Annotated in this window: 119 protein-coding genes, 1 tRNA gene and 2 pseudogenes; 8 read left to right on the top strand and 114 right to left on the bottom strand. The window is 44.1% G+C overall.

Annotated elements, in window-relative coordinates:
• Positions 1-38: 38 nt before the first annotated feature.
• The 32 genes from O3627_RS09130 to tgt all read right to left on the bottom strand — a co-directional run bounded on the left by O3627_RS09130 (position 39) and on the right by tgt (position 18,213).
• A complete protein-coding gene (locus O3627_RS09130; RefSeq protein ID WP_125353373.1) occupies positions 39-1,298 on the bottom strand; it encodes a gamma-glutamylcysteine synthetase in 1,260 nt (419 codons plus the stop codon).
• A gap of 247 nt (positions 1,299-1,545) precedes the next feature.
• Positions 1,546-1,932, bottom strand: a complete 387-nt coding sequence (gene rplQ / locus O3627_RS09125) for a 50S ribosomal protein L17 (RefSeq protein WP_002894521.1) — start codon at positions 1,930-1,932, stop codon at positions 1,546-1,548.
• A gap of 11 nt (positions 1,933-1,943) precedes the next feature.
• Complete coding sequence (locus tag O3627_RS09120; RefSeq protein ID WP_002894519.1) at positions 1,944-2,882, bottom strand: DNA-directed RNA polymerase subunit alpha; 939 nt, start codon at positions 2,880-2,882, stop codon at positions 1,944-1,946.
• 45 nt (positions 2,883-2,927) lie between these two features.
• Positions 2,928-3,311, bottom strand: coding sequence for a 30S ribosomal protein S11 (gene rpsK, locus O3627_RS09115; RefSeq protein ID WP_001118385.1), 384 nt, complete (start codon positions 3,309-3,311; stop codon positions 2,928-2,930).
• 19 nt (positions 3,312-3,330) lie between these two features.
• A complete protein-coding gene (gene rpsM, locus O3627_RS09110; protein ID WP_002894516.1) occupies positions 3,331-3,696 on the bottom strand; it encodes a 30S ribosomal protein S13 in 366 nt (121 codons plus the stop codon).
• A 17-nt stretch (positions 3,697-3,713) separates the two neighbouring features.
• Complete coding sequence (rpmJ, locus tag O3627_RS09105; protein ID WP_001808836.1) at positions 3,714-3,830, bottom strand: 50S ribosomal protein L36; 117 nt, start codon at positions 3,828-3,830, stop codon at positions 3,714-3,716.
• 22 nt (positions 3,831-3,852) lie between these two features.
• Positions 3,853-4,071: a translation initiation factor IF-1 gene (gene infA / locus O3627_RS09100; RefSeq protein WP_001029883.1), complete on the bottom strand. Its 219-nt coding sequence runs from the start codon at positions 4,069-4,071 to the stop codon at positions 3,853-3,855.
• A gap of 117 nt (positions 4,072-4,188) precedes the next feature.
• Complete coding sequence (locus O3627_RS09095) at positions 4,189-4,827, bottom strand: adenylate kinase (protein WP_002907492.1); 639 nt, start codon at positions 4,825-4,827, stop codon at positions 4,189-4,191.
• A 173-nt stretch (positions 4,828-5,000) separates the two neighbouring features.
• The gene (secY, locus tag O3627_RS09090; RefSeq protein ID WP_002905788.1) at positions 5,001-6,308 is read right to left on the bottom strand and encodes a preprotein translocase subunit SecY; all 1,308 of its coding nucleotides are present in this window, start codon (positions 6,306-6,308) and stop codon (positions 5,001-5,003) included.
• 12 nt (positions 6,309-6,320) lie between these two features.
• Positions 6,321-6,761 (bottom strand): 50S ribosomal protein L15, encoded by a 441-nt coding sequence (gene rplO, locus O3627_RS09085; RefSeq protein ID WP_002901833.1) that lies wholly within the window; start codon positions 6,759-6,761, stop codon positions 6,321-6,323.
• Between the two features lie 154 nt (positions 6,762-6,915).
• Positions 6,916-7,098, bottom strand: coding sequence for a 50S ribosomal protein L30 (rpmD, locus tag O3627_RS09080; protein ID WP_002894509.1), 183 nt, complete (start codon positions 7,096-7,098; stop codon positions 6,916-6,918).
• Between the two features lie 13 nt (positions 7,099-7,111).
• Positions 7,112-7,606: a 30S ribosomal protein S5 gene (rpsE, locus tag O3627_RS09075; protein ID WP_002894506.1), complete on the bottom strand. Its 495-nt coding sequence runs from the start codon at positions 7,604-7,606 to the stop codon at positions 7,112-7,114.
• 17 nt (positions 7,607-7,623) lie between these two features.
• Positions 7,624-7,980, bottom strand: coding sequence for a 50S ribosomal protein L18 (gene rplR / locus O3627_RS09070; protein ID WP_009659213.1), 357 nt, complete (start codon positions 7,978-7,980; stop codon positions 7,624-7,626).
• Positions 7,981-8,065: 85 nt separating this feature from the next.
• A complete protein-coding gene (rplF, locus tag O3627_RS09065; RefSeq protein WP_002894503.1) occupies positions 8,066-8,602 on the bottom strand; it encodes a 50S ribosomal protein L6 in 537 nt (178 codons plus the stop codon).
• Positions 8,603-8,791: 189 nt separating this feature from the next.
• On the bottom strand, positions 8,792-9,190 hold the full coding sequence (gene rpsH / locus O3627_RS09060) for a 30S ribosomal protein S8 (RefSeq protein WP_002899666.1): 399 nt from the start codon (positions 9,188-9,190) through the stop codon (positions 8,792-8,794).
• Between the two features lie 180 nt (positions 9,191-9,370).
• On the bottom strand, positions 9,371-9,556 hold the full coding sequence (locus tag O3627_RS09055) for a type Z 30S ribosomal protein S14 (RefSeq protein WP_001085697.1): 186 nt from the start codon (positions 9,554-9,556) through the stop codon (positions 9,371-9,373).
• Positions 9,557-9,573: 17 nt separating this feature from the next.
• Complete coding sequence (rplE, locus tag O3627_RS09050) at positions 9,574-10,116, bottom strand: 50S ribosomal protein L5 (RefSeq protein ID WP_002894499.1); 543 nt, start codon at positions 10,114-10,116, stop codon at positions 9,574-9,576.
• Positions 10,117-10,139: 23 nt separating this feature from the next.
• Positions 10,140-10,445 carry a 50S ribosomal protein L24 gene (rplX, locus tag O3627_RS09045; RefSeq protein WP_002894497.1) on the bottom strand — a complete coding sequence of 102 codons (306 nt, stop codon included), beginning with the start codon at positions 10,443-10,445 and terminating at the stop codon, positions 10,140-10,142.
• A gap of 74 nt (positions 10,446-10,519) precedes the next feature.
• Complete coding sequence (gene rplN / locus O3627_RS09040; protein ID WP_002894494.1) at positions 10,520-10,888, bottom strand: 50S ribosomal protein L14; 369 nt, start codon at positions 10,886-10,888, stop codon at positions 10,520-10,522.
• A 25-nt stretch (positions 10,889-10,913) separates the two neighbouring features.
• On the bottom strand, positions 10,914-11,174 hold the full coding sequence (gene rpsQ / locus O3627_RS09035) for a 30S ribosomal protein S17 (protein ID WP_000440801.1): 261 nt from the start codon (positions 11,172-11,174) through the stop codon (positions 10,914-10,916).
• A gap of 23 nt (positions 11,175-11,197) precedes the next feature.
• Positions 11,198-11,404 carry a 50S ribosomal protein L29 gene (rpmC, locus tag O3627_RS09030; RefSeq protein ID WP_002894488.1) on the bottom strand — a complete coding sequence of 69 codons (207 nt, stop codon included), beginning with the start codon at positions 11,402-11,404 and terminating at the stop codon, positions 11,198-11,200.
• Between the two features lie 9 nt (positions 11,405-11,413).
• On the bottom strand, positions 11,414-11,827 hold the full coding sequence (gene rplP, locus O3627_RS09025) for a 50S ribosomal protein L16 (RefSeq protein ID WP_000960948.1): 414 nt from the start codon (positions 11,825-11,827) through the stop codon (positions 11,414-11,416).
• 3 nt (positions 11,828-11,830) lie between these two features.
• Positions 11,831-12,484 carry a 30S ribosomal protein S3 gene (gene rpsC, locus O3627_RS09020; protein ID WP_002894486.1) on the bottom strand — a complete coding sequence of 218 codons (654 nt, stop codon included), beginning with the start codon at positions 12,482-12,484 and terminating at the stop codon, positions 11,831-11,833.
• 12 nt (positions 12,485-12,496) lie between these two features.
• The gene (rplV, locus tag O3627_RS09015; RefSeq protein WP_002894484.1) at positions 12,497-12,841 is read right to left on the bottom strand and encodes a 50S ribosomal protein L22; all 345 of its coding nucleotides are present in this window, start codon (positions 12,839-12,841) and stop codon (positions 12,497-12,499) included.
• 11 nt (positions 12,842-12,852) lie between these two features.
• Positions 12,853-13,134, bottom strand: a complete 282-nt coding sequence (gene rpsS / locus O3627_RS09010) for a 30S ribosomal protein S19 (protein ID WP_000533766.1) — start codon at positions 13,132-13,134, stop codon at positions 12,853-12,855.
• 85 nt (positions 13,135-13,219) lie between these two features.
• Positions 13,220-14,053 (bottom strand): 50S ribosomal protein L2, encoded by an 834-nt coding sequence (gene rplB, locus O3627_RS09005; protein ID WP_002894482.1) that lies wholly within the window; start codon positions 14,051-14,053, stop codon positions 13,220-13,222.
• 17 nt (positions 14,054-14,070) lie between these two features.
• Positions 14,071-14,367, bottom strand: coding sequence for a 50S ribosomal protein L23 (locus O3627_RS09000; protein WP_002894481.1), 297 nt, complete (start codon positions 14,365-14,367; stop codon positions 14,071-14,073).
• Positions 14,367-14,990, bottom strand: a complete 624-nt coding sequence (gene rplD, locus O3627_RS08995) for a 50S ribosomal protein L4 (protein WP_125383021.1) — start codon at positions 14,988-14,990, stop codon at positions 14,367-14,369. The genes O3627_RS09000 and rplD overlap by 1 nt, the downstream gene beginning before the upstream one ends.
• Positions 14,991-15,014: 24 nt before the next feature.
• Positions 15,015-15,641, bottom strand: coding sequence for a 50S ribosomal protein L3 (rplC, locus tag O3627_RS08990; RefSeq protein ID WP_002894479.1), 627 nt, complete (start codon positions 15,639-15,641; stop codon positions 15,015-15,017).
• An 84-nt stretch (positions 15,642-15,725) separates the two neighbouring features.
• A complete protein-coding gene (gene rpsJ, locus O3627_RS08985; RefSeq protein WP_002894478.1) occupies positions 15,726-16,034 on the bottom strand; it encodes a 30S ribosomal protein S10 in 309 nt (102 codons plus the stop codon).
• Positions 16,035-16,406: 372 nt separating this feature from the next.
• On the bottom strand, positions 16,407-17,045 hold the full coding sequence (locus O3627_RS08980) for a uridine kinase (RefSeq protein ID WP_125383022.1): 639 nt from the start codon (positions 17,043-17,045) through the stop codon (positions 16,407-16,409).
• Between the two features lie 25 nt (positions 17,046-17,070).
• On the bottom strand, positions 17,071-18,213 hold the full coding sequence (tgt, locus tag O3627_RS08975; protein WP_125383024.1) for a tRNA guanosine(34) transglycosylase Tgt: 1,143 nt from the start codon (positions 18,211-18,213) through the stop codon (positions 17,071-17,073).
• Positions 18,214-18,365: 152 nt separating this feature from the next.
• Here tgt and O3627_RS08970 point away from each other — a divergent pair, with 152 nt between their 5' ends.
• Positions 18,366-19,241: a DUF975 family protein gene (locus O3627_RS08970; RefSeq protein ID WP_125383025.1), complete on the top strand. Its 876-nt coding sequence runs from the start codon at positions 18,366-18,368 to the stop codon at positions 19,239-19,241.
• 17 nt (positions 19,242-19,258) lie between these two features.
• On the opposite strand, the gene O3627_RS08965 is transcribed toward O3627_RS08970, so the two are convergent.
• The 3 genes from O3627_RS08965 to polA form a co-directional block, all read right to left on the bottom strand.
• The gene (locus O3627_RS08965; protein WP_125383027.1) at positions 19,259-19,771 is read right to left on the bottom strand and encodes a kinase; all 513 of its coding nucleotides are present in this window, start codon (positions 19,769-19,771) and stop codon (positions 19,259-19,261) included.
• Position 19,772: 1 nt separating this feature from the next.
• On the bottom strand, positions 19,773-20,210 hold the full coding sequence (locus O3627_RS08960) for a CoA-binding protein (RefSeq protein WP_125383028.1): 438 nt from the start codon (positions 20,208-20,210) through the stop codon (positions 19,773-19,775).
• A 160-nt stretch (positions 20,211-20,370) separates the two neighbouring features.
• Positions 20,371-23,013, bottom strand: coding sequence for a DNA polymerase I (gene polA / locus O3627_RS08955; RefSeq protein ID WP_343092221.1), 2,643 nt, complete (start codon positions 23,011-23,013; stop codon positions 20,371-20,373).
• Positions 23,014-23,123: 110 nt separating this feature from the next.
• Here polA and O3627_RS08950 point away from each other — a divergent pair, with 110 nt between their 5' ends.
• Positions 23,124-23,609 (top strand): YcxB family protein, encoded by a 486-nt coding sequence (locus tag O3627_RS08950; RefSeq protein WP_002931548.1) that lies wholly within the window; start codon positions 23,124-23,126, stop codon positions 23,607-23,609.
• 47 nt (positions 23,610-23,656) lie between these two features.
• On the opposite strand, the gene O3627_RS08945 is transcribed toward O3627_RS08950, so the two are convergent.
• The 15 genes from O3627_RS08945 to O3627_RS08875 form a co-directional block, all read right to left on the bottom strand.
• Positions 23,657-24,271 carry an HAD-IA family hydrolase gene (locus O3627_RS08945; RefSeq protein ID WP_125383031.1) on the bottom strand — a complete coding sequence of 205 codons (615 nt, stop codon included), beginning with the start codon at positions 24,269-24,271 and terminating at the stop codon, positions 23,657-23,659.
• Positions 24,268-25,545: an MATE family efflux transporter gene (locus O3627_RS08940; protein WP_125383033.1), complete on the bottom strand. Its 1,278-nt coding sequence runs from the start codon at positions 25,543-25,545 to the stop codon at positions 24,268-24,270. The genes O3627_RS08945 and O3627_RS08940 overlap by 4 nt, the downstream gene beginning before the upstream one ends.
• A 108-nt stretch (positions 25,546-25,653) precedes the next feature.
• Complete coding sequence (gene thrC / locus O3627_RS08935; protein ID WP_125383034.1) at positions 25,654-27,138, bottom strand: threonine synthase; 1,485 nt, start codon at positions 27,136-27,138, stop codon at positions 25,654-25,656.
• 112 nt (positions 27,139-27,250) lie between these two features.
• Complete coding sequence (locus O3627_RS08930; protein WP_125383036.1) at positions 27,251-28,348, bottom strand: LysM domain-containing protein; 1,098 nt, start codon at positions 28,346-28,348, stop codon at positions 27,251-27,253.
• 211 nt (positions 28,349-28,559) lie between these two features.
• On the bottom strand, positions 28,560-29,528 hold the full coding sequence (locus O3627_RS08925; protein WP_260468540.1) for a hypothetical protein: 969 nt from the start codon (positions 29,526-29,528) through the stop codon (positions 28,560-28,562).
• 199 nt (positions 29,529-29,727) lie between these two features.
• Positions 29,728-30,351: a V-type ATP synthase subunit D gene (locus O3627_RS08920; RefSeq protein ID WP_343092220.1), complete on the bottom strand. Its 624-nt coding sequence runs from the start codon at positions 30,349-30,351 to the stop codon at positions 29,728-29,730.
• A complete protein-coding gene (locus tag O3627_RS08915; RefSeq protein ID WP_002902006.1) occupies positions 30,348-31,742 on the bottom strand; it encodes a V-type ATP synthase subunit B in 1,395 nt (464 codons plus the stop codon). The genes O3627_RS08920 and O3627_RS08915 overlap by 4 nt, the downstream gene beginning before the upstream one ends.
• Positions 31,729-33,519 carry a V-type ATP synthase subunit A gene (locus tag O3627_RS08910; RefSeq protein ID WP_343092219.1) on the bottom strand — a complete coding sequence of 597 codons (1,791 nt, stop codon included), beginning with the start codon at positions 33,517-33,519 and terminating at the stop codon, positions 31,729-31,731. Before O3627_RS08910 ends, O3627_RS08915 begins: the two co-directional genes overlap by 14 nt.
• Before the next feature lie 119 nt (positions 33,520-33,638).
• Positions 33,639-34,334 (bottom strand): GNAT family N-acetyltransferase, encoded by a 696-nt coding sequence (locus O3627_RS08905; RefSeq protein ID WP_371621356.1) that lies wholly within the window; start codon positions 34,332-34,334, stop codon positions 33,639-33,641.
• A gap of 7 nt (positions 34,335-34,341) precedes the next feature.
• Complete coding sequence (locus O3627_RS08900) at positions 34,342-34,662, bottom strand: V-type ATP synthase subunit F (RefSeq protein ID WP_002894448.1); 321 nt, start codon at positions 34,660-34,662, stop codon at positions 34,342-34,344.
• Positions 34,649-35,662: a V-type ATPase subunit gene (locus O3627_RS08895; RefSeq protein ID WP_125352379.1), complete on the bottom strand. Its 1,014-nt coding sequence runs from the start codon at positions 35,660-35,662 to the stop codon at positions 34,649-34,651. Before O3627_RS08895 ends, O3627_RS08900 begins: the two co-directional genes overlap by 14 nt.
• 10 nt (positions 35,663-35,672) lie before the next feature.
• Positions 35,673-36,263: a hypothetical protein gene (locus O3627_RS08890; protein ID WP_343092218.1), complete on the bottom strand. Its 591-nt coding sequence runs from the start codon at positions 36,261-36,263 to the stop codon at positions 35,673-35,675.
• 10 nt (positions 36,264-36,273) lie between these two features.
• Positions 36,274-36,753: a V-type ATP synthase subunit K gene (locus tag O3627_RS08885; protein ID WP_002898768.1), complete on the bottom strand. Its 480-nt coding sequence runs from the start codon at positions 36,751-36,753 to the stop codon at positions 36,274-36,276.
• 133 nt (positions 36,754-36,886) lie between these two features.
• Positions 36,887-38,842, bottom strand: a complete 1,956-nt coding sequence (locus O3627_RS08880) for a V-type ATP synthase subunit I (protein ID WP_343092217.1) — start codon at positions 38,840-38,842, stop codon at positions 36,887-36,889.
• Complete coding sequence (locus tag O3627_RS08875) at positions 38,832-39,155, bottom strand: hypothetical protein (protein ID WP_002922723.1); 324 nt, start codon at positions 39,153-39,155, stop codon at positions 38,832-38,834. The genes O3627_RS08880 and O3627_RS08875 overlap by 11 nt, the downstream gene beginning before the upstream one ends.
• 414 nt (positions 39,156-39,569) lie before the next feature.
• Between O3627_RS08875 and O3627_RS08870 the strand changes: the two genes are divergently transcribed.
• Entirely contained in the window at positions 39,570-40,409 is an 840-nt protein-coding gene (locus O3627_RS08870) for a MurR/RpiR family transcriptional regulator (RefSeq protein ID WP_002922724.1), read from the top strand.
• Between the two features lie 92 nt (positions 40,410-40,501).
• Entirely contained in the window at positions 40,502-41,566 is a 1,065-nt protein-coding gene (locus O3627_RS08865; protein WP_002922725.1) for a DUF4839 domain-containing protein, read from the top strand.
• 98 nt (positions 41,567-41,664) lie between these two features.
• Here the strand turns inward: O3627_RS08865 and O3627_RS08860 are convergent, their stop codons facing one another.
• The 33 genes and pseudogenes from O3627_RS08860 to O3627_RS08700 form a co-directional block, all read right to left on the bottom strand.
• Positions 41,665-41,994 (bottom strand): DNA helicase, encoded by a 330-nt coding sequence (locus tag O3627_RS08860; RefSeq protein WP_343092216.1) that lies wholly within the window; start codon positions 41,992-41,994, stop codon positions 41,665-41,667.
• A 45-nt stretch (positions 41,995-42,039) separates the two neighbouring features.
• Positions 42,040-42,924, bottom strand: a complete 885-nt coding sequence (locus O3627_RS08855) for an ROK family protein (RefSeq protein WP_343092215.1) — start codon at positions 42,922-42,924, stop codon at positions 42,040-42,042.
• Positions 42,925-42,957: 33 nt separating this feature from the next.
• Positions 42,958-43,875: an N-acetylneuraminate lyase gene (locus O3627_RS08850; protein ID WP_343092214.1), complete on the bottom strand. Its 918-nt coding sequence runs from the start codon at positions 43,873-43,875 to the stop codon at positions 42,958-42,960.
• Positions 43,876-43,937: 62 nt separating this feature from the next.
• The gene (locus tag O3627_RS08845) at positions 43,938-45,041 is read right to left on the bottom strand and encodes a Gfo/Idh/MocA family protein (protein WP_002894435.1); all 1,104 of its coding nucleotides are present in this window, start codon (positions 45,039-45,041) and stop codon (positions 43,938-43,940) included.
• A 72-nt stretch (positions 45,042-45,113) separates the two neighbouring features.
• Positions 45,114-45,947 carry a carbohydrate ABC transporter permease gene (locus O3627_RS08840; protein WP_002898776.1) on the bottom strand — a complete coding sequence of 278 codons (834 nt, stop codon included), beginning with the start codon at positions 45,945-45,947 and terminating at the stop codon, positions 45,114-45,116.
• A complete protein-coding gene (locus O3627_RS08835) occupies positions 45,947-46,831 on the bottom strand; it encodes a carbohydrate ABC transporter permease (RefSeq protein WP_002894433.1) in 885 nt (294 codons plus the stop codon). The genes O3627_RS08840 and O3627_RS08835 overlap by 1 nt, the downstream gene beginning before the upstream one ends.
• 67 nt (positions 46,832-46,898) lie before the next feature.
• Complete coding sequence (locus O3627_RS08830; RefSeq protein WP_223337833.1) at positions 46,899-48,245, bottom strand: ABC transporter substrate-binding protein; 1,347 nt, start codon at positions 48,243-48,245, stop codon at positions 46,899-46,901.
• Between the two features lie 17 nt (positions 48,246-48,262).
• The gene (locus O3627_RS08825) at positions 48,263-48,715 is read right to left on the bottom strand and encodes a YhcH/YjgK/YiaL family protein (RefSeq protein ID WP_002894431.1); all 453 of its coding nucleotides are present in this window, start codon (positions 48,713-48,715) and stop codon (positions 48,263-48,265) included.
• Positions 48,716-48,738: 23 nt separating this feature from the next.
• Positions 48,739-49,872: an ABC transporter ATP-binding protein gene (locus O3627_RS08820; RefSeq protein WP_125383048.1), complete on the bottom strand. Its 1,134-nt coding sequence runs from the start codon at positions 49,870-49,872 to the stop codon at positions 48,739-48,741.
• A 13-nt stretch (positions 49,873-49,885) separates the two neighbouring features.
• A complete protein-coding gene (locus tag O3627_RS08815) occupies positions 49,886-50,584 on the bottom strand; it encodes an N-acetylmannosamine-6-phosphate 2-epimerase (protein WP_048773683.1) in 699 nt (232 codons plus the stop codon).
• Between the two features lie 376 nt (positions 50,585-50,960).
• Positions 50,961-51,962 carry an acetylxylan esterase gene (locus O3627_RS08810; RefSeq protein WP_125383049.1) on the bottom strand — a complete coding sequence of 334 codons (1,002 nt, stop codon included), beginning with the start codon at positions 51,960-51,962 and terminating at the stop codon, positions 50,961-50,963.
• Positions 51,963-52,078: 116 nt separating this feature from the next.
• Positions 52,079-52,759 carry a DUF6796 family protein gene (locus O3627_RS08805; protein ID WP_125383051.1) on the bottom strand — a complete coding sequence of 227 codons (681 nt, stop codon included), beginning with the start codon at positions 52,757-52,759 and terminating at the stop codon, positions 52,079-52,081.
• Between the two features lie 81 nt (positions 52,760-52,840).
• Positions 52,841-52,945 (bottom strand): annotated as a pseudogene (locus O3627_RS08800) (shikimate dehydrogenase); the annotation flags it as partial.
• A gap of 81 nt (positions 52,946-53,026) precedes the next feature.
• A complete protein-coding gene (gene adhE / locus O3627_RS08795; RefSeq protein WP_125383052.1) occupies positions 53,027-55,681 on the bottom strand; it encodes a bifunctional acetaldehyde-CoA/alcohol dehydrogenase in 2,655 nt (884 codons plus the stop codon).
• Positions 55,682-56,038: 357 nt separating this feature from the next.
• The gene (locus tag O3627_RS08790; protein WP_125383054.1) at positions 56,039-56,656 is read right to left on the bottom strand and encodes a hypothetical protein; all 618 of its coding nucleotides are present in this window, start codon (positions 56,654-56,656) and stop codon (positions 56,039-56,041) included.
• The gene (locus O3627_RS08785; RefSeq protein WP_125383055.1) at positions 56,653-57,261 is read right to left on the bottom strand and encodes a hypothetical protein; all 609 of its coding nucleotides are present in this window, start codon (positions 57,259-57,261) and stop codon (positions 56,653-56,655) included. The genes O3627_RS08790 and O3627_RS08785 overlap by 4 nt, the downstream gene beginning before the upstream one ends.
• Complete coding sequence (locus O3627_RS08780; protein WP_125383057.1) at positions 57,258-57,884, bottom strand: hypothetical protein; 627 nt, start codon at positions 57,882-57,884, stop codon at positions 57,258-57,260. The genes O3627_RS08785 and O3627_RS08780 overlap by 4 nt, the downstream gene beginning before the upstream one ends.
• On the bottom strand, positions 57,881-58,507 hold the full coding sequence (locus tag O3627_RS08775; protein ID WP_125383058.1) for a hypothetical protein: 627 nt from the start codon (positions 58,505-58,507) through the stop codon (positions 57,881-57,883). Before O3627_RS08775 ends, O3627_RS08780 begins: the two co-directional genes overlap by 4 nt.
• Positions 58,508-58,649: 142 nt before the next feature.
• The gene (locus O3627_RS08770; protein ID WP_343092321.1) at positions 58,650-59,177 is read right to left on the bottom strand and encodes a hypothetical protein; all 528 of its coding nucleotides are present in this window, start codon (positions 59,175-59,177) and stop codon (positions 58,650-58,652) included.
• Positions 59,174-59,350: a hypothetical protein gene (locus tag O3627_RS08765; protein ID WP_185761330.1), complete on the bottom strand. Its 177-nt coding sequence runs from the start codon at positions 59,348-59,350 to the stop codon at positions 59,174-59,176. The genes O3627_RS08770 and O3627_RS08765 overlap by 4 nt, the downstream gene beginning before the upstream one ends.
• Before the next feature lie 81 nt (positions 59,351-59,431).
• Positions 59,432-61,237: an acyltransferase family protein gene (locus O3627_RS08760; protein ID WP_371621357.1), complete on the bottom strand. Its 1,806-nt coding sequence runs from the start codon at positions 61,235-61,237 to the stop codon at positions 59,432-59,434.
• Entirely contained in the window at positions 61,227-61,652 is a 426-nt protein-coding gene (locus tag O3627_RS08755; protein WP_343092320.1) for an MORN repeat-containing protein, read from the bottom strand. Before O3627_RS08755 ends, O3627_RS08760 begins: the two co-directional genes overlap by 11 nt.
• Positions 61,645-62,067: a low molecular weight protein-tyrosine-phosphatase gene (locus O3627_RS08750; RefSeq protein WP_343092319.1), complete on the bottom strand. Its 423-nt coding sequence runs from the start codon at positions 62,065-62,067 to the stop codon at positions 61,645-61,647. The genes O3627_RS08755 and O3627_RS08750 overlap by 8 nt, the downstream gene beginning before the upstream one ends.
• A gap of 275 nt (positions 62,068-62,342) precedes the next feature.
• A complete protein-coding gene (locus O3627_RS08745) occupies positions 62,343-62,912 on the bottom strand; it encodes a nucleotidyltransferase family protein (RefSeq protein WP_343092318.1) in 570 nt (189 codons plus the stop codon).
• Positions 62,909-63,907, bottom strand: a complete 999-nt coding sequence (gene ruvB, locus O3627_RS08740; RefSeq protein WP_126434950.1) for a Holliday junction branch migration DNA helicase RuvB — start codon at positions 63,905-63,907, stop codon at positions 62,909-62,911. The genes O3627_RS08745 and ruvB overlap by 4 nt, the downstream gene beginning before the upstream one ends.
• 562 nt (positions 63,908-64,469) lie before the next feature.
• Positions 64,470-65,516 (bottom strand): aldose epimerase family protein, encoded by a 1,047-nt coding sequence (locus O3627_RS08735; protein WP_343092231.1) that lies wholly within the window; start codon positions 65,514-65,516, stop codon positions 64,470-64,472.
• Between the two features lie 24 nt (positions 65,517-65,540).
• Positions 65,541-66,578, bottom strand: a complete 1,038-nt coding sequence (gene lacD, locus O3627_RS08730) for a tagatose-bisphosphate aldolase (protein WP_371621355.1) — start codon at positions 66,576-66,578, stop codon at positions 65,541-65,543.
• Between the two features lie 14 nt (positions 66,579-66,592).
• Positions 66,593-67,771: an SIS domain-containing protein gene (locus O3627_RS08725; protein WP_371621354.1), complete on the bottom strand. Its 1,179-nt coding sequence runs from the start codon at positions 67,769-67,771 to the stop codon at positions 66,593-66,595.
• A gap of 311 nt (positions 67,772-68,082) precedes the next feature.
• Positions 68,083-68,487: a PTS sugar transporter subunit IIA gene (locus O3627_RS08720; protein ID WP_002894390.1), complete on the bottom strand. Its 405-nt coding sequence runs from the start codon at positions 68,485-68,487 to the stop codon at positions 68,083-68,085.
• Between the two features lie 11 nt (positions 68,488-68,498).
• Complete coding sequence (locus O3627_RS08715; RefSeq protein ID WP_371621353.1) at positions 68,499-69,323, bottom strand: PTS system mannose/fructose/sorbose family transporter subunit IID; 825 nt, start codon at positions 69,321-69,323, stop codon at positions 68,499-68,501.
• Positions 69,310-70,215 (bottom strand): PTS mannose/fructose/sorbose/N-acetylgalactosamine transporter subunit IIC, encoded by a 906-nt coding sequence (locus O3627_RS08710; RefSeq protein ID WP_223337845.1) that lies wholly within the window; start codon positions 70,213-70,215, stop codon positions 69,310-69,312. Before O3627_RS08710 ends, O3627_RS08715 begins: the two co-directional genes overlap by 14 nt.
• A gap of 25 nt (positions 70,216-70,240) precedes the next feature.
• On the bottom strand, positions 70,241-70,717 hold the full coding sequence (locus O3627_RS08705) for a PTS system mannose/fructose/N-acetylgalactosamine-transporter subunit IIB (protein WP_002898809.1): 477 nt from the start codon (positions 70,715-70,717) through the stop codon (positions 70,241-70,243).
• A complete protein-coding gene (locus tag O3627_RS08700) occupies positions 70,714-72,534 on the bottom strand; it encodes a beta-galactosidase family protein (RefSeq protein WP_343092234.1) in 1,821 nt (606 codons plus the stop codon). Before O3627_RS08700 ends, O3627_RS08705 begins: the two co-directional genes overlap by 4 nt.
• A gap of 106 nt (positions 72,535-72,640) precedes the next feature.
• On the opposite strand from O3627_RS08700, the gene O3627_RS08695 reads away from it, so the two are divergent.
• Complete coding sequence (locus O3627_RS08695; RefSeq protein WP_002907683.1) at positions 72,641-73,357, top strand: GntR family transcriptional regulator; 717 nt, start codon at positions 72,641-72,643, stop codon at positions 73,355-73,357.
• A gap of 327 nt (positions 73,358-73,684) precedes the next feature.
• On the opposite strand, the gene dhaM is transcribed toward O3627_RS08695, so the two are convergent.
• Genes dhaM through dhaK form a run of 3 tightly spaced genes read right to left on the bottom strand, consistent with a single transcriptional unit; the run spans position 73,685 to position 75,637 of the window.
• The gene (gene dhaM, locus O3627_RS08690; protein WP_268690504.1) at positions 73,685-74,059 is read right to left on the bottom strand and encodes a dihydroxyacetone kinase phosphoryl donor subunit DhaM; all 375 of its coding nucleotides are present in this window, start codon (positions 74,057-74,059) and stop codon (positions 73,685-73,687) included.
• The gene (dhaL, locus tag O3627_RS08685; RefSeq protein WP_268690503.1) at positions 74,059-74,637 is read right to left on the bottom strand and encodes a dihydroxyacetone kinase subunit DhaL; all 579 of its coding nucleotides are present in this window, start codon (positions 74,635-74,637) and stop codon (positions 74,059-74,061) included. Before dhaL ends, dhaM begins: the two co-directional genes overlap by 1 nt.
• Before the next feature lie 10 nt (positions 74,638-74,647).
• Complete coding sequence (gene dhaK, locus O3627_RS08680; RefSeq protein ID WP_268690502.1) at positions 74,648-75,637, bottom strand: dihydroxyacetone kinase subunit DhaK; 990 nt, start codon at positions 75,635-75,637, stop codon at positions 74,648-74,650.
• 217 nt (positions 75,638-75,854) lie between these two features.
• On the opposite strand from dhaK, the gene O3627_RS08675 reads away from it, so the two are divergent.
• Both O3627_RS08675 and O3627_RS08670 read left to right on the top strand, forming a co-directional pair.
• The gene (locus tag O3627_RS08675; RefSeq protein WP_268690501.1) at positions 75,855-76,451 is read left to right on the top strand and encodes a TetR/AcrR family transcriptional regulator; all 597 of its coding nucleotides are present in this window, start codon (positions 75,855-75,857) and stop codon (positions 76,449-76,451) included.
• Positions 76,448-77,014 (top strand): NAD(P)H-dependent oxidoreductase, encoded by a 567-nt coding sequence (locus O3627_RS08670; RefSeq protein WP_343092235.1) that lies wholly within the window; start codon positions 76,448-76,450, stop codon positions 77,012-77,014. Before O3627_RS08675 ends, O3627_RS08670 begins: the two co-directional genes overlap by 4 nt.
• Before the next feature lie 44 nt (positions 77,015-77,058).
• Here O3627_RS08670 and purB read toward each other — a convergent pair whose 3' ends face one another.
• The 10 genes and pseudogenes from purB to purD form a co-directional block, all read right to left on the bottom strand.
• Complete coding sequence (purB, locus tag O3627_RS08665) at positions 77,059-78,354, bottom strand: adenylosuccinate lyase (protein ID WP_343092236.1); 1,296 nt, start codon at positions 78,352-78,354, stop codon at positions 77,059-77,061.
• Between the two features lie 303 nt (positions 78,355-78,657).
• Entirely contained in the window at positions 78,658-79,407 is a 750-nt protein-coding gene (locus O3627_RS08660) for a hypothetical protein (protein ID WP_343092237.1), read from the bottom strand.
• Positions 79,404-80,582, bottom strand: a complete 1,179-nt coding sequence (locus tag O3627_RS08655) for a DUF262 domain-containing protein (protein WP_343092238.1) — start codon at positions 80,580-80,582, stop codon at positions 79,404-79,406. The genes O3627_RS08660 and O3627_RS08655 overlap by 4 nt, the downstream gene beginning before the upstream one ends.
• Position 80,583: 1 nt before the next feature.
• Positions 80,584-80,679, bottom strand: a pseudogene (locus O3627_RS08650) (phosphoribosylaminoimidazole carboxylase); the annotation flags it as partial.
• Between the two features lie 2 nt (positions 80,680-80,681).
• Positions 80,682-81,374 (bottom strand): aspartate/glutamate racemase family protein, encoded by a 693-nt coding sequence (locus O3627_RS08645; RefSeq protein WP_343092239.1) that lies wholly within the window; start codon positions 81,372-81,374, stop codon positions 80,682-80,684.
• A 3-nt stretch (positions 81,375-81,377) separates the two neighbouring features.
• Positions 81,378-81,605 carry a hypothetical protein gene (locus tag O3627_RS08640; RefSeq protein ID WP_002914232.1) on the bottom strand — a complete coding sequence of 76 codons (228 nt, stop codon included), beginning with the start codon at positions 81,603-81,605 and terminating at the stop codon, positions 81,378-81,380.
• A gap of 19 nt (positions 81,606-81,624) precedes the next feature.
• The gene (locus tag O3627_RS08635) at positions 81,625-81,888 is read right to left on the bottom strand and encodes a hypothetical protein (RefSeq protein WP_343092240.1); all 264 of its coding nucleotides are present in this window, start codon (positions 81,886-81,888) and stop codon (positions 81,625-81,627) included.
• Position 81,889: 1 nt separating this feature from the next.
• Complete coding sequence (purK, locus tag O3627_RS08630) at positions 81,890-82,981, bottom strand: 5-(carboxyamino)imidazole ribonucleotide synthase (protein WP_371621352.1); 1,092 nt, start codon at positions 82,979-82,981, stop codon at positions 81,890-81,892.
• Positions 82,968-83,456: a 5-(carboxyamino)imidazole ribonucleotide mutase gene (gene purE, locus O3627_RS08625; protein ID WP_004185039.1), complete on the bottom strand. Its 489-nt coding sequence runs from the start codon at positions 83,454-83,456 to the stop codon at positions 82,968-82,970. The genes purK and purE overlap by 14 nt, the downstream gene beginning before the upstream one ends.
• A 298-nt stretch (positions 83,457-83,754) precedes the next feature.
• The gene (purD, locus tag O3627_RS08620; protein WP_371621351.1) at positions 83,755-85,017 is read right to left on the bottom strand and encodes a phosphoribosylamine--glycine ligase; all 1,263 of its coding nucleotides are present in this window, start codon (positions 85,015-85,017) and stop codon (positions 83,755-83,757) included.
• Between the two features lie 326 nt (positions 85,018-85,343).
• Here purD and lytF point away from each other — a divergent pair, with 326 nt between their 5' ends.
• Positions 85,344-87,293 (top strand): murein hydrolase LytF, encoded by a 1,950-nt coding sequence (gene lytF, locus O3627_RS08615; RefSeq protein ID WP_371621350.1) that lies wholly within the window; start codon positions 85,344-85,346, stop codon positions 87,291-87,293.
• Between the two features lie 136 nt (positions 87,294-87,429).
• Here the strand turns inward: lytF and purH are convergent, their stop codons facing one another.
• The 18 genes from purH to O3627_RS08525 all read right to left on the bottom strand — a co-directional run bounded on the left by purH (position 87,430) and on the right by O3627_RS08525 (position 106,338).
• Positions 87,430-88,977, bottom strand: coding sequence for a bifunctional phosphoribosylaminoimidazolecarboxamide formyltransferase/IMP cyclohydrolase (gene purH, locus O3627_RS08610; protein ID WP_371621349.1), 1,548 nt, complete (start codon positions 88,975-88,977; stop codon positions 87,430-87,432).
• 1 nt (position 88,978) lies between these two features.
• Entirely contained in the window at positions 88,979-89,443 is a 465-nt protein-coding gene (locus tag O3627_RS08605) for a GNAT family N-acetyltransferase (protein ID WP_371621348.1), read from the bottom strand.
• Between the two features lie 44 nt (positions 89,444-89,487).
• On the bottom strand, positions 89,488-90,039 hold the full coding sequence (purN, locus tag O3627_RS08600; protein ID WP_371621347.1) for a phosphoribosylglycinamide formyltransferase: 552 nt from the start codon (positions 90,037-90,039) through the stop codon (positions 89,488-89,490).
• On the bottom strand, positions 90,036-91,058 hold the full coding sequence (gene purM / locus O3627_RS08595; RefSeq protein WP_268685422.1) for a phosphoribosylformylglycinamidine cyclo-ligase: 1,023 nt from the start codon (positions 91,056-91,058) through the stop codon (positions 90,036-90,038). The genes purN and purM overlap by 4 nt, the downstream gene beginning before the upstream one ends.
• A 59-nt stretch (positions 91,059-91,117) precedes the next feature.
• The gene (gene purF / locus O3627_RS08590; protein ID WP_002894330.1) at positions 91,118-92,557 is read right to left on the bottom strand and encodes an amidophosphoribosyltransferase; all 1,440 of its coding nucleotides are present in this window, start codon (positions 92,555-92,557) and stop codon (positions 91,118-91,120) included.
• Between the two features lie 94 nt (positions 92,558-92,651).
• Positions 92,652-96,386: a phosphoribosylformylglycinamidine synthase gene (locus tag O3627_RS08585; RefSeq protein ID WP_371621346.1), complete on the bottom strand. Its 3,735-nt coding sequence runs from the start codon at positions 96,384-96,386 to the stop codon at positions 92,652-92,654.
• A gap of 19 nt (positions 96,387-96,405) precedes the next feature.
• Complete coding sequence (gene purC, locus O3627_RS08580; RefSeq protein WP_161544035.1) at positions 96,406-97,113, bottom strand: phosphoribosylaminoimidazolesuccinocarboxamide synthase; 708 nt, start codon at positions 97,111-97,113, stop codon at positions 96,406-96,408.
• A 153-nt stretch (positions 97,114-97,266) separates the two neighbouring features.
• Positions 97,267-97,515 carry an acyl carrier protein gene (locus O3627_RS08575; protein WP_002898839.1) on the bottom strand — a complete coding sequence of 83 codons (249 nt, stop codon included), beginning with the start codon at positions 97,513-97,515 and terminating at the stop codon, positions 97,267-97,269.
• 2 nt (positions 97,516-97,517) lie between these two features.
• Positions 97,518-98,516 carry a phosphate acyltransferase PlsX gene (gene plsX / locus O3627_RS08570; protein WP_002917943.1) on the bottom strand — a complete coding sequence of 333 codons (999 nt, stop codon included), beginning with the start codon at positions 98,514-98,516 and terminating at the stop codon, positions 97,518-97,520.
• 5 nt (positions 98,517-98,521) lie between these two features.
• A complete protein-coding gene (recO, locus tag O3627_RS08565; protein ID WP_002922799.1) occupies positions 98,522-99,295 on the bottom strand; it encodes a DNA repair protein RecO in 774 nt (257 codons plus the stop codon).
• Positions 99,288-100,460 carry a pyridoxal phosphate-dependent aminotransferase gene (locus tag O3627_RS08560; RefSeq protein WP_002908388.1) on the bottom strand — a complete coding sequence of 391 codons (1,173 nt, stop codon included), beginning with the start codon at positions 100,458-100,460 and terminating at the stop codon, positions 99,288-99,290. The genes recO and O3627_RS08560 overlap by 8 nt, the downstream gene beginning before the upstream one ends.
• Positions 100,461-100,640: 180 nt before the next feature.
• Positions 100,641-101,483, bottom strand: coding sequence for a class B sortase, LPKTxAVK-specific (srtB, locus tag O3627_RS08555; protein ID WP_002908387.1), 843 nt, complete (start codon positions 101,481-101,483; stop codon positions 100,641-100,643).
• Between the two features lie 94 nt (positions 101,484-101,577).
• Complete coding sequence (locus O3627_RS08550; RefSeq protein WP_002908386.1) at positions 101,578-102,147, bottom strand: LPKTxAVK-anchored surface protein; 570 nt, start codon at positions 102,145-102,147, stop codon at positions 101,578-101,580.
• Positions 102,148-102,459: 312 nt separating this feature from the next.
• Positions 102,460-103,425 (bottom strand): ribose-phosphate diphosphokinase, encoded by a 966-nt coding sequence (locus O3627_RS08545; protein WP_002908384.1) that lies wholly within the window; start codon positions 103,423-103,425, stop codon positions 102,460-102,462.
• Between the two features lie 124 nt (positions 103,426-103,549).
• Entirely contained in the window at positions 103,550-104,764 is a 1,215-nt protein-coding gene (gene pcsB / locus O3627_RS08540; protein ID WP_009660204.1) for a peptidoglycan hydrolase PcsB, read from the bottom strand.
• 96 nt (positions 104,765-104,860) lie between these two features.
• Positions 104,861-105,361, bottom strand: a complete 501-nt coding sequence (gene mreD / locus O3627_RS08535; protein WP_004185019.1) for a rod shape-determining protein MreD — start codon at positions 105,359-105,361, stop codon at positions 104,861-104,863.
• Position 105,362: 1 nt separating this feature from the next.
• On the bottom strand, positions 105,363-106,178 hold the full coding sequence (gene mreC, locus O3627_RS08530; RefSeq protein WP_223321566.1) for a rod shape-determining protein MreC: 816 nt from the start codon (positions 106,176-106,178) through the stop codon (positions 105,363-105,365).
• A 72-nt stretch (positions 106,179-106,250) separates the two neighbouring features.
• Positions 106,251-106,338: transfer RNA gene (locus O3627_RS08525), tRNA-Ser, on the bottom strand.
• Between the last annotated feature and the right edge of the window lie 6 nt (positions 106,339-106,344).

Raw genomic sequence — 106,344 nt, 5'->3', positions numbered from 1 at the left:
TTTTCTAGAATTTTTTATTCATCATAGGCCAGCCTCTACTAAAGAGAGGGAAGATAAGCTTCCTCACCTAGTTGACGTGCTATTAAACCAGCTCTCGCCAGCTGAAGCAAAGTCTTTGTGAGCTCATAAATATGCTTTGTTTCACTTGCGGTCAACTCTTTTTTAGAGAACCTTCTTCTTAAAGCTTTGTAATCCCGACCTTCCTGTTGAAAGAAGGTAGCATCTTGTAAATAGGTTTTTACATTTTCCAGATTTTCTAAAATACCAAGATGAAAAGCAGCAGAAGAAAAGGTTTTATCAAAAGGTTGGGTACAGACACTCCGAAACTCTACTGTCCCCCGTGTCGTCAAATCTTGATACTGGTAACTTCTGTGATTCTTGAAGTCTGCTTCCCTTGGAGTCAAGTTTGTTTTTTCGCCTGAAAGGTCATAAGCCTCAATAGTTTTCTGGCTCAAGTATTCATTAGCAGCTATCGGATAGAAATAGTAGGATTGACCATTTCGTTCGGCAGTAAAAAGTGCTGATCTATCAAGATATGCAAAAAATTCATCTTCAGTTTGAAAATCTTTCGAATTAACACCCGCATTTTCCTGTAAAATGCCATGCATCGATTGCTCCCAGAAAATATCTCGAGCGATTTTTGTATTCCAAGAAGAATCTGAAAACTCTGAATTGGCAAAAAGGTATGCCTTAGCAGCTTCAATTTGATTGAAGACATTGATAACAGTTAAATAATTTTCTCTTGAAACATCCAGCTGAACTTGACTCCCACAGATAAAAGCACCATATTCTGGATAATTGTGCAAACCTTCCATGTTCTTTCCCATAGCTAAATACTGCATCAGCATTTCATATCTTGGATACTTAACTGGACTATTATCATTTTCTGACCAGAAAGGATGAATACCTTTACCTTGAATTTCATGGTTTTCTGTGCGAAGAATTGGCTGAATAATGTTCAGATAGTCCTTAAAACGTTCTTCAACTTCTTGAATTCTGCTAGCCTTGGCAAAAGCAAATTCTAAAGTATTGTAAGAGACCTCAAAAAGAATTCTGTCTTCATTTTTAGTCGATTTCAGTTGGATGGGGTTCCCGTCTCTATCAAATCGTTCTGCCTCAAAATCATACTCTTCCAACAGACGCTTCAAGAGATTCTTGGCAACATTTGGATCCGTTGCTCCGCCCTGGCTATTGACAATAGGAAATTCTAACTCAATGCCAATGTAGACAGTTGGATTTTCTTTGATATTCTTTAAATAGCGTTCTTTTAAAATTTGGATTGAATCAGTCATTTTCATTTCCTATAAATTTTTGATAGTGTTAGAGTATTATAACAAAATTTAAGGTATTTTCCTAGCCTCATGCAAAAACGCCTGCTTACGAAATTGTTTTTGCCTTAAAAGCAATTTCGTAAACAAGCGTCTACCTATTATCACCTATATGATGAGTGTTCCCGCTAGGAAAAAATCCTAGCGGTAGACCAGAGCTAGACTAAGAATAGAGCTTCTATTCCATCATCATAACACTCAACAAAGATTGATGATCTTATACTAATTCGATGATTGCCATTGGCGCAGCATCTCCGCGGCGCGGTTCAGTTTTCAGGATACGAGTATATCCACCGTTGCGCTCTGCATAGCGTGGTGCAATCTCAGAGAACAATTTTTGAAGAGCAGTAGTTGTAGTATACTTTTCTGTTGCTTCATCATAGTTTTCTGATGCGATTTCATTGCGTACAAAAGCTGCAGCTTGACGACGAGCGTGCAAGTCTCCACGTTTGCCCAATGTAATCATTTTTTCAACTGTTTTACGGATTTCTTTAGCACGAGCTTCAGTTGTCACGATTGATTCGTTGATCAGCAAATCAGTAGTCAAATCGCGAAGCATTGCTTTACGTTGTGAGCTAGTGCGTCCTAGTTTACGGTAAGCCATGTATTCCTCCTTTATTTATCGTTTTTTAACCCCAGACCGAGATCAGCAAGTTTAACTTTTACTTCTTCCAGACTCTTGCGTCCCAAGTTACGAACTTTCATCATTTCAGGCTCAGATTTCTCTGTCAAATCAAATACAGTATTGATACCTGCACGCTTCAAACAGTTGTATGAGCGAACTGACAAATCTAATTCTTCTATGGTCCGTTCCAAAATGCGGTCATCAGAAGTCTTTTCTGCTTCCTTCATAACGTCTGCAGCGATAGCTACTTCTGTCAGATTAGTGAAGAGATTCAAATGTTCCGTAAGGATGCGGGCTGAAAGTCCCAAAGCATCTTCTGGAATAATTGTTCCATTCGTTAAAATTTCAAGGGTTAGTTTGTCAAAACCATCGTTGCTACCAACACGAGCTGGCTCAACCTGGTAATTAACTTTTGTCACAGGCGTATAGATAGAATCCACCGCAAGTGTTCCCACTGGTGCATCATCTTTCTTATTTTCATCTGCAGGCACATAACCACGACCGCTATTGACAGTCATCGTTGCCTTAAAGCTTGCACCTTCTCCGATTGTAAAGAGATAATGATCAGGGTTTATAATTTCAATATCACTGTCTGTTAAAATGTCTCCGGCAGTTACTTCTGCTGGTCCTTCAACATCCAGTTCAATAATCTTTTCGTCTTGGACGTAAGATTTTACAGCAATCCCTTTGACGTTCAGAATAATTTGCATCACGTCTTCACGGACACCAGAAATTGTATCAAACTCGTGTAGCACACCTTCAATATTAATTGAAGTAACAGCAGCACCTGGAAGTGAAGCCAAAAGCACACGGCGAAGAGAATTTCCCAGTGTTGTACCATAACCACGCTCAAGCGGCTCTACTACAAACTTGCCATAGTCTTTATTTTCATCAATTTTTGTTATATTTGGTTTTTCAAACTCAATCATTTGCTATACTCCCTCTTAAACGAAAAGCAGTGTAACGGTTGGTGATTATACACGGCGACGTTTTGGAGGACGAGCACCATTGTGTGGTACAGGAGTCACATCACGAATAGCTGTTACTTCAAGACCAGCGGCAGCAAGAGCACGAATAGCAGACTCACGACCAGAACCTGGACCTTTTACAGTAACTTCAACTGATTTCAGACCGTGTTCCTGTGCAGATTTAGCAGCTGCTTCAGATGCCATTTGGGCAGCAAATGGTGTAGATTTACGAGAACCTTTAAATCCAAGAGCTCCAGCAGATGACCAAGCAATCGCGTTACCATGCACATCAGTAATCATAACAATAGTGTTATTAAATGTAGCGTGAATATGAGCAATACCGGATTCGATATTTTTCTTCACACGACGTTTACGTGTTGGTTTAGCCAAGACTTTTTACCTCCTTATATTATTTTTTCTTACCTGCAATCGCAACAGCTTTACCTTTACGAGTGCGGGCGTTATTTTTAGTGTTTTGTCCACGGACAGGAAGTCCACGACGGTGACGGATTCCACGGTATGAACCGATTTCCATCAAACGTTTGATGTTCAAGTTTACTTCACGACGAAGGTCACCTTCAACTTTAATCGCATCTACTTCACGACGGATAGCATCTTCTTGTTCGATTGTAAGATCTTTTACACGGATGTCTTCTGAAACTCCAGCAGCTGCCAAGATTTTCTTAGAAGTTGGAAGTCCGATACCGTACACATAAGTCAGTGAAACGACTACACGTTTGTCATTTGGAATGTCAACTCCAGCAATACGAGCCATTTTTTCTCCTTTCTATCTTATCCTTGACGTTGTTTGTGTTTTGGATTTGCTGGGCAAATTACCATAACACGACCATTACGACGAATAACTTTACAGTATTCGCAAATTGGTTTGACCGATGGTCTTACTTTCATTTTTTCCCTCCAAGTTTTTCGATTATTTAAAGCGGTATGTGATCCGTCCACGTGTCAAATCATAAGGACTCATTTCTACAGTCACACGGTCTCCCGCTAAAATACGAATATAGTTTTTACGAATTTTACCAGAAACTGTTGCTAAAATCTGATGTCCATTTTCAAGTTCAACCGTAAACATTGCATTAGGCATTGTATCAACTACCTTGCCTTCAACCTCAATCACATCGTCTTTTGCCACGCAAAAGTACCTCCATAAATTTCGATTTGATCCCTCTGAGCACAGAGGTAACAATTATAAGTCAGACTAATTCATTGTATCACTACTTGTCAAATATTGCAAGCAGGAAAAACGCTTTTATTTCAAATTTGTCAAGACTTTTTCGATAGCTGAGAAGACATCATTAATATCTTGATTTCCTTGAATATCATGGACCAGACCTTTGCTGCGATAGTGATCAATAATCGGCTGACCCTGAGCGATATTGACATCCAAACGACGTTTAACTGTCTCAGGCTTGTCATCTTCACGCTGGTAATAATCCTCTTCCTTGTAGTCTGCTGGCGGATTGAAGACCTTGTGGAAGGTTTCACCTGTTTCACGATGGATAATCCGACCGCTCAAACGCTCCAGTAAACAATTAGGATCTACTTCGATATTGATAACGCCATCCAAAGCCAAATCAAGCTCTGTCAGAGTTTGGTCCAAGGCATGTGCTTGTTCAATCGTACGTGGGTAACCATCCAACAAGAAACCTGTTTCTTTGATGTCGTCCTGTGAAAGGCGTTCTTTAACGATTCCGTTTGTGACTTCATCTGGCACCAACTCGCCCTTGTCAATATAGGACTTGGCTAAAACGCCCATCTCTGTTTGGTTAGCAATCGCCGCACGGAACATATCTCCAGTTGAAATATGTGCAACATTGAAGCGCTCAACGATTTTAGCAGCTTGAGTTCCTTTACCAGCACCTGGTAAGCCCATAATCAAAAGATTCATGATTGGTCTCCTTTTTTGTTTTTAAAGCAATCTATTAAACCGATTAATAAACTCGTTTAAAAACAAAATAGAAGGGGGTGAGTCTACTCTGTCCCCTTTTATTTTGTTTATTTTCGGTTCAAGAAAGGTTATCTGAACAGGCTTCTCATTAGAAAAGCTATTCAAAAGTTCCCTTACTCTGAAGTATCCATAAAGCCGACATACTTTCTCTTCAGCAGGTAGCCTTCTAGCTGTTTCATTCCCTCAATACCAGTTGAGATGATGATTAAGAGACTGGTCCCTCCAAGAGCAACGGCATCTGTCAATCCAAATACATCTTTAGCCAAGATAGGCAGGATAGAGATGAAACCTAGGAAAAGAGAGCCCACTGTTGCCAAACGACGCAACAGCTTAGACATGTAGTCTTCTGTTCCTTTACCCGGACGAACACCTGGAATGTAGGCTCCGCTCTTTTGCAGATTTTCTGCTGTCTTCTCTGGATTAATCTGTACAAAAGTATAGAAGAATGTAAAGAGGACAATCAGGAAGGCGTACATGAACATACCACTAATGGTCGTTGTTGCCAAAAGTGACTGAGCTGTCTTAACCCAATCTGCGTCATAGCCCATGGCACTGACAACTTGGAAAATCGCTGCCGGTGCAGCTGTAATCGAGCTGGCAAAGATTACTGGAATAACCCCAGCCGGATTGACTTTCAGTGGCAGATAGGAGCTAGAAGGTGCACCCTTAGCTACTTTCGTATACTGAATTGGAATTTTATATTCAGCCTGCTGTACAAAGGTTGTAAAGTAAATGATAAGCAGGACTGCCACAATCAGAATCCCTACAAAAATGAAGGATGAAGTCAAACGTTCACTAGGAATATTGACAAAGTAATCTTCATAGATACCTTTAATCATATCAGGGATAGCGGAAACGATACCAGCAAAGATGATCATGGAAACGCCATTTCCGTAACCCTTGTCTGTAATCTGCTCACCCAGCCAAGTTACAATCATTGAACCAGTTGCTAGAAGAACGCAAATCAAAGCGTAGGTCTGAACATTAGGATTGGCAACCAGATTAGCTCTTGAGAGAGTATCAAAACCAGCGGTAATCCCAATTGCCTGCACAAAGGCCAAAACTAGGGCGATATAACGAGTCGCTTGATTCAGCTTCCTCCGTCCCACTTCCCCTTGCTTGCCCCACTCTACAAACTTCGGAAGCAAGTCCATCTGCAGCAACTGAACAACGATCGAAGCTGTGATATAAGGACTGACCCCAAGTGCAAAGACAGAGAAGTTGCGCATGGCATTACCAGAGACCAAGCTCAGCATATTCAGGAATGGCAAATCATTCAAATTGCTTAAGGCTTTGGCATTAATCCCTGGAACCGTTATGGTTGTACCGATACGGAAAACTAAGATGATAAAAATCGTGAACAGAATCTTAGACCGTACCTGTTTGATTTTAAATGCGTCTTTTAATAGTTTGAAAAACATAGGTCACCTCGCTTAGATGACTTCCACTGAACCACCTTTAGCAGTGATAGCTTCTTCAGCTGATTTAGAGAATTTAGCTGCCTTAACAGTCAATTTCTTTGTCAATTCTCCGTTACCAAGAATCTTGATACCTGATTTTTCAGCTTTTACAATACCTGCTTCGATGAGAACAACTGGTGTTACTTCAGCGCCATCTTCAAAGGCGTTCAGTTGGTCAAGGTTAACAATCGCATATTCTTTGCGGTTGATGTTCAGGAAACCACGTTTTGGAAGACGACGGAACAATGGAGTTTGTCCACCTTCAAAACCAAGACGAACGCCGCCACCGCTACGAGCTTTTTGACCTTTTTGACCACGACCAGATGTTTTACCGTTACCAGATGATGTACCACGACCAACACGGTTGCGGACTTTACGAGAACCTGCAGCAGGTTGTAATTCATGAAGTTTCATTATATTATTTCTCCTCTTTTGTAAAATGCTAGCGCTCATATAGGAGAAAAGGTGTCTCCTATATAAACTCGCCTATACATATATTTAGTTTTAGGGGCTGAGAAAATCCCATCCCCTAACGTATTTTAATTTAAAGTTGTTAAACCAGCAAAGCTTATTTAACTTCTTCAACAGTTACCAAATGTGATACTGCAGTAATCATACCGCGTACTGCTGGATTATCTTCTTTGATAACCGAGCTGTTCAATTTGCCAAGTCCAAGTGCTACAACAGTTTTACGTTGTGACGGGATGCGTCCGATTGGAGACTTAGTCAAAGTAATTTTAATTTGAGCCATGTTATCCCCTTTCTTATGCCAAGTCAGAAACTGAAATACCACGAAGGGCAGCAACTTCTTCAGCGCGTTTTAATTGTTTCAAACCTTCAACAGTTGCGCGAACGATGTTGATTGGTGTGTTAGAGCCAAGAGATTTAGATGTAACATCTGCTACACCTGCCAACTCGATGACGGCACGAACCGCACCACCAGCAGCAACTCCAGAACCCTCAACAGCTGGTTTAAGCAATACTTTAGCTCCGCCAAATTCTGAAAGAACTTCGTGAGGAATTGTTGTGCCAACCATTGGTACTTCAATCAAATTCTTCTTCGCATCTTCAACTGCTTTGCGGATTGCTTCTGGTACTTCTTGAGCTTTACCGGTACCGAAGCCAACACGACCATTGCGATCACCAACAACTACAAGAGCTGCAAAGCGAAGACGACGTCCACCTTTAACAACTTTTGTAACACGGTTGATGGCAACTAAACGTTCTTCAAGTTCAACTGCGTTGTCTTTAAATGCCATTTTCTAGTGTCCTCCTCTTAGAATTTCAATCCGTTTTCACGAGCTGCATCAGCCAAAGCTTTTACACGTCCGTGATAGAGATATCCACCGCGGTCGAAGACGACTTCAGAAATACCTTTAGCAACTGCACGTTCAGCAACGAGCTTACCAACAACAACGGCTTGTTCTGTTTTAGTTCCTTTTGAAACTTCTTTGTCAAGAGTTGAAGCGCTTGCGAGCGTTACACCCGCTACGTCATCAATCACTTGAGCGTAGATGCCTGTATTAGAACGGAATACGTTCAAACGTGGGCGATCAGCAGTTCCAGAGAGTTTTCCGCGAACGCGACGGTGGCGTTTTTGGCGGATTTTATTTTTATCTGGTTTCGTAATCACAATTTTCACCTCTTAATTTTAATCTTGTGCTTATGCACAACCTTGGAAAACAGCTTGCTTGGCTGAAAAAATCAGCCAGACAAGATTATTTACCAGTTTTACCTTCTTTACGGCGAACAAATTCACCAACGTAGCGGATACCTTTACCTTTGTATGGCTCTGGAGCACGCAGGCTACGTACGTAAGCTGCAGTTTGTCCAACTACTTCTTTTGAAATTCCGCTGACAACGATAGTTGTTGGGTTTGGAAGTTCAAAAGTGATGCCTTCTGGAGCTTCTACTTCGTCTGGATGAGATTTACCAACTGAAAGTACAAGCTTTTTGCCTTGAAGTTGAGCACGGTAACCAACCCCACGCATTTCAAGTTCTTTCTTGAATCCTTCTGATACACCAACAACCATGTTGTTCAAAAGGGCACGAGTTGTTCCGTGGATTGTTTTCATTTCTTTTGAATCGTTTGGACGGTGAAGCGTTACTTCAGTTCCTTCCACACGGATTTCAATATCTTTTGAGAACTCACGAGTCAGTTCTCCTTTAGGTCCTTTTACAGTTACAACGTTGTCTTTGTTGCTGATTTCAACACCAGCTGGCAACACGATAACTTTATTACCAATACGTGACATGTATATATTCTCCTGTTAGATTGTCAGGCCGTAAGCGACCAGTTTTCACGGGGCTTAAATCGATTTCTCGATTTAAAAGAACATTTAGGTTTCAATTTCAAAGTGAATCTAGGCATCGTCTCGCAGGCATAACTTTTGGTTAGGCAAGAGACGATAACGAAGAGTCACAAAGACATTGGGAACTAAATATTACCAAACGTAAGCGATAACCTCACCACCAACATTCTTTTGGCGTGCTTCTTTATCAGTCAGCAAACCTTCAGATGTTGAAAGGATAGCAATTCCAAGTCCGTTCAGAACTTTTGGAAGATCTTCGCGTTTCTTGTAAACACGCAGACCTGGTTTTGAAACGCGTTTCAAACCAGTGATAACTTTTTCACCATTTTGTCCGTATTTAAGGAATACACGGATGATGCCTTGTTTGTCATCTTCGATGATTTCAACGTTTTTTACAAAACCTTCACGCTTCAGGATTTCAGCGATCCCTTTTTTGATGTTTGATGCAGGCACTTCAAGCACTTCGTGGTTTGCTTGGTTAGCATTACGGATACGTGTCAGAAAGTCTGCAATTGGGTCAGTCATAACCATTTTATATTTCTCCTCTTACTAGTAGTTTGCAAGCTGCACTTGCTAGTTAATGATTGAGCTGGGCTCAGAATATGTTTCTAGGTTTCAATTCCTAAGTGAGTCTAGGCATCGGCTTGTAGGCATAACTAAAGTTAGGCAAAAGCCGATAACGCGGAATCATAACGGAATTGAAAGCTAGAATTACCAAGATGCTTTGGTAACGCCAGGGATTTGTCCTTTGTATGCTAATTCACGGAAGCAAACACGGCAAAGTTTAAACTTGCGGTAAACGGAATGTGGACGGCCACATTTTTCACAACGAGTATAAGCTTGCGTAGAGAACTTAGCTGGGCGTTTGTTCTTAGCAATCATTGATTTTTTAGCCATTTGTTTTACCTCCTATATTATTTTGCAAAAGGCATTCCAAGGCCTGTAAGCAATTCGCGTGACTCTTCGTCAGTGTTAGCAGTTGTTACGATAACGATGTCAAGACCGCGAGTCTTATCAACGTCATCAAAGTTGATTTCTGGGAAGATCAATTGTTCTTTCACACCAAGTGTGTAGTTTCCGCGTCCATCAAAAGATTTTGTTGGAACACCGTGGAAGTCACGAACACGTGGAAGAGAAACTGAAACCAATTTATCCAAGAATTCATACATACGTTCGCCACGAAGGGTTACTTTAGCACCGATCGCTACACCTTCACGAAGACGGAAGCCGGCGATTGATTTTTTAGCTTTAGTGATAAGTGGTTTTTGACCTGAGATAAGAGCCAATTCTTCAGCAGCTTTTTCAAGGTTTTTAGCGTTTGATACAGCGTCACCGACACCCATGTTCAAAACGATTTTATCCACTTTTGGCACAGCCATAACAGATGAGTAGTTGAACTTTTCAGTCAAAGCTGGAACTACTTCTTTAAGATATTTTTCTTTTAAACGATTTGCCATTATACTTCTCCTTTCCTTCGTGATTAGTCAAGCACTTCGCCTGATTTTTTATTGTAACGAACTTTTTTGCCGTCTACAAACTTGTAGCCAACACGTCCTGCAACTCCATTCTTGTCAAGCACTTGAACGTTTGACACATGGATTGGCGCTTCTTTTTCCACGATAGCACCTTGAGGGTTTTCGTTATTTGGCTTTTGGTGTTTCTTAACGATGTTTACACCTTCAACAACAACTTTGTTTACTTTTGGAAGAGCTGTAACAACAAGTGCTTCAACACCCTTGTCTTTACCAGCAATTACGCGAACTTTGTCGCCTTTTTTTACAAACATTTATTTCTCCTCTTAATTCTTACGCCCATAGGGCACCCTGACTTTTGCCAGGGGACTGTGTTTGTTAATTTTGATTAAAGTACTTCTGGAGCCAATGATACGATCTTCATGAAGCCGCCGTCACGCAATTCGCGAGCAACTGGGCCGAAGATACGAGTTCCGCGAGGAGTTTTGTCTTCACGGATGATGACTGCAGCGTTTTCGTCAAATTTGATGTATGAACCATCTTTACGACGAGCACCTGATTTAGTACGAACGATAACAGCTTTTACAACGTCACCTTTCTTAACCGCACCACCAGGAGTAGCTTGTTTTACAGACGCAACGATTACATCACCGATGTTAGCGAACTTACGTCCTGAGCCACCAAGAACTTTGATTGTCAAGATTTCGCGAGCGCCGCTGTTGTCGGCAACTTTCAAACGAGTTTCTGTTTGAATCATTTAAGTTTTCTCCTTTCTGGTTTGATTAGATGATAACCGCTTCTTCAACGACTTCTACAAGACGGAAGCGTTTTGTAGCTGAAAGCGGACGAGTTTCCATGATACGAACGATATCGCCTTCTTTGGCAACATTGTTTTCGTCATGTGCTTTGTACTTCTTAGAGTAGTTAATACGTTTGCCATAGACTGGGTGGTTACGTTTAGTTTCAACTACAACTGTGATTGTTTTGTCCATTTTGTCAGAAACAACGCGTCCGACAAGAACTTTACGATTATTGCGTTCCATTGAAATTCTCCTTCCCTAGTCTATTATTTAACTTCTGATTGAACAGTTTTGATACGAGCGATTTGTTTTTTCACTTCTTTCAGGCGAGCTGTCTGCTCCAATTGGCCAGCAGCTGCTTGGAAACGAAGATCAAACAATTCTTTCTTCAATTCATTTTCACGCTTCGCGAGTTCTTCTTGAGAAAGACCACGAAGTTCTTTAACAAATTCTTTTACTTCATTAAGTTTCATGCCTTCTCCTTATTCTGCTTCACGTTTTACGAATTTACATTTAACTGGAAGTTTGTGGCTTGCAAGGCGAAGTGCTTCGCGAGCGATTTCTTCTGAAACGCCAGCAACTTCAAACATTACTTTGCCACGCTTAACTGGCGCAACCCAACCTTCTGGAGCACCTTTACCAGATCCCATCCGTACACCGATAGCTTTTGCAGTGTATGATTTGTGTGGGAAGATTTTAATCCAAACTTTACCACCACGCTTCATGTAACGAGTCATAGCGATACGGGCAGCTTCGATTTGGCGGTTAGTGATCCAGTGGCTAGTAGTTGCTTGAAGACCGTATTCTCCAAATGCTACTTCTTTTCCGCCTTTAGCTTCACCGCGCATTTTTCCACGGAATTCGCGACGGTGTTTAACACGTTTAGGTACTAACATTGGTTATTTACCTCCTTTAGTGTTTTTACGAGCTGGAAGGACTTCTCCACGGTAGATCCAGACTTTAACACCCAGTTTACCGTAAGTAGTGTCAGCTTCTTCCCAAGCGTAATCAATATCCGCACGAAGAGTGTGAAGCGGAACAGTTCCCTCAGAGTAACCTTCGCTGCGGGCAATATCTGCACCATTCAAACGACCTGATACTTGAGTTTTGATTCCTTTAGCTCCTGCACGCATTGTACGTTGGATAGCTTGTTTTTGAGCACGACGGAAAGCAACACGCTGCTCAAGCTGGCGAGCAATTCCTTCACCAACCAGATGCGCATCCAAGTCAGGACGCTTGATTTCGATGATGTTGATGTGGACTTGTTTTCCAGTCAATTTGTTGAGTTTTGCACGGAGTGCATCAACGTTTGCTCCGCCTTTACCGATAACCATACCTGGCTTAGCAGTGTGAAGAGAAACGTTTACTTTGTTTACTGCGCGTTCAATTTCAATAGTTGAAATCGCTGCGTCAGCCAATTCTTTTTGAACGAATTTACGGATTGCAAGATCTTCATGAAGGTAATCCGCGTATTCTTTTTCAGCATACCATTTGGCATCCCAATCACGGATGATGCCGACACGCATACCAATTGGATGTACTTTTTGACCCACGATGTTACCTCCTTATTTTTCTGCAACGACCACAGTGATGTGGCTTGTGCGTTTGTTGATTGGTGAAGCTGAACCTTTAGCGCGCGGACGGAAACGTTTCATAGTTGGTCCTTCGTTTGCGAAAGCTTCAGATACTACCAAGTTTGCTTTTTCCAAACCAAAGTTGTTTTCAGCATTAGCGATTGCAGAGTTCAAAACTTTTTCGATAATGCCAGCAGCTTTGTTTGGAGTGAATTTCAAGATTGCGATTGCGTCAGCGACGTTTTTACCACGAATATTGTCAAGAACCAGACGAGATTTACGAGGTGAAACACGCACTGTACGAGCCATTGCTTTAGCTGAAGTAATTTCTGCCATTTATGTTCTCCTTATTTTCTACGTGTTTTCTTGTCGTCTGCAGCGTGACCCTTGTAAGTACGAGTTGGCGCAAATTCACCAAGCTTGTGACCTACCATGTCTTCCTGGATGTAAACAGGCACGTGTTTACGTCCGTCATAAACTGCGATTGTGTAACCAATGAAACTTGGGAAGATCGTTGAACGACGTGACCAAGTTTTGATGACTTTTTTCTTTTCGTCGTTAGCTTGAGCTTCAACTTTCTTCATCAGATGCTCATCGACGAAAGGTCCTTTTTTAAGACTGCGTCCCATTTTATATTTTCTCCTTTAAATAAGTACCACAGCGGCCTGCGCTGACTAAGCAGCGCTACCGAGCTGGCGGATAGATTGTTTTAAATTATTTCTCGTTGCGACGACGAACGATAAGTTTGTCAGATTTCGCTTTTTTGTTACGAGTTTTAAGTCCAAGAGCAGGTTTGCCCCATGGAGTAGATGGCGCTTTACGACCAACTGGTGCTTTACCTTCACCACCACCGTGTGGGTGATCGTTAGGGTTCATTACAGAACCGCGAACTGTTGGGCGGATACCTTTCCAACGGCTACGTCCTGCTTTACCAAGATTTACAAGTCCATGTTGTTCGTTTCCGACAACACCAACTGTAGCGCGACAAGTACCAAGAATCATACGAACTTCGCCTGATTGAAGACGAACAAGAGTGTACTTACCTTCTTGACCCAATACTTGAGCAGAAGCTCCTGCAGCACGAACCAATTCTCCACCGCGGCCTGGCTTCAACTCAATGTTGTGAACCAAAGTACCAACTGGGATGTTAGCAAGCGGAAGAGCGTTTCCGACTTTGATATCTGCTTCAGGGCCTGAAACGATGCGTTGACCAACTTCAAGACCTTTAGGAGCGATGATATAAGCCTTCACACCGTCAGTGTAGTGAACCAAAGCGATGTTTGCTGAACGATTTGGATCATACTCGATTGTTTTTACAACTGCTTCAACAGCGTCTTTATTACGTTTGAAGTCAATCAAACGGTAGTGACGCTTGTGGCCGCCACCTTGGTGACGAACAGTGATGCGACCGTTGTTATTACGACCAGCCTTGCTCTTCAAAGAAACGAGCAAAGATTTTTCTGGAGTGCTGGTAGTGATTTCAGCGAAATCCAAAGAAGTCATATTACGGCGACCGTTTGTTGTTGGTTTATAAACACGAATTCCCACGATATTTCCTCCTTAGATTATTCTTCTTCTGCACCGAACAACTCGATTGCTTTAGAATCAGCTGTCAGTGTTACGATAGCTTTTTTAGTTTTGTTTGTAAAACCAGTGTAGCGTCCAACGCGTTTTGCTTTTGGCTTTACATTGATAGTGTTAACGTTAGCAACCTTAACTCCTTCAAAAGCAGCTTCAACAGCTTGCTTGATCAAGAGCTTGTGAGCGCGAGTGTCCACTTCAAATACGTATTTGCCTGCTTCGTACTGAGCCATTGAGCCTTCAGTGATAACAGGTTTTTTGATTACGTCGTACAAATTCATTATGCAAGAACCTCCTCAATTTTAGAGATAGCTGCCTGAGTAACCAGAAGTTTATCGCTGTTTACGATGTCCAGAACGCTTGCAGTTGTTGCAGTTGCAACTTTCACGTTTGGAAGGTTGCGAGCTGAAAGTGCAGCGAATTCATTTCCTTCTTCAAGGATAACAAGAACTTTCGTATCGATGCTCAGTGCAGCAAGCACTTTTGCAAACTCAGCAGTTTTTGGAGCTGTAAATGAAAGGCTGTCTACAGCTACGAATTTGTTTTCAGCAACTTTTTCAGAGTAAACTGATTTCAATGCCAATCTACGAACTTTACGTGGAAGTTTGTAAGCATATGAACGAGGAGTTGGACCGAATACGATACCACCACCACGCCATTGTGGAGAGCGGATAGACCCTTGACGAGCACGTCCAGTTCCTTTTTGACGCCATGGTTTGCGTCCGCCGCCTGATACTGCAGAACGGTTTTTAACAGTGTGAGTTCCTTGACGAAGGCTAGCGCGTTGGCTTATGATAACATCAAAGACAACTGATTCATTTGGCTCAATACCAAAGACCGCATCGTTCAGAACTACTTCACCAGCTTCTTTACCAGTTTGGTCAAATAATTTTACGTTTGCCATTGTGACTGATTTCCCCTTTCTTTATTATTTACCAGCTTTAACTGCTGACTTGATAGTGATAAGAGATTTCTTAGCACCTGGTACGTTACCTTTAATCAGGATAACGTTCTTCTCTGGAACAACCTGTACGATTTCAAGGTTTTGAATCGTTACACGGTTGCCGCCCATACGTCCAGCCAAGCGTTTGTTTTTGAAGACGCGGTTTGGCGCAACTGGTCCCATTGAACCAGGACGACGGTGGTAACGTGAACCGTGAGCCATTGGGCCACGAGATTGGCCGTGGCGCTTGATAACACCTTGGAAACCTTTACCTTTTGAAGTTCCTGTTACATCAACAACATCACCAGCTTCGAATGTATCGACAGTGATTTCTGCTCCTACTTCCAAGCCTTCAATGTTTTTGAATTCACGAATGAAGCGCTTAGGAGCTGTGTTAGCTTTCGCTACATGGCCTTTGGCAGGTTTGTTGCTCAATACGTCACGAAGGTCATCAAAACCAACTTGAACTGCGTTGTAACCATCTGTTTCAACTGTTTTAACTTGAAGAACAACGTTTGGAGCTGCTTCAACAACAGTTACAGGGATTAATTCGCCAGCTTCAGTGAAGATTTGAGTCATTCCCACTTTTTTCCCTAAGATTCCTTTTGTCATGAGAAAATGTTTCCTTTTCTATAATTTTTTTCAAAAAGTTTTTAACGAGCGTTTTTCATGCTCTGGTTTAGATCAAACTTTAGATTAAAGTTTAATCTCTACGTTCACACCACTTGGAAGATCCAATTTCATCAAAGCGTCAACTGTTTTTTGAGTTGGGTTGATGATGTCGATCAAGCGTTTGTGAGTACGCATTTCAAATTGTTCGCGAGAGTCTTTATATTTGTGAGTCGCACGAATGATTGTGTAGAGGCTGCGCTCAGTTGGAAGTGGGATTGGACCCGCAACTTCAGCACCAGTACGAGTAGCAGTTTCTACGATTTTTGCAGCCGCTGTATCAAGTGTACGATGTTCGTAAGCTTTCAAACGGATGCGGATTTTTTTGTTTGCCATCTTTTTCTCCTTTTCGTCTATTTAAGATAATAGGCTAGCTCCACAAGAAAACCGACAGGTGATTGCGTGGCAATGCAACCGAGCGTGTCGCAACCTCTTGCATCAAAGCTACACGCTGTATTTTTACAGCACCATAGTATCTTAACACAAAGAACCAGTCATTGCAAGGGATTTGAGTAATTTTTTAAAGATTTTTAGGATAATTTTTTATGAAAGAGTTTTCTAAATAATTTATAAGTCTTGTAAATCATTATAGAGAAGAAAATTTAGATTTTTAACCTATTTATTCGAGTTTGTATTCAGAAAATACAAAATCCCACTGACGTACATCAGTGAGTTCAAAAATAAAAATTTACCCTTGGCTACTTTATTTTATAGTAAGGGGCTGTCCTTCTCGATGAGAAAGCTGTTGCCTGACTGACAGATGACAAGGCCGGCAGCTGCTAAATAGGGCTGATAAAAGTGCCTATATTGCTCTCGTCGAGACAGATGCATCTGCTCTATCCACTCTGGTCTGCGCTCTCGCACAGCCACATCTCTTGCTAAGCGGCGTTCTAACTCGGTCTGATCATCCGTGTAAAAGCAAATCGACAAATCAAACAAACTTTCAGGCAAAAAGGCAGCCGACATACCTTCTACTATTAAAATAGGCTCTCGGGCTGATAAACGCAAGCTAGGCGACCAAGCTGTGCCAATGGTCAGAATATCCAGACCGGACTGCAAGGCGCAAATATCTCGCTCCAGACTCCCTAGTTCATGAACAGCTGGGAGGCAGGCTGTGACCTTTTGATGAGGAAAATCTTTAGAAGTGAGCAAATCTCGATACTCTCCAGTAATTACATAAGGATCTGTTTCCAACAGATTGGCTCGTTCCTCACCCAAGGCTAGCTGGAGTTTTCGAGCAAAAGTTGACTTCCCCGAAGCACCATGACCGTAAATACGCAGGGTATGGTTTTGGTCGTCTGACAGATAAGCCATCAATCTGTTCAGCAATTTCTCTTCATCAGACATGGCTTCTCCTTTCAAATGGAGACTCTTAGAAATTTCGGCTGGATTTATTGTAGCCGTAGCGCTCAATAAAGTCTTCACGGAATTCCAGCAAGTTGTCATCCATGATAGCTTGGCGGACCTTCTTCATAAGGTTTACCAAGAAGTAGAGATTATGATAGCTGGTCAGGCGGATGCCAAAGGTTTCATCCGCTTTAAGCAAGTGGCGGATATAGGCCCTCGTATAGTTGCTGCAAGTGTAGCAGTCACAGTCATGGTCCAGCGGCGTGAAATCTTCCTCAAACTGAGCGTTTTTAACAACCAGACGCCCTTCGCTAGTCATACAGGTACCGTTTCGGGCAATCCGGGTCGGCAGGACGCAGTCAAACATATCTACACCACGGATAACCCCATCAATCAAGCTATCTGGCGCTCCAACTCCCATGAGATAGCGAGGCTTGTTTTCAGGCAGTAGGGGAGTTGTAAAGTCCAGCACTGCATTCATCTCTTCGTGAGATTCACCAACTGCCAGTCCTCCAATTGAGTAGCCCGGAAAATCCATGCTGACCAAGTCTTGAGCAGACTGGCGGCGCAAATCTTCAAATCCAGCACCCTGAACAATCCCAAAGAGTCCTTGGTCGTGTGGACGGCTGTGGGCCTTGAGTCCACGCTCTGCCCAACGGCTAGTCCGCTCAATGGACTTCTTGACATAGTCATAGGGTTGGTAGAACTGCGGGCATTCATCAAAGGACATCATAATGTCACTGCCCAGATTGTTCTGGATGGAAATGGCCTTTTCTGGCGATAGGAACATCTTAGATCCATTGAGGTGGTTCTTGAAAGTTACTCCTTCTTCTGTGATATTGCGGCTGTCAGCTAGAGAATAGACCTGAAAACCGCCACTATCCGTCAGAATAGGCTGATCCCAGTTCATGAACTTGTGCAGACCACCTGCACGGGCAATCAGCTCATCGCCTGGCCGCAGCCAGAGGTGGTAAGTATTGGACAAGATGATACCAGAACCCATTTGCTTGAGCTCTTCTGGTGACTGGGTCTTGACCGTCGCCTGGGTCCCAACCGGCATAAACATAGGCGTCGGGAAAGTCCCGTGAGGCGTGATAATTTCCCCCAAACGAGCACCTGTATGCTTTTCTTTTTTAATCAAACGATATTGAATCGGTGATGTTGACATGTTTCCTCCTGCTGGGAAAAACAGTCCCAGCGATTTTTCTTCTATATAATGAGCAGCAAGGGCTCACAAGATACCGTATGATTTTACCAAAAAAACTTCTATCTGTCACGGGGTATGATATAATGTAACAGACAAATCCAAATGGAGGAATTATGAATCTAAGTAACATCAGAGCTCAGGCTCGTACCGTCCGCAGCCAAACGAGAGGGATTTTTCTTTTGTTTGCGGCCCCAACCCTTGTCAGCATCCTCAGCATCTTACTTTCCCTTAATGACAACCTAAGAGATTCCATTCCCAGCCTAACTTTTAGCCAGTCCATCTATCTTCTCATTAGCAAAAATCTTTTCCCGACAACAATTCAGTTTATCTTGACTTTGCTACTGCTTTCTGCTAGCTATACCATGATGAAGGTCCTTCGTAAGACAAAGGATGACGTTGGCTTTTCAGATATTGGCCGGCTTTTTACGAGCAAGACTTTCACACCTGTCTTCAAGACGGTTTTACTCAAGCAGCTTCTGATTTTTCTTTGGAATATTCCTATGTTCTGCGGGAGTCTTCTAGCAATCTTTAATGCTTATAAAATCCTCTCTATTTCGGAAAAAATCCCAGCCCATACAGTAGTGACGGCTCAAAGTGCTGCAGGCCAGCAGATTCTTCAATACACCCCTGGTATGTTACTGGGAACCCTCTTGATATTCACTGGCTTAGGTATTGCCATCCCTCAGTACTATGCTTATGCTCAAGCAGAGTTCATCCTCTATGACCAGCTTGAGGCTGGGAGTTACCAGGGAGCTTTCTATGCTATCCGTCAAAGCCGGAAGCTAATGAAAGGCTATAAAGGAAAGCTTTTTATGCTTAATCTGATCTTCATCGGCTGGAATTTATTGGCCAGATTAACTTACGGCTTGCTGAATTTTATAGTTCTCCCTTATACAGCGACTGCTTACATTCTCTTTTATGAAGAATTGAAAAAAGAAAACGCAATCTCATATAAAAACAACCCACAGGCACAGGACTCCTTGTCCTAAGCTTGTGAGTTGTTTTTTTATTTACTATTATATTCTGTCTTGTCCAGGGCAGAGCAGATTTTGTCAAAGGCTGCCTCTAGTGAATCCTCATCTGTGAAAAAGGCTTCCTCTTCCCAGCCCAAGAAGTCTCTGTCTTTCCACCAGCGCTTCATGTCGGCTGGGGTAAATTCTTCTTGTTTAGCTCTGGTCTGATGGCGACGGACTGTTTCTTCAAAGGATAGGTCATAGTAGTAAGCAAAGACCCGCGGAGCGAAGATTTTTTTCAACCGTTCTAGCATCTGTCCATAAATGTCTGTCTCATAAAATCCTTCTACCAGAACCAGCAAATCATGTTCGTAACCGAAGCGTGCCAATGTCTCTGTCAGGTCAATAGACAAATTCCCTGGCTCAACCTTTTCCTTGAGCATGTCCCGTCTAACCGTATCCTGCGATATCAGGAGAGTTCCTCGGCCGTAGTGAGTCTGCAGTTTTCTGGCCAGGCTAGACTTGCCAGAGCCGGAATTGCCACGAATGATGACTAACTTGGCCATCTTATTCGCCCAGAATCAAGCGTGTATGCTCGCGCTTAATGCAGCGATCCATGACAATATCATCCCGACCGGCTGCCCGCAAAATCTGCTCAGCCTCCTCACTCTCCAAGCCCAACTGAGCCCAGAAAATCTTGGCATCCGACTGCAGAAAATCCAGTGCCACATCTGGCAAAAACTCACTGCGACGGTATACATCGACAATATCCACCGGGAAAGGAATATCTTTGAGACTGGCATAAACAGTCTCACCAAAAATTTGACTGCCCGCTGCCCGCGGATTGACTGGAATAATGCGATAACCTCGCTCCTGCATCTCCTTGGACACGCGGTTGCTGGTCGTTTCTTCGCGGTCAGACAGTCCGACAACAGCAATCACTTTGCTGTTTTTCAAATAATGCTTGACGATTGCATCACTGGGATTTTGAAAATGATAAGTCATAGGCTTCCTCCTCATTCATAATAAAGCTGGATAGTTTTGCAAGTATTGTGTCCTAACTGAATCCGGGCTAAACACCGTTTGAAAAAGACAAGCTTCCTCGCATTCATCGAATGCTGTGTCAGCTTTCTATTTTCACTTTGTGTTTTACGCCCTTGATATCCTATTTCGCCTCGTACCAAGTTTGGCCGGCATTTTCATCAGCTACTAGTGGAACGGCCAGTTCAATCGCAGCTTCCATGGTTTCTTTGACTAGCTGACGGACGGCTGTTAGCTCGTCAGCTGGCACTTCTAGCACGATTTCATCGTGAACCTGCAAGAGCATGCGAGACTTGAAATTCTTCTCTGTCAGAGCTCGGTCCAGATTAATCATAGCGACTTTGAGAATATCTGCAGCGGAGCCTTGGATCGGGCTGTTAATAGCTGTGCGCTCCGCAAAATTACGGATGTTAAAGTTGCGGGAATTGATGTCCGGCAAGGAGCGGCGGCGATGATAAATGGTCTCTACATAGCCTTTATCACGCGCTTCGCGAACGATGGTTTCCATATAATTCTTGATACCAGGGAAACGCTCAAAATAGGTCTCAATGTAGTCCTTGGCAGCCTTGCGGGAAATTCCCAAATTATTGGCCAGTCCGAAGTCGGAAATTCCATAAACTACTCCGAAGTTGACAGCCTTGGCATTGCGACGGTCATTAGGTGTCACATCCTCTGCCTTTTCAATACCAAAGACCCGCATGGCGGTAGCCGTGTGAATGTCTTCTCCATGCTGAAAGGCAGCAATCAAATGCTCGTCCTTAGAAATGTGAGCTAGCACCCGCAGCTCAATCTGGGAATAATCCGAGCTGAGAAGCACACTGTCTGCCCACTCCGGTACAAAGGCCTTGCGAATAAGACGCCCCTGCTCCAAACGAACGGGGATATTCTGCAGGTTCGGGTCAACCGAGGACAGGCGACCCGTCTGGGTCAAATCCTGAACATAGCGAGTGTGGATCTTGCCGTCAGCCGCTATCGCCTCCTGCAGTCCGATGATATAAGTGGACTGAAGCTTGCTGATTTGACGGTATTCCAGAATCTTAGACACAATCGGTGCAATCGGCGCTAAACGCTCCAGCACATCGACTGCTGTCGAGTAGCCCGTCTTGGTCTTTTTGGTGTACTCCAGTGGCAACCCCATATCCTCAAAGAGAATGGTTCCCAGCTGTTTCGGCGAGTTAATATTGAACTCCTGACCAGCCAGATCATAAATCTCCTGCGTTAGACTTTCCAGCGTCTTTTCATTTTCTACCTGCATGCCCTGCAGGGTTTCCCGCTCAACCTTGATCCCCGCAATCTCCATCTTGGCTAAGACAAAGGCCAGCGGCTGCTCAATTTCAAGCAACAAATCCAACTGATTGTGGGCGCGGAGCTGTTCTTGCATTGGCTCTTCTGTTTCCAGCAGTACTTGAACCTTACGAGCTAGATGCTCAAAGAGCTGCTCTTGCTCCGGCAGAGCGCGCTTGGCTCCCTTGCCATAAACCTCATCATCAGTCGGCAGGATTGTTTGGCCGTAGAGGCGAGCAATAGTCGCCAGCTCATTATCCTCGACCGTCGAAAGCAGATACTTGGCTAGGCGCGCATCAAAGGCTGCTGCCGGCAGTTCAATGCCGTAATGACTGAGCAGTACCTTAGTCCGCTTGAGATCGTAGGTTTTCAGAGCTGTTTTTGTCAAAAACTCCTGAAAGAGAGGTTGCTGTAGTAAATCGCTGGTGCCGACATAAATCTGACGGCTATCTCCCCAGGCAAGACCGACAATCTCTTCCTTGTGGTAGTTGTCACCCAAGATTTCAAAATAGAAGAATTGCTCTGGTGCCAGCATATCTGCTGTCACCTCAGTCACTTTGGTAAATTCAATTGGTTTGACTTCTACTGGCTCCTGACTAGTCCCTAGCTGAGCTTTGAGCTGCTTGAAGCCCATATCGTCGTAGAACTTGCTCAGAGCCTCTACCCGCGGACCCTTATAAACCAAATCATCCAGCCCGATTTCGATCGGAGCCTGAGTATTAATGGTAGCTAGGATCTTTGATAAGAAAGCCTTGTCCTTGTCATTGATCAGATTTTCCTTCATCTTGGAAGCCTTGAGCTGGTCAATGTTTTCATAGAGATTTTCCAAAGAACCATACTCCAAGAGAAGCTTGAGACCAGTCTTCTCACCGATCTTAGTCACACCGGGGATATTATCCGACTGATCGCCCATCAGCGCCTTAAGGTCGATGAACTGCTCTGGCGTGATGCCCATCTTTTCCATTAGGTAGGCTGGGGTAAATTCCTCAAACTCGGCCACGCCTTTCTTGGAAATCTCTACCACAGTATTTTCATCAGTCAGCTGAATCAAGTCTTTATCGCCGCTGACAATGGTCACATCATAAGGAACAGCTGTTTTTTCAGCCATCTTGTCCAAGGTCCCGATAATGTCATCCGCCTCATACTGAGCCAAGTCATAGAAGTGAATGCCTAGGTGCTTCAGCATTTCACGGATAAAAGGCAGCTGCTCACGAAATTCATCTGGTGTCTTGGCCCGACCAGCCTTATAGTCGGCGTACATCTCGGTCCGGAAGGTCGTCTTTCCAGCATCAAAAGCCACTAGAACATGAGTCGGCTGCACGCGCTCCAAGAGGTGATTGAGCATGAGGTGGAAGCCATAAATGGCATTGGTATGCAGGCCCGATGGACTCTTGAAACGGTCGATTTGATTATAAAGCGCAAAAAAAGCGCGAAAAGCAACGGACGAACCGTCGATTAATAATAACTTATTCTTATTTTCCATAGGTTTATTATAACACGAAAGGCGGACAAAGACAGAAAAGGCGGCGTGGAAAATAAAAAGTGATTTTAATAATTCCTGTATGGTATAATAATAAAAACTGGAGGTAAAAGATGTTTCCAATCCGTATTACAACTCTTGTGACTGAGGAAGTGTATCAACGATTTGCTTGGTCTATTTTCTTACGCGGGAAAAGTTTTTTGCTGAATATCATCATTTTTATAGGAATCCTGTCTCTCTATCTAACCTTCCTACCTGACAACCTGAAGCGTTTTTCATTCTTTACCGTGCTATTTATATCTTTGGTGACATTCTCAGCAATGTACTTTGGCATGGACTTTCAGATAAAGAAAGCCTATCAAAAAACTCCTTTTTGGAAGGATATGGAACAAACCCTTATATTTGAGAAAGATAAATTTTCTGTGAAAAGCAAACGAGGAGAGTTTCTTTATAGCTATGATGACATCGTTAAAGTTTTTCATACTAAGGATGATTTTTATATCATGTTGGGACCAAATATCGGTTTCCCTATCGGAAAAAAGAACTGTTCTCCCGAGGCTCTTGAGTTCTTGCTAGAACTTCACATTGAGCATATGTAAAAGAAAAAGCAGGTTAGACTGACAGTAGATCAGTTCTGGTCTGCTTTTTATTTTGTAAATAGATGCTTGATATCCACCAACTTCTCTATCTTCTGATTGATGTCTGGTCGGTAGTCACAGAAGTTAATGCTCTGGATGCCACTGTTGACTGCGACATCCACATCCAGCGTTCGGTCGCCGATATAGTAGGTTCCCTGCTTATCCAGGCCATATTTCTCAAGCAGATAGTCGACACCTTCTGGGTGGGGCTTGCGCTCAAAGCCGTTGGCTGTTGTGATGATTTCTATAAAATAATCATGAATTCCCAAGTCTTTTAAGATTTTATGAGCATTGAGCCCCTTGTGGGTATAGACGAACTGGGAAATACCCTGCTCTTCAGCCCAGGCCAGAATCTCCGCAGCTCCTTCCATCAGATGGACCTGAGCATTTTTCTCCTTTAGGCTTGCTCCACGGAAGGTATTCATCTCGGCAGCATCCAGACCTTTCTCAGACGCTACTTTTTCCAAGAGCTTCTGCACAGAGTGCTTTAGGATATAGCTGTGGATACTAGCCCTGTTGAAGTCCAAACCATAGTGAGCATAGGTTTCCTCAATCCCCGCCAAAATAGCATCGTAGGAGTCCAACAAGGTGCCGTCCAAATCCCAAATAAACGCTTTCGTCATGTGATTTTCCTCATTTTCCTGTCAAATAAAACCTTTAAAAACAGCCAGCGGAAGCCATTGTCCAAGAGCATCCCAGTCCAGACTCCTGGCAGACCCAAGCCAAAGGTCACACCCAGCAAGTAACCTACAATGATGCGAATCAACCACATACCAATAGTCGTGGCATAAAAGGGCAGTCTGGCATTGCCCAGCCCCTGCCAGATAGCTGTGTAAATCACGGTCCCGACTGCCATGGGTGTTCCCAGCAAAGAGAAAAGCATGACTGAAAGACTGGCTGTGATAGCTCCGCTATTATCCGTATATAGCAAGGTCAGTGGCCGACCAAAAACGAAAATTCCTAGAGCCACGGGCAGCATGCAAGCAAAAGACAGCCAGAAGGTTCGCTGACGAATCAGACCGACCTCTTGCATATCTCCCTCACCTACCGCATGGCCTACCAGCATGACTGTTGCTGTTGCGACCCCGAAGATTGGCATATAATTAAACTGCGTCAGAACTTCACCGATGGCATTCCCCGCTACTGCATCCGTCCCAAAGACGACCACAATGGCGATAATAACTACATCACCCGCCCGCATCATGAGCCGTTCTCCAGCAGCCGGTAGAGACAGGCGCAAGAGCTCTCTATCTAAGCCCCAGCGCCAACGGATCGTGGACAAATCCAGCTCCCGCCAGAGAATCAGCACACCCACTAAACGAGCCAGCACCGTTCCCAGCGCTACACCAATAATACCAAGCCGAAAGACGTAAATCCCCAGACCGGAAAAGAGGGCATTGAGGACATTGGTCAGAAGACTGACATACATGGGAAATCTAGGATTCCGCGTAACCCGCACCAGAGCCCCAAAGGAAGTCATAAAGCCTAGTAAGACAATAGTCCCACCAACCAGAGCCAGATACAGACCGCCTGCTTCAGCAACCGCCTTTTCTGTCCCCAGAAGATCCAGCATCTGCCTGCCAAAGAGCAGGGAAACGAGGCCTAGCAGAAGACTCATAAGTAGCGTCAGCTTGATAGCCTCGGCTGTATGATAGGCCAAACGCTCCTTGTCTCCTTGAGCCAGAGTCTTGGATATGAGACTGGAAATCGCAGCCCCAAGAGCGATAAAGATTGCCTGATAAATCGTAATGATGTTGCCGGCCACCGAGACACCAGAGATTGCAATCAGCCCAAGACTGGCTACCAGATAGCTGTCGACCATTCCCATGAGCATCTGCAAAAAATTCTCCGCCATAGCCGGCAAGGCGATATTCATGATTTTTTTATAGGTCGTCATAGAGAAAATTCTTCCTTTTAAGCATCAGCTACTTCACTTTCTTTCATTGGACATCCTAAGAAAAAATCAACCAGATATCCAGCTGATTTTAGGCCTTCTAAGTAAACTTTACAATCCCAAATAATCCTCAACTGCTGCCTGCATTTGGTCTGCAGCGACCGTCGTTTTGTGGCGCACTGGGGCTGTTTCTAAGCCGTCCACAGCTGGTGGCAAGGCTACGCCAGAAAGTTCGTGCAGTTGGTCCAAAGCCTCGAAGTCACTAAGTCCTGACTGACCAGTCACAGCCTCAACAGCCACGACTGGGAATTTATAAGGGCTAGCGGTAGACGCGATAACAGTCTTGCGCTGATCACCTGTCTCTGCCAAGTATTTTTGATAGACAGCGGACGCAACGGCTGTATGAGGATCTTCGATGTAGTCAGATGCCTGATAGACCCGCTTGATTTCAGTTGCTGTTTCTTCTTCTGTCGCATAATCTGCCGCAAATAGTTCCAAAATCTCAGCGTCAAAGTCCGTTAGTTCATACTGTCCATGCTCATTCAGAGCCGCCATCAGGGCAGCTGTTTTCTCTGCGCTGTTACCAGACAGATGGAAAATCAAGCGCTCCAAGTTAGAGGAAACCAGAATATCCATGGATGGACTAGACGTCACCTTAAAGCTCCGCTTCTTGTCATAAACCTGAGTCTTGAAGAAGTCGGTCAGGACATTGTTCTCATTCGATGCGCAGATTAGCTTGCCAACTGGCAGACCGATTTGCTTGGCATAGTAGGCCGCCAGGATATTACCAAAGTTCCCTGTCGGAACGGTAAAGTTGACCTTGTCTCCTGCTGTGATTTCTCCCGCCTTCACTAGCTGAGCATAGGCATAGACATAGTAAACAATCTGCGGCACCAAACGGCCGATATTCATGGAGTTAGCTGATGAAAACTGCAGTTTGTGCTCCAAGAGACGAGCTCGTAGGTCTGTGTCATTGAACATGTGCTTGACATTAGTCTGGGCATCGTCAAAGTTGCCATCAATAGCCACCACATGCGTATTGGCACCTGTCTGTGTCGTCATTTGCAGCTCTTGGACCTTGCTGACACCGTCTTTCGGATAAAAGACGATAATCTCAGTTCCTGGAACATCCGCAAAGCCTGCCATAGCCGCCTTGCCTGTGTCGCCAGAAGTCGCCGTCAAAATGACAATTTTGTTTTCCAAGCCGTGCTTTTTGGCTGCGGTTGTCATCAGATGAGGCAGGATGGACAAAGCCATGTCCTTGAAGGCAATAGTCGCTCCGTGGAAAAGTTCTAGATTATACTGACCATCCAGCTTGACCAAGGGAGCAATAGCCGCATCATCAAACTTGCTGTCGTAGGCATGGTTGATACAGTAGTCCAGCTCTGCTTCAGAAAAATCATCCAAAAATGCAGACAAAACCAGCTTGGCTACTTCCTGATAAGAAGCGTCTTTGAGCTTGGCAAAGTCCAAATCGACCTGCGGATAGGTAATGGGCGTAAAGAGCCCGCCATCTGTTGCCAAGCCTTGTAGAATCGCCTGGCTGGCTGTTACTCTATTCTTTTCGTCGCGTGTTGATTGATAAACTAAGGTCATTCTCTCTCATCCTTTATCTGTAGTTCGCTTTATTATACCAAAATTTATCAGAAAATTCTCGCCTTTTCACAGAGAATATCAGAAAAAGCCCATTTCTGGGCTTGTATCCATCTTATTCATTCATAGATACGTGAACGTGGTCGTAGTGGTTTTCGGTTACGCTGCCACGGTCTGGCATTTGGTTCCAAGTGTTAGCTGGTCCATAAATGCTTTCAAATGGTGCATAGAACTGTTGCTGCCAGATAACGTAAGAGATTCCTCTTTCAGTCATGTTAGAAGTAACATCGGCTGCGACCTGGTTTCCTAATTCAGTATTCTCACCAACGATAAAGTCAGCTGCCAAGCCCTTACCATGATCTCCGCTATCACCTGGGCGGTAGAGACTAAATTCTGTAATTCCATATTTAGCTGCTATCTCTTCTTTCAGAGCAGCAGTCTGTGGCTGAAGACCTTCATTAGCAGGATTGTTAGTCGTCACGCTAGCAGCATCTGTTACAGCTGGAGCATTGTAAGTTGTTGGCTCAACAGCGGCAGTTGCTTGACTGACTTGGTCTTGGCCTAATTCAGTAGCTTCTGGAGCCGCCTCTGCTGGAGCTGCTGGACTTGCAGCAACTACTGGCTGTGGCGCTGCCTCTACAGGAGCGGCTGCATTTGCTTCCGCAGCTGGGGCTGCTTCACTTGCAACTTCTGCTACTGGGGCAGGAGCTTCTTCAGCAGGCGCTGGTGCTTGGTCTGCTGGAGCTGCAACAGCTTCCTCAGCAGCCGGAGCTGGAGTTTCTGCTGCTTGAGCCGGTGCCGCTGGAGCGGCTTCTTCAGCACCAAAAATATCGCTAGCTGTATAATCTTCCGTTACCAATCCTGCATTATTGCCTGCTTGGTAGCTTTTGATTTCTACAGAGGTGATTTCGTTTTGTCCATTTGTTGTAATGGTCAAAACAGTACCTGGGAAAATCAAGTCTGCATTGGCAATTTGATTGATTTTAGCCAAATCAACAAGATCAATGTTCATCGCTTGAGCGATATTTCCCAAAGTGTCTCCATATTGAACAGTGTATGTTTGTTGGTTTTCATTGCTCGTAATATCTGCTTTAATTTGCTCAACTGTTCTGGCAGTCCAGTTTTGTGGCTGCTCCTCAGCTCGCGTTGTCAACAAAGGCAATGCTGACAAAGCAACAGTTGAAGCCAAAAGTAATTTCTTATTCATTTTCATATGCAAAATGCACCTTCCTAATCATTCATGATACGAAAACCATCTTACCATAAATCTTCTAAGAAAAAAGCCTTTTTCGACCTATTTAACAAAACTGTCTGCCCCCTGTAACATGGAGATTTGTTTGTAACATATAAAAAATTGCAGCAAGCAAAAGAACCCCATTTAGAGGGGTTCTGTTTTTCTTTTGGACTTCTAGAACTTAATGAAGTTACTCCTTTTTCTCTTGTTGCTCTTTCCAGTTGAGGTAATCCTGATAGCTTTGTATAGGATAGTCTGTTAAGGGCTGCGCATTGCTTGCATAGGGTCTGTCAACTGGATAGACTGTTAAATCACTTTCCCCCTCTGGCGCCAGCCAATGAAGCATATGGTTAAACCAGTCCTCTGACGTTACAACACCCTGACGACCATACACAGTACCTCCTCTGTCTAAGATCTCTTTAACCTGAGGATTCTCGCTTGTTAAATTGATTCTACTGCCTTTTTTAGAGGCATCCTTTATAGAGCCATCCTTTTCCAAGTGATCTAACAGGAGGTAGCCATTTTCTCGAGCAATGTTACGTAACGTTGTCGCATTAACATCACTTGATAAAGTGGGATTGGAAGGATCAGCCCAGTGATGTTTTGGATTAATCTGTTTATAGTCTTCTGGGATGTCACTGATTTCATGCGTCTCTAAATTCAGAAACACTTTCTTATCCTTGTCCGAATCCTTTTCCCCTTCAGGACGAATCGTCACAGTAAGATAGTCCACTTCTTGATAATGGACGAGATGGTTTGACATGATTGGAAAATAAGATGGATTATATGACCGAACAGCCTGATAAAGATCCACCTTTTGGGAAGGATATCCTTCCTGATTCAAGTCAAAGATAACCACATTCCAGTGCTCTTCCTTTCGTTGTGCATGATATGGTATATACTCTCCATCTACTTTATCAAGAATGTGTCCCTCTTGGCTAATAGTATAACGTTTCCCTGCAGACCATCCTCTTGTTATAGCTACAAATTGCTTATTTTCTCCAAATACAATAATATCACGAGAGGTTATTGCTTCAAAAGTACGATAAGTCCTTTTCTCTTTATGGGCGCTTCTATTTAAGTAGAAAAAACTAAACAAGCCCAAAGCTAAAACAAGGAGGAGCCCAGCACCCCACACCAACGTTTTCTTATTCTTCATCGTCACCCTCATCATTCTGCCATTTTATAGTCCTGCCGGCCATCTGTATATTTATTGAAGCTAACAGCATTTGTCTTGTCCCATTATACCATACAAGGGATAGGGTGTGAAAGAGAGTGTAAAAAAGAACTAGAGTCAGATTCATCGAATCCATCGCCCAGTTCCTATTTTTCATTCGTTTTTTTAACGCCTCCACATCTTACTTCACCTTCATCATTCGGACGAGGCTGGCCCGTTCGGCTTCTTCCAGCTTCATCTCAATGTAGTAGATGGTTTCTTTGAGGTCAGGGATGGTAGCATATTCTAGTCCGTTGACCCGACGGCGGGTTTTCTCGATTTCATCCGCCATGAGCTGGCAGCTTTTTTCAATCTCAGCCAGTCGCAGCAGGTCAGGAAGCAGATCACTCATACTTTCAATGGTTTCATCCATCTGGCTGTTAGACGTCACATAGCTATAAACCACGTCTCCCTCGTCATCACTATGTAGATTGTCAATGTGGGCATGCATCTTGGGTACGCGCACACTCATGATATTCTCAGTCTCCACATGCAGATTGACCTCCCGCATGGGCACAGCGAAAATCTCCTCGACCATGAGGTCGCTCTCCAGCGCCTTGGCCATGACAAAATCCTGCAGGTGACCGACCAGAGCGGATTCGACCTTTTGGCGAAGCTGATTATTCTCACGGACAGACTCAATGAAGCGCCGCATCAGCTCATCCCGCTTGTCCTTGAGCAGTTTATGCCCACGGACAGCCGTTTTGAGACGGGCTTTTAAGTTATTTAGCTCCATCCGAGTCGGCTTGACATTAAGTCGTGTCATCTTTCTTCCTCCTTGGTCTGCGGCAGGTATTGGTCAATCATATCGTCCTTAATCCGCTTAAGCTCCGTTCTTGGCAAGATGGATAGGAGTTCCCAGCCCAGATCCAAGCTTTCTTCAATGGTTCGGTTGGTCTGGAAACCTTGATTGATGTATTCCTGCTCGAAGCGATCGGTAAAGCGTACATAGAGCTTGTCCGTTTCGGACAGGGCGGATTCTCCCAGAACGACAGCCAACTCCTTAGCCTGCTTGCCTTGCGCATAGGCAGCAAATAGCTGGTTCATAGTTGCGGCATGGTCACCTCTAGTCTTGCCCTCACCTGAGCCCTTGTCCTTGAGACGGGACAGAGATGGTAGGACATTGATGGGCGGACGATAACCACTGTTGTAAAGGTCGCGTGAAAGGATAATCTGCCCCTCCGTAATATATCCCGTCAAGTCTGGAATCGGATGGGTAATGTCATCCTCTGGCATGGACAGGATTGGAATCTGCGTCACCGAGCCTTTCTTGCCGACCAGACGACCAGCCCGCTCATAGAGGGTGGACAGGTTAGTATAGAGATAGCCCGGATACCCACGGCGGCCCGGCACCTCACGACGAGCTGCAGAAACTTCCCGCAGGGCTTCGCAATAGTTGGTCATGTCAGTCATGATGACCAGAACGTGCATGTCTTTTTCATAAGCTAGGTACTCGGCTGCTGTCAGGGCAATCCGTGGCGTTGCAATCCGCTCGATAGCCGGATCATTAGCCAGATTGATAAAGAGCACCGAGCGGTCAATGGCTCCCGTCTCCCGGAGGTCATTCATGAAGAACTCAGCTTCTTCAAAGGTAATTCCCATGGCCGCAAAGACCACGGCGAAGTTTTCATCGGAGTTAAGCACGGTTGCCTGACGGGCGATTTGAGCAGCTAATTCCTTGTGGGGCAGACCAGATCCGGAAAACACTGGCAGTTTTTGCCCCCTAACCAAGGTATTGAGGTGGTCGATGGCTGAAATACCGGTCTGGATAAACTCATCTGGATAATCGCGAGCTACTGGATTGATGGCTTGACCGTCAATATCAAGATATTTCTCTGGCAAAATAGCTGGGCCGCCATCAATCGGCTTGCCCATTCCATTGAAAATCCGGCCTACCATGTCTTCTGACACTGGCAGCTCTAGCGGACGACCGGTAAAGCGGACCTTGGCTTTTTCCAGATTAATACCACTAGATCCCTCAAAAAGCTGGACCATAGCCTTGTCTTCCTGGACTTCCAGGACCTGGCCCTGGCGCTTGCTGCCGTCATGCAGCTGGATTTCTACCAATTCATTGAAATGCACGCCAGCGACTTGGTCGACAATCATCAGAGGGCCGACAACTTCACTGACGGTGCGGTATTCTTTAATGACGCTCATTGTCTAGTCCTCCTTGGGCAAGAATCTGGTGCAGGGTTTCCTCGATAGTCTGACTGAGGGCTTGAATTTTTCCCAGCTGGTCTTCATGTATAAACTTGCTGCGGGCAATTCGGTCACGCAGCTCCACCGTTCCTTCCATGATTTCTCGGAAATAAGCTCCAAGCTCCAAGGCACGATTGGCCTCCGCATCGAAAGTCAGGATATTGCTCAATAAAGCTACCTGTTTTTTGAAAGAAGTATAGGTGTCAACATCATCAAAGGCATTCTGCTGCAGATAGTCCTCGCGGATCATCTTGGCCGCATTCATGGTCAGTCGGTCCTTTTCAGACAAGGAATCCAAGCCAACCAAGCGCACGATTTCCTGCAGTTCGCTTTCCTTTTGCAGGATATTCATGGCCTTGGTGACTTTCTCAGCCCAAGCAATCTTCTCATGCTGGTCGATATATGCTCCCACTTCGTCTAGATAGAGAGAGTAAGAGCTCAGCCAGTTGATAGCTGGGAAATGCCGGCGTTGAGCCAGCTGGGCATCTAAGCCCCAGAAAACCTTGACAATCCGCAGGGTATTTTGCGTTACCGGCTCAGAAATATCTCCACCTGGAGGTGATACGGCCCCGATAGCGGTTATAGAGCCTTCTCGCGAAGTCGAACCGAGTGTTTTGACCCGGCCTGCCCGCTCGTAATACTCAGCAATCCGGCTGCCAAGATAGGCTGGATAGCCTTCGTCACCCGGCATTTCTTCCAGACGGCCGGACATTTCCCGCAGTGCTTCCGCCCAGCGAGAGGTGGAGTCCGCCATGATGGCCACGGAATAGCCCATGTCACGGAAGTATTCTGCAATCGTAATCCCAGTGTAAATCGATGCCTCCCGAGCCGCCACCGGCATATTGGAGGTGTTGGCAATCAGCACCGTCCGCTGCATGATGGACTGGCCAGTTGCTGGGTCGATTAGTTCTGGAAATTCATTGAGTACGTCGGTCATCTCATTGCCACGCTCACCGCAGCCGACATAGATAACGATGTCAACATTGGCAAACTTGGCTACCTGGTGCTGAACGACAGTCTTGCCAGCCCCGAAAGGTCCTGGTACGGCTGCTGCTCCGCCCTTGGTCACTGGGAAGAAGGTATCAATGACCCGCTGACCCGTCACCAAAGGCTCAACCGGAATCAGCTTCTGAGCAAAAGGACGCCCGCGACGGACCGGCCATTTTTGCATCAGAGTCCCTTTAAAGACAGACCTATCTGCCTGCTCAATCTCGTAAACAGTCTCTTCAACAGTGAAACTGCCAGCTGAGATGTTAGCCAAGCGTCCACTGACGCCGACTGGCACCATGATGCGGTGCTCCACCAGATTGGTCTCCTGCACCGTGCCCAGAATATCGCCAGCCTCAACCGCATCTCCGACAGACAGACTTGGAACAAAATCCCACTTAGCCTCTCGGTCTAAATTTGGCAATTGGACACCGCGGACGAGGAAGTCGCTTGCCGTGATGGTTTGGAAACGCTCCAAAGGCCGCTGAATCCCGTCAAACATCTGAGAAATCAGACCTGGACCCAGTTCAACAGACAGAGGGCTTCCAGTCGTGATGACTGGCTCTCCCGGACCCAAACCAGAAGTTTCTTCATAAACCTGAATAGAGGCTTGATCCCGCCGCATTTCAATAATTTCACCGATCAGCCCCAAATCGCCAACCCGGCAGATATCCTGAATATTCGCTTCCTGCATCCCTGATGCCAGCACCAGAGGACCAGAAACTTTGATAATCTTTCCTTGACTCACAATCTTCCTCCATTCTTGGGAGATTTTTCTTGTTTCTCAATGAAAATCTAAGCTCAAACTAAGTTAAATACGGACCTAGTTTGAATTTAATTTCCAAAGAGTATTATTGTTTTTTCATTTTAAAAATCAGATAAGGCTTTTATTTGCTGGCCCTTTTCGTCGAAATTGTCTGGGCTCAGCCATTTGTCTAGTCGACTCTTGACGGCCGGCCAATCCTTGTCAATTATAGACAGCCAGTCCGTGTCTCGGTTGCGCCCCTTATAGACTACCGCCTGACGAAACCTGCCTTCATAGGTGAAACCAAGTCGCTCTGCTGCCCGCCTTGATGGCTGATTAAGGGCATCGCATTTCCATTCATAGCGACGATACTCCAGTTCTTCAAAGACATAGCGTGCCAGTAAGTACTGGGCTTCCGTAGCCAGTCTGGTGCGCTTCAGCTTGGGCGAATAGGTCACAGCTCCCACTTCGATAACGCGATTATTTCGATCGATCCTCATCAAAGCAAAAGTTCCTAGAGCCTTGCCGCTCTCCTTGTCCACAATCGCATAGTGAAAACGATCCTGTGCTGCCAGCATCTGATCTAGCAACTGGGACCATTCTTCCCGACTCTGGACAGGATTTTGAAAGAGATAGGTCCACATATCCGCAGGAGATTCCGGGCCATACACTTCATATAAATCCCCCCCATGCTTACCCTTGGACAAACGCTCGATAATAACATACTGGCCTTCGATTCGCTCCATGTTAGGCAAATCCCCCGGCTGAAAATCCGGCAGAGCATCCCCAATGGGCTGACCTAGTTGATTGATTCGCATAAAAACCTCACAATATATCCTGTCCAACAGCCTTTTCGACATTTTCATGAATCCGCGAAAGAGCCAGTCCCGTGCTCCCCTTATGGGTAGGAATGAGCACAAGAGCAGGAATCTCCAGCTGGTCATAGTAGGCCAGGGTTTCTGGAATATCCGCAGCCATATCCTCCGTCAGATAGATAATGCCGAAATCTTCACGGGCTAGCCGACGCAGGGTATTGACCGTCTCCTGAGCTTCCTTAACCGGAAAGGTCTGAAAACCAATCAGCTTAAAAGGGAGAATGGTATCACGATTCCCCACGACAGCAATCTTGTAGCTAGTCTTGTCCATAAATCGGTCGCATCCTTTCTCTGATAAGCTCTACCGGCAGCTGATTGTCCATACCTGTCAAAATCAGCCGCAGATTCTTGACTTCCAGCTCCTTGCCCAGCAGATAGCGGGCCAGAGGGAGCGGGCCATCTGTCTCAAACTGACCAGCCGCAAGCAACTTAGCCTGCAAGAGGTCCGCTAGATATTCTAGCTCTACTGTCGTCAAGGTCTGGTTCCGCATTTTTTCCTCATAGGAGCGCAAATCCAGATCGTAACCGCAGGGATTGACCTGGCTAAACCAAGTCAAGAAATCCCCCTGCTCTGCCATGGCAATCCAGTTGGCAGCAGAAAGACTTCCTTCATCAGACAGAAGCTGCCTCATAAAGCTGCGCGGTTTTCCCAAGCCAACAGCCCGCTTGACCGTGATGGCATTGTAAAAATCAATAGTCAGATTCACCAGCTGCAGCAGACTCTCATCTTCCAACTCCTGTGTCAGGCGCTTGAGATGCTTGAAATAAGCCATATCCATGCCAATCTCCAGCACGCGCACATCCTGATAATCCTGGTATTCCTGCCAGGTCGCAAGCACCTCGTCCAGCATGAAATCTGGACAATACTCAGCCGAAAAGGCCATGACTAAGTGCTCCAAAACCTCCAGCGAATAGGTCCCCACTGGCATCAACAAATGCTCCAAGGACTGACCTGTCGCCCGACCCTTGAGAAAAACTTTGAGATTGTGGTAAGTGTAGCGGAGCGTGAAAATCTCCACTATCTCCTTACTAGGACTGATCTCAAGCGCCCAATTATAAACGGAATACAAATGCTTCATCAGTACTTGCTCAATGGCATTGAGATCCTTGATAGCTTCAGCATCCATGGCATAGACCGTTCCCTGCAGAAGAGCCGAACGGCTGGCAGCATCGTCAGCCTGCAGCAACTGGTCATATTGCTGGGGCGTCAAAAAGGAAGCCTCCTGCACGCTAATGGCTGTATTGACTTGAGAGAAGCTTGTTTCACTCATGGTCCGCCTCCTATTCTGCCTGGTCTTTGAAAATGTCTTGAGCCAGACGGTAGCTTTCCTCCTGCCAGACAGAGTCCAGCAAGTCACGATAGAGATAACTATCATCCACTCGTCCTTGGCTCAGCACAAAACCTGCCTGACCGACTATGGACTGGTCTGAAAAGTGTACTTGCGGAAAGGCTTTTTTCAAGTCTTCTAACTGGCTGGAGCTGAATTTCTCAGCTGATAGAGCACCGAAAACCAGCGTCAACTCTTCATCTGGATATTTAGCTAGGACACTCTTCAGAAAATGCTCCTCTTCAGCCTGTGACCAAGTCACCATCTGAGCATAGGCCTCCTCAAAAAGCTCTCTGAGAACCCGCTGCTTGATAACCAAAGTAGACTGGCGCTTTTGATTTTCCAGCTGCTGAATATCGCGCTGACTGCGCCGGCTGATTTCTTTCAGCTGCTGCTCCCGCTGTCCAAGCTTTTGCCGAACCAGCTGGACCTCACGTTCCTTGGCTTCCTGTTCTATTTTCTCAGTAGCCTCGGCCAAAAGCAGACGCCCCTTTTCGTGGGCCTGCTCCAAGACAGAAGCTTTGAGATCTGATATGTCAGACATAAAAGCCTCCTTACTTCACATTCAGAACCATGATGAAGGAAACAACGAAAGCCAAGATAGCGTAGGTTTCAACCATGGCCGCTAGGATAACCCCTTTCATGACCTCTTCTGGACGCTTGGCCAAAATCTGAATACCAGCTGTCGCCACTCGTCCTTGGTGCTTGGCTGAAAAGTAACCAACAATCGCAACTGGCAGAGCTGCTAGGAAATATGCCACACCTGATTGCAGAGCCAATTCCGGCTTGATATTAAAGAAGACGGTAATCCCGATAACAAAGCCGTAGAGACCTTGGGTACCTGGCAAAAGCTGCAGAATCAGAGCTTGAGCGAATTTTTCCGGCTGTTCTTTCAAGAGGGCTGCTGCTGCCTGACCAGTGCTTCCAACACCCAGCGCTGAACCCATTCCACTGAGAAAGACCGCCAAAGCTACTCCCAGACCTGCAAAAAAGGCGCCGCCGTAAGTTCCAAAATATGATGCTAAATGTTCCATGATTTACTCCTATGAAAATGCTGTAATCGTCGTAAAAACCAACAGCTAGTTGAATGAATAATACTTGTTTTGATGTTGTAGAAAGTGTTTTTCTAAAGATGAGTTTCTCATCTCTTACCCTAGTTCCTAATCTTTATTTCTTGCTTTGCTGAACGTATTTCTCACTAGGCTTGAGCGGAGTGAAAGGCTTGCCACCGCCGTCGTAGAATTTTCCAAAGAATTCCACGAAAATCAAACGCGCTCCGTGCACATAACCAGACAGAAAAGATAGAAACATATTGACCAAATGCAGGGCAATAAAGAGCAGAATGCCAATGCTAAAGCGAGCGACAGGTGGAAAGAGGCTGACAATCAAGTTAAAAGCCGAGCCAATGCTGGCCCCAGAAAGTCCCAGAGCCATCAGCCGTGTAAAGCTGACAAGGTCTCCTACATAGCCGCTAACATTGTAGAGATTAAAGAGACCTGACCCCAATCCTGCCAAGCTCTTAGTACTGACAATGGATACTGCCAGTATACCCAGAGCATTGATGATGGCCAGCCACTGACCAATCGTTGCTGCAAAGGCCAAGGATGGGAAGAAATTTCCCAAGGCCAAGAGTAGCAGCCCCAGCAAAATCAGCACCCAAGCAAAGCCTGTATTATAAGCTTCTGCATAATCCTTGAGGCGGATATTTTTCAGACCGCTGAGGAAGAGGCCCGCCAGCACTGTAATAAAGCCAAAGACAACCGAAATAACCAGAATCGTCATGGCGTCTGAGCTGGTACTAATCAGAGCAAAGGGCAGTTCAAAGCCAAAGAAAGAGCCATAAACCAGTCCCCAGATAATGACTGCCACACCAAGTAGGCGGAAGAATCGCAGATTCTTAGCCAATCCCGGCTTGACATGCAAGAAGTGCAGCGCCAGGCTGGTGCCCAAAAAGAGCAAGAGGCCGTAGCCAATGTCGGCAACCATCATGCCAAAGAATACAAAATAGAAGAGGGAAACGACAGGGGTTGGATCCTTGTCACCATATTTAGGCAAGGAATACATCTCCGTCACTAGCTCGAAAGGCTCCACCAAGACATTGTTTTTAAGCTTGGTCGGAACCTTATCTTCCTCATCCTGTCGAATCTCTCTGGTCTGGATGAGAATGCTCTGGCCGAACTGCTCTGTCAAGCAAGCCTCAAGAGCTTGAACTTGATTGCTTTCGATCCAGCCTTCCAAGGCTGCCAGGTTTTGCGTACTTGCTAACTGATTTTTACTTTCTTGACGAGAGGAGAGATTGCAGAGATAGTCCAGCTGAACCTTGAGCTGGTCCAGTTCATTCTTGGAAGCTGCCAGACTCTTGGTCATAGCTTCCGCCACAGCCTCCTGCTGTCGAATGTTGGCCTTGAGCAGGGCTATCCGCTCAGCAGGCAGTTCCGCGTGGTCATACTCAAAAGGCTTAAAGCCATACTCTTTCAAGATTTTGCGAACATCTTCCAGAGAACCTGTCTTGTAAAAAATAAGAACCCCATGTTCCGTATCATCGGTAAAGACTTCCTGAAACTTCAGGTCAGGATGTGCTCCCAGAGCCAAGCGCAGAGCATCGTCGTCGGTATTAGGAATCGTCCCAATCAAAGCTCCTAGATGACTGAAAGTCGCTGCTGCTTGCGGTGTTAGCTCCAGCGGCTCCCACTTCTCCAGCGCAGCCACTTCCAAGCGGTCAGCTTCTATCTGACTTTTGGCCTCTTGCAAGACCTTGAGCTGCTTGCTGATTCCTTCCAGCAGTGCCTCCTCATCTCGGGCCTTCCCTGCCTGCTCCAAAGCAGCAAAGGACAGCTCCAAAGGCTCTTCTTTTAAGGATTCCAGCAGTTTCTTTTTGGGCATAAAAGACTCTAGCTCTGCAATTAGCCTCTCGAGCTTTTCCTGACGACTGAGCAAATCCTGCTGAGATAGCTGCTGATCCGGTCGGCCGACTAAAGTCTGCTCAAAGGCTGCCTGCCAGTCCTCTTCCTGCCGCAAGTCATGAATCTGAACCGACTCTAAACCCTGTAGGTAAAAGAGAAGCTGATCCAGCAGTTCCTTGGGCAGAAGCAGAGACAACTGCCGCATTTGACTAATGGCCATAGGCTTCTACCACCTTCTCTACAATGACTCGCGCCAAGTCTGCTTTCTTATCTGTCAGCGCAGCCGCAACCTTGTCCTCATTCTGCTGGGTTGTCTGCTCCAAGTCTTGCTGCAGGTGCACCAACTTTTGCTGAGAAGTCGCGGTTAATTCCTCAGCCAGCTTCTGCGTTTCATCGTCATAAGTCAGACCTAGCTGTCTGAGATTTTCATCTACCTGCTGTCGCAGCTCCTGAGCCTGTGTCCTGTAGCCCATCAAAACTTCTTCTGCAGCAGTTTCAATTTCCTGCATTTTTTCAAGTGTTTCATTGGCCATCTATTCACCCCCTCGTTTTCAAAAACCTTCGAAAACGGATTTTAAAATCTGCATTCCTGGCTGACTGTCCAACCATCTGGCAAACTCATCTTCTGGAATACAGCTTCGTACTTGCATAAATTATAACATATTTTCAGAAAAACAGTCAGAGATTGCTAAACATCTATCTCAAACTGATAGGAAAAGCCCATATAGATTTGATTCATTTCAATACTTACAAATCAGTCTCAGCTGTACACTCTTGATAAGTTTCAGTCTTGCAAACGGTTTATTTGTCTATAACTATGTTATAATATAAACAAATTCTAAGACAAATATAGAATGGCAGAATAGTAAAAGTGGCTTCAAATGTACCTTCCAGCCAGAACAGCCCTAAACTTTTAATAAACATTATCCCATGAAGAAAGTGATTTTATGAGTCAGCAAAATATCTTGGCTATCATTGAGAGCCATCTTGACAAGATGACCGACTTGGAACAGAGGATTGGTCACTATTTTTTGAATCCAAATAGTATTCAAGAGGATTTACCCTCTTTGCAAGTCGCTCAAACCTTGCACATTTCTCAAGCAGCCTTGACCCGTTTCGCCAAAAAATGTGGCTTTAAAGGTTATCGGGAATTTAGCTTTCAATATTTACAGGACCTACAAAAGTCGCAAATCGAGGCGGATAATATGCAAAGCAGCTTATCACGTCATGTCTTGTACAACTACAATCAAATCCACCAGCAGACAAAAGAACTGATAGATGAGGAAAAGCTGAAGCGAGTGGCTCAAATCATAGAAGAGGCCGACCGTGTTTATTTCTTTGGAACAGGGAGCTCAGGCTTAGTAGCACGTGATATGAAGCTGCGCTTCATGAGACTGGGAGTCGTTTGTGAAGCCCTAACCGACCAAGATGGCTTCGCTTGGACAACTAGTATTCTGGACAAGAACTGCCTCGTTATCGGATTTTCTCTATCCGGACAGACCCAGTCCATCATTGACAGCTTGATTGACGCTAAAAATATGGGAGCAAAAACCATCTTGGTGACTGGACAACCTGAAAAGATTCAAGAAGACTTCACTGAAGTCGTTCCTGTTGCCCTTCAAAGCAAGCCTGAGTTTATCCTACGGATTTCCGCACAATTCCCCATGCTTCTCATGATTGACCTCATCTATGCCTTTTTCCTCGAGATTAACCGCGAGAAGAAAGAAAGAATCTTTAACAGCTTTTGGGAGAATCAGAAATTGAATGGTTATTATCGGAGAAGATAACAAGAAAATAAATATTGAAATAATTTTACAAATTATATTATTGTCCTACTTGTTATGTTATACTCTAACTAAAAGGTTAAAAGGAGCTTATTATGAAAAAATTAGGAATTTATCTTTCTTGCGGTTTATTATTAACTTCATTACAAACTGCTTATGTTGTCAACGCGAATTCTACGGATTCCATTAAGGTAACTATTTCCAGTAAAGAAGCTAAATATCAAGAATATCAAAACGTTATCAAAAAGTTAAACGATGCAGGTTTTACTAATATAAAAACCAATGAAATTAAGGATTTACCACTCGGAGTTTTTACTAAAGAAGGGGACATTGAAAATGGTGATGTTGAAGAAGTTAAAATTGACGGAAAAACAAAATTCAACAGTAGTGATAAATTTCGAAAGGATTCCTTAATTACTATCTCATATCACTCTTTTGCTTCCAACGAAGCGGATGAGAATTTAATTAGTCTCCCCTTTTCTTCTAAAGAAATTTCAAAACAAAATTATAAAGATATTGTTAAAAAACTGAAAAAAGCTGGATTCACTAACATAAAAACTGAAAAAATTGATGATTTGGTATTTGGGTGGTTAAAAAAAGATGGAACAATTGATCAAGTTAAAGTAGATGGAATAACAGATTTCAAGAAAAATGAAAAAATTAATAAAGATACTGAAATAATTGTTTCTTACCACACTTTTCCTGAACAGACAACTGAAGAAAAATCACCTGTGAGTGATGTTGAAAATTCCAGTGCAGCCGCTTCAACTGAAAAGAACATACAAAACTCTAGTTCTTCTACTCAAGAAGTAATAACTACCGAAAACAATGCCGAATTTGCATCCATTCTACAAACTGATGAAGAGGGAAAAATAAAAGAATTTACAAAGAAATATTCTGGGAAAGTTGTTGAATTTGATGGATATATCGCGGACATCCAACGCCTTACGAATACAAAATATAATGCTGATGTACTGATTTATGCAGGCGATACAGGAGCACTCACAGGTCCAGCTTTCCAACTTCATAGAGTTAGTCTTACCAATCTATCTAAACAAGGAGTCACTGGAATAAATCAAAATGTCCATATTAAAGCTACAATTGTTCCTAGAGATAATTATTTATTTGGCCTTGACCCTATTGAAGTGAAACCCCGATAGACTTCAACCTACTACCGCCGCAATACCCACAAACGATAAAAACGAATCAGGATTTTCTGACTCGTTTTCTTTTTTGGTCTAAATTTTTCCTCTTTCTTTCACAAGGGGAGGATTGGCCCATAGATTTCTAATTGGGGCTGAACTTTTTCCATATGAAAGGCATCGTAGGCACGCCACTTTTGATAAGTAGGCTGATCCAGTTTGAGGCTACTAAGACCAATTAAAAAACTAGCACTTTTATGGAAGCTTTCAAGAGCAATGAGAAGACGGTTATTCAGGGCTTTGGTTTTCTCCAAACTCCTCAAAACTTCTGCTAAGCACTCGTGAAAGCGGATTTCATCTCTTGACTGAATTGTCTTCTCTTGAAAATTTTCCATCAAGGAACCTAGAAGCTGAGCAGCTTCCTGAATGAAACTTCTTTCTGCCATTTGATTTTCCTCTTGAAAGACAAGGAACCTGAGAAAAATCTCAGGTTAAGCTTGTCTATTTTTGAAATGATAGTAGGCTCCAAACATACCTGCAGTATTTTGATGATGAGCAAAAGCCAGTTTGGTTTTGTCAGCAATACTTGGAACCAAAGCATCCTGCAAAGCCGCCTGAATACGCGGTCTAAGGATAGCTTCTTGTCCCATGATGCCGCCTCCTAGAATGACAACTTCCGGATTAACGACATAGCAGATATTGGCAATTCCTTGACCTAGATAGCCAACCATGCGATCGATGCCCTCGATACAGAGTTTATTGCCCTCAGTTGCTTCTTTGAAAATCCGACGGCCATTCCAATGCTCTGCGTCTTCTCCATGTAGCTCAGCCACATAATTGACCAGAGCTGTTGTAGATGCCACATCCTGAAAGGCTCCGTCTGGTAGATGCAGGTAACCGACCTCACAAGCAGAGTTACTAAAGCCATGGAAGACCTGACCATCTACGACCAGACAGCCTCCGATACCTGTACCAATTGTCAAACAAAGGGCAATCTTGGCTCCCTTGCCACTGCCCGACATAGCCTCCGCCAGACCAGCACAGTTGACATCATTTTCAATTTCACAAGGCAGGGAGAATGTTTCTTCCAGCACTTTTTTGAACTGGGTGCCAGCGTAATTCGGAATCTGTGGCCCAGCATAGAAAATTTCACCCTTATCTGGATCCACCATGCCAGCTGAAGAAATACAAATCCCAGCCAGAGGTCCTTTTTCTAAATAGGCTGCAACAATGCCTTCAACCTTCTGCATAATTCCCGGACCGCCTTTGTGGGCCTCCGTTGGCATTTCATGTGCTTCCACCAAGGTTTCCGCCTCGTTGATTAAGCCATACTTGATATTGGTACCGCCAATATCAATAGCAACATAGTGTTTCATAGCACACCTTCTCTCTAGTGTTTATCCTGTTGCTTATAAAAATTGCTCCTTGGTTTGTCTAATCAACTGAGCTGCTTCTTCCACAATTGGCCGATCACTTTCCTGTAGCGGTGTCAGAGGAGAGCGGACAGATCCGATGGCCAAGTCTTCGTTAATTTCCAAAACACCCTTAATAACAGCGTACATATTGCCGTGGGCGCTGGTTAATTTTCCGATGATGCCATTTATCGCATATTGCAACTCTTTAGCCCGTTCCAATTCCTTGTCAGCAATCAGTTGATTGAGTTTGAGGAAGAGCTCTGGCATAGCTCCGTATGTACCACCGATACCGGCTGCAGCACCCATAAGACGGCCACCCAAGAATTGCTCATCTGGACCATTAAAGACTACATGATCTTCTCCCCCAAGAGCTACAAAGGTCTGAATATCCTGCACTGGCATTGAAGAGTTCTTCACACCAATCACGCGCTCATTCTTGAGCATTTCCTTGTAAAGGCTAGGAGTCAAGGCTACACCAGCCAGCTGAGGGATATTGTAAATCACGAAATCAGTATTAGGTGCCGCCGCACTGATGTCATTCCAATACTGGGCAACCGAATACTCTGGCAAACGGAAATAAATCGGCGGAATAGCTGCAATAGCATCCACACCCAAACTTTCCGCATGACGAGCCAGCTCCACGCTGTCTTTAGTATTATTGCAAGCCACATGGGCAATGATAGTCAGACGCCCCTTAGCAACTTTCATCACTTCTTCTAGAACTCGTTTTCGGTCTTCTACACTCAGATAGATACACTCGCCCGAAGAACCGTTGACATAAAGACCTTGCACGCCCTTGGCGATGAAATATTCCACTAAAGCACGAGTCCGCTCCGGGCTGATTTCACCTTCCTCATCATAGCAGGCGTAGAAAGCAGGAATGACACCTTGGTATTTTTTTAAATCTGACATAGTTTTCTCCTAATGTTTTAGAAATGAGAGGGACGAAAATCATTGTTTCATCCCCACATCTTTTATTTTACAATTTCCGATAATTTAACTTTACGATCTTCAAACATAGACTGAGTACATGCATCTGCTGTTGCAATAGCCTCCAGAGCTGCTTCTCCTGTCAATAATTTTTTGAATTCTTCTGTTACCGGTGCTCCCTGCATGATTTCATGAAGGTAACGCATTTCCTTGTCAATAACAGATGATAACCACAATGGAGTACGTTTACCAGGTTTTCCGTAAGCAATCGCTCCATCCATTTCGGTACTATGGTAAATACGAGTACGATCATCATCTTCTTCCTGTGACTCATGGATTAGGAAGTAACTTTCTTGACCATCTAATTTGAGAGTTCCTTTACAGTTGAACAAGTCCAGGCGAATCGCACCTTTTGTCCCTTGAATCAAGACATAGTGTTCACCCCAGCGATAAGCAGAACCCCATTCAAGCAAAGCAAAACGCTTGTTTGAAAATTCCATATTGACAAAAATCATGTCATCTTCATCACCAAAGTTTTCTCCCTCATGAGCTACATTGCCACCAGTCATTGTAACAGTTTCAGGCATCCCACCCATAAGAAATTGAACACAGTCTAATTCATGGATATGGTGATATAAGTGACCACCAGATTTTTCGCGGATTTTCTTCCAAGATACTGATGGTTGTTGCTCCTCCCATCCATTACGAGCTGTATGACAATACAGAACATCCCCAATCACACCTTGATTGATTAATTCTTTGGCATGATGAACACCATTAAAGAAGTTCATGATATGCCCCGCCATAAAGGTCACATTATTTTCTTTACAAGCATCTACCATTTCGCGACAATCCTCATAGGAAAGAGCAATTGGTTTTTCACAAAAAACATTTTTTCCATGCTGAGCTGCTTTGATAACTGGCTCTTTATGAAGATTATTTGGAGAAGCCACAATAACACAGTCAACTTCATCGCTAGCCACTAATTCATCTATCGAAGCTGCAACTTTCGCTCCTAACTCTTCAGCTACTGCTTCCGCGTTTTCTGGATCGTAAACAATCGTAATCTCTGCACCATCATTTTTTTGCATATAACGAGCCAATTCAGCTCCAAAATATCCTGTTCCTACGACGCCATATTTAACCATTTTTATTCTCCTGTTGTTTAATACAATATCCTATTTTTAACTTATATACTGACTAATGTTGTTTCGGAATGTCTATTTTACAGATCCTTCTGAAAGACCACTTGCAATCTTATTTTGAATGATTGAGAAGAAGATGATAGAAGGCAATACAACAATCACAGATGCCGCCATCATATCTCCCCAGTCTAGCACCTCTGATCCATTCAATGAACGAAGTGCTACTGCAACGGTCATTTTACTTGTATCGTTAATCAGTATCAATGCATATAAGAATTCATTCCACGCATTAATAAAGGTATAAATCGCTGTTGCAACAATTCCCGGAGCAACGATTGGTAATACCACTTTATAAAAAGTAACAAATTTATTTGCTCCATCAATACGGGCTGCCTCTTCAATCCCAATTGGAACCGTTTGGAAGAAGCCAACCAGCAGCCATACCGCATAAGGTACACTAAATGACAAATAAATGATGATAAGGCCAATGATGCTATTTCCCAAACCTGCTTTTGCAATTGCAATAGAATAAGGTATTGCTAGCAAAATAGGTGGGAAAATATAAGTTGTTACCAAAAGCCGTGACATTATTGCTCCTAGTTTAGGGAAGAAACGAACAATACCATAAGCAGCCATGGAAGAAATAATCGTTGCAATAACTGTTGTGGACAAAGAAATTACTAAACTATTTCGGATATTATCAACGAAATGCAAATCATTAATAACATGCGTAAAGTAGTCTAACGTAAAAGTCTGAGGCCAGAAGCGAGTTGGGAATTGTGTCAACTCCCCTTTTCCTTTAATCGAAGATATAATAATCCATACAAGCGGGAAGATTGCAACAATTGTTGCAATTATCAAAACTAGATGAGCTCCGATATCTAAGTAGAAATTTGATTTTTTCTTCATTATTTTCTACCCTCCTTTTCCCATTTACTAATTACAGAGAAGTAAATGAAGCAAACTGTCAATAGGAAGATAAAGAGCAATACTGTGACTGCTGAAGCTCGTCCTAATAACTTCGTTCCCCAACCTAAGTTGTAAGCGAAAATCGGCAAGGTCATAGTCGCATTAGACGGACCACCACCAGTAATGAGGTAGATAATATCAAAATTGTTAAAGATCCAAACCGTTCTCAGTACAACTAGCAATCCTACAACGACCTTAATATGCGGAAAAGTAATATGTCTGAACACTTGCCAACTTGTCGCACCATCAATTTTAGCTGCCTCAAACTGCTCCTGAGGAACTGTTTGAAGTGCAGATAAAACATTAACCATAATCATTGGAGCTCCAAACCAGATATTGATAAACACCAAGCAAATAAAGGCCCACGTGCTATCAGTCAGAAAAGCTGGAGCATGCTCCATTAAACCAAGCTTAACAATGATATTTGGCAGATACCCATAGACACCATTTAGAATCCATTGCCATGAAAAGGCAATAACAATTGTAGGAAAGGCCCACGGTACGATTAACAACGTCCGATAAAGTTTTTTAAATCGTCGCACTCTATGCAAAGCAAGAGCCAGAATAAATCCGATGATAACTTGTCCAGCTAAGGAAAGGACAGTCCATTTTATTGAATTAAAAAATGCACTAAAAAAGTTAGGGTCTGACAATACTGCTTTATAATTATCCAAACCAACAAAACGATAGTTGGGCATAATTAAATTCTTATTGGTAAAGCTATAAAAGATGCTTGAAAAAAATGGATAAACAAAGAGTAATCCTACGATAATCACCGCTGGCAGTACAAATATCCAACGCGTCAAATTACGATCTCTGACCATCTCTTACCCCTTTCTTTAAAATAAGAGGCTATAGCGCTACTGCACCATAGCCCTAATAATCTAGGTATTATTTCACATCAACTGCAACCGTTTCAAATAAATCGTTTAATTGCTTTTCAGCATCTTTTGCTGCAGCCATAGGGTCTTTCCCATTTGTGATAATATCTTGGAACATTTGTTCAATAATGTGTTGGTTTGTCAACATACCAGCCTCAACACTTGGGCCGTTTTCATAACCAATAGCAGTACCTTTTTGAACAGCCTCGTTGATTACTTGTTCAGCATGTTGGAATTTTTGGCGTGTTTCATTTTCCTTATAAGCTGGTAAATCAGAAATACCGCTAATCGTTGGCAACATACCAACTGGAGTAGAATCTAAGAAACCAACATAGTTGTCTTGTTCATACAGATATTCTAAAAATGCTTTTGCAACTTCTGGATGTTTAGAATTTTTCCATACAACCATTGGAACATTTGAAGTTTCAATCCCTTGATCTTTATCGGATGCTTTGACCTTCGGAATAGGATAAGCATCAATTGATTCTAATAATTGTGGACTGTTCGCTTCAACCCCTCCAATGTGGAAGCCTGAGTTAAAGTCAAAGGCTGTCTTACCTTGATAGAATAGGGTAGCTTGTTGTAATACATTATAATTGAGTGAATCTTTAGGAGAAACATCCTTGTACATTTTCACCCAGTATTTGATTCCTTCTTGAGCCAAATCGCTAGTTAAATCAACCTTCTTATCCTTTGTTAATAGGCTTCCTCCTGCACTACGAACATAGAAATTCAGGAAACGAGTAGCCATAAAGTCATTCGTACCAAGCGGCACTGACATACCATAAACTCCATCAGCTGTTAATTTCTTAGATGCTTCATAAAGTTCATCCCAAGTTTTAGGTACTTCAATATTGTGTTGTTTTAATAAATCTGTTCGTACCCACATCACTTGCGCATGGGAATAAAGAGGAACAGAATAGTAATCACTGCCAATTTTTGCTTCATTCAGAGCTGTTTTATTGAAACGATCTTTTCCAATTTTGTCAATTGTATCATTCAATGGAACAATAGCATCTGAGTTAATCATTTCCATTACTTGGTTCGGCAAAGCTGTACTGACATCAGGTACGTTTCCGTTAGCAAGGCCTGTTGTCCATTTGGTGTAAAAGTCATTCCAAGAAAAAGTTTCAATTTTAATCTTAACTTTTGGATGCTTCTTCATAAATTCATCTGCAGATTTCTGGATACTTTCTAAACGAGGTCCCTGTGTAAATGAGTGCCACATAACGATTTCCCCAGATAATTCACCTGAATCATTTCCTTTACTATTTCCTCCACTTGGAGAACAACCACTGATTATCAGTGCAACAAGTCCTGTTAGAAGAACGAATAAAAATTTCTTTAGATTTTTCATAGTTTACCTCTTTCTATTTAAGAAATAGCTACTTTAAATACTACTTTTTTTAAGGGTAGATCATTTACACGAACTTTGGGCTGATGCAAATCCTCAGGGAATGTTATTAAACATTCTCCAGATTTCAAGTGAATAAGCTGCTCCACTTTTCCTTCATATAACTCAATATCCTTTTCCTTATTATAAGGTTGACTAACTGTTGTGCTTTTAACAGAAGAAACTGCCATATCTTCTGTATTTTCTAACACCAGATGGATATCAAGATATTTCCTATGAGTTTCAAAGAAATCTCCTGGTTGACCATCTGCTACATAACTAAAACAATTGCCAAATAATTTATCACCTTCAATATCTATCTTCCCTTCTGGAAGACTTCCCAAATCAACTGTTTTTAAAAAATTTATTAATCTTTCAAAATATGGATTTACTCCTACATAAGTTGATAGATTATTAATTTCCGTTACAATCATAATTAAAATTTCCTTATAAAATTTTATTTAATACGTGAACCGTTCTCTAATTCAAAGAAGTGTGCTTTTGCAATATTGAATACCAAGTCTATTTTTTGTCCTGCTTCATGGTAATTATGAGCAGCAACACGTGCAGAAAATTCCTGAACTCCTACTTTACAATAAAGGATAGAATCGCTTCCTAAAAGTTCAGAAACTATAATCTCTGCTTCAACAACAGAATCTGGGAAAGCATCAGCAGCTATCAACTCAGCCGAGATATCCTCTGGTCGAATACCCAGTATCACTTTCTTTCCTTGATAGCCTTTTTCTTCTAGGATTTTACGCTGACCGTCTGGGAGTCCAACAGCAAAGCCTTGTCCATCTGTAAGCTGATTGCCCTCTAAGTTCACTTCAAAGAAATTCATGGCTGGACTGCCGATAAAACCTGCCACAAATTTATTAGCTGGCTCGTTATAAAGTTCCTGAGGCGTACCGATTTGCTCGATTCGGCCGATAGTACCTGTTCCTGCTTCATTCTTAGTAGCTGACATGATAACGATGCGGTCAGCCAAGGTCATGGCCTCGGTCTGGTCGTGGGTTACATAGATAGTCGTCGCTCCGATACGGCGGTGAATTTTTGCGATTTCTGCCCGCATGGACACGCGCAGTTTAGCATCCAAGTTAGACAAGGGCTCATCCATAAGGAAGACCTTGGCATCACGAACAATCGCCCGCCCCATAGCTACACGCTGACGCTGACCACCAGATAAGTCGGCCGGTTTACGATCCAGCAGCTCTTTCAGCCCAAGGATTTCCGCCGCTTCCTGGACTCTTTTGTCAATATCAGCCTTGTCATACTTGCGAAGCTTAAGTCCGAATGCCATATTGTCATAAACAGTCATGTGAGGATAAAGGGCATAATTTTGAAAAACCATGGCGATATCCCGATCTTTAGGAGCAATGTCATTGACAAGGTTTTGATCAATATAGAGCTCCCCTTCTGTGATATCCTCAAGTCCTGCAATCATCCGCAAGGTTGTTGATTTCCCGCAACCGGAAGGTCCTACAAAAACGATAAACTCCTTATCCTTAATATCCAAATCAAAATTTTCAACAGAGTAAAAATCACTATTAGGATATTTTTTATATAGTTTATTTAGTGTTAAGGTTGTCATTCATCTACCTCACTTATTTTAATCCTGCAACAAAGCGCTCTGTAATTTCTTTAGGCCGAGTAATGGCTCCTCCGACAACGATGCCTCTTACACCCAAATCATGTATCTGCTTGGCTTGACTCGGATAGTGAATCTTTCCTTCAGCGATGACATCAAAGCCTGCTTGGCACAAGCGGCGGATAAGCTCAATGTCTGGTCCGTCAACCTTAGGGCTGTAGGAAGTGTAGCCCGATAAGGTCGTGCCGACAAAGTCTACACCAGCTTCTACAGCAGCAGCGGCTTCCTCATAGGTGCTGATATCTGCCATCAATAGCTGATGGGGATACTTGGCCTTGACCTGCTTGATGAAATCCGCAATTGTCAGGCCATCATGGCGCTCCCGCTTGGTACAGTCCAGAGCAATGACTTCAATATCCAGAGCAGCCAACTCATCCACTTCCCGCATGGTAGCCGTGATAAAAGGCTCTTGTGGCGGATAGTCGCGTTTGATAATTCCGATGATAGGCAGAGAAGTTACTTCCTTAATCTCCCGAATATCGCGAACGCTATTAGCTCGAATACCTACAGCACCGCCCTGCTCAGCTGCCTTGACCAAGAGAGGAATCACTCCTCCAGCTTCCGTATAAAGCGGCTCCTGGGGCAAGGCTTGACAGGAAACAATGATGCCGTCTTTAATCTTAGCTATCAAGTCATCTTTTAAAATCTGTGACATGAATATACAATCTCCTTTCGTAAGACATCGGTCTGATCAGATAGTCTAACAACTACCTAGGACCTCAGGTGGAGCAGAGAAGAAGGCGCAAACAAATATTTTTACGTCCTTATCCTAGACTCCATTTTTTAACTCGAGTATTTCATAATGTTATTATAAATAATTTTTAAAGCGCTTTCAATATTGTTTGAGATTTAGATTTTAGTTTCCGAATTTTCCAGAAAAACAGAAATTCCTGAAAGTACTTTCAGGATTCCGTTTTGTAGAAAAGTCAATGAAAGAGCAAGCAAACTTCTAAAAAGATTCTCATTTCTATGCTCCCTCAGGCAAGTAAAAAGGGCTAGGCAAAGGCCTAGCCCCAAAGGGGGGACGAATATTATCTCTCGGATTTAAAGTTCGAAACGAGAGAAAGTCTTTTTATTTTGGTTCCGCAGAGCCAGCTAAAGACAGTATCGCTGACACGAACATTCATAGCCTCATGCCCATACTCAGGCAGAAGATGATACTCCTTTTCTCCACCCAAACAGTTATAAATGGCAAACTGCGTGATAGGATAGCAAACATCATCCTCCAGGCCAATAATCATCTGCACTGGACAGCTAATACGATGGGCCAGATTTTTCACGTCAATATAAGCAAGTGTCTGCAACAACTGCTCTTCTGTCTCATGAAAAGGATCATGGAATTTGAAATAACGAAAGAGCTCATCATAGGCTTCACTGGTATTGCCAATCTCCAAAACCCGTCTAAAGTCAGCAAGGAAGGGATAGATAGCTACAGTCTGCTTAATCCGAGAATTTAAAGCAGCTGCTACCAAAGCCAAGGCTCCGCCCTGTGAACCACCAAAACTAGACAAACAGTTTTCATCCACGAAGTCCAAACCAGCCACTAGCTCGACCAAGGTGTAAACATCCAGATAGACATCCTTGAAAAAGAGCTGATCCGGTCCATCCAGAGCCCCGCGGATAATATGTCCTTTAACAGTATTGCCGCGAACTTCTCTATTACCATCCAGTGAATAGCCAGACTGACCACGGACATCCATTGACACAACACCCCAGCCTGCTGCCGTATAGGCTAACATATCAGCCCAATCCCAGCCCTGTCCCATATAACCATGAAAATGAAACAATACCGGAACTTTTTCTGATAACTTAGGCACAACTAGCTTAGCGTAGATTTGTCCACCGTTTCCAGACTTGAAGGTTAGATCATAGCAAGTCGCATATGCAATTTGAAAATCTTTTTCCAGCAACTGGTAGTCCTGAGGCACTTCCACCGCTGCCACTTGTTTATCCCAAAAGGTATCAAAATCGTCGGGCATTTCATCTCTTCCGCGATAATGTAACATTTCTTTAAGTAAAGTAGGGTTTTTCATGTCTTATCCTCCCAACGATTCTTGAGACCTCTTTCATCATACCATAGAAAGAGGAAATCTTCAATAGGTTAATATATAGATTTTCTGTTTTTTTTGAAATTTTACCGATTCACCTCCTAAGAACCTATATGAAGCAGGAGCAGTAAATAGAACAAACTAAATCCTATATTTAGGCCAGCTCCGTTAAGGTAGGGACGTCCGATTCTCAGCTTTTCTACCAGTAAGATAGTCAACAGACTGAGAGGTAAAGGACTCAGCAACCCCAGATAAGTAGGCAATATTGTCTGACCGGTAACTATTAGCAGTGAGTAAACGAGCCAGCCTAGACCGGTCAGAGCGATAGCTGTCCGCCAGGTTATATCTAGAAAGAGCACTGCTTCATTGATAAGCTCGCTATCTTCGTCTGAGCAGACCTGTCCACCGCTTCGTTTATAAGCCTTTTTGCTGATGATCCCAACGTAGTAAAAGGCCACATGTGCCACTGGCGACAGGGCAAATCCAATTCCTAACAAGGCTATTGACAGATAGGCCCACAAGCCCTTATTTGTCAAACCAAAGAGAGCATAAAGCGAAACTAACATAAGAGGGATTGAGAAGTTAGCCACCAAAGCGCCCAGGCGCAGCCGACCGACAGAGCCAGACAGCATCAGCATAGCCAGCTTCTTATTGCCAATCCGACTCTGCTCCGTAAAAGAGTCATAACTCTCCTTATCTACCTCAAAGCCAACCAGCAGAATATCCCCCAATAACCAGCAAAGACCACTCAACAGCCCAGCCCATAAAGATAAAACAATCACATTACTCTCCTTTTTCCATTGTCCTCTTATCTTAGCACAAAAGCTCACTTAATCACAAGTAATCAGAAGGTTTACGTCTTTTTACCCCAGCAAGCGCCTTTCGTTAAGAGACCTAGAGCTCACATCGCTCCGCTCCTCAGCATCCATGTCTCTAAGCTCAGCTTCGACCAGAGGTCTTGCCTCGCTAAGACACATAAAAAAATCCCCTACCAAAGGGCAGGGGATGACCGACAAACTGTCTTATTTTTAATTGAGGAAGCTGCTCGCTTATTTGCGGCGTCCTGGGCGTTCCTTGTAGCCATAGTATGCGTCTTCGATGATTTCCTGCATGTGGTCAACCATTGGAAGGCGTGGGTTAGCTGGCGAACATTGATCTTCATAGGCAAGGAAGGCCAATTCGCGTGAATGTTCTTTCCATTCTTTTTCGTCAATACCTTGAGCCTTGAAGTTCATTTCGATACCGACACGTTCTCCCAGTTCATAAACAGCTTTCGCAAATGATTCAACACCTTCTTCTGGAGTAGAAGCTGGCAAGCCGAGCATGCGAGCGATGTCTTGGTATTTCTCATCCGCACGGTAGTAGTTGTACTTAGGCCATGTCGCTGTCTTAGCTGGACGTGTACCATTGTAGCGGATTACATATGGCAGTAAGATCGCATTGGTACGACCGTGGATCGTGTGGAACTGAGCACCAATCTTATGGGCCATAGAGTGGGAAATTCCCAGGAAGGCATTGGCAAAGGCCATACCAGCGATAGTAGAGGCATTGTGCATCTTTTCGCGAGAGTGGAAGTCAGCATTCTTAACAGAGTTTTCCAGATTTTCAAAGACTAGTTTGATCGCTTGGAGAGCCAAACCATCCGTAAAGTCGCTGGCCATCTGAGATACATAAGCTTCTGTTGCGTGAGTCAGAACATCCATACCAGTGTCTGCTGCAACAAATCCTGGAACAGTCAGTACCAGAGCTGGGTCTACGATGGCTACAGTTGGAGTCAGAGAGTAGTCAGCAATTGGGTACTTACGGTTGTTAGCCTTGTCAGAGATAACGGCAAATGGTGTTACTTCTGATCCTGTACCAGATGTTGTAGGGATTGCGATAAACTTAGTCTTCTTACCAAGCAACGGGAATTTGAAGGCACGTTTACGGATATCCATGAATTTTTGCACAAGGTCACGGAAGTCCACTTCTGGTTGTTCATAGAAGAGCCACATGACTTTGGCTGCGTCCATTGGTGAACCACCACCAAGCGCGATGATTGTATCAGGTTTGAAGGTACGCATAATCTCTGTACCACGTTCAACTGTTGTGATGTCTGGATCTGGCTCTACGTCTGCAAAGATTTGGTAAACAACCTTATTACGACGAAGATCGAGTTGTTCGATGATACGATCTAGGAAACCAAGCTCTACCATCGCATGGTCTGTAACGATCATGACACGTTCCACATCACGACATTTTTGCAGGTATTGGATAGAGTCACGCTCGAAGTAAGTTTTTGAAGGGAGTTTCATCCATTGCATATTATTTCTACGTCTTCCTACTTTTTTGATGTTCAAGAGATTCACAGCACTAACGTTATCACCAACTGAGTTGCGACCATAAGAACCACAGCCCAGAGTCAGTGACGGCAGGAAGGCATTATAAACATCTCCGATACCGCCGAAAGTAGAAGGTGAGTTGCAAATAACACGGATAGCACGGACAGCCTTACCAAATTCCTTGGTCAACTCTTCGTCCGCTGTATGGATAGCAGCTGAGTGACCAAGACCATGGAATTCTACCATTTGACGGGCCTTTTCAACACCGTCTTCACGAGATTCAGACTTGAGCACAGCGATTACAGGTGACAGTTTTTCACGTGTCAATGGCTCTTTTTCACCAACTTCTTTACACTCTGCGGCCAAGATATTCGTATCTTTTGGCACGCTGAAGCCTGCTTGCTCTGCAATCCAAGTGGCTGGCTTACCAACGATATCCGGATTGAGCTTAGCACCAGCACAGTTCTTGCTGTTTGCCTTAGCACCAAAGCAGAATTCTTCCAACAGAGCTTTTTCTTTCTTATTTACAAAGTAAGTATGATATGATTTGAACTCTTCTACAAATTCATCATAAACCTCCTTATCAATGATAACGGCTTGCTCAGAGGCACAGACCATACCATTGTCAAAGGACTTAGACATAACGATATCGTGCGCTGCTTGACGGATATTAGCGGATTTTTCCACATAAGCTGGTACGTTTCCGGCACCAACCCCCAGAGCTGGCTTACCACATGAGTAAGCTGCCTTCACCATTGCGTTACCACCTGTCGCAAGGATAGTCGCAATTCCTTCATGGTTCATAAGGGCAGAAGTTGCTTCCATAGATGGCGATGTAATCCATTGTACACAGTTTTCAGGCGCACCTGCTGCAATCGCAGCATCACGCACGATTTGTGCTGCATGAGCAGATGATTCTTGAGCAGATGGATGGAAAGCAAAGATAATCGGATTACGTGTTTTTAAGGAAATCAAAGCCTTAAAAATAGCGGTTGAAGTCGGGTTGGTAGTCGGTGTGATACCGCAGACAACACCCACTGGCTCCGCAATCAGGGTCAAACCAGTTACATCATCTTCTTCAATAACGCCAACAGTCTTCGTATGGCGCATATTATTCACAACGTGTTCACAGGCGAAAAGGTTTTTCGTTGCCTTGTCTTCAAAAACTCCGCGTCCTGTTTCTTCATAAGCGTGCAGGGCCAACTCCCCGTGAGCATCCAAAGCTGCTACAGAGGCCTTGGCTACAATGTAGTCCACCTGTTCCTGATTCAGCTTTCTCATTTCCTCTAGTGCAACCAGACCTTTTTGCACCAATTCATCGACATGCTTTTGCGCTGCCAAAGCCTTGTCTTCTTGTTCTACCGTTTTCTTCTTTTCAGCCATTCTATTCCTCCAATGGTTTTGCCTTAGGTTAGATGAAGAACACTAACCTTTGTTAAATATTTCACAATTCAATTATAACCCATTTAATGACTCTTGTAAACACTTTCACCTAACATTCACAAACTTTTTCCTGTTATTTTGTGAATATTAGAAAACAAGCGCTGATTTATTAGATTATTTTTGTCTATTTTGTGAAAAACTTTTTTAATTTTTTAGAGATTTCACATACTTTTGTTTTCACATAATATATGAAAGCGCTTTCTTGGTTTAAATATAAAAAGCTCGGACGAATCGAGCTGATCTTTACTTTATAAACATCTAAAAGATGAACCTTAATTCCCATTTTTAATAATAATCTCAATCGTCATCATAAACACGTTCACCATGTATTTTGATATATTCTTCGCGCTTCCTATCCAATTCTTCCCATATGGAATCGTCAATAGCGTCAATCGTTTGAATTTCTTCCAAACTCATCTCATTTGCTTCCTCAAAGGTTAGAGATAAGATATCTTCGTGTTTTTCCTTGAATTCCTTAATTGTCAGCCATGTTTTCTTATCATCTTCGCTAATTTGACCGTCAATAGCAGTCGCAATTTCAAGTGCCATAATATACATAGCTCGTTTATCAACTGTTAAAACATCCAGATAATTAGAAGCGATTCTTAAATATTTGCCCTTTTCTCTACCGTCGCTTTCATAACTTCCCTCATAATCCAAATCAATATTTTCATATTTTTGGGAATTGATTGCACTGCCACCTTTAACCTTGACATCTTTCCAACGAGAGCCACTTGCTCCCCACTTATCTAACCGCAAAGATAAATAGAAGTCATTTTGCAACATCTCGTCATCCCCGACATTTGAGAAACTTATTTTTTGGCCATTTCTTTCTTTAAACCACATTTTCCATGCGAGTTCTCTGTAGCCAAATGGCACTTTTCTAGTATAATCACCATTGATGTATAGTCTCATAAATCTGAGATATCGCCTCCATGTGCTAGTATGTATTCTTTTCGACGAGTAGCTTCTTCCTCCCAAAGAGGGTCGTCTACAACATCCATCGTTTGAATTTCTGTCAAACTTAGTTCTTTTGCTTCTTCAAAAGTTAGAGATAGAATAGCCTCATGTTTTCTTTTAAACTCCTCAATTGTCAACCAGCTAGCCTTATCATTTTCGCTAATTTGCCCGTCAATCACCTTTGCAATCTCAAGCGCCATAATATACATAGCACGTTTATCAACTGTCAAAACTTCCAGATGGCTGGTTAAAATTCGGAGATAGTCCCCCTTTTCATTATAATCTGTAGCAACTGCATCTTCAAAATTAATTTCAATACATTCCTTAATATGTGAAAAGAGTCTTCGTACCCCTTCCTTTAGGGGGACACTAGACCATCTCTTATCAGCAGTGCCTTTCCTCAAGGATAAATTTGAGAAAAAATCTTCTTGTAATGCATCATTGTTCCCAGCATTTGAGTAAGAAATTTGCTCATCTTCTGGAAACCACATTTTACCAGCAAGTTCTAAATAACCATAAGGTACTTTTTTTGTGTAATCGCCTTTTAAATATAATTTCATTCGTCCTCGTCGTCCAACTCTACCTCTCCATGGATTTTAATGTACTCCTCATTTCTGCGGTCATCTTCTTCCCAAACTGGGTCTCGAACATCATCCATAAACGGAATTTCTTCAAGGCTCAGCTCATTAGCCTGTTCATAACTCATCGAAAGGATATCTTCATGCCGGTTTTTAAATTCCTCCACACTTAACCAGCTCTCTTTATCATCTTCGCTAATCTGACCATCAATGGCAGTCGCAATGTCAAGTGCCATAATATAGAAGGCACGTTTATCAACGGTAAGAAGGTCAAGGTGTTTAGAGGCAATTCTTAAACACTCACCTTTCTCACGAAAATCCGACATCATTGCATCTTCGTAATCCAGCTGTATATATTCTGACTTATGGGATAAAAAATCATATTTTATCCCTTCTTTAATCTGAACATTATTCCATCTATTTTCATGCATCCACTTATTTAATTGTAAGTGAATAGAAAGTTTCTCAATTGGTAAATCAAGATACCCTGCATACGACAAATCTGGCTCTATCCCATCTTTTTTCTCAAACCACATCCTTTTCGCTAGTTCTAAGTAATCAAATGGAATTTCTTTGGTATAATCGCCTTTTAAATATAATTTCAATCTTCTTCCTCATCGTCATAAACTCGTTCACCATGGATTTTGATGTACTCTTCATGAAGTAGTTCTTCTTCATCCCACAAGGGATCCTCTACAGGTTTCATTCTTTTTAGTTCCTCCACACTGATATCAGTTGCTTGATCATAGGTTAGTGATAAGACATCCTTGTGCAACTTCTTAAAAGTCTCTACATCTATCCAAGTCAGCTTGTCATCCTCGCTGATCTGCCCATCAATAGCAGAAGCCACCTCGACTGCCATTATATACATAGCACGTTTATCAACCGTTAAAATGTCCGTATGTGTCGTAGCAATCCTAAGATTTTCTCCACGTTCTCTCCCATCAGTAATAAAATCATTTTCAAATTCCAATTGAATATTTTCATCAGAAAACGAATTCCAAGGATTGCTCTTGTCGTATGGTATATGATTCCATCGTTTATCATTAAACCGCCATTTATCAAATTGAACTCCAAAAAAGAAATCATCTTGTAGTATCTCATCATCACCCACATTAGAAGTAGTAATCAGATGGTCATGCCATTCCTTAAACCACATTTTCCAGAGCAACTCTCTTGTCGTAAAGGTTATTTTTTTAGCATAATTGCCTTTGATGTATAGTCGCATATTGTCCACCTAGTTTCCGTAATAATTTCGATAACTCTTAAAAATCCTATTAATTATCTCTTCCTTTGTACTTGTACCAAGCTTCTTTAGTCGGCTATTGGCACCACTCACGAAGATTCACTTTTCGATTTCCTATTCGACTTCATCTATCCACCACTCGGGCTTCAAATTGAGCGGGTTTATCGTCAATATTAGTGATAGTGATATTATACGGTTTACTTTTAGTAACATCAAAGATTTTTTTATTAGTATAATTAACTACAATTCCATCTTTCTCTAGGTGAATATTTTTTTGATTATTAGATAGTTTTTTAGCAGTCGTTTCACTATTTTCATAAATAGATTGAGAGATATACTGTTCCTTAACATAATAGTAAATTCTAGAATTTTTTTCGCTCCAAACTTCAATACCTGTTAATTTGATTTTTTTATCATCGTTCTTTTTTAAAATCAACTCAGAACTATATTCCAGTTGGTCTGCATTAGGATGCACTCTCATCTCTATGCTTTGACAAGGCTGTAAAGTGTATTTACCGTAATTCAAAACTGCTTGAACATACCATATAAGAAACAAACTATATAATAACGCAATAATAATCCGCGATTTCCTATTTTTAAAATAACGGAAAAGTAACACTAGAGAAGTAATAAAAACTATTGAAGTTATCATTCTTTATTCTCCTTCTTGTATGCATCAATTCCATCCTGAACCATAGCCGCGTCTCCTTCATTGTCCCCATAATGACCTTGCAATAAACTCAAGTCATATTTAATATCTGCACCCACTATGAAATATTTATCAACATCAAGATAATCCTTGATGTTCCAGTTTGAAACTCCCATCGACTCGCTAATAATAGCATTAGATGAGACGGTAGATTCTTTTGCCTTCTATAAAAAGCTCGGACGAACCGAGCTGATTATTTATGGTTTCACATTGCCAGAATTTGCTTCATCTATGGCTTGCTTAATGGTATTGGCATAGAGAGTCCCCCCCTCAATGATGGACTCTGAGTTCGAGCCAAAGTGGACATAGTCTGTCCCTTCCCAAATCTGCGGATTTTCGATAGCAGTTTGATGCCAGTCAGCCACAAAGACATAGTCGTATTTCTTGGCTAATTCTAGCTCATACTCCCGCTGCTGGGCCAAGACACCGCCCTCTGAGCGACCGTCATAAGGAGTCACGAGGATCAGTTGATGCCCCTTAGGCAGGCTGGAAACATACTCATCCAAAAGCTCATTCGAATAACCAGACGAATTGGTTCCAAGAGCCAGAACAACCTGCTTCTTCAGTACCCTATTGGCAATATCTGTCTTGTAGACCTCTAAGCCTGTGCTCAGACTGCGGCTAACGACAGTGTCTAGCTCGATTCCTGGTAAGATCTGCTGCAATTGATCGCTTGAGCGCAGGGCAACCGAGTCACCAATCATGGTAATCCCGTCCGCCACATTGTACTCAGTCGCCTTGGACTGATCAACCTGACTGCGAGTTGTCTGCATCTTGGTGTCGGCTTGATTCAGAGCATTAACAATCAAACTTTCCTCAAAAGCTCCGACCTTTGGTGCTGTCACCGAAATAAAGAACATAATCAAAGTCAGCGGAATCATGCTGTAAAAGATTGGTCTGGTAAGAGACGACAAATCCATCTTGGTTCCCATGATAACTGGCTGACGACCAGCAAGAGTTGGCTCCAAGATATAGAAAGACAAGGCTGCAAAAGTAATAGATAACAGCGTAGTCAAGAGAACAGCCAAGCCGTTACTCATCAGCTGGGTAAAGATTATATAGAATGGCCAGTGGAAGAGATAAACACCATAGCTGGTATCCGCGATAAAGTTGATAAGGCTAGGCTCCTTCACATCAGGGAGCTTGTCATGCAACATCCTAGCAGCCAAAATCATCAGACAAGCCAAGATAGTTGAAATCAAGAATCCTACCAGGTAGGTCCAAAGATTGTCAAACTTGAGTAGGAAGCTGAGCAAAAGCAAAACAGCTGAGCTGCCCCCCATAATTCCTAGCACTTGCTTGAGAGCCAGCTTTTGCTCCAGCATTTTAAAGCGATTGCTAACATGGCCGACACCAGACAAGGTTGCTAAGATGCTTCCTGCAAAGAAAGGAAAGACGTGGGTCAAACTTGAGAAATAAATATCAGAGAAATTCTTAGTGGTCAAAGCGCCAGCAAACATTGATACAAAGCTGACTAAAAAGAGACCTGCAGAAACCAGCGCAATCATACCGCGATAGCGAGCCGTTGACTTGGCAATCTTGCCCAGGCCCCAAGCAGCCAGGCCCCAAAGAACATAATAGTGCACTTCTAAAGCCAGACTCCAAGTATGGATCAGGATATGCGGCACAAACTGACTCTCATAACTGCCGCCTGAGAGCATTTCATAAAAGTTTGTCACAAAGCCCAAGGCAGCTGCAATCTGTGTCCCAATCCCAGCCACAAAATCCTTACGAATCAAGAGAGTAAAGGGCATAACGACCAAAATCATAAAGACCAGAGGCGGTACAATCCGATAAAAACGTCGTTTGAAAAAGCCTTGGATATCGATTTCTTTCTTCTTGGCAAACTCGTCAATAAGCAGAGATGTAATCAAGAATCCAGAAAAGGTAAAGAAGATATCCACGCCAATAAAACCGCCAGGGAAAACGCCCTGGAAGTAATGATAAAGCAGAACTAGAAGCAGCCCCGTGATTCTGACGAGCGAAAACCATTTAATGCGCATTTTGATAAATTCCTTGTTTAAACGTTCCTTCATAAACGACATTGCCTTCTGTCGTTAGCTTTCCTTGTCCATCGGCCTGACCCTTGCTGAAGTCCCCTTCATATTTCCAGCCAGCCCGCGAGGTAAAAGTCCCTTTGCCGTCAAAGATGCCATTGCGAAATTGACCGCTATAACTGTCCCCATTTTGAAAAGTCATAGTCCCCTGACCGTTCATCTTCCCGCGAACCAAGGTTCCGTCATACTTGATCTTCCCCTGATCCAGCGTTAAAATGCCCTTACCAGGAATCCCCGAGGTAAAAACCAGAATAGCTGACAGTACAATGACCGTTACAGCCAAAAGTTCTAAATTCTGCCGGGTCAGATAGACCTTGTATTTAGCGTAAAATTCTTTTACTTTATCCATATTCCTATCCATCCAAACGCTCTAGCCACTTCTTGCAGCCAGCCAAGACCAAATCATAGGTTTGGTCAAAATCTCCTGTGTACCAAGGATCCGGCACACTTTCTTCTTCAAACTGATAAATTTTATGCTGAAAACCCTCAGGCGCCATCCGCTTCAAATCTCGGACATTGCTTTCATCCATACCGATGACGTAGTCAAAATCCGCAAAATCCGCTGCCGAAATCTGCTGAGAAGTCTTGTCCCTATCATAAGAAATGGCATATTTCTTAAAAATAGCCTGTGTTCCCTGATGAATGGGATTACCGTGCTCCCAACTTGAGGTTGCCCGGCTCTCGATTTTCAGTTGGTCTGTTAAACTCTTCATGACAAACTCTGCCATCGGACTGCGGCAGATATTGCCCAAACATACAAATACAATTTTCTTCATACAATACCTCGCTATCTATTATAACAAAATAATGGCAAAAACTAGCCCTGAATCGTTTACAGTTTCCTGATTCTCGTTGAAAACTGGCAAGCCCTACTCCTATTATGTCTGAAAATAGCAAAAAACCACCGTTTGGTGGCTTTTTGTAGGGAGATTATTTTTTAAAAAGAAAAAAGTTTTAGGAGTTAAGTTAATTTCTTAACTTGGTTATAGTATAATATCCATTCCTTAAAACTTCCTTAAAATAACTTAAACATTTTACTCTTAGCTTATGCCTATTTATCAGGATAGTGATATTCCAGCTGCGGCCAGCGTTTCTGCCAGTTCTTCTTAGCCAAGCGCTCAGCATAGACACGCTGGCGCTCCTTATTCTCAAGAAAATGAGAAGTCGGTCTGACCTGAAAGTTTAAGATATCCTCCAAACCATAGGGAGCAAAAAGTTCCAGTTTGTCATTTGCCAGCAAGCGCAGCCCGATAGCCGTGCAGTGCTCAGGATACTTACTCATAGCTTCGCAAGCATTTTTATAAGGCGCTGTTCCAGGACTATGGCGGTGCATATGGACTTGATTTCTCAGCTCCCATCGATACTGTGGCCAGTCCGCCTTGAGCTTAACTTCCAGATCTACCGTCTCTGCCTCAGCATAACTCGGATCAAAGAAAATGACATCTACATCCGTATCAGAGTCAAAACCTGGTCGCTCTGACAGCATATTCCAGATAAAATTCCTCACACATCCAGCCGCTAACCAAGAATCCTTGAGCTCCCGACTGCGAATAATTTCCAAAATTGCTCGGATGTCTGGATCTTGACCTAGTCGGTCTAAAATCTCCTTTTCTGTCGTCATTCCTTCATATACTCATATCCTAGATGCTCATAGGCTTTACGGGTAGCCACGCGCCCAGTCCGTGTCCGCATGACAAAGCCTTTCTGAATCAGGTAAGGCTCATACATATCCTCTACCGTTTCACGCTCCTCAGCAATATTGACTGAGAGGGTTCCAAGCCCTACCGGACCGCCACCGTAGACCTCAATCATAGTCTTCAAAATCTTCTGGTCCACATAGTCCAGACCTTCCTGGTCCACATCCAGCATAGAGAGAGCCTGGTCGGTTATCTTATCATCAATCAGGCCATTGCCCATAATCTGCGCGTAGTCCCGCACCCGCTTGAGCAAACGGTTGGCAATCCGCGGTGTGCCTCGGCTACGCAGAGCCAGCTCCTTCGCAGCCTCGTGAGTAATATCCATCTCAAAAATCTCTGCCGTCCGCTCGACGATTTCCGTCAAGTCACCAGCTTCATAATACTCCATGTGACCGGTAATCCCAAAGCGAGCCCGCAGAGGATTGGACAGCATGCCCGCCCGAGTGGTCGCCCCAATCAGGGTGAATGGCGGCAAATCCAGATGGACGCTGCGACTGGTCTCACCTGAGCCAATCATAATATCGATATAAAAGTCTTCCATGGCACTGTACAGCACTTCTTCTACCGCCATTGGCAAGCGGTGAATCTCATCTATGAAGAGGACATCCCCCGGCTCAAGGTCATTTAAGATCGCAACCAAATCTCCGGACTTTTCAATCACCGGACCTGAAGTCTGCTTGAGATTAACACCTAGTTCATTGGCAATGACAAAGGCCATGGTCGTCTTACCTAGACCTGGAGGGCCAAAAAGCAGAGTGTGGTCCAGCGCCTCATCCCTCAGCTTAGCCGCTTCAATAAAAATCTTCAGCTGGTTCTTGACCTTGTCCTGGCCGATATACTCCTGTAAATACTGGGGACGCAAGGTGCGCTCCACCAATTCCTCATCGCCCATTAATTCATTATCTAAAATTCTACTCATAGAACTATTATAGCAGAAAATAAAGCAGAGGAAGCAAATCTAATTCGCGTCTGAAGACAAAAAAAGACCACCGGATTGGGTGGCCTTTATGGGAGATTATTATGAAAAAGTTTAGGATTTCTATCAAATAAAGTTAGGAGGTCTTCATTTGATACTCATAGTATACTGCCCCTAACTTAAAGAAACCTTAACTTTGTATAACGTATCCTTTAAAATTTAACATTTGAGTTACAATCCGATAAACTTCCCGTCTTATTCTAAAATTTGAGCAAAAAAAGACCACCGGATTGGGTGGCCTTTATGGGAGATTATTATGAAAAAGTTTAGGATTATCAAACAAAGTTAGGGGGCTTCATTTGATAAAAACAAGTATAGCATCCTTAGCTTAAGAAAAACTTAAAGTAAAATTCAGTTAGCAAAAAAAGATTTTGCTTTTGATTGTGGAGGCTTTTCCCTTGCTTAAGATTAGCCACTTATGAAAAACATAGTATCTGAAAACTGGACAAAGAAAAACGGCAGAAGGAGGTACTGCCGTTTTTTGTGCTCTTTCGCGATTGTTTCTTTATAAAGTTGCTGGTACATCAGCAAAATACACCGTCCTTCTGGTAAAAATCTGACCGGCCTTGAGAATGACATCTGACTGCTGGCTGCTGTGAATGGCATCCGGCAGGGCCTGGGCTTCCAGAGCCAAGCCATTATGCTGAATCATAGGCTGTCCGTCAAACCGAATAGAATCATCCACGCAATTCGCTGAATAAATCACTAGGCAGGGAGCCTGAGTCTGAATGGTCAGGCGGCGGCCCGATGCTGGATGATAGAGCGTGCCTGCCTGGTTTCGGCTTGGGCTTAGCGCAAAAGGATGATCCAAGCCAGATACCAGCTGGATTTGCTCATCGGTCGCAGCGAAAATTTCTTTAAGGGCAGCACCCTTAATCAGCTTCTTAACAAAGTCGCGCTCTGCATCAGCCTTTTTTCCAGGAAGGCCGTCATCTGCGATAGGATAGACACCACCAGTATTGAGCTGCAGGATATGATCATCAATGGGCTGATTGAAACGACCAGACAGGTTGAAATAGCTGTGGTTGGTCGGATTGACCAAGGTATCCTGATCTGTCTGGACCTGATAGGAGATTTCCAGCTCGCCCTGCTCTGTCAGGGTATAGGAAACCCAGATTTTCAGATTGCCAGGAAAGCCGCCAGTTCCGTCAGTACGCTCTGTATAAAATGTGAGCCCGTCATTACTGACTTCCTCAACCTCAAAAACGCTACTGTCCCAGCCGCTGGAGCCACTATGGTTGCAGTTTAAGCCATTATTGGTCTCTAGCTGAAAGGTCTGACCATTCAGCTCAAAAGCTGCTCCGGCAATACGCCCAGCCACCGGACCAATACTGGCTCCATGCTTAGGACTGTTCCCAATATAGTCCTCAAACTGATCAAACCCGACAACGATATTGTCAAAGTGATTATCCTTATCAGGAGTGACATACTGGATGACGGTTGCTCCGTAGTTCATGACTGTCAGTCGATAACCTCGATCGTTTTCAAAAGTGTAAGCTAGAATCTCCTGACTGCCCAGCTTGCCAAAAATGGATTCTCGGTAAGATTTCATACAAAACCTCTTTTATCTATCCTGCTAAAAATCACGAACTTGCCAAGTCCTGTCTTCAAAAGGCAGGTCAAGCTTGTCCACCCAAGACATCGCTGTTTGGCGCAAGACTTGATTAAGATCCTCGATATTCTGACGGCCTGTCTCGTCCAGCCACGCTTGAGCTGCTGCAGCTCCCTCTTGGGCAAAGACTGAGACTGCATCCTTCCAGGTAGCCCGTCCACACAGAACGCCGTTAAACTGTGAGCCCGCTTCATGGGCTAGCCGCAGCGTTTCTTGGAAAAGCTCGGCACTGACACCAGCGCTGAGGAAGATGAAAGGTAAGTGCGTCGCATCTGACTGTTCTTTAAAGAAAGCTTGGGCTTCTGTCACGCTGTAGACTGCCTCAACTCCTTCTTTTGTGAAGCCCTCGACAAAGTTCATATTGACCGGCACTTCAACCTTTAAGACATCTACATGGTAACGGGGATCTGAAAAGAGCTTCACTGCCTCGTTAACCTTGTGTGGCTTAAGCTTGGCATAGTTAGCGTCCAAGACACTGTCACTCTTAGCATCATAGGTCAGAATCTCCAGAAAATAAGGAATGTCCTCAGCTAAGCATTCACTGCCCACGCGCTCAACCCAAGCCTGCTTGATGTCGTTGATTTCTGGCTTGTCGTCCACATCATAGTAAATCAAGACCTTGACAGCATCTGCGCCCATGTCTCGGATGCGACTAGCCGACCAGTTTGGCAGCAAGTCCGGCAGGCGGCCCTCCGCTGTCGCATCATAGCCAGTCTTCTCGTAGGCCACTATCAGCCCGCAGGAAGCATCCCACAGCTCGGCTGCCGGCAGACCGAACTCTGGATCCAGCAGGATGGAGCTGGCGTAGGGCGTCAGCTGACTAGAGATTAATTCTTTAAACTGAACCAGAGCTTGGTCACCAGATGGCGCATCTTCTCCGCTGGCCAGCATTTTCTTGAGCGAACCACGCTGGTCAATAGCCAAAGCCCCGATAATCCCCTGCTCGTCTGATAATTTTTTCAAATGGCTCACTTTTTTGTGACTGATTTGTAATTTCTCCATAACTTTTCCTTTTCTTACTGCCCAAGAGGGTGAATGATAACTCCCTGTACTACACGATTGACCGTGCCTGTCGGAGACGGTGTATCTGGACGGTTCTTGACCTTGAGCGAGGTCAAGAGGGCAAAGAGCTGAGCGTAAACGATGTAAGGGAAGATGCGATAACTATCTCCCAAAGGCTCTTGGGTACTTAGCACTACTTGCTCGACTCCTTCCAACTGCTCCTCCCGGTCAGTCAGCAAGACCTGTCTGCGGACAATCCCATCACCATCTACTTCCCGCACCAAGTCCAAATCATAAGCCTTGGTATAGGCATCTGCCGAACCAAAGACCAGAACGACTGTGTCTTGGTTAATCAGCGACTTAGGCCCATGCCGGAAACCGACTGGACTTTCGTACATGGTCGCAATTTGGCCAGCTGTCAGCTCTAAAATCTTGAGCTGGGCTTCATGCGCCAGACCAAAGAAAGGCCCTGCTCCCAGATAAATGACCCGACTGAAATCCAAATCAACCAGCTGCTGCACATCTGCAACGCGTTCTAAAACATCCTGACTGAGCTGAATCAAAGCCGCAACCTTGACTTCCTTCTGGTCTAGTTCAGCCCGGTCAAAGACCAAAAGGGCTGTCAGCATCATAGAGCTGAAGCTAGAAGTCATGGCAAAGCCAGCATCGTTAGAAGCTTCTGGCTGCAGGAGCAAAAGATTCTTCTCATCACCTTGGGCCTGCTGAGCCAGCTTGCCCTGAGCAGCACAAGTAATAGTAATCTGGTACAAGTCATCTACCAACTGCTTGGCCAAGTCCACAGTCGCTACACTTTCTGGGGAATTTCCGCTGCGGGCAAAGGAAACCAGCACTGTCGGTACTTCTCTCTTCAGATGCACCAAGGGATTGGCAACGATATCTGTCGTCGCGATGGCGTTGAAATTCCATTTGCGCTCATCATAAATCTGCCTGAAATAAGGTGTCAAGGTATCTCCGACATAGGCTGATGAGCCGGCTCCGGCAAAAATGACCTTGATGTAGTCATGTTTGTCCTCAATTTTTTTCAGAAAAGCAGCGATAGCTGTGGCCTGAGCCTTGTAACTGTCAAAGGCTTCCTGCCAAATCTCAGGCTGCTGATAGATTTCTCTCGTTGTGATGTCAGCCCCCAGACGCTGCAATTCTTCCTGTGAATAATCTAACATTCTCTTTCTCATTCCTTTCCATCATTTGAAAAAAGGGGGAGCGAGACAGAAATCCAGAAAATCAAAGATTTTCGGCTCGCTGTCCCACCCCCGCGACGATGGCTAGGCTTGAAATATGCTTTTAACAAGCTTTTTCAAACCAGACAGCAACTGCATTTTGCAATGCTGAACCATCCATTTCCCTAGGCCAAGAGGCATCTCCCAAATTCCTCTTAGACCAGTATGCTTGAATCATCCACTGTGGCCAATCCTTACCTATCAGCAGTCTCCCATCCGCTAGCAGCGCAAGGACTTGACCTAACTAGAAGTGGCTGTTCAAGCTTTTATTCATCTTCATCATCCATTAGGCCAGCTAGAACATCATTAACCTTAACAATATTCTCTGCTGCCTTGGATGGATAGCTGACTTCTGCTCCTGTCAAAGAAGCGTTAATAAACTCAATGACCATGGGCAGATTGACCCCCGCATAAAGCTCGATATCCTGTCCTTCCATAATGAAGCGGCTGACTACATTACAAGGAGTGCCCCCCAAGAGATCCGCAAAAACCAAGTAATCCTCAAAATCTTTAACCGTTTCTAAGAATTTAGCTGCGAAGTCTTCTGGACCTTCCTCCGGAAGCAGGGCTACTGCATGAATGTCTTCCTGAGGCCCCATAATCATTTCCGTAGTTGTTTTCAGTTCTTCACAAAAGCGACCATGACTGACTAAAACTAATTTCTTACTCATAAATCACTCCATTACTCTGGTACTTGTCCCAGCAGGAAGTAGCCGATAGCGGAGAAGCTTACTGCCATGATAATGATAATGAAGATAGCCTTAGTAGAGTTCATTCCTTTCTTGCCCAAGAGCCAGAAGATAAAGCCTGTAAAGACTGCTGGAATCAAACGTGGGAAAATCAGATTCATCATGTCTTGGAAATCAATAGCTTTTTTATCGATGTTCCATACCCAGGATACTTCAAAGTTGATCATAGTAGCAATCAAACCACCCACCATAAAGATACCCAATACAGAAGCCGCTTCAACAAGAGCTGTCAAAGTACTTTGCATGTTGGTGATGAGATTGACCCCTTCTTTGTAGGCAAATTCTAACTGTTTCCAACGGAAAATGTCATAAGCAACTGCTACAGCAATCCAAAGGAAAATTCCCCAAGGCTGGCCTGCAATAGCCATGGTAGCAGCGATAGATCCCATGATGGCTGGCACAAGAGAGCCAAAGATAGAGTCTCCAAGAGGAGCAAATGGTCCCATAAGACCTGTCTTGATACCATTGACCGCATCTTTTGATTTAACACCGTCTTTTTCTTCCATAGCTAGGTCAAAACCTGCAATAATGGTGTGGAAGAAAGGTGATGTATTGAAGAATTGCGTATGCAATTTCATCATTTCTTTCAATTCTGGAGTGCCATCTCCATACATTTTGCGCAGCTGAGGCAAGAGCATGTAGAGATAGCCAGAACCTTGCATCCGCTCGTAGTTCCAGCCTAATTGGAAAGTGAACAAGCTGCGTTTATTGATTTGTTTAAAATCTTCTTTTGTTAATTTATAATTAGAGTTCGTCATCTTCAATTTCCTCACTTTCTGATTTTGTGCTAGCAGCTGGCGCAGCAGCTACTGTTCTTTGGCTGTATTTGAAATGCTGTACTGCAAGGAAGATACCAAAGATAGCTACACCAATCATAGACAAACCTTTGAAGTTGTTGGCGAATGTGATCGCAGCATCTTTTGGAAGAGTTCCAACAATACTAGATACAGCCCCACCCAAAGTTTGAATGTTTGAGTAAAGTACAGTCAGCATAGCAGTCAAGCCAAAACCAAGAGCTAAGTAATGAAGATTACGTTTAACTGGAAGGTAACGAAGTAAGATAGCAAACCCAAGTCCTGGAAGCATACGACCTGCCAGTGTCAAACCTGCAGCCAACCATTTCACACCAGCAACACCATCTACTATCGCTTGAACAAATGTTCCACCATAAGCCAGAGCCAGAAAGACTGGCAGGGCACGAGACAGAGCCCAAGGAAGGGCACCCAAGAGATAGTTGCGTTCAATACCTTTATAGTCGAAGCGCTCAATTGCTGCATCCACACGGTGAGCAAAGTAAGTCGTTGTCATACGGCCCAAGATATCGAAGTAAGTCAGCAAAGTTGCTACCGGTACTGCGATTGTCGCGATAGCCAACTCTGGCTTAATGCCTTGTGCTACGGAGAAGGCTGTCGCCAAAACGGCACCTGATGTCGCATCAATACGAGAAGCTCCACCAAATGTCCCCACACCAAGAACGAACAATTGCAGGCTACCACCAATAAACAAACCGGTCGTCAAATCGCCCATAATCAAGCCAGTAATGAAACCAGCAAATACAGGAGATCCTGCTGACGAAACGATGGTCAACTCATCACAGATTTGATAAGCTGAGTACAAAGTGAGTAGTAAAATTTGCCACCATTGTATCATAACAATGTCCTCCTAAAATTTTGTCTTATTTTAATAACTTCATGAAGTCCTCAACCGGATCGTTGGGAACCATTTGCGCTGTCAGCTTGACTCCTTTTTCGTGCAGCTTGTGAAAGGCTTCAACATCTGCATCTACCACGTTGATAGAGCGGGTAATGGAGCGAGTTTCGTCTGACTGAGACATATTGCCGACGTTCAGCGTTTCCAGCGGAACACCAGCTTCGACCAACCGCAGGAAGCGGTCTGGCTTACGAGCGACAATCAAGAGTCGCTGCGAATCATACTTGCCGGCCAAGATATTTTCTGCTGCCTTAGCAATCGGCAAGACACTGAGTTTCACACCAGCTGGCGTTGCGAGCTTGAGCCCGCTCTTTTCGATAGCATTTTCAGCTACCTCATCGTCAATCACCATAATGCGTGAAATGTTGAGCTTGGTAGTCCAAAGATTGGCTACCTGTCCATGGATCAAACGTCCATCGATACGTGCACCTACTATTGTCATAGATTTTCCCCCTTTATTATTTTAAATGTAGGTTGGTTAACTAAGTGAATGGTTTCGCTGTAGATCCCTTCTGTCTCAAAGATAATGATGCGATTGTCGCCTTCTCTGAGCAGGCTGTGCGGGATATAGAGCGATAAGGTCGGTCCGACATTCCAGAAACGGCCAATGCTGACACCATTGACAAAGACGACGCCCTTGCCAAAGTCGGACAGATCCAGATAAGTATCTTTAAGCGCTTTCATTTTGAAATCAAAAGCGTAGAAAGCTGGTTGTTTTTCTTGCCACCCTTTTGAAAAGTCAATCTTTTCTGGATGGTCCAGCGGCAATGGGTAATGCTGCCAGTCAAGCAGGAAGTGCAGATCCTTGCAGACACCGGTACGAATGCCCTTCTGCTGGGTATCTGCCAGTAGCTTGTGCCCATAATTGACCCGGCCCATATTTTCCATCAGAATGTCAAGCTGGTGCTCCGCCTTTTTCTGGCCGTCCACCATGATATCCTGACCGATTTCTGTCTGGTACTGGGTTGCTATGTGCTGACCGTCCACATAGAGCTGCATACGGTCGCGGCCGTCAATGACACGGAGCCTTTCCTGATCAGCATCCCAACTAGCCCAAGTCCGATAGAGCAGGTAGCCGACATTTTGCCCCAGCTCCTCCATCTTCATCGGATAGAGACTTTCGATAGGCTCTGCCAAGTCAGGCAGTGTCTCAAAGAGACTGACCTTCTGACTGAGCGGAATATTCCTGAGTTCAAAAGCCTCTTTCACCAGCGGCTCCATCTGCGGATACTCTGGATAATGCTCTTTCAGCATCCTCTGGACTGCATAGTACTTATCCGTCGGATTGCCTCGCTCATCAAGTAGAGCATCATAGTCATAGGAAGTTACCTGTGGCAGGTCAATGACACCTCTGGCCGAACAGCCGTTCATAAAGCCAAAGTTGGTACCGCCATGAAACATATAGAGATTGATTGAGCCCTGCTGGAGCACTTCGTGAACAGCTTGAGCCAGTTCGTCTGGATCTCGCTTGATGACAGGCTCTTTCCAGCGATTGAACCAGCCATCCCAGAACTCCATACACATGAGCGGCCACTTTTTGCCATGCTCGTCAAAGAATTCCTGCAGCTGGGCAAAATTGTAATCTGCCTTGGAGCCGAAATTTCCTGTCACAAAGACATCGTCATCAATCAGCGTACCCGCTCGAAGCGTAGCCCGCCAAGGCCCGTCTGAAGTAAAGAGCGGACAGGTTACACCTCGTTCTTCCATGAGCTGTCTGATTGCTCTCAGGTAGGCCTTGTCTTCCCCATAAGAACCGTACTCATTTTCCACCTGCATCATGAGGATATTTCCCCCATTGTCCAGCAGCCTTGGAGTCAGTCGCGGCAGCAGCTCGTCATAATAGCTGGCTACAGCCTGCAGAAAGGCCTCATTTGATGAGCGGATGCGCATATTTTCATTGAGCAGCCAGGCCGGCAGACCACCGAACTCCCACTCCGCGCAGATAAAAGGCGAAGGGCGGATAATGGCATAAAGTTCCAAATCCTGAGCCGTCTGTAAAAATGCCTCAATATCTAAAATCCCTTGGAAATCAAAGACACCTTTTTGGGGTTCGTGCATATTCCAGGGAAGATAGGTCTCCACTGTATTAAAGCCCAGAGCTTTGAGATTATAAAGGGAATGATACCAATCCTCAGGCTGTACCCGAAAATAGTGAATGGCTCCCGATAAAATCTTAAACTCCCGATCATCCAAACAGAAAGAATGACCAATTTTGAATCTTGCCATCTGATGTTCCCTTCGGTGTAAAACCGCTTTCATCTCTTATTAATATTAATATAATAAATTTTTGCATAAATGTCAACATTTTTTTTAAAAATATGTTAAAATCTTAAGTAAGAAAAGTAAAAAAAGAGAGGTGAACAAAATGGCTATTCCAAAATACCAACAAATCAAAGATGAGCTCAAGCAGCAAATCATTTCTGGCAAATTTGAAAATGGCGATAAGTTTTACACAGAGGCTGAGCTGATTCAGATGTTTAATGTCAGCTCCATTACTGTTGTCCGCGCTTTGAATGAACTGGCCAACGATGGCTACATCATCCGCCAGCAAGGCAAGGGAACCTTCGTTTCACGTGCAAGAAAGCACAAGCTGGTGGAATTTTCTGACGTTGAGACCTTCCCTATCCAAAAAGATAAGGTGACTGTTCTCTCCATCAAGCGTGGGAATGACCTGAAAATCTTGGATAAGCTAGAACTGGCACCAACGCAGTTCTACTATAAGATTGACCGGATCAGACGGACTGGCGATAAAGTCTATATCTATCACCAAACCTATATCCCTGAGCAATACATCAATCCTAACTATCCAGATATGGACTACTACAGCTCTATCTACAATCGCTTCAAAACTGACTACCACATTCACATGAATGATGAGCATTTTGAAGAGACCAATGAAATTGTCTTCCCAACACCAAAAGATGTTGCGAAAGTACTGGAAGTTGATACCAACTTCCCGACTGTTCATCAGGTGAAGATTACCCAGCTGGAAAGCACTGGCCAGATCTTAGAGTACAGCGAAACTTACAAACGCGGTGACTTCTTCAAGATTAAGTTCATTTCCTGCAATCGGGACCACTAAGATTGAAAACGATGGCTTCTAATCGGCTGTCGTTTTTTCTTTCATCTTGTGTACTTATATCTATTATAAGTCTATCTATACCAATTTGCAATCCATTCTAAGAACTTTTGTTCATTAAAAAGTGAATTGTGTCAAAAAGTAAACAGGGCCTATTAATTTGTCCTGTTTTAATCAATTTAAAGAAGAAAAAAATAAGAAATACTGGCTGCTCCCCTGAAAATTGGTACAGTGATAAAGCAAAAAAGCTGAGATTAAATCCCAGCTTTTCGATATAAAATGTTCTTCATTTTGCAAATAAAATCGTTTATCAAGTCTTTAGAAAACCTGCTATTTCTTTATTTCTAATTCACGGACCTGAAGTAAAACGTTAGGTAAATCTGCCCCAGCCTGAAGAAGAGCAGCAGCCGTATAAGCACCTTCTACCAAAGGAACATTATTGATAATGATTTCCTTGTCAGAAAAGTCTGCGACCATTTCTAGATTCATCCGAGCCGAACCCAGATCGAAAAAGGCCAAAATAGTGTCCTTGTCATTGGCATCTAAAGCTGCCTGAATCCTTTCAAAGCTCGTCCCAATGCTGCCGTCGTCCAATCCGCCTACATAGCTGATGGCTACATCTGCCGCCACCTGCGAGATGAGATCAAACAAGCCTTGGGCCAGGTTTTTGGAATGGGAAACGATAAGAATGCCAGTATCTGCCATCAGCCTGCCTCCGTTTCTAAAAGAGCCTCAAAGAGGAGACCAGATGAAGCCGAACCGGGATCGATATGACCGATAGAGCGCTCACCGACATAGGAAGCCCGCCCCTTGGTCGCCTTCAAATCCTTGGTCGCTTCCACTAGGGAACCAATCTTTTCATGCGTCAAGCCTCCAGACTGCAGAGAAAGAGGAAGCCCCGACCAGACATCCACCATGGTCTTCTCACCAGGCACAGCCTTGCCCCGCTTCTGAATCATGTCCAGCCCAGCTTGGATGACCTCTGGCAAGTCTTTGCCGTCTTTTTCAGCTTTGGCCATGCCCATGAAGGCCGAGCCGTAGAGAGGGCCTGAAGCACCGCCGACCTTGCTAATCAGCTGCATGGAAACAGCCTGAAAAACCTCAGCCGCACTGGCAAAGTCCTTAGCAGCTAGACTCTCTACTGCTGCTGCCATTCCTCTGGCCATATTGGCACCATGATCGCCATCACCGATGGGTGTATCAAGGTCAGACAGATAGTTTTTCTGCTCCTGGATCTTCTCGTTGAACAACTGCATCCATTTTTTTGCTCTTGCTACGTCCATAAGCATCTCCTTACCAAGCGGCTGTCGTGACAGGGCTATTGAGAGCCGTCAGCCAGTCTGGCTGATCCAGCTGGATAAAGGTCAGAGAAATCCCAGCCATGTCAATGGAAGTCATGTAATTACCCAGCTTTTTATAGACAACTTCGACTCCAGCTTCTGCCAGAAGATTTGCTACATCGGCCGCGAAGACATACTGCTCCATAAGCGGTGTTGCACCCATACCATTGATGAGAATACCAATCTTCTTACCAGATTTGAGCTCAACAGACTGACTGAGCTTTTCGACCAATTCCTTAGCTAAGTCCTTAGACGGCTGCATCTTTTCCTTGCGATAGCCGGGCTCACCATGGATACCAATGCCGAACTCTATCTCATCGTCAGCCAAAACAAAACCAGGCTTGCCGACTTCCGGTACGGTTGCTCCGCTCAGAGCCAAGCCAACTGTGTGAATATGTTTGACCAGCTCATCAGCCAGTGCCTTGATTTCAGTCAGAGATTTGCCTGCGCGCGCCGCATCCCCTAGAATCTTATGGACAAGGATGGTACCAGCCACTCCGCGGCGGCCTTGGGTATAGAGGCTGTCTTCCACTGCGATATCATCATCTACGACGACACTAGCCACCTCAATTCCTTCCATCTCAGCCATTTCCTGAGCCATTTCAAAGTTCATGATGTCACCAGAGTAATTCTTAATCACCATGAAGACCCCAGCTCCCTCATCTGCTTCCTTGATAGCCTGCAAGACCTGGTCAGGTGTGGGTGAAGTAAAGACCGCTCCGCAGATAGCAGCCGACAGCATGCCCTCACCGACAAAACCCGCGTGGGAAGGCTCATGACCACTGCCACCGCCAGAAATCAAGCCAACCTTGCCTGTCTTCTCACTCTTGCGGGCAATGATATCAAAGCCCTCCACCCGATAAACCAAATCGCTGTGAATATAGGCCAAGCCGTCCAGCATCTCGTCCACAACCGCTGTTGGATTATTGATAATTTTCTTCATAGGTGTCCTCCGTTTCTCAGCGTTTCTTTACAATTGAACAATTTGCCCTAAAAAGAAAGCGCTATCATTTTGATGTTATTTTAACATTTTATTTTACCGAAAGCAAATTCTGCCACATCTTAGACTAGAAGAAAGCATCAAATTAGTTGACAAGAAAAAGTAGACAGTGTATACTAAAGGTAGATAAGTAGACAGTGTATACTTTGGGAGGAGATACATGAAACGCAATACTGCCCAGCTGAAAGAACAGCTCATCCAAACAGGGATTGACGAAATCGGAAAACACGGAATTGAACAGCTTTCGCTCAGGACTGTTGCCAAGGCCTGCGGTGTAACTCACGGCAGCCCTTACCGCCATTTTGAGAGCAAGGAAGGCTACCTCAAGGTCGTTTTGACCCAGCTTTCGCTGTTTCTCAATCAGGAAATTAATCAGAGTATTGAGGCGACAGGTTCTGCGCGTGGTCAGCTGACCCAGCTTGGTCTTAATTTCATTATTTTTGCCAAGACCTACCCTCATTTTTTCGAAGCTCTCTTTATCAAATTTCCTTTTAAATATATGAAGGTGACGCAGGACACCATTCTCTTGGAGTCTGACCTGCCTGGATTTGATAAATTTAAAGAGCTCGTTTTAAAGCTTCGCAAGGAGGAAAAATTTAGCAATAGCGAAGCGGAAAGCCTTTTTCACTTTTGGAGCTTTATCACAGGCTTGGCTGTTCTGGCCAACAGTCCTATCGGCCAAGACCTTGATCCTCAAGCTATCCAAAGCACGATCGAGCACATGCTTGACATTTATATCAAAGGAGAACGATCATGAAAACCTTGATTATTTACACCCACCCCAGCCCAACTGGCTTCAATGCCGCTATTCTCAAAGAAGTTCAAAGCAACCTTTCTAAGAAGCACGAGGTGAAAACCTTGGACTTGTATGCTGAAAATTTTGATCCTATCTTACGCTTTGACCAAGAACATAGACGCCGTGACCTGCACAAAGACCCTGAAATGGCAAAATGCAGGGATTTGATTACTTGGGCAGACCATCTGATTTTCATTTTCCCTATCTGGTGGAGCGGTATGCCGGCCATTCTCAAGGGCTTTATCGACCGTGTCTTTGCGGCTGACTTTGCCTACTCTTATAAGAAAATCGGACTCCAAGGCCACCTGCAAGGGAAATCCGGCTGGATTATCGTCAGTCATAATACACCAGGTTTTGCCCTGCCTTTTGTCCAAGACTACGGCAAGGTACTTAAAAATCAAATCCTGAAACTTTGTGGTATTTCTCCAGTCAAACTGACCGAGCTCAATGGAGTAGAACGTAAAACAGACCAACAACGCCAAGAAATGCTCAAGAAAATCGGGCAACTGGCCAGTCAAATTTAAGAAAAAGAAAATAGGCGCTTCTTACGAAGTGCCTATCTTTTTGTTTAATCCAGCCCCACGCGCTTGAAGATTTCATCTACGCGCTTGGTGTAGTAAACTGGGTTGAAGATTTCATCAATCTCTTCTTGAGTCAGACGGGAAGTGACTTCTGGATCTGCTTCGAGCAAAGGCTTGAAGTCCACTTGATTATCCCAAGACTGGGCAGTCTTTGGCTGCACCAAGTCATAAGCCTGCTCCCGCGTCATGCCTTTTTCAATCAGGGTCAACATAGCCCGCTGACTAAAGATAAGACCAAAGGTCGAGTTCATGTTGCGCTTCATGTTTTCTGGGAAGACGGTCAAATTCTTGACGATATTACCAAAGCGGTTGAGCATATAGTTGATGAGAATGGTCGTGTCCGGTGCGATAATCCGCTCAGCAGACGAGTGGGAAATGTCGCGCTCATGCCAGAGAGAGACATTCTCAAAGGCTGTCACCATGTGGCCACGAATGACACGCGCCAGACCAGTCATATTTTCAGAGCCGATAGGGTTGCGCTTGTGCGGCATAGCAGATGAACCCTTTTGCCCCTTAGCAAAGAACTCTTCCACCTCGCGCTGCTCAGACTTTTGCAGACCGCGAATCTCGGTCGCCATGCGCTCGATAGATGTCGCAATCAAGGCTAAGGCTGAGAAGTATTCGGCGTGGAGGTCACGTGGCAGAACTTGAGTCGAAATCTCCTGCGGACGGATGCCTAATTTCTCACAGACATAGCTTTCCACAAATGGCGGAATGTTGGCAAAGTTACCAACCGCACCAGAGATTTTCCCAGCTTCCACACCCGCAGCCGCAATCTCGAAACGCTCGATGTTGCGCTTCATTTCGCTGTACCAGGTCGCGAGCTTAAGACCAAAGGTCGTCGGCTCCGCATGCACCCCGTGGGTCCGTCCCATCATGATGGTGAACTTGTGCTCCCGTGCCCGCTCTGCAATGATGTCGGTGAAGCGACGCAAATCCTCACGGATGATGTCATTGGCCTGCTTATAGAGGTAGCCGTAGGCCGTATCCACCACATCGGTCGAGGTCAGGCCATAGTGCACCCACTTGCGCTCCTCACCAAGAGTCTCAGAAACCGCACGTGTGAAGGCCACTACATCGTGACGCGTCTCCTGCTCAATCTCCAAGATGCGGTCAATATCAAAGCCCGCCTTTTCACGAATCAAGGCCACATCTTCCTTGGGAATCTCACCCAGCTCAGCCCAGGCCTCATCAGCCAGAATCTCTACCTCCAGCCAAGCCTTGTACTTATTTTCCTCAGTCCAAATGTTCGCCATCTCGGGGCGAGAGTAACGGTTGATCATGGTTAAGATACCAAGGGCGACTAGAAAGCGACTGAATTTTAGGAAACCAACGACGGACGCTTGCGTCCTAGGAGGTTTATCTAAATTCCGAGCTTTCCGCCCGGGTTCAGTTCTGCAAACTAGATGGCCCTTTCCTTTCTTTGTTTACAATTAGGAAGTCCATAGCCCGTATTCAATTTAGAGGATACGGTGCCCTTGTTCCTTTCTGTTTTGGTTTATTTTCCCCTATCTAATATTAGACTTCTTGATTTACTCAAGTAAATCCTAATACTATAGTTTAGTTTTTATAACCGATGTTATCATTTAAAAATCATTCTCTTCTAATTCTTTTAAATACACCTTGAATATCTCCATAAATATTCTATCAATAAGAACAAGTATAAAGAACCAGATGAAATAATTTCTAGAGGTGTCATCCTCTTTTTGAAGAGATTTTAACGATGGTAAGTTCTCTTGATAGGACAAAGTATTATGAGCCAACCTATTCCTATTATCGTATAATTCCTCATATTGTGACTCCAATACAACTTCTACACTAGCAGAAAGTTGTGCTTTGTCCTTAAACATTTTTGTATCACTGGGAAGAATCTGTTCCTCTCCTATTTTAAAACCATGTACAAAATAATCGTATTTCCTTTGCGTCCAAGTAACTAAAACCGAATTACTAAAAATTTTTTTTATTTCTTCTACTGATTCATCAATCCATTGCTGTTTTGTTAAGTAATTTACATCATAAGATGCCTTTACCGATTTTATTAGCTTATTCAAACGCTTATAGATAGCAGACTTAGCTTTATAACTTGAATACTCTCCTAACTTATCTTCATTTTGTAGAAGACTTCTTCGATATCCATAATCATATGTAGCCATTTCCCATGCTATACATTTCATTTTCTGCTCTTGAAAGCCAGTCATCTTTAAAAATAATGAATGAATAATATACTCAGATAAAGGATAGGTTTCAACACCATCATTAATCACATAACTTGCTGATACTGCTTCTTCTAAGACTGTAGTTATTGGCGTAAAAATAAATGCTTCATGATTGCTCATTTTATATACCTACTGTAAATCTCATAAGATCTTTGAATTCTATTTCGTAAATGCATCAAAGCATTTGGATTCTTTGTATGTTTCATATCACTTTTAAATGATTGAATTTCGTCTTTCAAATCTAGAACTAAATTATTTATAGAATCGATATCCAGCTTTTTACTCTCAAAGATGGTATACTTTAACAAACCAAAAGCAACTAAATCTATGTCAATAATTGAATTTAAAACTATTTGATTAGTTATAACCTCCATAAATTTTCCAACTTCTTCTAATTTATTTGAATAGTCTTCTGCTGTTACATATTCTGGTAATGGAGAAAACAAATCGCTATCTTCACCATATGCAACAAAGTAAATGAATTCCTCATATAGTTTTTCCATTCTTCGAGCATATCTATAACCGACCTTATTTATATTGACTTTTTTTTCATAATGAGATATTAAAGCAACATAACGAACAAAATCCATTTGCGCATCATTAATCCTAAATGATTTACTAAATTCTGGTTCAAAAAAATCTACAAGACCATCTCTAAGAAAATATAGTGATTTTCTACTTTCCTGAGGAAGTAATGTTTCACCTTGAATATTTATGTTTCTAAATACAGAAGAATAATATCTTTGCTGTTCAGAGTAAAACTCATCAACACTCTCACCACCCGTAATTTGTGGGACAAGATAGCAAAAACCAAGATAATGTGAACGTAAAAATTCTAAACTAATTTCTGGAATCTCATCATAATTATCATTTTGAATCTGTGAAAGTATTTGTTCTTTGCTATTACCTTTCTCCGTTAACTTTTTCAACGACCACTCTAAAATATTATCAAACTCATCAATATCTATTTCTGAATCATTATCATCAATCAAGTTTGCAATTTTCTTTTTATATTTTTCTTTATTCGGAAAAATACCTAAGAAGCTAAGAAAAATACTAGTCAAACGTTGTTGTCCATCCAAAATTAAATTTTCTCGTTCTGCTCCCTTATCATAAGAACCAATAGTAACTGGTGGTACAAATTCATTTTTTCGTATACTCTCAATTAGTTTCTCTGTTTTCTCCTTATCCCAAACAAATAATCTCTGATAATCTGGAAGAATGATATTTTTTTTCAAAATTAAATTCATCCAATGTTCTAAAGTATATTCACCATAGTATACTTTACTCTCCATACTAAAACTCCTTCCCTTCCCCAAACTCAACTACACTATCCGGCACATCACTAAACAAAGTCACATGCTCCATCTTACGATTTCGCTTGTCTTCTATTGTCACTTATTCACCGCCCACTCAGCTGCTTTCTCCGCATGAATCACCGTTGTGTCGTAGAGAGGCAGGTCGGTGTCGGATTGCTTGACGAGGAGACCAATCTCGGTACAGCCCAAGACAACAGCTTCTGCGCCTGCTTTTTTCAAATCATCTATAACGGCAAGATAAGTCTGCTTTGAGCTTTCTTTGATATCTCCTAGACAGAGCTCGTCATAAATGATCCGATTGACCTCTATAATACCAGCTTGGTCTGGAATCAGCACTTCTAAACCAGACTCTATTAATTTCTCCTTGTAAAAATCTTGAGTCATGGTGTACTTGGTTCCTAGGAGGCCGACTCTTTGAATCCCGTCAGCCAACAAGGCCTGCGCAGTTGCTTGCGCAATATGCAAGATTGGAATCGCAATCTGCTCTTGTATCTGCGGAGCAACCTTGTGCATGGTGTTCGTGCAAATAACAATGAAATCTGCACCTGCTTGCTCCAAGCGCTTAGCAACATCTGCCAAAAGTTGACCGCTTTTCTCCCAGTCCCCGACTGCTTGATAATGCTCAATCTCTGCAAAATCAACACTGTAAAGCAGAATCTTAGCTGAATGCAAGCCTCCCAGCTCTTTTTTGATGGTTTCGTTAATGATTTGGTAGTAAGATGTGGTGCTTTCCCAACTCATACCACCAATCAGGCCAATAGTTTTCATAGGCTAATCAAACTCCTCCTTGCTTATCGCCACCGACGGATAGTGCGACAAGCTACTCAGATCTGTATCCAATGGCAAATCATAGATAGCTAGATAATTGTTTGGATATTGAATCTTTAATTCCTGATATTTGGCTTTTACTTTTTCATGGTTGGCACTGGCAAAGAGCACTTCTACAACAGCAGTTTCTTTGCCTCCTTCCACAAAAGCATTGACGATGATTTGAATCATAGATTTTCTCCATTAAATTCTAAAAATTTTCTTCCTCAGGATCTTCGTAAACACAAAATTCAATCGAAACCTTTATAGGACGATTTGTCAGTCCATGGCTTTTTACATATTCACGGACTTCGTCATCAGAACAAGTATGCTCTATAACCAGTCGATTGTTTGTTATCTCTACAATATGAATCCCTTTTGCATCCTCCATTTTAGGAATGACCACATCGTCAGCAAAAGTAAGTGTTAGAGTAGTAATATCATCTTCAAATACATCATCGAATTCTTCTATCATTTTAAAAATCAATCCCCTCCCCAAACTCAACCACGCTATCCGGCGCATCACTAAACAAAGTCACATGCCCCATTTTGCGATTGTGCTTCGCTTCTATTTTACCATACAGGTGGAGGTGGGCGCTTGGATTTTCTGTGACATATTTTTCAGCGGCCTCGACATGCTGGCCGAGAACATTGAGCATGACGGCTGGCGCATGTAATTTAATTTCTGGCAATGGTGCTCCAAGAACGCCAAGAATATGGGTGTCAAACTGGGAGAAGTCGCAGGCTTCGATAGAGTAGTGGCCAGAGTTGTGTGGGCGCGGGGCAATCTCATTGACGATGATGTCATCAGCTGTCGCAAACATTTCCACACAAAGCGTTCCAGACAGCTTGAGCTGTTCTGCGATTCGCACCGCCATGGCTTTGCCCTTGTCAGCCAGACTTTCTGAAATGCGGGCTGGCACAATGGTCTTAGACAGGATGTTGTTGCGGTGGATATTTTCCTGAACTGGGAAAACTGTCACATCCTTGCCATTTCCGGACACGATGACGGAGATTTCAAGGTCGAAGTTGACAAATTCTTCCAAGACACAGTCTGCCGAGTCGGCTAGTGCACGGGCTTCTTCCAAATCTTCTTCCGAGCGAATGACCTTTTGCCCATGTCCGTCGTAGCCGCCGGTCGCAGTCTTAAGGACATAGTTTTTCGACAGGTCAATATCTGCCAAGTCCTGGCTAGAAGTCACGACCTTATAGGGTGCCACAGTGACTTGGGCCTTGTTTGCGAGAAAGTCCTTTTCAAAAATCCGATTTTGAGAAATGCGGAGCAGGTCCGTCCCTTGAGGGAGCTGACCATCCTTGATAACGGCATCCAAACCGTCGGCATCAACATTTTCAAACTCATAGGTCAGGACATCGCAACGCTCAGCCAGCTGACGCAGAGCATCCACATCGTTATAAGGCGCCACGATAATCTCTGCCACACGAGAGGCTGGACAGTCCGCCGCAGGATCGAGCGCAATGACCTTGTGCCCCATGTAGATAGCAGAAATGGCCATCATCTGACCTAGCTGACCGCCACCAATGATTCCGATTGTTTTAGATGAGCTCATTCGTAGACTCCTCAGCGATTTTTCCTTGTTCTTCAGCAAAATCCGCTAGCGCTGCTGCTAGGCCTTGATCTTCAATGGCCAAGATCCGAAGGGCAGTCAGGGCAGCGTTTGTCGCACCTGCTTCTCCGATAGCCATAGTTGCAACTGGCACACCGCCCGGCATCTGCACAATCGAATAAAGCGAGTCCAGACCACTGAGAGCGCGTGATTTGACCGGTACGCCGATGACAGGCAGAGTAGTCTTAGCCGCTACCATTCCTGGCAAATGTGCTGCCCCACCAGCACCTGCAATGATGACCTTGATGCCACGGCTGCGGGCTTCTTCGGCATGTTGAAACATGAGGTCAGGCGTGCGATGGGCAGAGACGACTTTCTTTTCGTAGGCTACACCAAAGCGGTCGAGGACTTCTGCTGTTTTTTGCAGGGTGGTCCAGTCAGATTTGGAGCCCATAATGATGGAAATAATTGGTTTCATTGTTAATATCCTTTTTCTTTTTGATAATGGTCTTAGGTGGTGGGTCGGAAGCAAACCTTCGGTTTCATTCCTAAAATTTGAGCCTGAAGTCTCAAATTTTCCCTAGACCAGAACATACACTGTTCTGGTCTTTTCACCACAGCGACCATTATCTTGTTTGGCGACTGCGTCGCCTAAGCTAGCGCTAGTATTGAAAATACTCGAAGAAATTCTCAGAATGACAGGGTAAAGCGATAAAGTTCGAACTGAAGTTCTTCAAGGGGCTTTAACACAGTCAATCGTAGATTTTAGAAAATTTTTATTTAACCGCCTTGCTTCCGATATCTGTTCGGTAAAAGAGGCCTGTGGTGTCTTGTTTTTCTAGTTGGTCGTAGATTTTTTCCTGAGCAGCTGAGACGGTATCTGCTGTGGTGACCAGCATGTACACTCGGCCGCCATTTGACAGCAGTACTCTGCTATTTTCCGAAAACTTAACCCCAGCATAGTAGCTGATGATGTCGCTGGCTGTCTTCTCCGGCAGAGGCAGGCCTTTCTCATAGTCCAGCGGGTAGCCCTCTGAAGCGACAACCACGCCAAGAGTCACGCCCTCATCCAGCCAGGTGATAGTCGGCTCCTTCTTGTCCAAAATGTCCGTGATGTTCTGCGCAAAGTCAGACGTCAAGCGCGGCAGGATAATCTGGGTCTCCGGATCACCAAAGCGCGAGTTGAACTCGATAACCTTAGGGCCATCTGCTGTCAGAATCAGCCCAGCGTAGAGCACGCCCAGATAAGGTCGTCCTTCAGCTATCATGCCTTTGAGAACCGGCTTAATAATCGTCTCAACTGACTGGTCCACCACGCTTTGTGGCAGGTGAGGAACTGGCGCATAGGCTCCCATACCGCCTGTATTAGGACCCTTGTCCCCATCGTAGGCTCTCTTGTGATCCTGAGCCGTCGGCATAATGTAAAACTTGTCGCCATTGACAAAGGCAAAAAGGGAGAACTCCTCGCCGTCCAGAAACTCCTCGATAACCACACGTGCACCGCTGTCGCCGAACTTATTGTCCAAGAGCATCTCCTGCGCGGCCTCGACCGCTTGCTCCACTGTCTCTGCGACGACCACGCCCTTGCCCAGAGCCAAGCCGTCCGCCTTGACCACGATAGGTGCTCCCTGCTTTTCGATATAGGCTTTGGCTTCCTCAAAGTCGGAAAATGTGCCATAGGCTGCTGTCGGAACACCGTATTTGACCATGATTTCCTTGGCAAAATCCTTGGACCACTCCAGCTCCGCTGCTAAACGAGATGGACCGAAAGCCTTGAGCCCAGCTTGGTTAAAATCATCTACAATTCCGGCTGCCAGAGCATCATCCGGACCGATAAAAGACCAAGCAATGTCATTCTCCTTGGCAAATTCAATTAGTTTAGAATGTTCGGAAATTCCAATGTTTACTAAATCCAACCCATCCAAGGTCATGCCATCATTTCCAGGTGCAACAAAAACCTGCTCCACACCCCGAGACTCCAACAATTTCTTGGCAATCGCATGCTCACGACCGCCCGAACCCACAACTAAAAGCTTCATAGCTAAGATACCTCTATGTTCATATCATAGGCGCTTACGCACCAAGCTAACACATCACGTAAAAATCATTCTATTTTTACGAATTATTTATCTAAATTATAACACAATCGTTCGTTTCATTCCATTCTAATGAGAAAAAGAATATCTCTTCTATATAATCATAATCGCCATAATTATTGTTGTCTTCAGCCTTCTCCTTTTTGAGTGGATTGTACCCATTTTAGACAGAAAATATTCAGGACTTGTCAAATTTACTATCACTTTCAAATAAGTTTTCCGAATAATACAGGTGGGCCCATCCTAAAACATTCTCACAAAGGAGTTTTATGAAGAAATATCAAAAACTGTTTTTATTATCCGGAGCTGTCCTAGGTCTCTTTGCGAGCCACTCAACAGTTCATGCGACCGAAACGCCTGAATCTGAAGTCAAAATTCTATACCCTACTGATCGTGCCAGCAATGTCGATGTGACTGTGAACGATCGTACAGCCTCTATTAGTTATACCCGTTCCCAAGCTCAAGAACCTTATCTTATTGCTCATGCTGTTTGGTCTGAAGAAAACGGACAAGATGATTTGAAATGGTATGATACACCACAAACACCCATCACTGACATTGACTTAAGCAATCATCCAGGATATGGTACGTTTCATGTTCATACCTACATACGGATAGGAGAGCGCTTGGTAGCTCTAAATGCCACTACCTTTCATGTAGATAAACCAGCTAGTAAAACGAATGCATCCGTCTCAGGAGGTACAGGGCGCATTAGTTTTTCCCGCAATAAAGACCAAGCTCACTCAAAGATTGTCCATGCTGTCTGGTCAGAGGAAAAAGGCAGCGACGACCTTCAGTGGTATGACGCAGGAGAAGAATTAACTGAGTTTAATCTATCCAAACATCGTGGTTATGGACGATACTTCGTTGACACTTATGAAAATGTAAACGGAAAAATGATTTTCCTGTCTGGTACTACGTTCCATCTTGAAAATCCGAAACCGATAATCGAAACCAGCTTCCCTCAGACCGGTATCATGGAAATTACTGTCAAAAACGTACCTGATACCATGCATCGAATTGTTCTTCCAACTTGGTCTGAGAAAAATGGGCAAGATGATCTACAATGGTATGAAGCAAGCAAAAATCCAGATGGTAGCTACAGCGCTCGGGTGGAACTCAGAAAGCATAACTACGACATAGGGATTTACAATATCCACCTTTACGGTGAAAGTTATGTTAAGCCTGACTTAACAGGTCTCTCAGGGGCTACTGCACAAATTGATAGTGGAAAATTGCCTTCTGAAGAGGAGCAAAAGCCGCTTTTTACTATAGAAAATATCAACCCCAAACAAGGGACCTACACCGTGAAAACTACCGAAACTAGCTTATCTAAACCTATTCAATCTGTCCGGGTGCCAATTTGGAGCACTAGCAATCAGAGCAATCTTAAATGGTATGCAGCCACTCCTAACGGAGATGGCTCCTTCAGCGCAACCTTTGATATCCGTAATCACCAGGCTTTGTCTGGAACCTATAACAACCATGTGTATGTCACCTATAAGGACGGCAGTGAGCGTAGCTACGCAGCAGATGTCGTCTCAATGTCTACCGACCAAATTCAAGCCAAGGTTGCAGTCAGGAAAACTGAGGCTAATCGCTATGAGGTGACAGTGACAGACGCCTACGGAGATGGCGATATTATTCTTCCAACTTGGTCAGAAGTCAATGGGCAAGATGATATCAAATGGTATACTGCAAATAAGGTCAGCAATGGAACATACAAGTTTACCGTAGATACTCAGAATCACAAGGGAAGCGGTCTATTTAACACCCATGTCTATCGTAGAAAAGCGGGACAGTTAATCGGCCTGACTGGAACTAGCTATCAGGTTGAAAAATCAAGCGTTCAATCAGCTAATATTCAGCCTAACTATGCCGCTGCTAATGCGACAACCTATCCTGTCGGCCAATGTACTTGGGGAGCCAAAGCTCTAGCTCCTTGGGCTGGAAATTACTGGGGCAACGGCGGTCAATGGGCAGCTAGTGCCAGAAGAGCTGGATTCCGTACTGGCAGTACGCCTGAGGTTGGCGCCATCGCCTGCTGGGATGACGGCGGCTACGGCCACGTCGGTGTCGTGACTCATGTCGAATCCAATACCCGCATCCAGATTCAAGAGTCTAACTACCTCGGCAAGCAGTACATCAGCAACTTCCGTGGCTGGTTTGACCCAACTGCTTCCTACTGGGGCCGCCTGACCTATATCTACCCTAAATAAGTCGCTTTCACACTCCTCAAAATCACTTCAAACCAGTGCTTTAAGCAGACTGCTCCTGCTTAGTTTGTTCATGATTTTCATTGAGTATAAGACTACTAAAAAATCCTCGGGTCGAGCCGAGGATTTTTTCTATTTCTTAATGTCTAAAATGTCTCACACCTGTAAAGACCATAGTCAAGCCATGCTTGTCAGCCGCTTCGATAGATTCCTCATCACGGACAGATCCACCCGGTTGGATGATAGCTTTGATACCAGCGGCTGCAATCTCTTCGATATTGTCCGCAAAAGGGAAGAAGGCGTCAGAAGCCAGAGCGGCACCGTCAAGGCGATCTTTGGCTTGCTCAATAGCAATCTTGACAGAAGCTACGCGGTTAGTTTGACCGGGACCGACTCCCAGCACCTGACGGTCATTGGTAATGATGATACCGTTGGATTTGACATATTTGACGGACTTCCAAGCAAATTCCAAAGCCACACGCTCCTGCTCGTTCGGCTGGCGCTTGGTCACGACCTGCCAATCAGCTGGATTTTCCTCGATAACATCTTGGTTTTGCACAAGAAGACCACCCAGAACACCTGTCACTTCCTTCTCTGCTCCAGAAGCTGCCTGAGCATCAAAAGCCAACTCCAAAATTCGCAGATTTTTCTTTTTATTGGTCAAAATAGCTAGCGCTTCTGACGTGTAGCTCGGTGCGATGATGATTTCCAGGAAAATACCGTGCATCTTCTCAGCTGTCGCAGCATCCACCTCACGGTTGAGGACGACAATCCCACCAAAAATAGAAACTGGATCAGACTCATAGGCATAGTCCCAAGCTGTCTCGATATCATCTGCCTGACCGATACCACATGGATTCATATGTTTTAGCGCCACAACAGTTGGCCGATCCTTGAAATCTCGAATAATCCGAATAGCCGCATCCGCATCGCGAATGTTGTTGAAGGACAACTCTTTCCCATTCAACTGCTTAGCGGAAGCAATGGAATAGTCCAGTGGCAAAGCAGTCTGATAGAAATCCGCATCTTGCTGAGGATTTTCCCCATAGCGCATGGGCTGCTTAAGCTCATAGGTCAGAGTCAGTTTTTCTGGCTTGCTTTCGCCCACCTGATCCGTGAAATAGTCCGCAATCAAAGCATCATAAGCTGCTGTATGACGGAAAACCTTCGCTGCCAAACGTTGCCGCGTTTCATAGGTCGTTTGACCATTTGCTGCCAACTCTTCCATAGCAAGAGCATAATCAGCCGGATCTACAACAACCGTCACGCTGGCATGATTTTTAGCCGCAGAGCGCAGCATAGAGGGGCCACCGATGTCAATATTTTCCACCGCGTCCGCATACTCCACACCTGGCTTGAGAATGGTTTCCTTAAAAGGATAGAGGTTCACCACGACCAGGTCAATAAGGTCAATCTGATTCTCCTTGGCCGCTTGCAGGTGGCTATCTAAATCCCGACGAGCTAAGAGGCCGCCGTGAATGTTTGGGTGGAGAGTCTTAACACGGCCATCCATCATCTCTGGAAAACCAGTCACATCATCTATAGCAATGGTGCCCACTCCTTCATTTTCTAAGGCCACCTTGGTACCACCAGTTGAGATGATATCCCAACCAAGAGCTTTCAGCTCTTTCGCAAATTCTACAATGCCAGTCTTGTCTGAGACACTGATTAAGGCTTTTTTCGTCATTCTATTCCTCTTTCTTTAGGTCCAAGCGCATAGCAACTTCGTTATTCTCTTCTATAAATCCTGTTTCCTGAAAACCCAGACTAGTCAGCAGGCGCTTCATTTTTTCATTTCCAACCACATAATCTGCGATAATATGACTACAAGCTCTATCCATCTGAGCCTTTTTGATCAGAACTTCCAAGGCTTTTCTACCATAGCCTCTTCCTTGGTACTGCTGACCAATCATTATCCGCCAGATAAAGTATTCCGCTTCATCCTTGTCTATTTCCAGCAGGAGAAAGCCAACCACCTGCTCATCCCAATAGATTGCCATCGGAAACACATCTTCATTTTTCCGGTAGAGCCATGCGTCAGCTAAAGAGCGAACATTTGGAGCCACGAAACGTGCTCGTTCATCAGCTTCAGATATTTTCAAATCCAGCACTGCCTGAAAACTGCTCTCATCTACTAATTTCAGCTCAATCATTTTTTCTCCTAGCAATATTGCACAATCAAAACTTGATTTACTTCTTACCTTCTCCCTACCCCTAAACTCTCCAGCACTTGAGGATAGAGTTGATACTCGGCGGCATGGATGCGTTCTTCAAAACTTTCAATTGTATCATCAGCTAGTCGTGGCACGCGCACTTGCTGGATAATTTTTCCAGTGTCAACGCCCGAGTCCACCCAATGAATGGTCACACCGCTCTCAGAGACACCAGCCTGCCAAGCATCCTCAATGCCATGAGCCCCTGGAAATTCGGGCAGGTAGGCAGGATGAATGTTGATAATCCGGCCTTCATAAGCACCAAGCAAGGTCGGCCCAACAATTTTCATGTATCCTGCTAGGCAAACCAAGTCAATCTGGTGCGCTTCTAGTAGGTCTACAATAGCTTGCTCGTAAGCCTCCTTACTATCAAACTCTCTAAGCTCAAAGGCATAGCTTTTGACGCCTAGATTATTCGCCCGCTTGAGCACATAGGCATCTCGATGGTCTGAAAAGACAAATTCAACAGGAAACTGCTCAGCAATCACTTGGAAATTTGACCCGTTGCCCGAAGCAAAAACGGCAATTTTTTTCATTTGATAAGGACACTTTCACTTTCTTTTTTGACAATCCGGCCAACTTCATAAACAGGCTCGTCAAGAAGTTCTTTGACACGATTCACATTTTCAGGAGCTACGGCCAAAATCATCCCTAACCCCATATTGAAGATTTCAAACATTTCTTGGTGCTTGATATGACCATATTTTTCTAAAGCCTTAAAAATCGGCAAGACTGGAATCTTGTCTTCTTCAATCTCAGCAGCCAAATCATCAGCAAACATGCGGGGCACATTTTCGATAAAACCACCACCAGTAATATGGGCAATCCCATGAACCAGCTTTTCCTTAATCAGCGGCAGCAAAGCCTTGACATAGATACGAGTCGGCTCAAGCAGCACTTCCTTGAGTTTCTTACCTTCCAATTCTGGCAGTTCTTCCTCACCCGTATAGTCCGCAAAGACACGGCGGACAAGCGAATAACCATTTGAATGGATACCACTGGAAGCCAGCCCCAGAAGTACATCGCCCTCAGCCACTTTAGAGCCGTCAATAATCTCTGACTTTTCAGCAACTCCGACAGCAAAACCGGCCAGGTCATAATCATCTTCACCGTACATGCCAGGCATTTCAGCGGTTTCCCCGCCAATCAAGGCAGCTCCAGACTGAACGCAGCCTTCAGCCACACCGGCAACAACTTGCTCAAGCTTTGCTGGCTCATTTTTCCCAGTAGCAATATAGTCCAGGAAGTAAAGGGGCTCAGCCCCTGCAGCGACGATGTCATTGACACACATAGCTACACAGTCCTGCCCAATGGTATCGTGCTTGTCATACTGAATGGCCAACATGAGCTTGGTTCCGACCCCATCCGTACCAGAAATCAGCACTGGCTCCTTGACCCCAGTCTGAGACAGGTCGAACATGCCGCCAAAGCCACCCAGCGCCCCCATGACGCCAGCTCGCTCTGTACGTGCCACATGCTTTTTGATTCGCTCAACAACTTCATAACCTGCTTCAACATCCACACCGGATTGAGCGTATGCATTTTTATTTGTCATAATTTTCTTCCTTACTCTTATTTTTGAAAAAGATTGCGACAAGAACCGCTGACCTCGTTTTAATAAAAACTCGTCTTTTCCTTCAGGCTTTCCAGATAGCGCTCTTCATAGTCATAGAGCGGAGTTGGGTACTGACCGTCAAAGTAAGCCACACAAAGCCCGCCATTCGGAGCATCCGTCTCAATACCGACTGATTCAATGAGACCTTCCAGCGACAGGTAGGTCAGGCTGTCAGCTCCGATAATCTCACAGACCTCATCAACCGTATGATTGGCCGAGATGAGTTCGCGCCGATTCTGAATATCAATGCCGTAGAAACATGGATATTTAAGTTCTGGGCTGCCGATAGCCACATGGACTTCAGCAGCTCCTGCATCTCGTAAGAGCTGGACGATGCGTCGGCTGGTTGTTCCCCGCACGATAGAGTCATCCACCATGACCACGCGCTTACCCTTGACAATGCTGGAAACAGCAGATAATTTCATACGAACTCCTTGCTCTCGCAACTCCTGCGTCGGCTGGATGAAGGTCCGTTGGATGTATTGATTTTTAATCAGGCCCATTTCATTTGGCAGACCAGACTCTTCGGAAAAGCCAGAGGCCGCTGACAGGGAAGAATTAGGCACACCGACAACGATATCTGCCTCATGCTGGAATTCCTGAGCCAGCCTGCGGCCCATCCGCTTGCGGGCTGCATGGACATTGACCCCGTGAATGACGCTGTCCGGCCGAGCAAAATAGACATATTCCATTGAGCAAATAGCCAGCTGGGTATCTGCCGTATAGCTGTCGTAGGTCACGCCTTCATCATCAATAATCACGATTTCCCCTGGCTCAAGGTCGCGAACCCATTCGGCACCCACCACTTCAAAAGCACAGGTTTCACTAGAAACGACCCAAGCCCCATTTTTCATACGGCCGATGGACAAAGGACGAAAGCCATTAGGATCCAGCGCAGCGTAGAGCTTGTCCTCTCTCATGATGAGGTAGGCAAAGCCGCCCTGAACTCGTCTCAAGGATTCCTTGAGCTTGTCTAAGAAATTTTCCTGCTCGCTATGGCGAATCAAGTGCATGAGAATTTCCGTATCAGACGAGCTGGCAAAGATAGAACCCTTCTTTTCCAACTCCCGTCTCAGTGAATGGGCATTGGTCAGATTGCCATTATGCGCCAAGCCCATCTGCATATCATAGAAACTGAAGAAGAAAGGCTGGACATTGTTGATGGAGGCTCCGCCAGACGTTGCATAGCGGACATGGCCAATAGCTGCTTCTCCTGTCAGATTATCCAAGTCTGCTGGGTTTTTAAAGACCTCTGCAACCAATCCCAAATCGCGGTGGCGTTTGAGCTTTCCGTGGTCGTTTGACAGGATACCAGCTCCTTCCTGACCGCGGTGCTGCAGACTGTGGAGTCCGAAATAGGTGACCTGAGCCGCCTGTGGATGACCCCAAATTCCAAAAATACCGCACTCTTCATTCAGTGACTTTACTTCGTATGTCATTGTTTTACCTAAATTCTTTTGTCTTGTAAAAGGGAGAAAACCTGGCCTTCCAGGCCAAGCAGACTCCTTTTTTGCTTGCTCTTGCAAGCCAACTTTATTCGTGACTCGCTTGGAAATAACGAACGGCGCTTTCAAACAATTTCTGGTCTTTCTGACCTGGAATATTTTGGAAAAGGCCGTCTTCATAACGTTCTGAGTGCCCCATCTTCCCGATGATTTGGCCGTTCTTGCTCATAATTCCTTCGATAGCGTAGAGAGAGCCGTTTGGATTATACTTACTGTCCATGCTTGGCTGACCATCAAAGTCTACGTACTGACTCCAAATCTGACCATTATCGCGCAGCTCAGCAAATTCTTCAGCCGTCACGACAAATTTCCCTTCACCATGAGAAACCGGAATGGCATGGATATCTCCCACTTGCACACCAGCCAGCCAAGGCGAGTTGGTATTGGCAATGCGGGTTTCAACCATCTTGGCCACGTGCTGGTTGGCATCATTGTAAAAGAGAGTAGGACTGCTAGCCCCTGCTTCTTCAAAGTTTCCGTAAGGAAGAAGACCAGATTTAACCAGAGCCTGGAAGCCATTACAGATACCAATGATGAGACCGCCGCGAGCAATGAAAGCATCAATGGCTTTCTTGACCTTCTCATTGAGAAGGATATTGACTATAAACTTAGCGGATCCATCTGGCTCATCTGCAGCAGAGAAGCCACCTGCAAAGAAGATGATATTTGCCTTGTCAATGTTGTCAACCATGGTGTCAACGGACTGAACAATGGCTGCTTCATCCAAAGTAACGAATGGAACTAGATTGACCTTGGCTCCAGCTGCTTCAAAGGCTTTGGCTGAGTCGTATTCTGAGTTGGTTCCAGGGAAGACTGGAATGTAAACTAACGGCTCCGCTACTGTCTCTTTGGCTTTGATAACTGTATCAGAGACAAGAGCCGGCACTTCTTCAATAACTGTTTCCTGTTTAAATTCTGTCGGGTAGATAGACTCTAGTCGGCCTTCAAAGCTTGCCAAAAGCTCTGCTCCCTCAAGCTGGACACCATTGACAATCAGGGTAAAGTCTGGCTTGGTCTGACCGATCTTCACTGCGCCTGGAATATCCTGCTCCGGACTGGTAAAGACAAATCCGCCCAGCTGCGCCTGCAAAACGGAAGGCAGATCAGCAACATCCACTTGGGCACCGATACGATTACCAAAGCTCATCAAGGCCAGACTCTCTGCCAGACCACCGTATTTGACAGCGGCGGCGGCTGTAATCTCATACTTGGCCTGAATATCCGCAAAATTTTCAAAGTTATTCTTGATTAAGTCAAAGTCAATATCCTGAGACAGGATCTGTCCTGGCAGATAGTAGATAGACTCTCCTGCCGCCTTAAACTCTGGAGACAGGATACGCCCAGCAGTTGAAATAGTCACTCCAAAAGCTACCAAGGTCGGCGGTACGGTCAATTCTTCAAAAGTTCCACTCATGGAATCCTTGCCACCAATAGACGGCAAACCGAGCTGAATCTGGGCTTCAATGGAACCAAGCAACGCAGATACTGGCTGTCCAAAACGCTCAGCCTGCTTGTCCATCCGCTCAAAGTACTCCTGATAAGAGAAGCGAGCCTTGGACCAATCCGAACCAGCAGCAACCAAGCGAGCTGTCGCTTCAATCACTGCATAAGCTGCTCCATGATAAGGCGACCAAGCAGCCACATAAGGATTGTAGCCCTGCGCCATCACAGAAACCGTCTCAGTCTTGCCATGCTCAACTGGCAGTTTCTGCACAGAAGCCTCAGTCGGCGTGATTTGGTAGCGCCCGCCGACAGGATGATTGACAGTAGAGCGGCCAACAGAGCTGTCAAAGATCGTCTGCAACCCCTTTTGACTGGTATGATTAAGGTCGCTGAGCAAGCTCTTGAGGTTCTGCTCCAAAGTCGCTTCAGAAGTCACAGTCTGCCCTGGCAGTGCTGCTTGAGCATCCACAACCTTGGCATCCACAACCACACGCACACCATTGGTATCTAGAAAACTCCGCTCAATATCCACGATAGTTTCCCCGTTCCAGTGCATGACCAGATTTGGCTTTTCTGTCACTTTTGCAACCACGACTGCCAACAGGTTTTCCTTAGCTGCTGCAGTGATAAATTGTTCCACATCTTCTGGGCGGACCACCACAGCCATCCGCTCCTGCGATTCAGAAATCGCGATTTCTGTACCGTTAAGTCCTTGGTATTTGAGCGGTACCTTGTCAAGGTCAATTTCCAGCCCATCTGCCAATTCGCCAATAGCTACGCAGACTCCGCCGGCTCCAAAGTCATTGGATTTCTTGATGAGGCGAGTTACATTGCCATCGCGGAAGAGACGCTGAATCTTGCGCTCCTCAATAGCATTTCCTTTTTGGACTTCCGCACCAGCCGTCTCCACAGATGCAGCTGTCTGTACCTTGGACGAGCCAGTGGCTCCACCAACACCATCACGGCCCGTCTTGCCTCCCAGCAAGATGACCACATCACCTGCCGCTGGTTTTTCACGGACAACATTTTCCTTAGGAGCCGCACCAACAACTGCACCTAGCTCCATCCGCTTAGCAACAAAGCCTGGATGGAAATACTCACGAACATAGGTCGTTGCTAGACCAATTTGATTCCCGTAAGAAGAATAGCCATGCGCTGCAGTTTTTGAAATGACCTGCTGAGGGAGCTTGCCAGCCCGCGTTTTAGAAATCGGCTGAGTAATATCGCCCGCACCAGAAATCCGCATAGCCTGATAAACATAAGAACGGCCAGAAAGCGGATCACGAATGGCTCCGCCGATACAGGTCGCAGCCCCACCAAAGGGCTCAATTTCTGTTGGGTGGTTGTGGGTTTCATTTTTAAACATCAGCAGCCAAGGCTCCTTGACACCATCCACATCCACTTCAATCTCTACTGAACAGGCATTAATCTCATCAGACACTTCCATGTCATCCAGACGGCCATTAGCTCGCTCATAGCGCCCAAAAATAGTCGCCATATCCATGAGAGTCTGCGGTTTGTCCCCACGTCCCAGCTCATCGCGCATAGCCAAGTATTTATCATAAGTGGCCTGCAGTTGCTTTTCAAACTTAGAAGCAGAAAAATCAATCTTCTTCAACTCCGTCTCAAAGGTCGTATGTCGACAGTGGTCAGACCAGTAAGTATCCAGAACCTTGAGCTCGGTCTCCGTAGGGAAACGGCCAATCGACTTGAAATAGTCCTGAATAAAGAGCAAATCTGCTACTTCCATAGCCAGACCATGCTCCTGCTTGTAGGCTTTAAAGTCCGCTTCCGTATAGTCCTTAAAGAAGTCCAGAACCGGAATGGTCTTATCCGACTCGGAGAATTGCTCCAGCTGGATCGGCTGCTCAATATCTTTAAAGCGTGAATCAACTGGATTCAGCAAGTATTTCTTGATTGCTTTCAACTCGCTGTCTGAGATGTCTTTATTGATCAAATAAAGCTGAGCAGTCCTCACCAGAACATCTGTCCCAGCGCCGAGCAAAAAGAGGGCCTCCTGAGAGCTGGCTGCCCGCTGGTCAAACTGACCCGGCAGCGCTTCGATGGCAAAAAACGCTGTCTCTGCAAATGCAGCCTCTACTTCCTCTTCCGCCAGCAATCTATCAGTCACTTGCTCAGAGAAAATATGCTTTTCAGCCCGAGCGACCAAATCTTCTGCCAGATGAAAGACATCATAAACTTGAATCATCCGAAGATCTGACAATGTTTTCAACTGAAGATTATGCGTCAGCTCTCTTACCAAGCTCTGTGACTTCACACCGAAGTTGCTCTTCTTCTCTACAAAAATACGCTTGTCCATGATTTTTCACACCCTGTCCTTACTTAATCGCCTGCAATTTTTCCCAAACAACCTGATAGACATCTGTCAGTTCACCAAGGCCACGCCGGAAAACGTCCTTATCCATGTGATGGCCTTCCGCATCCCAGAGACGGCAATTGTCTGGTGAAAATTCATCTGCCAGAATAATCTTGCCATCTTTGTCAAAGCCGAACTCTAACTTGAAATCAATCAATTTCAGTCCGATTTGGCGGAACCAGTCTGACAAGAGCTCATTGATTCGACGAGTTTCTTCTTTCAAAAAGGCAATTTCTTGATCGCTGGCAATCTTCAAAAATTTCACGTGTTCGTCATTGATGAAAGGATCGTCCAAATCATCATTTTTGTAGTAAAATTCCACAATCGGAGTTTCAAGCGCGATACCCTCTTCTACTCCAAAACGTTTGGAAAAAGAACCCGCTGTGTAGTTGCGCAGCACCACTTCCAAAGGAATAATTTCTACTTTTTTATTTAGCTGGTCCGTATCCGAAACCTTCTTAATGAAATGCGTCGCCACACCAGCTGCATTGAGTTTCTCAAAAATAAAAGATGAAATCTGGTTGTTGAGCACTCCTTTACCAGCAATCTGCTCCTTCTTGACTCCATTAAAGGCCGTTGCCTGGTCCTTGTAGCGTGCCAGAATGACTTGCTCATCATCTGTAGAGAAAATATCCTTAGCTTTTCCCGAATATAACAACTTATTAGACATTTTAATATTCGCCTTTCGTGGTTTTATACCCTCATTTTATCATCTTTAAATACATTTTACAAGAAATTCCGTATAAACTTTCTATGCCCATATAAAGAAATCGTTTCCTTTCCAAGATACGAAAAAAGACCGGAAAATACCGATCTTTGATTTTTAATGTTGCTTCTTCAGTTTCTCATGGATATAAGCCACCACATCGGAAATCGTTTTGAAGTTATCCATATCCTCATCAGGAATCTCAATATCAAAAGCTTCTTCCAGATTGATGATAAATTCCATCAAATCCACAGAGTCCACTCCCAGTTCTTCTTTCAAATTCAATTCCGGAGTGACATGCAGCTTGCTGCTGTCATGTTCTTGAATGATTTCGACAATTTTTGCATAAATTTCTTTTTCGCTCATGGTTACTCCTTTGCATCTGAAAATTCAATGACCGATTTACCAACAACATCCGTTTCCAACATGGTCCGAATCTGACGAATCGTGCTATAAACAGCCTTAGCATCGCTAGAGCCATGCGTTTTGACAACAGGCGCTTTCAAGCCAAATAGAACTGCACCGCCTGCACTAGAATAGTCCAGACTATTCTTGAGCCCTCGCAGGCTGTCCTTGAGCAGCCAAGCTCCCAATTTAGCCTTGAAACCACCGCCTAAAATAGACTTTTTCAGCTGACCCATGATACTGATAGCAGTTCCTTCGATTGATTTCAGAACGGCATTACCAGTAAAGCCATCTGCAACGACAACATCCGCCACATCATCCATCAAATCACGCGCTTCCACATTGCCGATAAAGTTAAGTGTTGAATCCCCAGCTAAAAGCTCATAGGCTTCCTTGCGCAGAGGATCGCCCTTGCTGCTTTCCGTTCCGTTATTCAAGAGACCCACCCGCGGCTTCTTGATCCCTCGGACATTTTCAGCATAGAAAGAACCCAAAGTCGCATACTGGTGTAAATGATGGGCTGTGTTTTCAGCATTAGCTCCCAAATCCAGCATATCAAATCCCTGACCGCCAACCGTTGGCATAGTAGATAAGAGACCCGGTCGGTCAATGTTCTTGATACGCCCTACGATAAAGAAACCTGCCGCCAAAAGCGCTCCAGTATTTCCAGCAGACAACATGGCATCTGCCTCCCCTGCCTTCACAGCCTTGGCTGCCAGCACCATACTAGCCTCTTTCTTCTGACGAATGGCCTTGGTCGGCTCGTCGTCAGAGTCAATCTTCTCCTCCGTGTGGATGATGCAGACCCGCTCACCAGCAGTCAGATAAGGCTTAATTTTCGCCTCATCGCCATAAAGGAGAATTTCAATATCCGAAAACTCCTGTACCGCTCGATTAGCTCCTTCCACCAGAGCCTGAGGGGCATTGTCCCCTCCCATAGCATCAACAGCTATTTTTTTCATTCAATTTATTCCTCGTTCTTATCTTTTAAAATGCTTCCCCAGTCCCCCAGAGAATCTATAAATTTTTTGGATTTGAGATGGATGCCGACATATTCATCATAGAGCAGATCGATAAAATCCCGCAGCTGCTTTTTAATATCTGGCTTCAAAGAAATGGTCTCCAATTCGCTAAAGCGGACCGCCTGAAATTGGTCCAGCAGAAAAGGAAGGTTGGGATTTAGATGACAGCGGCGTTCATCCTGATGGTAATGCTCAGGGCAAAGGACTCCGCTATATTTGAAAGAGAAGTCAAAAGGCAAGCCCGTCCGATGACAAAAAGCACAGTCATGGAAGTTCAGCGAAACCCCAAAACGTGACAAAATTTGAATCTCAAAGATATTGGTCAGCACCTCATAGTCCAGACCATTATTCATCAGCTCCAGGGTTTTCTGCAGAAAAGCAAAGAGAGCAGGATCCGGCTGATTGTCCTGAAGACTGGCATCTGCCAAGGCCGCCACATAACTGGCATAGGCCATGATGAATAAGTCCTCATTGATGCGGTGATAGGTGACTACATCCTGATAATCCTCGATATAGCTAAGACCATCATCATTGATTTTCATCAGCAAGTTCGCCGCAGTCAAAGGCTGAATGACGGGTGCTAGCTTAGATTTACCAGCATGCTTGACAAAAAACATACGCTTGCCAGCCTGTTCCGTAAAGATCTTTACCAGCTTATCATCCTCGCGGAAATTGCGGTTATAGAGAACCAGACCTTGACTTGTTAGAGATTTAAGCATAGTCCTCCATGTAGTCCTTGAGGCGTTTCAGGGCCTCTCGAATCGTCTCCATACTAGCCGCATAGGACAGACGGATATAGCCTTCCCCGTATTGACCAAAAGCCGCCCCCGGGATAAAGGCCACGGCCTTCTTCTCCGCAAAATCCTGCAGAAAGGCGAACGAATCTTGATTATAACCATCTGGTATCTTAGCAAAAATATAAAAAGCCCCTTCTGGTTTGATAATCTTAAAGCCTAGCTCAGCCATTTTCTCTATGATATAGTCGCGACGCTGGATATACTCAGCCTTCATTGGCTCCGCATCATCTTTCCCAACTGTCAGCGCTTCAATGCCGGCAAACTGAGCCATAGTATTGGCCGCTGTTACGAGATACTGATGGCTCTTAATCAGCTGAGCAGTGAAAACTGCTGGAGCAAAGATAAAGCCCAACCGCCAGCCAGTCATGGCATGAGACTTAGACAAGCCGTTAATGACGATAGTTTGGTCTGGCAGATACTCCGCGATGGAGACATGCCCCTGCTCCGTATAGGTCAGCTCAGAATAGACCTCATCACAGACCACAAAGACTTGGTATTTTCCTAGGACATCAGCCAGAGCTTTTATCTGCTCCCGCGAATAAGTCACGCCGGTCGGATTGGCTGGATAATTGAGAATGACTGCTTTTAGCTGCTCACCCTGTTCTAAAATAGCTGCTTCCAGCATCTCTGGAGTGAGGACAAAGTTATTGGCCGTTGTATCAATCTCGACAATCTCCGCCCCTACTAGATTGACAATGGGCTCATAGCCTGGATAAGCAGGAGCTGGCAGCAAGACCTTGTCTCCTTCTTCTAGAATGGCTGTCAGTGTAGCCGACAAGGCCTCTGTTGCGCCAATAGTGACCAAGACCTCATCTTCTGGGCGATAGTTTAGATTGTACTTTTCTTTTACAAAGCTGCTGGCCGCCTGACGCAGCTCTAAGAGACCGCTCATACCAGTGTAGTGACTTTGATTAGCATCAATCGCCGCTTTGGCTGCTTCTTTGATATGATCCGGTGTTGTAAAGTCCGGCTCCCCTAAGGTTAGCCGAAGAACTCCAGGAATTGCAGAAATCGATTGGTCAAATTGACGAATCAACGAAATTTCTATTTTTTCTAAGTTTTTATTAAATTTCTTACTTAAATCCATACATACCTCCAGCCACTCAATAGAACTATTATACTATAAATGCAGAAGCATAGCAAAAGCTATTACATGATTTCCCATGCAGAAAAAGGACTAAGCTTTGCGCTCAGTCCCTTTTTTCCTTGCCTTAAAATTCTTCTCTGGCAGATAGTGGTTATAGCTGCATCTCACGTGACTGGCCAGTCAACGAGTCGGAGTATAAGTCAATTCCTTGCCATGCTTGGTCAGAAAATCTTCCAATTCCGAATCAGGAATCTGCCGCAAATAAAGGTTAGAACGAATCGTATCATCTTCCTCACGACAGGTTGAGAGAACCAAATACCGGTCACTCGCCTTAATCTGGATCTTAGGATCCTTAGTCCGAGCAGCTTCATAGATATTTCTGAGCTGAGTCGTAAAGTCCTCGTCATCCTTAAACTCCGTCCGATAAAAAGCAGTCTCTTCCGGCACGATAACCAGTCCCATAGCTTGATAATAATACTTACGCTCAGGAGTCTCAATCACGACATATCTATGTTTGTCAAAATAATCCTGACGATCATAGTAGTTGACATCATTAAACATGCGATGATCTCCTGCCTTGCTGCCCCGAGCATGCCCGAAAAGCCAAGTCAGACGATCACTGAAATCTTTATGATTGTCCTTATCCATAAAGACCGCTCCCATATAAGGCTCTTGCTTTCCTTCAAAAGTCTTCAGCAGATAAGTCTCATTATCTTTCGTTTGCACCACTGGCTCATCCAACTGTGTACCAGGAGCATAGACATAACCTATCGTTTCTGAATTCACAGCCTTCAGTTTAGCAAAACGCTCTGCTAAATATTCCTTTTCTGTCTGACTTGAGGATGCAGATGAGCTTGATGTTTCAATCCTGCTAGGATGCGAAACTCGAAGCTTGCTGCCTGATGTTGATGAACGGAAAGAATAAAAAACAGAAAAAATAACCAGAACAATCAGTAGGAGGCAAATTCCAACAACAAGGAGCAGTTTCTTATTCGAAGCTTGACTCCTATCTTTTTCTTGCATAATCTAAAAATCCTTTATTTTTCATTTTTGATAAAAAATATCACCGAACGAAGGCTCAGTGATATTTAGGCGTTAGCACAAATTAAAGACAAAATTATTTGACTGCACTTGTCTTAGGAAGTGACTTTTCTTCAGAATTCTCCTCATTTTCCTTGTTCTCTTCTTTTGCTTCCGGAGCTTTTTTTGCTTTATTTTCTGATTTTTTAGCCTTCTTTTTACCTGCTGCTGAAGAGGACGCCGCCGAAGATTGAGACGGTGCTGGAAAAGTCGGAACTGATGAAGAGGCTGTGGAGTAAGGTGCTGCCGAATAAGCCGGTATAGATGGATCTGTAGTAGATGGTGCCACTGAAGGCTGATCCGCATTAGCCGACTCTCCCTCACCGATAACAAGAACTTTGTTACCAGCTTGATCCTCCATCACAGCACTTTTGCCAACTGGAGCTTTCTTAGCTTCAGCAACTTGCTGATCCAGAGCTGATTGTGCATCTCTATAGGCCTGCAATTCATCCATAACTTTATTAGATTCTGAGTCCGTACTGCCTTGGGGAACTTCATTATTATCAATGTCATTAACCCAAAGACTGGCTGTACCCTCAGCAAATACTGGTGCAGCAGCCGCGAAAAGTGAAAGGGCTACAGCACTTGAAAGCAAAACCTTTTTCATTATCTCATCTCCTCGTTACTTTTCAAAAATAATTGTAACTCCCCGTTACCTAATATTACCTACTAATAAGTATAGTTCGAACTCTAAAAAAAGTCAAGAATTTTACTACATAAAAATTTTTAAAACCAAATAATACCAAGGGATGAGACAAATTGTCAATTTACCAACTATTTAAATGGTCATTTATTTATATTTGAAACATCAAGTAATTTGAGTTTTCTTTCAAAGTGAATGTTGACTTTTTTAAAAAAGATAGTAGGAATAAAATAAAAAAGAGGCCAGAAATTATGTATCCCAGCCATATATCTCAGATTATTTTTTACCTATTTCAAACAAGGGTGACAGCGGCCGTTTTTCATGAATACGGACAATGGCTTCCCCTAAAAGATGCGCAATTGAAATCTGCTCAATCTTATCAATCAAGCGCTCTTGGGGCAGATAAATCGTATCCAGCACAACCAATTTTTTAATCGCTGATTTTTGAATATTATCCATAGCAGGACCAGATAAGACTGGATGAGTACAGCTGGCATAGACTTCTACAGCCCCTGCTTCAGCGAGAGCGTCAGCTGCATGGCAGATAGTTCCCGCTGTATCAATCATATCATCAATTAGGATACAAGTTTTTCCTTCCACCTTACCAATGATGTTCATGACTTCACTGCTATTCATCTTGTCCACACTGCGACGCTTATCAATAATCGCAATCGGGGTTTTCAGAAACTCTGCTAACTTACGAGCCCGACTCACACCACCATGGTCAGGACTGACTACCACATAGTCTCCTCCTTTCATATTACGGCGCTCAAAGTAATCAGCAATCAAAGGTGCACCCATCAAGTGATCCACTGGAATATCAAAGAAGCCCTGGATTTGCGCTGCGTGCAAGTCAATAGTCAGCATCCGATCCACACCAGCAATTTCCAACATATTAGCAACTAATTTAGATGTAATTGGCTCACGAGCTCTAGCTTTGCGATCCTGCCGAGCATAGCCATAGTAAGGCATGACAACGTTGATGGATTCAGCACTAGCTCGTTTCAAAGCATCTACCATAATCAAGATTTCCATCAAATTATCATTGACTGGCGAACTGGTAGACTGCAAAATAAAGACGTGTTTCCCACGAATAGATTCTTCAATATTCACTTGAATCTCTCCATCAGAGAACTGACGAACAGTTGATTTCCCAAGTGGCAATCCAATCTCTTGAGCAACACGCTGCGCTAATTCTTGATTAGAAGAAAGAGCAAAGAGTTTTAAATCAGAAAAAGACATGATTCCCTCCAGATTCTAAATCGTCTTTCATTGTCCAATTACAACTTTTCCCAACTACCATTGTAACTTTTTTCAGTTGATTTTTCAATTAAAAATAAAAAACGCCAGAGGCGCTTTTTACTGATTAGTTCGGATAGATATATGAAACTGTACCTTGTGCAGTTGTTGGATTAAACCATCCACGGTAGTTACCGATTGATTGTTGTCCAAGGTAGTTTGCTTCTGATACTTGGATGCTTGTAGTAGATTGAACAGCTGTTACTACTGCAACGTGTCCGTATCCACCGTCAGTCCAACATGCAATCGCTCCAACTTCTGGCTGTGAACCAACACGGAAGCCTGCTGCTGCTGCACTTGCAGACCATTGTCCACCATTACCCCAGTAATCGCCAGCCCAAGGAGCTAATGTCTTAGCACCCCATGTACATTGACCTACTGGATAAGAAGAGGCAGATGAGCTATAAACTGGTCTATTTGCACGGGCAACAGATTGAGTTACTGCAGGTGCTGCTGGAGCCGCTGCTTCAGCTGCTGGAGCTGAATTAACAACTGCTTGAACTTGAGCTTGCAGGGTAGTATTTCCTGAAGCTTCAATTGCTTGGCGTTTTGATTCTTGCTCTGCTTTATAAGCTGCTTCACGAGCTGCTGCTTCAGCTGCTGCTTTTTCAGCTGCTGCTTTTTCTTCAAGAAGAGAATTCTTTTCGTTTTCAGCAGTTGCTTTTTCAGCTGCAAGACTTGCCTGAGCTGCTTTCAGTTCAGCTTGTTTTGTTGCCAAAGCTTGCTCATCATCAGCTAACTTCTCTTGGTTAGCAATTACAGTATTGATAGCTTCATTATTCGCAACTTGCTTTTCAGCAATTACTTCTTTATCTTTCTTTTGTTGTTCCAACATTTTATTATTTGCTGAAACAATTTCGCTCATAGCTGCTACACGAGAGATAGCTTCTGTGATAGAGCTAGAATTTACAACTGTATTGATGTAGCTAGTAGCAGTTCCATTTGTTTGAGTACTGCGTGCTTGATTTGCAAGTGACTCATTGCGAGCTACAATATTTTTAGACAGTTCGTCAATCTCTGCAGAAAGCTTTGCAGATTCAGCAGACAATTTTTCATTTTCTGCTTTAAGCTCTTCTTGTTGCTTTTGAATAGCAGATACTTGTCCTTGAATCTCGTTAACTTGTGCTTGAGCTGATTGTTGTTGCTCTGTCAAACTATTAATCTTGCTGTCTTGTGCAGCAATCTTTTCATCAGTTGTCTCCGCTTTAACGCTCACAAGTGCAGCTCCTTGTGAAAGGATAACTGTACTCAATAAAATTGATGTGAGTAGTTTTTTCTTCATAAAAATAATACACTCCTTCTTATAAGACATTAACTAGTATACCAGAAAATGCTGTATCATATGTTACGCCTTTATTACATTTTTATTTCTTGTTTATCATAAATACATTTTTTCGAAAATAGGCTGAAAAATGAGGAATATCAGGCTATTGAGAAGGATAGTCGGTACCAGACTGCTAAGAACAAAATCCTGTAAATTCAGACTAGAAAGATTCAAAAATACCGCAAAAGCAAAGCTGGTTAATTCAAATAAAAATACAAGAATCAGAACAGATAAAAAGCGAGTAAATTTATTTAAAAGCATAGTCGAACTAGACTGACAAACCAAGAGACTTAGAAGAGGAAAAAGAATAAGAGCAATACCAATGGTATGAAAATAGTAAACATCATAAATCAGCCCCAAACAGCAAAATAAGAGAATATTGTAGTTTTTAGAGAGGTTGATGGAAACAAAAAGCATGAAAATAAAGATAAAATGACTGACTAGGTGCCATTGCAAAGGCAGAATATTAGCCAAAAAAGTTGAAATCTGTCCATCTATCAGTAAAACAAAAAATAAAATAATAGGAGTCAAAAGGTGTTCTTTAATATCTCTCATATTAGTTCCCTACCAACATTACAGCACGGATATCCGACAAATCAGCAGCCGGCTTAACTAGGACAACTTTGTTTAGCTGATCCTTAGCCTCAGACACAGAAAGTACCTTACCGACAGGAATATTTTCTGCATTATAAGCACCCAAGCCACTGGTTGCAACCTCATCTCCCTCTTTTATATCTTCGGCACTATTTAACTGACTGATGATATAAGCAGAATTTTTTGCATCATAACCCGTAATAATCCCATAAATTGGACCAGACTTCGTTTGAATCCTAACAGAAATTTTAGTTGAATTTTCCTCGTTAGTCAATAGAGAAACTAAGCTAGACTGACTACTGGTTTCAGAAACACTTCCTACTAGACCACCATTAGCGACTACTAGCATAGCATCTGTCACATTATCAGATGTCCCTTTGTCAATGGTCAGCTCATTTTTCCAGGATGCTGGCGTACGGGCAATCACTTCGCTGGCAATTTGTATTTGATTTTTATCAGCCTCTTTAAATTCCAGAAGTTTTCTCAACTGTTCGTTCTCATCTTCTAAGGAATCTGCCTTCCCAGCCTTTTCCTCAACCTTATAAAGAATTTTCTTGAGCTGCTGATTCTCTCTATAAGTAGACATAAAATCTGACATTTCTTCTTTTTTATCAGCTACAAAAGCAAAAGAAGAGCCAACAAGTCTATCTACCAATGAAATAATATTTGAAGTAGTTGATACAAACCAACTTGAAGAGGTAGATAAGATAAGTATCGTCATTGCAACAACTAATACAAAAAAAGAAATCAGAAACTTAGACTTTTTAAATCGATTCATCAGAAAAACCCCACTAAACAGAACGAGAAAGTATAAGAAAAGGAGATAGCAAATGCTAAACTCCTCATTATACGGAGAATGGGGGATTCGAACCCCCGCGCCGGTTACCCGACCTAACGATTTAGCAAACCGTCCTCTTCAGCCTCTTGAGTAATTCTCCAATATT

Source organism: Streptococcus sp. 27098_8_82 (assembly GCF_041431615.1).
Lineage (GTDB): Bacteria > Bacillota > Bacilli > Lactobacillales > Streptococcaceae > Streptococcus > Streptococcus sanguinis_K.
The sequence above is the reverse complement of the archived record's forward strand: the minus strand, read 5'-3'. Positions and strand labels throughout refer to the sequence as shown.

Coding starts and splice junctions, on each gene's coding strand:
- O3627_RS08845 (WP_002894435.1), bottom strand. CDS start 45,041: ATGGTTAAATATGGCGTCGTAGGAACAGGATATTTTGGAGCTGAATTG.
- lytF (WP_371621350.1), top strand. CDS start 85,344: ATGAAGAAATATCAAAAACTGTTTTTATTATCCGGAGCTGTCCTAGGT.
- ruvB (WP_126434950.1), bottom strand. CDS start 63,907: ATGAGTAGAATTTTAGATAATGAATTAATGGGCGATGAGGAATTGGTG.
- O3627_RS08880 (WP_343092217.1), bottom strand. CDS start 38,842: ATGGCCATTAGTCAAATGCGGCAGTTGTCTCTGCTTCTGCCCAAGGAA.
- O3627_RS08660 (WP_343092237.1), bottom strand. CDS start 79,407: ATGAGCAATCATGAAGCATTTATTTTTACGCCAATAACTACAGTCTTA.
- O3627_RS09000 (WP_002894481.1), bottom strand. CDS start 14,367: ATGAATTTGTACGACGTAATCAAAAAACCTGTTATCACTGAAGGCTCA.
- rpsE (WP_002894506.1), bottom strand. CDS start 7,606: ATGGCATTTAAAGACAACGCAGTTGAACTTGAAGAACGTTTAGTTGCC.
- O3627_RS08875 (WP_002922723.1), bottom strand. CDS start 39,155: ATGGCCAATGAAACACTTGAAAAAATGCAGGAAATTGAAACTGCTGCA.
- tgt (WP_125383024.1), bottom strand. CDS start 18,213: ATGTCAACATCACCGATTCAATATCGTTTGATTAAAAAAGAAAAGCAT.
- plsX (WP_002917943.1), bottom strand. CDS start 98,516: ATGAAAAAAATAGCTGTTGATGCTATGGGAGGGGACAATGCCCCTCAG.
- O3627_RS08785 (WP_125383055.1), bottom strand. CDS start 57,261: ATGAAATTATATTTAAAAGGCGATTACACAAAAAAAGTACCTTATGGT.
- O3627_RS08960 (WP_125383028.1), bottom strand. CDS start 20,210: ATGACTTATCATTTTCAAAATCCCAGTGATGCAATCGTCAAGCATTAT.
- O3627_RS08720 (WP_002894390.1), bottom strand. CDS start 68,487: ATGAGTAAGAAATTAGTTTTAGTCAGTCATGGTCGCTTTTGTGAAGAA.
- recO (WP_002922799.1), bottom strand. CDS start 99,295: ATGCTTAAATCTCTAACAAGTCAAGGTCTGGTTCTCTATAACCGCAAT.
- O3627_RS08760 (WP_371621357.1), bottom strand. CDS start 61,237: ATGCGCATTAAATGGTTTTCGCTCGTCAGAATCACGGGGCTGCTTCTA.
- secY (WP_002905788.1), bottom strand. CDS start 6,308: ATGTTTTTCAAACTATTAAAAGACGCATTTAAAATCAAACAGGTACGG.
- O3627_RS08675 (WP_268690501.1), top strand. CDS start 75,855: ATGAAACGCAATACTGCCCAGCTGAAAGAACAGCTCATCCAAACAGGG.
- purH (WP_371621349.1), bottom strand. CDS start 88,977: ATGACGAAAAAAGCCTTAATCAGTGTCTCAGACAAGACTGGCATTGTA.
- O3627_RS08695 (WP_002907683.1), top strand. CDS start 72,641: ATGGCTATTCCAAAATACCAACAAATCAAAGATGAGCTCAAGCAGCAA.
- O3627_RS08920 (WP_343092220.1), bottom strand. CDS start 30,351: ATGACACGACTTAATGTCAAGCCGACTCGGATGGAGCTAAATAACTTA.
- O3627_RS08725 (WP_371621354.1), bottom strand. CDS start 67,771: ATGAGAAAGAGAATGTTAGATTATTCACAGGAAGAATTGCAGCGTCTG.
- rplD (WP_125383021.1), bottom strand. CDS start 14,990: ATGGCAAACGTAAAATTATTTGACCAAACTGGTAAAGAAGCTGGTGAA.
- O3627_RS08835 (WP_002894433.1), bottom strand. CDS start 46,831: ATGGTCAGAGATCGTAATTTGACGCGTTGGATATTTGTACTGCCAGCG.
- O3627_RS08965 (WP_125383027.1), bottom strand. CDS start 19,771: ATGGCCAAGTTAGTCATCATTCGTGGCAATTCCGGCTCTGGCAAGTCT.
- O3627_RS08915 (WP_002902006.1), bottom strand. CDS start 31,742: ATGAGCGTCATTAAAGAATACCGCACCGTCAGTGAAGTTGTCGGCCCT.
- rpsJ (WP_002894478.1), bottom strand. CDS start 16,034: ATGGCAAACAAAAAAATCCGCATCCGTTTGAAAGCTTACGAACATCGT.
- dhaM (WP_268690504.1), bottom strand. CDS start 74,059: ATGGCAGATACTGGCATTCTTATCGTTTCCCATTCCAAAAACCTGGCC.
- purM (WP_268685422.1), bottom strand. CDS start 91,058: ATGACAAATAAAAATGCATACGCTCAATCCGGTGTGGATGTTGAAGCA.
- dhaK (WP_268690502.1), bottom strand. CDS start 75,637: ATGAAGAAAATTATCAATAATCCAACAGCGGTTGTGGACGAGATGCTG.
- O3627_RS08550 (WP_002908386.1), bottom strand. CDS start 102,147: ATGAAAAAGGTTTTGCTTTCAAGTGCTGTAGCCCTTTCACTTTTCGCG.
- O3627_RS08970 (WP_125383025.1), top strand. CDS start 18,366: ATGAATCTAAGTAACATCAGAGCTCAGGCTCGTACCGTCCGCAGCCAA.
- rpsQ (WP_000440801.1), bottom strand. CDS start 11,174: ATGGAACGCAATAATCGTAAAGTTCTTGTCGGACGCGTTGTTTCTGAC.
- mreD (WP_004185019.1), bottom strand. CDS start 105,361: ATGAGAGATATTAAAGAACACCTTTTGACTCCTATTATTTTATTTTTT.
- O3627_RS09130 (WP_125353373.1), bottom strand. CDS start 1,298: ATGAAAATGACTGATTCAATCCAAATTTTAAAAGAACGCTATTTAAAG.
- rpmJ (WP_001808836.1), bottom strand. CDS start 3,830: ATGAAAGTAAGACCATCGGTCAAACCAATTTGCGAATACTGTAAAGTT.
- rplQ (WP_002894521.1), bottom strand. CDS start 1,932: ATGGCTTACCGTAAACTAGGACGCACTAGCTCACAACGTAAAGCAATG.
- O3627_RS08770 (WP_343092321.1), bottom strand. CDS start 59,177: ATGATAACTTCAATAGTTTTTATTACTTCTCTAGTGTTACTTTTCCGT.
- O3627_RS09120 (WP_002894519.1), bottom strand. CDS start 2,882: ATGATTGAGTTTGAAAAACCAAATATAACAAAAATTGATGAAAATAAA.
- O3627_RS08640 (WP_002914232.1), bottom strand. CDS start 81,605: ATGATTCAAATCATCGTCAATGCTTTTGTGGAAGGAGGCAAAGAAACT.
- polA (WP_343092221.1), bottom strand. CDS start 23,013: ATGGAAAATAAGAATAAGTTATTATTAATCGACGGTTCGTCCGTTGCT.
- O3627_RS09095 (WP_002907492.1), bottom strand. CDS start 4,827: ATGAATCTTTTGATTATGGGCTTACCAGGTGCTGGTAAAGGAACTCAA.
- purE (WP_004185039.1), bottom strand. CDS start 83,456: ATGAAACCAATTATTTCCATCATTATGGGCTCCAAATCTGACTGGACC.
- purF (WP_002894330.1), bottom strand. CDS start 92,557: ATGACATACGAAGTAAAGTCACTGAATGAAGAGTGCGGTATTTTTGGA.
- O3627_RS08980 (WP_125383022.1), bottom strand. CDS start 17,045: ATGTCTGATGAAGAGAAATTGCTGAACAGATTGATGGCTTATCTGTCA.
- O3627_RS08715 (WP_371621353.1), bottom strand. CDS start 69,323: ATGACGAACTCTAATTATAAATTAACAAAAGAAGATTTTAAACAAATC.
- O3627_RS08710 (WP_223337845.1), bottom strand. CDS start 70,215: ATGATACAATGGTGGCAAATTTTACTACTCACTTTGTACTCAGCTTAT.
- rplP (WP_000960948.1), bottom strand. CDS start 11,827: ATGTTAGTACCTAAACGTGTTAAACACCGTCGCGAATTCCGTGGAAAA.
- rplO (WP_002901833.1), bottom strand. CDS start 6,761: ATGAAACTTCATGAATTACAACCTGCTGCAGGTTCTCGTAAAGTCCGC.
- rplV (WP_002894484.1), bottom strand. CDS start 12,841: ATGGCAGAAATTACTTCAGCTAAAGCAATGGCTCGTACAGTGCGTGTT.
- lacD (WP_371621355.1), bottom strand. CDS start 66,578: ATGGAGAAATTACAAATCAGTCACAAAAAAGTGAGCCATTTGAAAAAA.
- O3627_RS08735 (WP_343092231.1), bottom strand. CDS start 65,516: ATGAAATCTTACCGAGAATCCATTTTTGGCAAGCTGGGCAGTCAGGAG.
- O3627_RS08890 (WP_343092218.1), bottom strand. CDS start 36,263: ATGTCTGACATATCAGATCTCAAAGCTTCTGTCTTGGAGCAGGCCCAC.
- purN (WP_371621347.1), bottom strand. CDS start 90,039: ATGAAAAAAATTGCCGTTTTTGCTTCGGGCAACGGGTCAAATTTCCAA.
- O3627_RS08750 (WP_343092319.1), bottom strand. CDS start 62,067: ATGAAGAAAATTGTATTTGTATGTTTGGGCAATATCTGCCGCAGTCCG.
- O3627_RS08560 (WP_002908388.1), bottom strand. CDS start 100,460: ATGGATTTAAGTAAGAAATTTAATAAAAACTTAGAAAAAATAGAAATT.
- rplC (WP_002894479.1), bottom strand. CDS start 15,641: ATGACAAAAGGAATCTTAGGGAAAAAAGTGGGAATGACTCAAATCTTC.
- O3627_RS08900 (WP_002894448.1), bottom strand. CDS start 34,662: ATGGACAAGACTAGCTACAAGATTGCTGTCGTGGGGAATCGTGATACC.
- O3627_RS08585 (WP_371621346.1), bottom strand. CDS start 96,386: ATGGACAAGCGTATTTTTGTAGAGAAGAAGAGCAACTTCGGTGTGAAG.
- rplX (WP_002894497.1), bottom strand. CDS start 10,445: ATGTTTGTAAAAAAAGGCGACAAAGTTCGCGTAATTGCTGGTAAAGAC.
- O3627_RS09055 (WP_001085697.1), bottom strand. CDS start 9,556: ATGGCTAAAAAATCAATGATTGCTAAGAACAAACGCCCAGCTAAGTTC.
- O3627_RS08940 (WP_125383033.1), bottom strand. CDS start 25,545: ATGACGACCTATAAAAAAATCATGAATATCGCCTTGCCGGCTATGGCG.
- rplF (WP_002894503.1), bottom strand. CDS start 8,602: ATGTCACGTATTGGTAATAAAGTTATCGTGTTGCCAGCTGGTGTTGAA.
- O3627_RS08605 (WP_371621348.1), bottom strand. CDS start 89,443: ATGATTGAGCTGAAATTAGTAGATGAGAGCAGTTTTCAGGCAGTGCTG.
- O3627_RS08840 (WP_002898776.1), bottom strand. CDS start 45,947: ATGAAGAAAAAATCAAATTTCTACTTAGATATCGGAGCTCATCTAGTT.
- purD (WP_371621351.1), bottom strand. CDS start 85,017: ATGAAGCTTTTAGTTGTGGGTTCGGGCGGTCGTGAGCATGCGATTGCC.
- O3627_RS08575 (WP_002898839.1), bottom strand. CDS start 97,515: ATGAGCGAAAAAGAAATTTATGCAAAAATTGTCGAAATCATTCAAGAA.
- O3627_RS08655 (WP_343092238.1), bottom strand. CDS start 80,582: ATGGAGAGTAAAGTATACTATGGTGAATATACTTTAGAACATTGGATG.
- O3627_RS08905 (WP_371621356.1), bottom strand. CDS start 34,334: ATGCGAATCAATCAACTAGGTCAGCCCATTGGGGATGCTCTGCCGGAT.
- O3627_RS08775 (WP_125383058.1), bottom strand. CDS start 58,507: ATGCGACTATACATCAAAGGCAATTATGCTAAAAAAATAACCTTTACG.
- rplN (WP_002894494.1), bottom strand. CDS start 10,888: ATGATTCAAACAGAAACTCGTTTGAAAGTTGCCGACAACAGCGGCGCT.
- dhaL (WP_268690503.1), bottom strand. CDS start 74,637: ATGGACGTAGCAAGAGCAAAAAAATGGATGCAGTTGTTCAACGAGAAG.
- O3627_RS08670 (WP_343092235.1), top strand. CDS start 76,448: ATGAAAACCTTGATTATTTACACCCACCCCAGCCCAACTGGCTTCAAT.
- srtB (WP_002908387.1), bottom strand. CDS start 101,483: ATGCAAGAAAAAGATAGGAGTCAAGCTTCGAATAAGAAACTGCTCCTT.
- rpsM (WP_002894516.1), bottom strand. CDS start 3,696: ATGGCTCGTATTGCTGGAGTTGACATTCCAAATGACAAACGTGTAGTC.
- O3627_RS08790 (WP_125383054.1), bottom strand. CDS start 56,656: ATGAGACTATACATCAATGGTGATTATACTAGAAAAGTGCCATTTGGC.
- O3627_RS08925 (WP_260468540.1), bottom strand. CDS start 29,528: ATGAAGAATAAGAAAACGTTGGTGTGGGGTGCTGGGCTCCTCCTTGTT.
- thrC (WP_125383034.1), bottom strand. CDS start 27,138: ATGACCTTAGTTTATCAATCAACACGCGACGAAAAGAATAGAGTAACA.
- O3627_RS08945 (WP_125383031.1), bottom strand. CDS start 24,271: ATGACGAAAGCGTTTATTTGGGATTTGGACGGCACCTTGTTGGACTCC.
- O3627_RS08865 (WP_002922725.1), top strand. CDS start 40,502: ATGAAAAAATTAGGAATTTATCTTTCTTGCGGTTTATTATTAACTTCA.
- O3627_RS08705 (WP_002898809.1), bottom strand. CDS start 70,717: ATGACAATAGTAGGTGCACGTATCGATGGACGTTTGATCCATGGACAG.
- adhE (WP_125383052.1), bottom strand. CDS start 55,681: ATGGCTGAAAAGAAGAAAACGGTAGAACAAGAAGACAAGGCTTTGGCA.
- O3627_RS08930 (WP_125383036.1), bottom strand. CDS start 28,348: ATGAAAATGAATAAGAAATTACTTTTGGCTTCAACTGTTGCTTTGTCA.
- pcsB (WP_009660204.1), bottom strand. CDS start 104,764: ATGAAGAAAAAACTACTCACATCAATTTTATTGAGTACAGTTATCCTT.
- purC (WP_161544035.1), bottom strand. CDS start 97,113: ATGTCTAATAAGTTGTTATATTCGGGAAAAGCTAAGGATATTTTCTCT.
- O3627_RS08860 (WP_343092216.1), bottom strand. CDS start 41,994: ATGGCAGAAAGAAGTTTCATTCAGGAAGCTGCTCAGCTTCTAGGTTCC.
- rpsS (WP_000533766.1), bottom strand. CDS start 13,134: ATGGGACGCAGTCTTAAAAAAGGACCTTTCGTCGATGAGCATCTGATG.
- O3627_RS08895 (WP_125352379.1), bottom strand. CDS start 35,662: ATGAGTGAAACAAGCTTCTCTCAAGTCAATACAGCCATTAGCGTGCAG.
- O3627_RS08815 (WP_048773683.1), bottom strand. CDS start 50,584: ATGTCACAGATTTTAAAAGATGACTTGATAGCTAAGATTAAAGACGGC.
- purB (WP_343092236.1), bottom strand. CDS start 78,354: ATGATCAACCGTTACTCTCGCCCCGAGATGGCGAACATTTGGACTGAG.
- O3627_RS08830 (WP_223337833.1), bottom strand. CDS start 48,245: ATGAAAAATCTAAAGAAATTTTTATTCGTTCTTCTAACAGGACTTGTT.
- O3627_RS08850 (WP_343092214.1), bottom strand. CDS start 43,875: ATGTCAGATTTAAAAAAATACCAAGGTGTCATTCCTGCTTTCTACGCC.
- O3627_RS08545 (WP_002908384.1), bottom strand. CDS start 103,425: ATGTCTTTTTCTGATTTAAAACTCTTTGCTCTTTCTTCTAATCAAGAA.
- O3627_RS08765 (WP_185761330.1), bottom strand. CDS start 59,350: ATGGGAGTTTCAAACTGGAACATCAAGGATTATCTTGATGTTGATAAA.
- purK (WP_371621352.1), bottom strand. CDS start 82,981: ATGAGCTCATCTAAAACAATCGGAATCATTGGTGGCGGTCAGCTAGGT.
- O3627_RS08700 (WP_343092234.1), bottom strand. CDS start 72,534: ATGAAAGCGGTTTTACACCGAAGGGAACATCAGATGGCAAGATTCAAA.
- O3627_RS08820 (WP_125383048.1), bottom strand. CDS start 49,872: ATGACAACCTTAACACTAAATAAACTATATAAAAAATATCCTAATAGT.
- O3627_RS08950 (WP_002931548.1), top strand. CDS start 23,124: ATGTTTCCAATCCGTATTACAACTCTTGTGACTGAGGAAGTGTATCAA.
- O3627_RS08645 (WP_343092239.1), bottom strand. CDS start 81,374: ATGAAAACTATTGGCCTGATTGGTGGTATGAGTTGGGAAAGCACCACA.
- O3627_RS08885 (WP_002898768.1), bottom strand. CDS start 36,753: ATGGAACATTTAGCATCATATTTTGGAACTTACGGCGGCGCCTTTTTT.
- rpmD (WP_002894509.1), bottom strand. CDS start 7,098: ATGGCTCAAATTAAAATTACTTTGACTAAGTCTCCAATCGGACGCATC.
- mreC (WP_223321566.1), bottom strand. CDS start 106,178: ATGAATCGATTTAAAAAGTCTAAGTTTCTGATTTCTTTTTTTGTATTA.
- rplE (WP_002894499.1), bottom strand. CDS start 10,116: ATGGCAAATCGTTTAAAAGAAAAATATCTTAAAGAAGTAGTTCCAGCT.
- rpsH (WP_002899666.1), bottom strand. CDS start 9,190: ATGGTTATGACTGACCCAATTGCAGACTTTCTGACACGTATCCGTAAT.
- O3627_RS08855 (WP_343092215.1), bottom strand. CDS start 42,924: ATGAAACACTATGTTGCTATTGATATTGGCGGTACCAATATCAAGTAT.
- O3627_RS08825 (WP_002894431.1), bottom strand. CDS start 48,715: ATGATTGTAACGGAAATTAATAATCTATCAACTTATGTAGGAGTAAAT.
- O3627_RS08810 (WP_125383049.1), bottom strand. CDS start 51,962: ATGAAAAACCCTACTTTACTTAAAGAAATGTTACATTATCGCGGAAGA.
- O3627_RS08745 (WP_343092318.1), bottom strand. CDS start 62,912: ATGACGACAGAAAAGGAGATTTTAGACCGACTAGGTCAAGATCCAGAC.
- O3627_RS08870 (WP_002922724.1), top strand. CDS start 39,570: ATGAGTCAGCAAAATATCTTGGCTATCATTGAGAGCCATCTTGACAAG.
- O3627_RS08755 (WP_343092320.1), bottom strand. CDS start 61,652: ATGGATAGGAATATGGATAAAGTAAAAGAATTTTACGCTAAATACAAG.
- rpmC (WP_002894488.1), bottom strand. CDS start 11,404: ATGAAACTTAATGAAGTAAAAGAATTTGTTAAAGAACTTCGTGGTCTT.
- O3627_RS08635 (WP_343092240.1), bottom strand. CDS start 81,888: ATGATAGAAGAATTCGATGATGTATTTGAAGATGATATTACTACTCTA.